General features: G+C 35.3%; 75 protein-coding genes (2 of these 75 running past the window's edge). 45 read left to right on the top strand and 30 right to left on the bottom strand.

Annotated features, from left to right (window positions below):
- Both CLV90_RS06860 and CLV90_RS06855 read right to left on the bottom strand, forming a co-directional pair.
- On the bottom strand, positions 1 to 949 hold the 5' portion of the coding sequence (locus tag CLV90_RS06860) for a tetratricopeptide repeat protein (RefSeq protein ID WP_133686725.1). It extends 686 nt beyond the left edge of the window; the window shows 949 of its 1,635 coding nt (coding positions 1-949); the start codon lies at positions 947 to 949; its stop codon lies off the left edge, out of view.
- Positions 950 to 1,098: 149 nt separating this feature from the next.
- Positions 1,099 to 1,956: an AraC family transcriptional regulator gene (locus CLV90_RS06855; protein WP_133686724.1), complete on the bottom strand. Its 858-nt coding sequence runs from the start codon at positions 1,954 to 1,956 to the stop codon at positions 1,099 to 1,101.
- A gap of 157 nt (positions 1,957 to 2,113) precedes the next feature.
- Here CLV90_RS06855 and CLV90_RS06850 point away from each other — a divergent pair, with 157 nt between their 5' ends.
- From CLV90_RS06850 to CLV90_RS06780, 15 genes are all read left to right on the top strand, one after another.
- Entirely contained in the window at positions 2,114 to 3,268 is a 1,155-nt protein-coding gene (locus CLV90_RS06850) for a cytochrome P450 (RefSeq protein WP_133686723.1), read from the top strand.
- Positions 3,269 to 3,291: 23 nt separating this feature from the next.
- Positions 3,292 to 3,600: a 2Fe-2S iron-sulfur cluster-binding protein gene (locus CLV90_RS06845; RefSeq protein ID WP_133686722.1), complete on the top strand. Its 309-nt coding sequence runs from the start codon at positions 3,292 to 3,294 to the stop codon at positions 3,598 to 3,600.
- Positions 3,600 to 4,844: an NAD(P)/FAD-dependent oxidoreductase gene (locus tag CLV90_RS06840; RefSeq protein ID WP_208295100.1), complete on the top strand. Its 1,245-nt coding sequence runs from the start codon at positions 3,600 to 3,602 to the stop codon at positions 4,842 to 4,844. The genes CLV90_RS06845 and CLV90_RS06840 overlap by 1 nt, the downstream gene beginning before the upstream one ends.
- A gap of 22 nt (positions 4,845 to 4,866) precedes the next feature.
- Positions 4,867 to 5,982, top strand: coding sequence for a Zn-dependent alcohol dehydrogenase (locus CLV90_RS06835; RefSeq protein ID WP_133686720.1), 1,116 nt, complete (start codon positions 4,867 to 4,869; stop codon positions 5,980 to 5,982).
- 6 nt (positions 5,983 to 5,988) lie between these two features.
- Positions 5,989 to 6,786: an alpha/beta hydrolase gene (locus tag CLV90_RS06830; RefSeq protein ID WP_133686719.1), complete on the top strand. Its 798-nt coding sequence runs from the start codon at positions 5,989 to 5,991 to the stop codon at positions 6,784 to 6,786.
- Between the two features lie 208 nt (positions 6,787 to 6,994).
- Entirely contained in the window at positions 6,995 to 8,155 is a 1,161-nt protein-coding gene (gene galK, locus CLV90_RS06825) for a galactokinase (RefSeq protein ID WP_133686718.1), read from the top strand.
- Positions 8,156 to 8,239: 84 nt separating this feature from the next.
- Entirely contained in the window at positions 8,240 to 9,466 is a 1,227-nt protein-coding gene (locus CLV90_RS06820) for a glycoside hydrolase family 117 protein (protein WP_133686717.1), read from the top strand.
- A gap of 103 nt (positions 9,467 to 9,569) precedes the next feature.
- Complete coding sequence (locus CLV90_RS06815; RefSeq protein ID WP_133686716.1) at positions 9,570 to 10,361, top strand: IclR family transcriptional regulator; 792 nt, start codon at positions 9,570 to 9,572, stop codon at positions 10,359 to 10,361.
- A 196-nt stretch (positions 10,362 to 10,557) separates the two neighbouring features.
- Positions 10,558 to 11,574, top strand: coding sequence for a zinc-dependent alcohol dehydrogenase (locus CLV90_RS06810; RefSeq protein ID WP_133686715.1), 1,017 nt, complete (start codon positions 10,558 to 10,560; stop codon positions 11,572 to 11,574).
- An 18-nt stretch (positions 11,575 to 11,592) separates the two neighbouring features.
- Complete coding sequence (locus CLV90_RS06805) at positions 11,593 to 12,357, top strand: SDR family NAD(P)-dependent oxidoreductase (RefSeq protein ID WP_208295116.1); 765 nt, start codon at positions 11,593 to 11,595, stop codon at positions 12,355 to 12,357.
- Positions 12,358 to 12,381: 24 nt separating this feature from the next.
- Positions 12,382 to 13,785, top strand: coding sequence for a sulfatase (locus tag CLV90_RS06800; protein WP_133686713.1), 1,404 nt, complete (start codon positions 12,382 to 12,384; stop codon positions 13,783 to 13,785).
- An 11-nt stretch (positions 13,786 to 13,796) separates the two neighbouring features.
- A complete protein-coding gene (aldA, locus tag CLV90_RS06795; RefSeq protein ID WP_133686712.1) occupies positions 13,797 to 15,251 on the top strand; it encodes an aldehyde dehydrogenase in 1,455 nt (484 codons plus the stop codon).
- Between the two features lie 53 nt (positions 15,252 to 15,304).
- Positions 15,305 to 16,396, top strand: a complete 1,092-nt coding sequence (locus CLV90_RS06790; protein ID WP_133686711.1) for a mandelate racemase/muconate lactonizing enzyme family protein — start codon at positions 15,305 to 15,307, stop codon at positions 16,394 to 16,396.
- Between the two features lie 7 nt (positions 16,397 to 16,403).
- Positions 16,404 to 17,447, top strand: a complete 1,044-nt coding sequence (locus CLV90_RS06785) for an aldose epimerase family protein (RefSeq protein WP_133686710.1) — start codon at positions 16,404 to 16,406, stop codon at positions 17,445 to 17,447.
- A gap of 32 nt (positions 17,448 to 17,479) precedes the next feature.
- Entirely contained in the window at positions 17,480 to 18,493 is a 1,014-nt protein-coding gene (locus tag CLV90_RS06780) for an L-rhamnose/proton symporter RhaT (protein WP_133686709.1), read from the top strand.
- Between the two features lie 64 nt (positions 18,494 to 18,557).
- Here CLV90_RS06780 and CLV90_RS06775 read toward each other — a convergent pair whose 3' ends face one another.
- From CLV90_RS06775 to CLV90_RS06755, 5 genes are all read right to left on the bottom strand, one after another.
- Entirely contained in the window at positions 18,558 to 19,526 is a 969-nt protein-coding gene (locus CLV90_RS06775; protein ID WP_133686708.1) for a family 16 glycosylhydrolase, read from the bottom strand.
- A gap of 232 nt (positions 19,527 to 19,758) precedes the next feature.
- A complete protein-coding gene (locus tag CLV90_RS06770; protein ID WP_133686707.1) occupies positions 19,759 to 21,321 on the bottom strand; it encodes a hypothetical protein in 1,563 nt (520 codons plus the stop codon).
- 10 nt (positions 21,322 to 21,331) lie between these two features.
- Positions 21,332 to 23,071: a RagB/SusD family nutrient uptake outer membrane protein gene (locus tag CLV90_RS06765; RefSeq protein ID WP_133686706.1), complete on the bottom strand. Its 1,740-nt coding sequence runs from the start codon at positions 23,069 to 23,071 to the stop codon at positions 21,332 to 21,334.
- Positions 23,072 to 23,089: 18 nt separating this feature from the next.
- Positions 23,090 to 26,185, bottom strand: a complete 3,096-nt coding sequence (locus CLV90_RS06760; protein WP_133686705.1) for a SusC/RagA family TonB-linked outer membrane protein — start codon at positions 26,183 to 26,185, stop codon at positions 23,090 to 23,092.
- Positions 26,186 to 26,513: 328 nt separating this feature from the next.
- Positions 26,514 to 28,124 (bottom strand): helix-turn-helix transcriptional regulator, encoded by a 1,611-nt coding sequence (locus CLV90_RS06755; RefSeq protein ID WP_133686704.1) that lies wholly within the window; start codon positions 28,122 to 28,124, stop codon positions 26,514 to 26,516.
- A gap of 436 nt (positions 28,125 to 28,560) precedes the next feature.
- Between CLV90_RS06755 and CLV90_RS06750 the strand changes: the two genes are divergently transcribed.
- Positions 28,561 to 31,083 (top strand): glycoside hydrolase family 2 TIM barrel-domain containing protein, encoded by a 2,523-nt coding sequence (locus CLV90_RS06750; RefSeq protein WP_133686703.1) that lies wholly within the window; start codon positions 28,561 to 28,563, stop codon positions 31,081 to 31,083.
- A 242-nt stretch (positions 31,084 to 31,325) separates the two neighbouring features.
- Here the strand turns inward: CLV90_RS06750 and CLV90_RS06745 are convergent, their stop codons facing one another.
- The 7 genes from CLV90_RS06745 to CLV90_RS06715 form a co-directional block, all read right to left on the bottom strand.
- Positions 31,326 to 31,664, bottom strand: a complete 339-nt coding sequence (locus CLV90_RS06745) for an L-rhamnose mutarotase (protein WP_133686702.1) — start codon at positions 31,662 to 31,664, stop codon at positions 31,326 to 31,328.
- 18 nt (positions 31,665 to 31,682) lie between these two features.
- A complete protein-coding gene (gene fucP, locus CLV90_RS06740) occupies positions 31,683 to 33,002 on the bottom strand; it encodes an L-fucose:H+ symporter permease (RefSeq protein WP_133686701.1) in 1,320 nt (439 codons plus the stop codon).
- A gap of 88 nt (positions 33,003 to 33,090) precedes the next feature.
- Complete coding sequence (locus CLV90_RS06735) at positions 33,091 to 33,882, bottom strand: SDR family oxidoreductase (RefSeq protein ID WP_133686700.1); 792 nt, start codon at positions 33,880 to 33,882, stop codon at positions 33,091 to 33,093.
- A gap of 10 nt (positions 33,883 to 33,892) precedes the next feature.
- The gene (locus CLV90_RS06730; protein WP_133686699.1) at positions 33,893 to 34,720 is read right to left on the bottom strand and encodes an amidohydrolase family protein; all 828 of its coding nucleotides are present in this window, start codon (positions 34,718 to 34,720) and stop codon (positions 33,893 to 33,895) included.
- Positions 34,721 to 34,728: 8 nt separating this feature from the next.
- A complete protein-coding gene (locus CLV90_RS06725) occupies positions 34,729 to 36,207 on the bottom strand; it encodes a tagaturonate reductase (protein WP_133686698.1) in 1,479 nt (492 codons plus the stop codon).
- Between the two features lie 30 nt (positions 36,208 to 36,237).
- The gene (locus CLV90_RS06720) at positions 36,238 to 37,884 is read right to left on the bottom strand and encodes a UxaA family hydrolase (protein ID WP_133686697.1); all 1,647 of its coding nucleotides are present in this window, start codon (positions 37,882 to 37,884) and stop codon (positions 36,238 to 36,240) included.
- A gap of 4 nt (positions 37,885 to 37,888) precedes the next feature.
- Positions 37,889 to 38,899, bottom strand: coding sequence for a zinc-binding alcohol dehydrogenase family protein (locus CLV90_RS06715; RefSeq protein WP_133686696.1), 1,011 nt, complete (start codon positions 38,897 to 38,899; stop codon positions 37,889 to 37,891).
- Positions 38,900 to 39,227: 328 nt separating this feature from the next.
- On the opposite strand from CLV90_RS06715, the gene CLV90_RS06710 reads away from it, so the two are divergent.
- From CLV90_RS06710 to CLV90_RS06645, 14 genes are all read left to right on the top strand, one after another.
- On the top strand, positions 39,228 to 43,460 hold the full coding sequence (locus tag CLV90_RS06710) for a hybrid sensor histidine kinase/response regulator transcription factor (RefSeq protein ID WP_243835285.1): 4,233 nt from the start codon (positions 39,228 to 39,230) through the stop codon (positions 43,458 to 43,460).
- A 155-nt stretch (positions 43,461 to 43,615) separates the two neighbouring features.
- Positions 43,616 to 45,136: a sulfatase-like hydrolase/transferase gene (locus CLV90_RS06705; RefSeq protein WP_133686694.1), complete on the top strand. Its 1,521-nt coding sequence runs from the start codon at positions 43,616 to 43,618 to the stop codon at positions 45,134 to 45,136.
- A gap of 17 nt (positions 45,137 to 45,153) precedes the next feature.
- A complete protein-coding gene (locus CLV90_RS06700) occupies positions 45,154 to 47,652 on the top strand; it encodes a glycoside hydrolase family 2 TIM barrel-domain containing protein (RefSeq protein ID WP_133686693.1) in 2,499 nt (832 codons plus the stop codon).
- Positions 47,652 to 49,040: a sulfatase-like hydrolase/transferase gene (locus CLV90_RS06695; protein ID WP_133686692.1), complete on the top strand. Its 1,389-nt coding sequence runs from the start codon at positions 47,652 to 47,654 to the stop codon at positions 49,038 to 49,040. The genes CLV90_RS06700 and CLV90_RS06695 overlap by 1 nt, the downstream gene beginning before the upstream one ends.
- A gap of 12 nt (positions 49,041 to 49,052) precedes the next feature.
- Positions 49,053 to 50,642: a sulfatase family protein gene (locus CLV90_RS06690; RefSeq protein WP_133686691.1), complete on the top strand. Its 1,590-nt coding sequence runs from the start codon at positions 49,053 to 49,055 to the stop codon at positions 50,640 to 50,642.
- A 216-nt stretch (positions 50,643 to 50,858) separates the two neighbouring features.
- The gene (locus tag CLV90_RS06685; RefSeq protein WP_133686690.1) at positions 50,859 to 51,722 is read left to right on the top strand and encodes a family 16 glycosylhydrolase; all 864 of its coding nucleotides are present in this window, start codon (positions 50,859 to 50,861) and stop codon (positions 51,720 to 51,722) included.
- 11 nt (positions 51,723 to 51,733) lie between these two features.
- On the top strand, positions 51,734 to 54,607 hold the full coding sequence (locus CLV90_RS06680) for a glycoside hydrolase family 2 protein (RefSeq protein WP_133686689.1): 2,874 nt from the start codon (positions 51,734 to 51,736) through the stop codon (positions 54,605 to 54,607).
- A gap of 18 nt (positions 54,608 to 54,625) precedes the next feature.
- Positions 54,626 to 56,458, top strand: a complete 1,833-nt coding sequence (locus tag CLV90_RS06675) for an arylsulfatase (RefSeq protein WP_133686688.1) — start codon at positions 54,626 to 54,628, stop codon at positions 56,456 to 56,458.
- A gap of 108 nt (positions 56,459 to 56,566) precedes the next feature.
- A complete protein-coding gene (locus tag CLV90_RS06670; protein WP_133686687.1) occupies positions 56,567 to 57,148 on the top strand; it encodes a Crp/Fnr family transcriptional regulator in 582 nt (193 codons plus the stop codon).
- A gap of 79 nt (positions 57,149 to 57,227) precedes the next feature.
- Positions 57,228 to 57,716, top strand: coding sequence for a GlcG/HbpS family heme-binding protein (locus CLV90_RS06665; RefSeq protein WP_133686686.1), 489 nt, complete (start codon positions 57,228 to 57,230; stop codon positions 57,714 to 57,716).
- A gap of 22 nt (positions 57,717 to 57,738) precedes the next feature.
- On the top strand, positions 57,739 to 59,265 hold the full coding sequence (locus CLV90_RS06660) for a Dabb family protein (protein ID WP_133686685.1): 1,527 nt from the start codon (positions 57,739 to 57,741) through the stop codon (positions 59,263 to 59,265).
- A 13-nt stretch (positions 59,266 to 59,278) separates the two neighbouring features.
- A complete protein-coding gene (locus tag CLV90_RS06655) occupies positions 59,279 to 59,998 on the top strand; it encodes a 3-ketoacyl-ACP reductase (protein ID WP_133686684.1) in 720 nt (239 codons plus the stop codon).
- Positions 59,999 to 60,078: 80 nt separating this feature from the next.
- Positions 60,079 to 61,722: a sulfatase-like hydrolase/transferase gene (locus CLV90_RS06650; protein WP_133686683.1), complete on the top strand. Its 1,644-nt coding sequence runs from the start codon at positions 60,079 to 60,081 to the stop codon at positions 61,720 to 61,722.
- A 184-nt stretch (positions 61,723 to 61,906) separates the two neighbouring features.
- Entirely contained in the window at positions 61,907 to 62,962 is a 1,056-nt protein-coding gene (locus tag CLV90_RS06645; protein WP_133686682.1) for a LamG domain-containing protein, read from the top strand.
- A 73-nt stretch (positions 62,963 to 63,035) separates the two neighbouring features.
- On the opposite strand, the gene CLV90_RS06640 is transcribed toward CLV90_RS06645, so the two are convergent.
- A complete protein-coding gene (locus CLV90_RS06640) occupies positions 63,036 to 64,835 on the bottom strand; it encodes an arylsulfatase (protein ID WP_243835283.1) in 1,800 nt (599 codons plus the stop codon).
- 311 nt (positions 64,836 to 65,146) lie between these two features.
- On the opposite strand from CLV90_RS06640, the gene CLV90_RS06635 reads away from it, so the two are divergent.
- The 6 genes from CLV90_RS06635 to CLV90_RS06610 all read left to right on the top strand — a co-directional run bounded on the left by CLV90_RS06635 (position 65,147) and on the right by CLV90_RS06610 (position 75,044).
- Entirely contained in the window at positions 65,147 to 66,451 is a 1,305-nt protein-coding gene (locus CLV90_RS06635) for a sulfatase-like hydrolase/transferase (RefSeq protein WP_133686681.1), read from the top strand.
- An 88-nt stretch (positions 66,452 to 66,539) separates the two neighbouring features.
- Positions 66,540 to 68,378 (top strand): sulfatase family protein, encoded by a 1,839-nt coding sequence (locus CLV90_RS06630; RefSeq protein WP_133686680.1) that lies wholly within the window; start codon positions 66,540 to 66,542, stop codon positions 68,376 to 68,378.
- 23 nt (positions 68,379 to 68,401) lie between these two features.
- Positions 68,402 to 69,292, top strand: coding sequence for a family 16 glycosylhydrolase (locus CLV90_RS06625; protein ID WP_133686679.1), 891 nt, complete (start codon positions 68,402 to 68,404; stop codon positions 69,290 to 69,292).
- A gap of 172 nt (positions 69,293 to 69,464) precedes the next feature.
- Entirely contained in the window at positions 69,465 to 70,703 is a 1,239-nt protein-coding gene (locus tag CLV90_RS06620) for a glycoside hydrolase family 117 protein (RefSeq protein ID WP_133686678.1), read from the top strand.
- Positions 70,703 to 73,531, top strand: a complete 2,829-nt coding sequence (locus CLV90_RS06615; protein WP_133686677.1) for a glycoside hydrolase family 2 TIM barrel-domain containing protein — start codon at positions 70,703 to 70,705, stop codon at positions 73,529 to 73,531. The genes CLV90_RS06620 and CLV90_RS06615 overlap by 1 nt, the downstream gene beginning before the upstream one ends.
- A gap of 10 nt (positions 73,532 to 73,541) precedes the next feature.
- A complete protein-coding gene (locus tag CLV90_RS06610; protein ID WP_133686676.1) occupies positions 73,542 to 75,044 on the top strand; it encodes an alpha-L-fucosidase in 1,503 nt (500 codons plus the stop codon).
- A 72-nt stretch (positions 75,045 to 75,116) separates the two neighbouring features.
- Here the strand turns inward: CLV90_RS06610 and CLV90_RS06605 are convergent, their stop codons facing one another.
- The 6 genes from CLV90_RS06605 to CLV90_RS06580 all read right to left on the bottom strand — a co-directional run bounded on the left by CLV90_RS06605 (position 75,117) and on the right by CLV90_RS06580 (position 84,381).
- Complete coding sequence (locus CLV90_RS06605) at positions 75,117 to 76,685, bottom strand: alpha-L-fucosidase (protein WP_133686675.1); 1,569 nt, start codon at positions 76,683 to 76,685, stop codon at positions 75,117 to 75,119.
- A gap of 85 nt (positions 76,686 to 76,770) precedes the next feature.
- On the bottom strand, positions 76,771 to 78,279 hold the full coding sequence (locus tag CLV90_RS06600) for a sulfatase family protein (RefSeq protein ID WP_133686674.1): 1,509 nt from the start codon (positions 78,277 to 78,279) through the stop codon (positions 76,771 to 76,773).
- Positions 78,280 to 78,389: 110 nt separating this feature from the next.
- Positions 78,390 to 79,226: a 3-keto-disaccharide hydrolase gene (locus CLV90_RS06595; RefSeq protein WP_243835281.1), complete on the bottom strand. Its 837-nt coding sequence runs from the start codon at positions 79,224 to 79,226 to the stop codon at positions 78,390 to 78,392.
- A gap of 165 nt (positions 79,227 to 79,391) precedes the next feature.
- Positions 79,392 to 80,939: an alpha-L-fucosidase gene (locus CLV90_RS06590; protein ID WP_133686672.1), complete on the bottom strand. Its 1,548-nt coding sequence runs from the start codon at positions 80,937 to 80,939 to the stop codon at positions 79,392 to 79,394.
- Positions 80,940 to 81,056: 117 nt separating this feature from the next.
- Positions 81,057 to 82,679, bottom strand: a complete 1,623-nt coding sequence (locus CLV90_RS06585; RefSeq protein ID WP_133686671.1) for a DUF5060 domain-containing protein — start codon at positions 82,677 to 82,679, stop codon at positions 81,057 to 81,059.
- Between the two features lie 40 nt (positions 82,680 to 82,719).
- Positions 82,720 to 84,381: a sulfatase family protein gene (locus CLV90_RS06580; RefSeq protein WP_133686670.1), complete on the bottom strand. Its 1,662-nt coding sequence runs from the start codon at positions 84,379 to 84,381 to the stop codon at positions 82,720 to 82,722.
- A 564-nt stretch (positions 84,382 to 84,945) separates the two neighbouring features.
- Here CLV90_RS06580 and CLV90_RS06575 point away from each other — a divergent pair.
- The 4 genes from CLV90_RS06575 (at position 84,946) to CLV90_RS06560 (ending at position 94,687) form a co-directional block, all read left to right on the top strand.
- Entirely contained in the window at positions 84,946 to 88,239 is a 3,294-nt protein-coding gene (locus tag CLV90_RS06575) for a SusC/RagA family TonB-linked outer membrane protein (protein WP_133686669.1), read from the top strand.
- Between the two features lie 11 nt (positions 88,240 to 88,250).
- On the top strand, positions 88,251 to 89,798 hold the full coding sequence (locus CLV90_RS06570; protein WP_133686668.1) for a RagB/SusD family nutrient uptake outer membrane protein: 1,548 nt from the start codon (positions 88,251 to 88,253) through the stop codon (positions 89,796 to 89,798).
- Between the two features lie 17 nt (positions 89,799 to 89,815).
- Positions 89,816 to 91,276 carry a PKD domain-containing protein gene (locus CLV90_RS06565; protein ID WP_133686667.1) on the top strand — a complete coding sequence of 487 codons (1,461 nt, stop codon included), beginning with the start codon at positions 89,816 to 89,818 and terminating at the stop codon, positions 91,274 to 91,276.
- 105 nt (positions 91,277 to 91,381) lie between these two features.
- Entirely contained in the window at positions 91,382 to 94,687 is a 3,306-nt protein-coding gene (locus tag CLV90_RS06560; RefSeq protein WP_243835278.1) for a VCBS repeat-containing protein, read from the top strand.
- 119 nt (positions 94,688 to 94,806) lie between these two features.
- Here CLV90_RS06560 and CLV90_RS06555 read toward each other — a convergent pair whose 3' ends face one another.
- The 6 genes from CLV90_RS06555 to CLV90_RS06530 form a co-directional block, all read right to left on the bottom strand.
- On the bottom strand, positions 94,807 to 95,985 hold the full coding sequence (locus CLV90_RS06555) for an HYR domain-containing protein (RefSeq protein ID WP_133686666.1): 1,179 nt from the start codon (positions 95,983 to 95,985) through the stop codon (positions 94,807 to 94,809).
- A gap of 140 nt (positions 95,986 to 96,125) precedes the next feature.
- Positions 96,126 to 97,625 (bottom strand): alpha-L-fucosidase, encoded by a 1,500-nt coding sequence (locus tag CLV90_RS06550; RefSeq protein ID WP_133686665.1) that lies wholly within the window; start codon positions 97,623 to 97,625, stop codon positions 96,126 to 96,128.
- A gap of 25 nt (positions 97,626 to 97,650) precedes the next feature.
- Entirely contained in the window at positions 97,651 to 99,042 is a 1,392-nt protein-coding gene (locus tag CLV90_RS06545; RefSeq protein WP_133686664.1) for a c-type cytochrome domain-containing protein, read from the bottom strand.
- A 21-nt stretch (positions 99,043 to 99,063) separates the two neighbouring features.
- Entirely contained in the window at positions 99,064 to 100,170 is a 1,107-nt protein-coding gene (locus CLV90_RS06540; protein ID WP_133686663.1) for a twin-arginine translocation signal domain-containing protein, read from the bottom strand.
- A gap of 19 nt (positions 100,171 to 100,189) precedes the next feature.
- Positions 100,190 to 101,704, bottom strand: a complete 1,515-nt coding sequence (locus CLV90_RS06535; protein WP_133686662.1) for a DUF1501 domain-containing protein — start codon at positions 101,702 to 101,704, stop codon at positions 100,190 to 100,192.
- Positions 101,705 to 101,730: 26 nt separating this feature from the next.
- A complete protein-coding gene (locus tag CLV90_RS06530) occupies positions 101,731 to 104,985 on the bottom strand; it encodes a DUF1553 domain-containing protein (RefSeq protein ID WP_133686661.1) in 3,255 nt (1,084 codons plus the stop codon).
- 236 nt (positions 104,986 to 105,221) lie between these two features.
- Between CLV90_RS06530 and CLV90_RS06525 the strand changes: the two genes are divergently transcribed.
- Positions 105,222 to 106,091, top strand: a complete 870-nt coding sequence (locus CLV90_RS06525; protein ID WP_133686660.1) for a helix-turn-helix domain-containing protein — start codon at positions 105,222 to 105,224, stop codon at positions 106,089 to 106,091.
- Between the two features lie 10 nt (positions 106,092 to 106,101).
- Here the strand turns inward: CLV90_RS06525 and CLV90_RS06520 are convergent, their stop codons facing one another.
- Positions 106,102 to 107,421: a Gfo/Idh/MocA family protein gene (locus CLV90_RS06520; protein ID WP_133686659.1), complete on the bottom strand. Its 1,320-nt coding sequence runs from the start codon at positions 107,419 to 107,421 to the stop codon at positions 106,102 to 106,104.
- 390 nt (positions 107,422 to 107,811) lie between these two features.
- On the opposite strand from CLV90_RS06520, the gene CLV90_RS06515 reads away from it, so the two are divergent.
- The 3 genes from CLV90_RS06515 to uxuA are packed head-to-tail and all read left to right on the top strand — an operon-like array spanning position 107,812 to position 111,769.
- Positions 107,812 to 109,200: a 3-keto-disaccharide hydrolase gene (locus CLV90_RS06515; protein WP_407943374.1), complete on the top strand. Its 1,389-nt coding sequence runs from the start codon at positions 107,812 to 107,814 to the stop codon at positions 109,198 to 109,200.
- 5 nt (positions 109,201 to 109,205) lie between these two features.
- On the top strand, positions 109,206 to 110,561 hold the full coding sequence (locus CLV90_RS06510) for a Gfo/Idh/MocA family protein (RefSeq protein WP_133686657.1): 1,356 nt from the start codon (positions 109,206 to 109,208) through the stop codon (positions 110,559 to 110,561).
- A gap of 32 nt (positions 110,562 to 110,593) precedes the next feature.
- Entirely contained in the window at positions 110,594 to 111,769 is a 1,176-nt protein-coding gene (uxuA, locus tag CLV90_RS06505; protein WP_133686656.1) for a mannonate dehydratase, read from the top strand.
- On the opposite strand, the gene CLV90_RS06500 is transcribed toward uxuA, so the two are convergent.
- The gene (locus tag CLV90_RS06500; RefSeq protein WP_243835276.1) at positions 111,770 to 113,923 is read right to left on the bottom strand and encodes a DUF7133 domain-containing protein; all 2,154 of its coding nucleotides are present in this window, start codon (positions 113,921 to 113,923) and stop codon (positions 111,770 to 111,772) included.
- Positions 113,924 to 114,049: 126 nt separating this feature from the next.
- The gene (locus CLV90_RS06495; RefSeq protein WP_133686654.1) at positions 114,050 to 114,868 is read right to left on the bottom strand and encodes an SDR family oxidoreductase; all 819 of its coding nucleotides are present in this window, start codon (positions 114,866 to 114,868) and stop codon (positions 114,050 to 114,052) included.
- A gap of 390 nt (positions 114,869 to 115,258) precedes the next feature.
- On the opposite strand from CLV90_RS06495, the gene CLV90_RS06490 reads away from it, so the two are divergent.
- Positions 115,259 to 115,343 carry the beginning of a DMT family transporter gene (locus CLV90_RS06490; RefSeq protein ID WP_243835274.1) on the top strand. 746 nt of this gene lie beyond the right edge of the window, so 85 of the gene's 831 nt are visible here — the first part of the coding sequence; it begins with the start codon at positions 115,259 to 115,261; its stop codon lies beyond the right edge, outside the window.

Below are 115,343 nucleotides of genomic sequence, written 5' to 3'. Positions count from 1 at the left end.
TTCTACCATCAAAAAATTTAGCATCCAACTCCTTAGCCTTCTCTAAACTTTTAAAGGCGTTCTTATAATCATTTTTTAATAGGTATAATCTAGTTAGATTCTCATAGACCAATGGTGTAAAATCTACATGACTTTTGTATTCCTCTGAAATATTTAAAGATTTTCTATAAAGTTCTTCACTTTTTTTTAAATCAGAAAGATTAAAATACATATCGCCTAAATACTTATATATTAATACGAGATAGGTTGGCTCATTTTCTTGAAAATAAGGTATTACATCCTCCATTAATCCTATTGCATCTTCATTATTATCTTCTCTTTCTAATAAAACAGCCTTTTCAAAATCAAGATACTCTTTACCACCATACTCTAAATGGGCTAATGGCTTAATATCAACGTCATCAGAAAAATATAAATAACAACTATCTAAATAAATACGAGCAACTTTATTTTCTTCCAACTCTCTACTTGTCTTTGCTAAAGAGTAATAATAAGGTACTAGTTCAGACTTTTTAAGGTTCATTTTTTCTACTCTTCTTTTTTGTAGTTCTAAAGAAGATTGTAAATACTTATAAGACTCTTTTACTCTTTTATTATAACTGTATATTCTGCCTAGTCTAACGAAAATTATAGATTTCAGTTTATCATCTTCTCTATTATCATTTAAAATTAAAGCTGTCCATAATGCATCATATGAGTTTGCGTATCGTGCAATATTTTCGAAAACATAAGCTTTTTCCAACAAACTATAAGTTGCACCAAGGGTATCATTTAATTGTAAATATTTTTTACTACTAAAATCTAACAAAGCAACTGCGCTATCAGGATTTTGAAATCTCAATTCTAATGCTCTTTCAAAAGCTTGTTGAGCACTAATATCTTTTATATTATTTTGTGCATTAAGTAATGTAATGGCAAGCAAACATAATACAGACAGTGTTTTTTTCATAAGTATATTTTCAAAGAAAAGTTTTAATTATTCATCTAATAACAACTTGGCTAAAGTAAATTTCTCTACAAAGTAAAATTTAATAAAAATCGACCAATACTAATTTCAACATCAAAACATCATAGATTTCAAAGTACAAACTAAGCAAATTATGAATTCATTTTTAGATATTGACTTTTAAAAACCTTTGGTGAGCTGTTCATATATTTTTGAAACTGTCTATAGAAAAAAGGTAGGCTTTCATAACCACAATCGTAAGCAATTTGACTTACCTGCTTATTTGTTTCTATCAACATTTTACTTGCCAAATTTATACGGTACTCATTTATGAAAGTGAAGAATGATTTGTTGAGCGATTTTTTAAAAAAACGACAAAACGCTTCATTACTCATCGAAACCAGTTTAGAAACATCATCTAATTTAATTTTTGAATTATAGTTCTTCTCCACATAATCGTACACTAAATCAATTCTATTATTAGCTTTTAAATTAAGATTAGGCGAGAAACCTGTAGTCGTTAATAATTCGAATGTTTTTACCGATGCCAATTCTTCTAATAATTGTAAAAAACTCAACAATCTATCTAGTGGTTTTTTATCAATGATTTCCATTAATCTATTTGCTGTCTTTTTTGAAGAAAATGAATGAAAAAAAACTCCTTTAGAAGCCTTTTTTAGCAATAAGCTAATTTGGTAAAACTCCTCTTTTTGATGCCAGTTTTCCCCTAAAAACAAATCGTTCCATTGAAAAATGACCGACTTTACATTACCTATATGTAAATCTGTATTTTTCCAGCAATGCGGCAGATTAGATCCTAAAAGAACAAAATCACCTTCTTCGAATTTTTGAATATTATTGCCTACGTACCTCATCCCCTTCCCTTTTACAATATAAGTCAGTTCAAATTCTGGGTGAAAATGCCAAGGTGCATCAAACTCAACACCCTCATAAACAAATGCATATAAAGCACTTTGATTAGAATTTATTTTTTCAAATTGTGCTTTCATAAGTTAACAATTATAATCTATTATGATTCAATAAAGTGAATATAGCTATTAAAATATCAAAATAAGCACTAAATATGCTAATAAACATTAATTAACGTGCCAGTAGTTTATTCATATTTGTCATGATACATTTTAAGAATAAAAAATAATCAACACCATGAATAAGAGCAACTTTCAAGACCCTTTTGAAAAGGAAAGAATTGAAAAAGGATTTGGCAAGATGAATGATCAAGGCGAGGAAGTTACCATGGTCTTAGGTCATAAAGATGTTCGAAGATGTGCACATAATGCAAAAACTTATCAATCTGGAGCTGCACCTGGTCGAATTGTTATTCCATCCGAAGAAAACATAAGAGATATTCGTCAGATTCCATTTGAAGTTGACCCGCCCCTACATGCAGACTATAGAGCCGTATTAGACCCGTGGTTTAAACGACCTTTAGAAGAAGAGTATACTACAAAGCTTAAAAATCAAATTCAATCGTTAGTTAAAGAGGTTTTAAAAAGAGAATCTTTAGACATTGTTAGTGAATTTGCGTTACCATTACAATCTCGTGCATTAACTCTTTTATTAAACACACCATACTCACAAGCCGAAACATGGATCTCTTGGGGTACGCATGTTTTTAGAAGTGAAGGCACTGCTTTAGATGCCGACAAGGCAAACATCTTGTATGATTATATTGATAAAGAAATTGAAAGGGCAAGCGCAGCCCCAACAGACGATCTGTATTCTGTGCTACTTGCATCTGAAGCAAACGGCAAAAAACTAACTAAAAAAGAAGTTAAGGGCGTTATTATTCTAACTTTTGCTGGCGGTAGAGATACCGTTATAAATGCCGTTACGAATTCGATTTCTTATTTTTCTGAACATCCAGAATCGCTAGAAAGATTACGTAATGAACCTGAAATATTGAACAATACTATTGAAGAATTGATTCGATATTTTTCTCCGTTAACACAAATGGGACGAATAACCACCGAAGCCTCTAATGTTTGTGAGCATTCGTTAAAAGCTGATAGTAAAATATCGCTTTGTTGGGCTTCAGCAAATCGCGACGCCAATGTATTCGAGAATGCAAATGAAATAGTGATCGACAGAAAAATAAATCCGCATGTAGCATTTGGTTTTGGCACACATAATTGTCTAGGTGCAACACATGCAAGGCAAATATTGAAGATATTGATTTCAACTTTATTAGAAGAAGTAAAATCAATAGACATTATAGACTACAAAGAGAACATTGAAGATTTAGGTCACTTTAAACGAAAAGTAGGCTTCGACAGTTTACACGTTAAATTCAACTATTAATAAAAACACTAATACATTTAAAAATGGCAAAAATAACATTTTTAACAAGCGATAATGAAACCATTATTACCGAGGCGACAACAGGTAATGTAATGGAACTTGCAGTACAAAATAAGGTTAAAGGAATTGATGGTGATTGTGGCGGAGTATGCTCTTGTGCAACGTGCCATGTTCATGTAGAACCTGCTTCTTGGGATAAAGTTGGAGCTCCAAGTCAATTAGAAAGTGATATGCTAGAATTTGATGATAACGTAAGTGAATTTAGTCGCCTTTGTTGTCAAATTGATGTTTCTGATGCAATCGATGGGATCGTTTTAAATGTTGCAAAATAATGTCTACCGAAACATCGAATAAAATTTGTGTTGTAATCGGCGCAAGTCACGCTGGGGTAAATTTTGCTTTCGCTTTACGAAAAGAAGGCTGGGAAGGTGAAATTATTTTATTTGATCGCGACCCAGAATTCCCTTATCATAGACCGCCGTTATCTAAAGCTTATTTAACAAGTGAAGAAGGTACAACTCAAGATTTATTGTTTCCGAAACAAAACTATGAAACTGATAGGGTTTCCCTAAGGTTAGGTGAAACCGTCAGCTCAATTAATCGTAAAGAAAAAAGCATCACCATTTCTGATGGTTCAGTTCAACAGTATGACAAATTAGTTCTTACCACAGGGGCACGCCCTTTTATACCCCCTATAAAAGGATTAAATACCGCAAAACGCGTTTTTGCGATGCGAACTGCTGAAGATGCTATTAATATTAGAAAATCCCTTAATAAATACCATAACAAAGTTGTCATTATCGGCGGCGGATACATTGGTCTAGAAACTGCTGCTTCCTTGAGTAAACTAGGCGCATCAGTAACTGTTTTAGAACGCGAAGAACGTGTACTATCTCGTGTAACCGCCCCTGAAATGTCTACCTATTTTAAAGAGTTACATCAGCAACATGGCGTATCACTTCGATCAAATAAAAATGTAACATCCGTTGATTTTAATAGTTACATTAACGAAGTTCAATGCGACGATGGTTCTAGCTACAAAGCAGATATCATTATCGTTGGTGTAGGTATTATAGTTAATACCGAATTAGCCGAAGAAGCTGGTTTAGAAATTGAAAACGGAATTAAAGTTGATGCCAACTGCAAAACCAATGATGAAGACATATATGCTTTAGGGGATTGTACTTTTCATTATAATCCGCATTACAAAAAATATATTAGATTAGAATCTGTACAAAATGCTGTAGATCAAGCAAAAGTTGCAGCGAAATCTATTTGTGGAGAGGCTGTGACCTATAACGCCATACCTTGGTTTTGGTCTGACCAATATGACGTAAAATTACAAATGGTAGGTTTATCGCAAGGTTATAACCATACTATTAAACGAATAGAAACAGATAGAGATAACTGCCAATCGGTTTGGTATTTTAAAGATGATGAATTACTTGCTGTTGATGCTATTAATAATGCTAAGGCCTATATGTTAGGTACCCGTTTTATTCAAAAAAATCAGAAAATTGATAAGCATAAACTTTCAGATATTTCTATAGCCATAACCCCGACTAGTTTTATTTAAAATCAGCATTAAAAATATAAAAATGTCAATACAATCTAAATGTGCAATAGCAACAGGTGATGGTAAATTTATCATAGACACAGTTACTATAGCAGAACCCAAAGCAGATGAAATAATAGTTAAAATAAAAGCTGCCGGACTTTGCCATACGGATCACGATTCTTTAACATGGGGCAAACCAATTGTTATTGGTCATGAAGGTGCAGGTATTATAGAGCAAATTGGTAGCGCTATTACAGATTTTAAGATTGGCGATAAGGTAATTCTCAATTGGGCTACCCCTTGTATGAAATGTTTTCAGTGCCAAGAAGGCAATCAGCATATTTGTGAAAACAACTCGCCTGTAACCGCTGGTGGAAATGGTTTTACCCCTGGTCATGCTCATTTAGAAGGCACAAAATGGAATAGTGAACCTATAGAGCGTTCTTTTAACATAGGTACTATTTCTGAATACGCTTTGGTGAAAGAATCTGCATGCGTAAAGTTTGATGGCGATTTACCCATGACTTCTGCAAGTATTATTAGTTGTGGTGTAATGACGGGGTATGGTTCTGCTGTGAATACGGCAAAAGTAACCGCAGGAAGTTCTGCTGTAATTATTGGAACAGGTGGCGTTGGCTTAAATGTAATACAAGGTGCCAGAATTTCTGGAGCATCAAAAATTATTGCAATAGACATTAATGAAGAGCGTCTTGAAATGGCAAAACAATTTGGAGCCACACATACTATTTTAGCTGATAAAAATGATACAGGTTTACTACAGGCATCAGAAAAAGTAAAAACAATAACAGAAGGTAGAGGTGCAGATTACGCTTTTGAGTGTACAGCCGTACCGGCATTAGGGGCTGCTCCTTTAGCTATGATTAGAAATGCAGGTACTGCAGTTCAAGTTAGTGGTATTGAAGAAACCATTTCTATAGATATGAATTTATTTGAATGGGATAAAATTTACATTAATCCCCTTTACGGTAAATGTCGCCCACAGATAGATTTTCCAAAATTAGTCAACCTTTATGATAAAGGAGATTTAATGCTAGATGAGATGATTACTAGAACATACCCAATTGAAAATTTACAACAAGCTTTTGATGATATGTTGGCAGGTAAAAATGCTAAGGGAGTAATCATTTTCGAATAAAAAATTATGTCAAAATTTAAAACAACAGAAATATCAAATCCTGAATTTGAAAGTAACCATCTTCGGTTTATTACGGTAAAGACTCCCAATCTTAAAGGACGAGGAGATATTTGTGTTTTTGTACCGCCTGGTGAAGAATTAAAGGACCTACCTATAGTTACATTATTACATGGCGTTTATGGTAGTGCTTGGATTTGGGCACACAAAGCGGGCGTTCACTTTACCGCTTTGCGTATGATGGTCGAAGGGCTTATAAAACCTATGGTAATCGCAATGCCTTCTGACGGATTATGGGGCGACGGCTCTGCTTACCTACCACATAACGACTTTGATTTTGAAAAATGGATTGTTGAAGATGTAATCGATGCAGTTATAGAAAATATTGACAGTACAAGCGCGTCATCAAACTTATTTATTTCTGGACTATCAATGGGAGGTTATGGTGCAATGCGATTGGCTGCCAAATATCCTGAAAAATACAAAGGGTTTTCAGGGCATTCTTCTATTACCAACATTAATCAAATGCATTTATTTGTTGAAGAGGATGAGCGTAATTATAATCAGACCGAAGAGCTCAACGAAGATGTTTTCAAGTTGATGGAACAAAATAAAAAACAGCTACCTCCATTTCGTTTTGATTGTGGTAAAGATGATTTATTGATTGAATACAATAGAGCACTTCATTTAAAACTTGACAAGTCAGATATTGATCATACATATCAAGAATTTGAAGGTAAACACGAATGGACATATTGGCAAAAACATATTGAGCGGACCTTGATTTTCTTTAACGGAATAAAGTAAGCTCGTTTATTACCGATTTAGAATTTATTCTACCATAAATGTCTATTGTTCAGTTTTTGTCAAGTTAGATTTACTTGAGAACATATACAGTATCTGTACATTGTTAGACCGTAAAATAAACAGTCCAGTATAGGTCATGTAATATTTGAAACGGCTAAAAGAAATAGCGTAATCAAATTTTAAAAAAGAAAAACTACAATTCCCGAATATGAAGGAAATAGAATTTAATTCGAAAAATTGGGATTTAATTATCGACTCTCCGGGTAGAATAAATATTATTGGTGAGCATACCGACTACAATAACGGCTTTGTACTTCCTACAGCCATTGATAAAAAAATTCAACTCAAATTCAATAAAAATGAAAGTGCCACGACCTGTAATATTCATAGTTGCAATTTTAACGCAAGTCTAACTTTTGAACTTAATAATATTAGTACGAGCGATAACCAGTGGGAAAATTATGTTTTGGGAGTTATATATGAACTACAGCAACTGACCGATAAGCTAAAAGGGTTCGATTGTATTTTAGATAGCGACATACCTGTAGGATCAGGTATTAGCTCTTCGGCCGCTTTAGAATGCGGCATTGCATACGGACTAAACGAACTTTTTGAATTAGGACTCTCGAAACAAGAAATCGTAGCATTATCTCAACGTGCAGAACATAATTATGTGGGTACAAAATGTGGTATCATGGATCAATTCAGCTCAGTAATGAGCAAAGCAGGGCATGTAATCTTGTTAGATTGTAAATCTCTTGATTATGAGTATGTTCCCATAGCAATTGCTCCATATAAAATTCTTTTATTGAATACGAATGTTTCGCATAATTTAGCTTCTGGCGAGTACAATGTGCGTCGGAGTCAATGTGAAGAAGGGGTAGCGATTATTCATGAAAAATATAATGAGGTAAGTTCTTTACGCGATGTTTCGATGACCATGTTAGCTGAATTTAAAAATGAACTTTCTGAAGATGTTTTTAATCGCTGTACGTATATCATTGAAGAAAAAGAACGTGTGTTGAAATCGGTAGAAGCCTTAAAAGAATCATCTCTACACCAATTAGGAAAATACATGTTTGAGACCCACCATGGTTTACAGCACCTTTATGACGTAAGCTGCCCAGAACTTGACTTTTTAGTTGATTTTTCTAAAAATTATGATGCCATTCTTGGAGCGAGAATGATGGGTGGTGGTTTTGGTGGTTGCACCATAAATCTAATACATGAAGATGCGGTACCGCAATTTATTGAAGAAGCCACCAGCGCATATTATAATAAATTCAATATTAAATTAACCGCTTTCGAAGCAATGCCAAGTGAAGGTACTAGTATCAAAACCAACAATTTATATTGTAATCTAGCTTGATTATTCAATTAAAAGGAAATTTAGCTCAATATGATATATTTTCAACATACTTAACTTAATTTACAAACCAAACAACAAATAAAAATGAAAAAAAATAATATTAGATTATTATCACTAGCATGTTTGTTCATCTTTACCGCATGTTCAGAAACTAAAAAAACTGAAAAAGAAAAGCAGACAGTAGAAGAAGAAATAACAATTACCGATGAGCTTATAGATGAATTAGGTATTACTAATCGAGACTCATTAAGTGCCGCTTCAAAAAGAGCGTTACAATGGCCACAAGATTTAGGAAATGAATGGTTTATTCAATTTTCTAATCTTAAACCTTTAAAGGGTGACTTGGCGTATGAAGAAGGTGTCGTAAGAAGAGACCCTAGTGCCGTCATTAAAGAAAATGGAAAATATTACGTTTGGTATAGTAAAAGTGTAGGACCGTCTCAAGGTTTTGGCGGCGACATTGAAAATGACAAAGTTTTTCCGTGGGATCGCTGCGATATTTGGTATGCAACATCTGAAGATGGTGAAACTTGGAAAGAAGAAGGTCTAGCAGTAGCAAGAGGCGAAAAAGGAACTTATGATGACCGCTCAGTGTTTACGGTAGAAATCATGAAATTTGAGGATAAGTATTATTTATGCTACCAAACGGTAAAATCACCTTATAATGTTCGAGTCAAAAATCAAGTAGGGTTGGCATGGTCAGATTCACCTAACGGACCATGGACCAAAAGTGAAGAGCCTATTTTAAGCCCGGCAGACAATGGTGTTTGGAAAGGAGAAGAACAAAACAGATTTTTAGTAGAGAAAAAAGGAGATTTTGACAGTCATAAAGTACATGACCCATGCATTATTCCTTACAAGGGGAAATTCTATTTGTATTATAAAGGAGAACAAATGGGAGAAAAAATCACTTTTGGAGGTAGACAAATTCGTCATGGAGTTGCTATTGCAGATAACCCACTGGGTCCATATGTAAAATCACCTTACAACCCTATCAGCAATAGCGGACACGAAATTTGCGTATGGCCTTATAATGATGGTATTGCTGCCTTAATTACTACAGATGGTCCTGAAAAAAACACAATTCAATGGGCACCAGATGGTATTAATTTTGAGATAATGTCAGTAATTCCTGGGGTTTCCGCACATGCAATTGGTTTAGACAGATCAGCTGACAATGAAAAAGAACCGACTGAAATTTTACGTTGGGGGCTTTCACATATCTACAATAATAGTGATTACCAAAGTATAATGAGCTTTACATCTGAAAGAAAAACTACCCATGCCGCAAAAGGAGAAAAAGCAAAATAAATAAATTTCAAATTATTAAAAAGAGGAGCATTTAAAAGTGCTCCTTTTTTTTATGCCCATATCGTATGCTAAATAATAGTAATTTTACGTTAGAATTCTTTCAATGAACAAAACTAAACCCAATTTAAAATCAGAGTATAATGTACCAAATCTTGAAAGAGGTTTACTGGTCATTGAGTTATTGGCTACAAAAAAAAGCGGCCTTACCTTAGCTGAAATTACCGAAACGTTGTCATTAACGAAAACTTCTGCATTCAGGGTAGTTAGCACGTTAATTTTCAAGAACTACTTACAAAAAAACGAAACTACCAAAAAGATTACACTCTCCAGAAAAATGCTTTCATTAGGCATTTCTTCTATGACCGAACAAAGCATTGTTGAAATGTCTATTGATGTAATGCGCGCCTTAAGAGATGAGTTAAAAGAGTCTGTTATGTTGGGTATTTTACTGGGCGATAAAGGCACTATTTTAGAACAAGTATCTTCATCTTATCCCGTAAAACTATTTGTAGAACAAGGCACTCAATTCAGTTTACATAGCTCTGTGGGCGGTAAATGTATTTTATCATATTTACCAAAAGAGGAATCTGATGAAATTTTAAAAAAAATTACACTTACTAAATTCACAAAAAATACCATTACTTCTAAAAAAGATTTTAGAAACACCCTACAAGAAGTGAAGAAAAATGGATTTGCGATAGATAATGGTGAAGATATACAAGGTATTCATTGTATTGGCGCACCAATTTTCAATGAATCAGGGTATCCTGTAGCGGCCCTTTGGATCACTGCACCACATGGTAGATTACCCCATGATGAATTTGATGCCAAAGGAAAAATCATAGCTCAATATGCGCTTGACATTTCAATAAAATTGGGTTATATATCACAATAGAACTTTAACAAATCATTTCTTGTTCTCAGATACCATAAGCCCTTTTTAAAGGGTTTTTTTATATCTAAATATCTCCTTATCTAATATTTAACAATTAAACTTTAGTATATGATAATTTATTAGTTGCTGGTTATATAAATAATTGTATATTTATTTCAAATATGAAACTAGTTTACTATTTGAAACAAATTAAGTAATGAAAGCAACGATTTACGAAGGCAATAAAACATTCACTGTCATAGACAAAGAAATTGAGCAACCCGCCCAAGGTGAAGTTAGAATTAAAGTAGCTTATTCTGGTGTTTGCGGTACAGATGTTCACATCTACCATGGCATGATGGATAAACGTGTAGCAATGCCACAAACTATTGGGCATGAAATGTCTGGTACTATTGATGCCGTTGGCGAAGGTGTTGAGGGGTATGATGTGGGAGAGAAAGTAGTCGTACGCCCATTAGATGACAGAAAAGTAAAAGCTTCTGACAAAGGTTTTAATCACATTTGTGAAGAATTAAAGTTTATAGGAATTGATAGTCCTGGATCCATGCAACAGTATTGGAATGTACCATCTTTCGTACTACATAAATTAAAAGCAGAAACCGATTTAAAACTGGCCGCTTTAATAGAACCATTATCTGTTGCAACACATGATGTTCGCAGAAGTGGGTTGGTAAAAGGTGAAACTGCAGTTGTTTTAGGTGGTGGACCAATTGGGTTATTAGTTGCCATGGTAGCTAAAGAAGTAGGTGCTCAAGTAATAATCTCAGAAGTGAACCCTAAACGTATTGCAAAGGCAAAAGAATTAGGTTTTGACGCAGTTAACCCTATCGAATTAGACTTAGTAGAATACGTAAAAAGCAAAACCGAAAATCGCCGTGCAGATGTAGTTTTTGAAGTTGCTGGGGTGCAACCTGCATTAGATATTATGTGTGAAGTTGCTGGTATTAGAGGTAGAATTTTAATGGTGGCCATTCATGGTGAGAAAAAACCAGTTGATTTATTCAAATTTTTCTGGAAAGAATTGAGCTTAATAGGTGCTCGAGTTTATGAAAAAGAAGATTACGAAAAAGCCATTGAACTGATCACTCTAAATGAATTACCATTTTCACAAATGATAACAGATGTTCAACCTTTAACGAATATTCAACAAGTATTTGAAAACATAGATAATAACCCCGACGGACTAAAAGTCTTGATGGATTGTCAATTATAAATAAAATATACAATGAGCATATTAGACAGTTTCAACCTAAATGGAAAAGTAGCATTAGTTACAGGTTGTAAAAGAGGTATTGGTAAAGGAATGGCTTTGGCATTGGCAGAAGCCGGTGCGGACATTATAGGTGTATCTGCAACTTTAGAAGCATCAGGTAGTGCAGTTGAAAAAGAAGTTACCGCATTAGGTAAAAAATTTACGGCTTACCAATGTGATTTTTCAGATAGAAAAGCGCTTTATAAATTTATCAAAGACGTAAAAGCAAACCACCCTACAATAGATATTTTGGTAAATAATGCAGGTACAATTTTAAGAACACCGGCAGCAGAGCACCCAGATGAAATGTGGGATAAAGTGATAGAAGTCAATCAAAACGCACAATTTATCTTGACACGAGAAATTGGGAAAGATATGATTGCCCGTGGTTCTGGAAAAATAGTATTTACTGCATCATTACTAACCTACCAAGGTGGCATCACTGTACCAGGGTATGCGGCTAGTAAAGGCGCTATCGGTCAAATGATTATGGCATTTGCAAACGAATGGGCAGGTAAAGGCGTGAATGTTAATGGTATTGCACCTGGCTATATATCCACAGACAATACAGAGGCATTACGTAATGACCCAGAAAGAGCTAAATCTATCTTATCGCGTATACCAGCTGGTAGATGGGGTGAGCCTACCGATTTTGCCGGACCAATTGTTTTCTTATGCTCTAAAGCATCAGATTATATGCATGGATCAATTACCCTAGTTGACGGCGGTTGGATGGGTAGATAATTTAATTTCAAAAAAAGGTATAAAGTGCATCATCGGTATTTAAAAATATTATTAATTCTGCTAGGCTTTTTTAAGGTGAGTTTTTTAACTGCTCAGCAGCAACCAAATATTGTTTTTATTTTATCAGATGATGCAGGTTATGCCGATTTTGGCTTTCAAGGAAGCAAAGAATTTAAAACACCTGAATTAGATAAACTTGCAGAAAACAGTGTAAAATTTTCTCAAGCCTATGTAAGCGCAGCAGTTTGCGGACCATCACGAGCAGGAATGTTGACTGGCAAATACCAACAGAAATTTGGTTTCGAAGAAAACAATGTTCCTGGGTACATGAGTGCATCTGGTCTAGTAGGTGATGAAATGGGATTACCTCTTGATCAAACAATTATAGCAGAACATTTAAAAGAAGTTGGTTACAAAACTGCTCTATTTGGAAAATGGCATCAAGGTAATGCAGATCGCTTTCACCCAACTAAACGTGGGTTTGATGAATTTTATGGCTTTCGAGGTGGAGCCCGAAGCTATTTACCATACGATGAAAAAAATACAACCAATAGAATTGAAGATAGACTTGAACATGGCTACGGAAATTTCTTAGAACACAAAGGCTATTTAACCGATGAACTAGCTAACGAAGCAATCTCTTTCATCGATAAAAATAAAGAAAATCCATTTTTTATCTATTTGTCTTTTAATGCAGTTCATACTCCTATGGAGGCTACTGCAGTAGATTTAAAGCAATTTCCAAATTTAAAAGGGAAAAGAAAAACATTGGCCGCCATGACTTTAGCTATGGATCGTGCCATTGGAAAGGTTTTACAGGAACTTAAAAAACGTGGGTTATCAGACAATACATTAATTGTTTTCACCAATGATAACGGTGGCCCATCAGACGCTAATGAATCAGATAATAGTCCGTTAAGTGGTACGAAAGCAAATCATTTAGAAGGTGGTATAAGAGTACCATTTTTAATGTCGTGGCCAAACCTACTAAAGAAAAACACAACCTACCACTACCCTATTAGCACCTTAGACCTATTTCCTACTTTTTTAGTAGCTGCAGGAGGAAAAATTGCAGATACTAAAGATTTAGACGGCGTTAATCTTATTCCCTATTTAAAAGGTGAAAAAACAGATGCTCCTCATGAATTTCTGTATTGGAAAAAAGAAAATAGAGGCGCTATTAGAAATCAAGATTGGAAACTACTACGATTTCCTGACCGACCCGCAGAATTGTACAATATTAAAAATGACATGTCAGAAACCAACAATTTGGCAGCACAGTATCCTGAAAAGGTAAAACAACTTTACAAACAATTATTCAAATGGGAGCTTACGTTAGAAAGACCTCTTTGGCAATTAAGACGAGAATTTGAAGGTAAAGCAGCAGATAGAATGGATGCCTATAAAAAAACGAATACAAAACAATAATACCATATACTATGTCAACAATTAAGGATTACCAGCTTTTTATTAACGGAGAATGGAGAACATCAACTTCAGGAGAAACTATTGATATCATTAGTCCTTCTAATGGAGAAGTTGTAGCACGTGTACAAAATGGTACTGCAGAAGAAGCTATAGAAACATTGAAACATGCCGATAAAGCTCAAAAAGAATGGAAAAAACTACCTGCTAGAACAAGAGCTGATCTATTGTATAAATTGGCTGATGAAATTGATGCAAATACAGAGCATTTAGCTCAATTATTAACAAAAGAACAAGGTAAACTTTTAAAGGTTGCTCGTTTTGAGGTAGCCGTTACCGCTTCCTTTATAAGATATGCTTGCGAAGGTGCACGCAGAATTGAAGGTGATATTATACCTTCTGACAACCCTAACGAACAAATCTGGATTCAGAAAGTTCCTCGTGGTGTTGTTGTTGCCATAACAGCATGGAATTTTCCATTGGCACTGGCAGGCCGTAAATTAGGTCCAGCCTTAGTTGCCGGAAATACCATTGTCATTAAGCCAACTTCTGAAACGCCTATAGCTACTTTAGAATTAGGGAATTTAGCCAATAAAGTTGGTATACCTGCAGGGGTAATCAATATTTTAACCGGTCCGGGTAGAGCAATGGGTAATGCCTTGGTCGAGAGTCCACTTTGTAAAATGGTAACCATGACAGGTTCTACACCTGTTGGTCAGCAAATAGCTAGGAATGCTGCACAAAATCTAACACATGTTCAATTAGAACTAGGTGGTAAAGCACCTTTTATCGTTTTTGAAGATGCAGATATTGATGCTGCCGTAGATGCCGCTTTACATTCTCGTTTTGATAATTGTGGGCAAGTATGTACCTGCAATGAAAGAATGTATTTGCATGAAGGTATTTATGATGCGTTTATGGAAAAATTCATAGCAAAAACAAAAGCCATAAAGGTTGGAGATCCTATGTTAGAAAATACAGATATGGGCCCTAAAGTAAATGCAGCAGAATTAAAACATATGGAGCACTTAGTAGCTGTTAGTATCAAAGAAGGAGCAACTGTTGCTACAGGTGGCAAAAGACCAGAAGGTGCGGAGTTCGAAAAAGGATTTTGGTTCGAACCTACTGTTTTAACCAACGTAACTCAAGACATGACGATTGTTCATGAAGAATCGTTCGGTCCTATTTTACCGGTTTTAAAATTCAAGACTTTTGAAGAAGTTATTGGGTATGCGAACGATTGTGAATACGGTTTGGCCGCAATGGTTTTTACCAATGACATGAATACCATCATGAAGTGTAACGATGAATTGGAATACGGTGAAATATACGTGAATCGTGGTCATGGTGAACAACACCAAGGTTTCCATAATGGATATAAATTATCTGGTTCTGGTGGTGAAGATGGTAAATATGGTTTTGAACAATATATGGAAAAGAAGACCTTTTACGTAAGACATAAAGCATAAGTCTTACTTAGCACTATTAACTCCACTTACTAGTACCCTTTAGAAAAGATAAAATGAGCACAAAAATTAAGAGCGTAATCTCCAAACTTTTTAAAGTTCCGTTACCTGAAGTAATGAACGATGCAAAACATGGAGACCATACACATTTCGAATTAGTAACTACCACCATTACTCTAGAAGATGGTAGCGAAGGCACTGGGTATACATATACAGGTGGAAAGGGAGGTTTTTCTATAAAGGCAATGATCGATCATGATTTTGCCAATGTTCTCGTAGGTAAAGATGGTATAGATATAGATGGTATTTATGATTTTATGGAGTGGCATATACATTATGTAGGCCGTGGTGGCATTGCATCTTTTGCTATTTCTACCATTGATATTGCCCTTTGGGATATAAAATGTAAAAAAGCCGGTCAGCCTTTATGGAAAATGGCTGGCGGCAATGGTAATACCTGTAAAGCATACTGTGGCGGTATCGATTTACAATTTTCCATAGAAAAGCTTTTAAACAATATGAGTACCTATTTGGATAACGGATTCAACGCCGTAAAAATCAAAATTGGGAGAGAAAACTTAGAAGAAGACTTAGAACGAATTAAGGCTGTTAGAGAATTTATAGGTCCTGATGTAACTTTTATGGTAGATGCCAATTATTCTATGTCCATAGAAAAAGCGATCAAGGCAATTGAAGGATTTAAACAGTATGATATTACTTGGTTTGAAGAGCCGATTATACCAGATGATTACAAAGGTTTTGCCGAAATAGTGGAAAAAACAGGTTTCCCATTAGCTATGGGAGAAAATTTACATACCATTCACGAATTTGAGTATGCCTTTGACCAAGCTAAACTGTCTTTCATTCAACCAGACGCCTCTAATTGTGGTGGTGTTACCGGTTGGCTTAAAGCTGCACGTTTAGCAGATAAGCATGGCATACCCGCATGCTCTCACGGTATGCAAGAATTACATGTAAGCTTAGTATCGGCACAACCCAATTCAGGTTGGCTTGAAGTACATAGTTTTCCTATAGACCAGTATACTACACGACCGTTAGTGGTAGAAGATTATAGAGCTGTAGCTTCTAATGAACCAGGAACAGGCGTAGTATTCGATTGGAAAAAATTAGCCCCTTATCAACAATAAGAAATATATGAAACCAGAAAAAAAAGATTTCGGAAATTTAGAAGGAGAAAAGGTTGATCTGTATACGCTGATGAATTCTAAAGGAATGGTCGTAAAAATAACCAACTATGGCGCTACGATTACATCGATACAAATTCCTGATTCTAATGGAGAATTGAAGGAAATTACTTGTGGTTTTGATACTTTAGAAGGGTATTTTACCGATGATTACAAAACAAATTCACCTTACTTTGGCTCTACAGTTGGCAGGTATTGTTCTCAAATTAAAGATGCTAAATTTAGCTTAAATGGTAAAACATATCATTTAGCAGATAATTGTGGCCCTAATAATTTACATGGCGGGGTTGTTGGTTTTGACAAAAGAATATGGAATATCTCATTAGCTGATGATGAACAATCAACAATTAAAATGTCATTACTTAGTAAAGATTTGGAAGAAGGTTTTCCTGGTAATGTACAGGTTGAAGTTTCTTTTACTTTGACAGATGACAATGAATTGAAAATCGACTATAATGCAACGACTGATGCCGATACTCCGCTTTCCATTACCAACCACACCTATTTTAATTTAACTGGCTTTACCGAGTCAGTAGAAAATCATATCGCAAAAGTACACACGAACAAACGTTTAGAACTTGATGACACCGGTGCTGCTACAGGAAAAATTATTAATGTAGAAAAACAGCCAGACGACTTAACAGAAGGAAAACGTATAGGAGACGTACACGATGCTATAAATGACGGATTTGAGCATTTCTACATCTTTGACAATCAAAAAGAAGATTTAAACCAGGTTGCTTCAATCTCAACCGCTAAAGAGGAACTGAGTTTAGATGTCTTTTCTACAGAACCTTGTATGTTGTTTTACACAGGCAAATACACCTCAGATGATTTAAAAAGGGAAAACGGAATTCAATACGGAAAATATAGAGGTTTCTGCTGTGAAACTCATAGATACCCTAATGGGCCCAATATTGAAGGCTCACCAAAATCAATTACTAAAGCAGGTGAGCATTTCAAAAGCACAACTGTTTTTAAATTTTCATTTTAATTACAACTAATCAACTCACTAAATAACCAATTATGACAGAAGGAGTTTTACTGGCCATTTTTGCCGGACTAATGTTAGGGCTTTATGCCTTACCCGAGAAATTCACCAAAGACTTTAAGTATGAAAATACATGGAGCTTATTCTTTTTACTAACCATGTTCGTGGTACCCATTATAGCATCTATTAGCCTTATCAACGGCTTTGGAGATATATTCGGCAACATGCCAACAGAGATATGGATAAAAATGGGGTTAACCAGTTTTCTATGGGGCGTGGGAGTTATGATGTGGAGTAAAGCCATTAACCATATTGGGTTGTCTTTAGGTTTTTCTCTCTTTATCGGTACAATTATTTTAGTGGGATCGGTATTACCGTTTATTGAAGATGGCTTACCACCTACAAATAAATTAACTACCATCCTATTAGGCTTGTTCGTTGTATTAATAGGGATTTTTGCTAACGGTAAAGCAGGTTTTATTCGGGAAAAAGTTGAAAAGGACAATCATGCCAATAGCGAACAAAAAGGTTCTATGGCAACAGGTATTTTAATCGCTGTTATTGGCGGTTTACTTGCAACTGGCTTTAGTTATGCGAATGCAGCTGGCAGACCTTACTTACATGAAGCTAGTCAGGCCGCAGGTAACGCAGAGTGGATTACCGCAGTGGCCGTAATGTTCCCGATTTTTATTAGTGGTGGTATAGTAATGACCGCTTATTTTCTTTGGCAGTTAAGTACTAAAAAGGCATGGGGAGATTTTAAAACTCCTGCATTCGGCAAAAACTTTGTATTAATATTAGTCATGGCTTTTTTCCATTACGCAGCGTCTGCCCTATTTGCTTTTGCGGCATACAAGTTGGGTGCATCGGGCAATACGGTTGGGTATGCAATATTTAATACAGCTTGTGTGGTAACAGCTATTATAAGTGGTATTATCACTAAAGAATGGGTCAATGCTTCACCAAAAGCCAGAAAGTTCTTGTACATGGGCTTAAGCTGTATGGTAATAGGTATTATCATAGTTGCCTATAGCAATAGTCTTACTTAGGCTACTTAAAAGCATAGTTTAAAAAAACAGAAGCCAGATCATATGATCTGGCTTCTGTTTTTATTTATTCAGGTTTGTACACCCGTATCCAATCTACATGCATAATTGTGTTTTCTTCATTTGTGACCGTTGGGTCATTTAAAAAATCTATACCCTGGGTTGTTCTCCACGACTGGGCGGCAGCACTAATAATCATGTGCATTGGTTTTGTTAAACCATTACCGTTAGTATAGTTTTCTGGATCTATTTCGTCAACAGGCGTTGTGCGAACTAAAACACCATCTACATAATACGACAAACTCCAAGGATCTTCCCAAAGAACGCCATAATTATGATATTCTTCTGACCATATTGTTCCATTGCCGTCAGCATACCAAGTTTCTGGACCAGTTGGTTGATAATCTTGAAAAGGCTCTCGAATAAAAACATGATGGCTCAAATGTAATCGTTTAGAGAAATAGTCGTTACTTTTTGCACCGAACGCTTCTAAATTATCAATCTCTTCAGTAGAATCATCACTTAACATCCATACAGCAGATGATAGCACAGATTCACTGAGTTTCACCCTAACCTCCATATACATAGGGTACGATGTTTTTGCCTTAGAAGTAACGCATCCGGTCAATATCTTACCATCGACGATGTTAGCTTTAAAAACAAGCTCACCTGCATCAATAGAAGATTGTTCAGGGGTATATCTAGTTATTCCCGGACCCGTCCATCCGTTGAAAAAACTATCTTTCCAGTTAGTAGAAAATTCAGCAGAAGATTTGCCGTTTTCGTAATTAAATTCACTTGAAACTAAAGGTTGAATAGTCCATACGGTCCCTTCTTCCTTCGGGCTAGGCAAAAAGGAAACTTCATTCTCAGTTGCATTATTTTCTTCTACCACAACTTCTTCTTCATCAACGATTTCTTCATCTATTATTTCCTTAGAATCGGGCTCATCAATTGTAGGCTCATTGTTTTGACTAGAACAACTACCAAGAAACAAACTTTCAATCAACACAATTAAAACGAGGGATTTCTTCATATTTTTTAAATTTCTAAATAATTATTTTTATAGATAAGATTATAGAACATACTATCTAAAAAAGGTAATGTACTAGACAAAGTCGTATTCGTATTTTGTAACAAATTTGACATACAACATTTACTATTTAATGCATATTAAAAGAGGGAAAACAGTGCTATGCTTCCCCCTTTTCTAACAAATTACTAACTCAACAACTTTTACTTATTTATTTTCCTTTCATGAAGTACATTTAAGGTTTATTTACCACTTCAGTAATAGTAATATCATCAATAGTAAATAATAACTCTGCGCCATTATTTTGATTATTACCTCTAATTAAAATTTCACTGGTTGTATCACTTAAGAAGTTAAATTCATCAGAACTAATGTAAACCCATTTATCAAGAGGTGTTGATGCATTAAGTTCTGCTATAAAAACTTCTTTAAAAGGAGGAACCACATAAAATCTAAGATCTGCTGTACCTGAAACCGGAGTAGTAATATAAACCCAAGCTCCTAACTTATAATTTTTACCTGCCTCGAAAGTAAACTTGGCATTATCGATAGCCTCAGGTTTGTAAGCGTATATCATACCGCCATTTGCCTCTATTGCAGCCTGAGTAGCCATTGTACCAGTTTTAGCTCTTGCGTCGGTCACGGCTGCCGTGAATTGGCCCCAAACGCCTCCCCAACCAACATCTCTCCAATCAGGACCACCATTCTCCATACTATAATCGTAGCTGGTGCCAATTAAAAGGTTTTGTTCAATCAATATTGCTTGTTGATCAGTAAATGTATCGGCTATAACACCATCTAAGGTTGACAAACTTCCTTTTGTGTAAGAAAGACTAATCATATCATCAGAATAAAACTGAGGTATGTCTAATTTTAACTCTACAAAGTTAGCAGCGTCAGGATCAACCGTAATCGAAGTTATTGCTGGATTAGATATTCCACCATTATCGATCGATACAACAAAATCTGAAGGTACACCTGTAGTTTCATCCATATCTCTACTAAAATTCAAGAATATACTAGTCCCTATTGCTTCAATGCCATCTAATTGCACTGGCTCAGTAGAAGGTATTACATTAATCAAACTTGAAAGGGTAATTATTTCTTCTCCGACTGGTCTTGCCAATGAAGATATAAGCTCTAAGCCAAAAGAACCCGTTTTTTTATAACGTACATCATAAATTCTCTTATCTTCAGATAGGCTAATTCTGGTACCACCTTCTGCAGTCCATAAAAAACTATCAGGACTTCCTTGAGTTGACTCGTCTACTATAAAACGAACCGCCTTACCTGCAGTAACTTCATTATTTGCTCCACTTGTAAGATTTAATTCATCTCCCAGTGATCCATCTTCGTTTAAATTATATGCTTTAAGAACAGTTTTTATTTCAGGAAGTACGGTTACAACAAAAGTGGTATCTATTTCTTTACCGATTACATTACCTGCCAGGTCGTAAGCATCGCCCTTAAAAACCTGAGATAAAACTACATCGTGCTCGCCTTCAACATTAAATATCGCCTTTACGTTTTGCTCTGTTGATGTTTCATCATTATCAGACCCAACAATATCTGCCACACCAGTTGGTAAAGTCCATAATCGGGACTGTACTCCAGAAGATAAATCTCCTAAAGTAATGCTATTACCAATTCTAATCGTATTGGTAAAATTCATTTGAGATGTAGCGATAATTCTACTATTAGCTTCATTTAGTTCTATATCATCGTAAATATCTTCACAAGAATACAGACCTAATATAACCGCTACAAATGCTATTAATATTTTAAATTTTGTTTTCATATCTTAAATATTATAAATCATTATTACTTTGTACTTCTCCTGCAGGAATAGGGAGATAATCATGTTGACTTGAACTATATCTATCTATACCGCCTAACGAAAGTAAATTGATCGATCCTTCAATAAAAAGAGGTGCTTGACCTATAAGAGATTCAAAATTATCATTTCTCCAGTTCAAATTGTCGCCCATAGTTGTAAATACATCATCAACGATACCCCAGCGAACTAAATCTGCCCATCTTTGCCCTTCAAAACAAAGTTCTAGTGGTCTTTCTACCATTTGAAGGTGTGTCATTAAATTATCTGCCGTCGGACTTACAAATGGCTGGCTACCATACCTTTGTTTGCTGATATGCAATTGTGGAAAAGTATTTCCGTTATCATCCAAGTACTGTCTTATGGTGATTACACCTGCTCTTGAACGAACCATGTCGATATACTCAATAGCCTCATCTACATCTCCGCTTGCATTTAAAACCGCCTCTGCATACATTAAATAGACATCGGCCAAACGAATATGTCTGAAATTAATTCCACTTCTATTTAAAGCTATTTCTGCTGTACCTTGAAACCAATTCGTATGCTTTTTCACTAAAGCAGTTAAGCCTAGTCCTCTATAGGTATGTACGTTTGCATCCGTATTATCTACACCATAATAGGTGCCTTCAAAGTCTTTTGGGCAAATAGAAGCCGTTAAACGTTGCGAATGTAAATTACCCCCTGCATTGATCGGATTACTTGGATCTATTTCATCGTTCGTAAATAATTCATGCAAATATAAATTTGCCACTACGGTATTAAATCCGCCAAAACCGCCGATGGAAGCATAATTACTTGAAATACCACTAGCTTCAGCACCTGAATTACCAGGGGTATCATCTACGTTATTTCCATTTGCGCCAGGATTGGCTGTAGAACTGTATGCTACCTCTAAAATTGATTCAGAATTAAATTCATTCTGATCGCTGAAATTGTCTAAAGAGTTTGGGACTAAGGCATATACACCAGAATCTATAACTTCTTTAAAGTCATCGGCAGCAAGTTGCCAGTCTTTAGCAAATAAATATACCTTACCTCTTAAAGATGTTGCTGTACCAGAGGTTACTCTGCCTAAATCTGAACTATTTTCCCAAGTAAGTGGTAAGTTATCTTTTGCATAATTTAAATCTGGTAAAATTACTTGCTGTGTAACTTCTTCGATTGAGCTCAGAGCTTTACTTAATTCGGTTGTAGAAACCTCGGTACGTATTACTGCTTTACCATAAGTATGAACCAATTGAAAATAGAAGAAAGCCCTTAATAATCTTGCTTGCCCTAAAATAGCTTCTTTTTCACCTGTGGCAAAAATAGTCTCATCGGCAAGTTCAATATTAGTTATTATCTGATTAGCTCTAAAAATTCCAATATATAATTGATTCCACTTATTTACTATTTGCTCGCTATTATCCGTATAGCTTAATTGTCTAAAAATGTTCCATCTACCGAAGAAAGAATAGGTATCTGCAATGTCAGCCCTAATTATTTCTTGTGATAATCCACTACCGCTTACTGCCTGAAACTGCATTGCGCCATATACTGTGGTTAAAGCAGTATTGAACTGAGTTGGTGTATTCCAAAACGTAGCGTCTGTAATGGAGTTAGGATTATCTACTGTTAAAAATTCATCCTCTGAACAACTAGCTAGAGATAATATACAGCATGCCACCATTGTAATGGACCATACTTTGTGTTTTAATATAACGTGTATCATTTTTTTCTTAATTAGTTATTAAAATTTAATATTGGCCCCTAGAACAAAACGCCTAGCCACAGGGTAATTACCCCTATCAACACCCCTTGTGCTTATACCGTTACCACCAACTTCTGGATCATAACCAGTATAATTAGTTACTGTAAAAGGATTAAAGCCTGTTACATATAATCGTATGCTACCAAGTTTGGTTTTATCTAGTAATTCTTGAGGTAAAGAATACCCCAAAGTAATGTTTCGAATTCTTAAATACGTACCATCTTCTATCCAATAATCTGATCTTGCTCTAATGCTTTCCGTAGCTTCGCTATTTCTATAACTTGGAATATCAGAAGTAGGGTTTTGTGGAGACCATTGATAAAATTGATCTAAATGTCTACCTTGAGTGTAGGCGAAAAAACGTGCCCCGTTAAATAACTCTGCACCGTAAGACATGTACGTCTGAACCGATAGATCAAAGTTTTTATAGTTTAAATCAAGATTTAAACCAGCTTCCCATTCTGCTTGTCCAGATCCCGCATAAACTCGATCGTTATCATCAATTGCATTATCACCGTTTACATCAGCATAGCGTATGTCACCTTTTGCTGCAGACGGATTGATTTGCTGGTATTCTGCTAATTCTTCATCCGTTTTAATTACCCCTTCATTTCTTAGTAGAAAAAAAGCTCCTGCCTCATGACCTACCGCAAAAAATGTAGTTTCATCTATACTATTACCTAAAGAAAATGTTGGTCTACCATTAGAGTACCCACGTTCTATTCCATTAAGATCTACAATCTCATTGGTGTTTTTAGTAAACGTAGAAGAGATATTATATTTTAGTCCATTTTTTAATTCACTTTTAAATCCTAATGCAATTTCTATACCTTCATTGGTCATTTTACCTGCATTAATAAATATTGGATTATAAACGGTTTCTGCACCAGGTGCTGATGTACCTAAAGACGGTGGTGTTTGAAATGGCAACAACATATCTTGCTTATCATTACTATAAAAATCAGCAGTTAAGGTCAATTTATTTTGAAACATAGCTAAATCAAGTCCGATGTTTTTCGACACACTCGTTTCCCATTTCAAATCCGGATTTGCATTTCTTCTTTGGATCAAACCAGAAGCTATAGCTTCATTAGGTCCGAATAAGTAATTTACACCTGTTTCAATTTGAGTCGATGCAGCATAAGGCTGAACATCTTGGTTACCCAATTCTGCATAACTTGCTCTAAGCTTTAAGTTATTGACAGCATCGCCCAAAAATGAATTTTTAAAGAAATTTTCTTCGGCAACATTCCAGCCTATTGATATACCTCCAAAAGTACCATATCTATTATCTGGTCCGAATTTAGAAGAACCATCTCTACGAATACTTGCGGAAAGTAAGTAACGTTCATCAAAACTGTATTGAACTCTACCCAATAAACCAGATAGTGTATAGTTATTTACAAAACTGGTGGGGGTTGTAGCAGAAAAAGCCTGACCTATTTCTTGTGTACTATTTGTTGGGAAACCAATACCACCTATGGTAAGTTGTTCCGATGAAAAATCTTCATATGAAGATACCACTGTTGTGTTTACTTTATGACCACCGAATTTTACATCGTAGTTTATCATATTTTCAAGCACCCTTCTAGTAGACATGGTAAAATCTTTTTGAAGTTGAGCCTCAAGCGTAGAAGCCGTTGCATTTATTACCCCATCTCTACCATAAATTAAAAATGTAGGTCTAAAGAATTTTCTATTATAATCAAATTTATTATTACTTAAACTCAACTTATAAGTCAATCCTTTCGCTAATTCATACTCCATATTGAATGCAATATTGGTAGAAGTTGTTTTTCTATCATCAATGTTCAATAATTGTTTTGCTAAAAAGCCAAAATAGATCGTATTATCTACTGGTATTGTTACTACATTATCTTCACTAATATTTAAATCACCTAAAGGTAACTGCCATGGGTTTTGACCAATACTATATTCATAATAGGCAAAAGGCTCTTGCTCTCTATTTTCTTCTGTATAGGCAACAGTAGCAAATGCCTTAAATTTTCCTTTAGTAAAATTAGCTGTCAGTCTAGAACTCAATCTGTCAAAACCAGATTTAATCAGCACACCTTCTTGGTCGTTATAACTGGTACTGAACCCTAAATTTAAACCTTTAGATCCGCCGCTTATACCTAACTCATAGTTTCTAAATAATGCGTTGTTGTTTTGTACATCTCCAACGAAATCACTATCAAAATCCAATAATTCAGGAGAAGTAATAAAATACCCTGGAAGGTTACCCGCGTTTAAAACATTATCTACAGAAAAATCTGCAAACAACTGTTGTTGGGTATTCATTAAAGGTGTTCCTGAAGTTATATTCTGAATACCTGTGTACGTTGAAAAGTTAACACCCAACTTCCCTTCTTTACCAGTTTTGGTCGTAATTAAAATAACCCCGTTTGAAGCTCTTACTCCATAAATAGAAGCCGCAGCACCATCTTTTAAGATGTCTATAGTCTCTACTTGATCAGGCGCAATGTTTGGATTAGATTCATAAGGAACCCCATCTACAACATATAATGGCTCTAAACTACCAAGCAAAGACCCTACACCTCTTATTTGAATGTTGGCAGCTTCACCCGGACGCCCACTTGCAGCTTGAATATTTACACCCGCTACTCGCCCTTGTAGAGATTCACTGACATCAGATACAGGGGCAATACTAATAATATCAGACTTTACTTGTACTACAGCACCGGTTACTTCTTTTTTCTTTTGAGTACCATAACCTACAACTACTACTTCGTCTAACAGCGCAAGATCTTCAACAAGAACTATTTTCAAATTCTTACTTGCACCTACACTTACCTTTTTAGTTTTAAAACCAATTGATGAAATCACTAAAACATCGCCTGATGCAGCATTGATTGAAAAAATTCCATCAAAATCGGCAACGGCACCTTTAGTTGTTCCTTCAATAAGAACGGTTGCACCTGGTATTGGCGTACCTTGTTCATCACTTACGGATCCATTAATTACATCTTGGGCAAAACCTTGTTGCATTGCCAAGATTACAAATAGAGAAAACACTGAAAGCATCCTCTTCCATAATTTGTCCTTTTTCTTCATAAATAAAATTGAGTTAATTAATAATTAAGTTGTGGTGAGTTATTTTTAATAAATTCTTATTTAGATTCTAAAATTATAATCAAATGATAAATTTACTGGGTCTAAATTATTAATTTGATATTGTTATTTTAAGAAATAGGACTCAACAAAAACTGAACAAATCATAAAAAAAAGACTTATTTATCAGTGTTTTAAGCAATACTAAACACAACTAGACAGTAATTTTGATAGTATTTTCAGAAACCGTTGAGTAATAATTAAAAAGAAGAGTAAAAATGACGCTATGAATAAAAAACTAAAGAACTTTTAGGATTAGAAAAATTCTTATTTATTGGTTTGCTATAAATTCGGTAAGATTATCATTACGGTCAAGTTTCAATTTTTTTCTTAAACGATAACGAGATGTGTGCATACTTTCAATTGAAATACCTAAAAGCGATGCCATTTCTTTACTAGAAAAATTGAGCTTTACCAGTGCGCAAAGTTTTAAGTCTGTTTGACTCAAAGAAGGGTAAGCTTCTTTAAGATTTTTATAAAAACTTTGATTTATAGCAGTAAACCTGGCCTCAAATTCTTTCCAGTTACCGCTGGGGCTACCTTGTGCAGTATTAATAATTCTATTGAGAGCAGAAACGTCTAAATTTTCTCTATTCTTGCCAATAGTATCTTTCATTTTTTTAATAAACTCTTCTTTCTCTATCAATTGCAATGCAGAAGACGTAAGTTCATTATTCTTCAATTCTAATATTTCATTAGATTTCTGTAATTCAACAACCCGCTTTTCTTCAAGTGATTTTTTTTCTAGCTTATGTTTACGTCTAATATTACGAATGAATAAAAATCCAAGAATTAACAAAGAAGCCACAACCACAAACATCAATGAAAACTTTAATACCCATAGCTTTTCTTCATTTTCCAAATTGGCCAGGCGCTGCTCTTTTATTAATTCTTTTTCTTTTTCTTTCTGCAAGCGATACTTATCATTAATTTCAAACAAATGTTGATTATTCTTACTCTTTCTACCAAAAATTGATTCATTCAATTCATTTGCCGCCTCTAAATGAAAAAAAGCGCTTTCAAAATCTTTCTCCTCTTTTTCTAAAAGAGCCAAAGCTTCTTGCACCATCAACTTATAATTAGAATGATTACTATACACCTTCGTATAAGCTAATGATTGTTCAAAAAACTTTTTACTCGTTCTTATATCACCCTTCATAAAATATACTTGACCAATTAAGTAGTCTATTATAATTAAGTAAGACGGGTTTTTTAAAGTAAACTCATTTCTAGTTCTATTTAATTTAAGTAATGCCATTTCAAAATTGCCGTCAATCGCATCTTGGTAGCCCTCTTCTGCATCTAAATAGTTAGATGTAATCTTAAATTGTTTTTTAATAAGGTTACTACTATCCAAATATTTACGAACCATTTTATTATTTCCATTGGTTCTAAACAAAGTTATTAATGCATAATAATCAGTTAATACATTAGTAGAATCTATAACTTTTTTATCAATCATTTTATCCTTTAATCTTAGCGAAAGGTTGAAGTAATTTTTAGCTTCATTGTCACGTCTATAAAATAAATAAAGCCAACCCAAAGCTTGATATAATTTTGCTCTTGCTACATCGTTTTTTGAATTATCGGCAAGAAATAAAGCTTCCCAATAACCATCGTATGAACTTCCATAATCTAAATTATGGGCATATAAATTAGAAAGCTCGTATAAACTATTTACCAAGTTAGCGGTATCTTTTTGCTCTTTATGTAAGTGTATACTTTTCTTATAAAAATTAATAGCACTATCAATATTCGTTGCCTTTAAAGACTCTGCTTTTTTAAAATACTCATCCGATTTATTAATAGTTTGTGCCGACAACACACCACATAGACATACTAAAAGACCTAACGTTAAATAAGAAATTAAATATCTTAACATAGTTTGTAAAGAATAGTTCATACCAAAAATCTTCCCGTTATTATAAAGTTCAATTCAGAAATCAATATATACATTGTCTAGTTCATTATTTTCAAAAACTCCCATTAATTGAGGTTTGTTGAGTTTTTGTCTAGTTGAACAATAAGAATAAATTCTATAATAACTACATATTTGTAAAGCTAAGAATACTGTAATTATTATTGCCTAATATTACAATATTTTGAATTATATCAAACATAAAGTACAATTTCAGCAAATACAAACGAATTAAATCTAGTTGCTTGTCACCAAAAAATTTCATTTTTATACCGCCAAAAGTTCAGTTAAAGTATTATTGAAAAAAGTTTAATAAATATTAATTACATAACATGTTTAGTTTTCTCTAATACAGTACAAGATTAAAATTCACCATAAGCATCATTTTTAAACAAAGAGAATGAAATATAAAATTTTTCTAATCCACCTAATTGCGTTCACACTTTTTAGTTGTTCTACAAAAGAATATTTGACCGCTAACACCGACTTTAATTTTAATTGGGAATTTAAATTAGAAGACTCTACATCTAATCGATTCGATACCACTTGGAAAAAAATAAACCTACCACATGATTGGAGTATTGAATCTCCACTCGATTCAATCAAAGGTGAAGGTGCTACGGGTTATTTATTAGGTGGCACGGGCTATTATAAAAAAGATTTTAACTTAAACTTGAAAAACAATCAAGTTGCCTATTTGGTTTTTGATGGTGTCTATAATAATGCTACAGTAAGCCTAAATAATCAAGAATTAGGCAAACATCCTTACGGCTATGCACCCTTTTATTATGATATTACAGAACAACTACAACAAAATACGAATACAGTACACGTAACTGTAGACAGAACAAGATATGCAGACAGTAGATGGTATACCGGATCTGGTATCTACAGAAATGTAAACCTAATTACAAAAAACAAACTACACATTCCGGTTTGGGGAACCTTCATTACCACACCGCAAGTAAATAAAGATAAAGCCACGGTTAAAATAGAAACTCAACTTCAAAACGGATACTTAGAAGATAAAAAAGCTAAGATTACTACAGATATTTTTACTGACAAGAATATTAAGGTCGGCTCAACAACTACAGAACTAACCATTTATCAAGGGAAATCAGAAAATTATACAGCCACTCTAGATATTAAAAATCCTGATTTATGGGATATTGATAAACCTACTCTTTATAAAGCCATTACCAAACTTATTGAAAATGGTAAAATAGTAGATTCTGAAGAAACTATTTTCGGAATTCGCAGTTTTAAGTTTGATGCCAATACAGGCTTTTATCTCAATGGAAAAAACCGCAAGATAAAAGGCGTTTGCTTACACCATGATGCAGGCTTAGTTGGTGCTGCAGTGCCTAAAAGTGTTTGGAAAAGACGTTTAGAAAAACTAAAAGATGCTGGCTGTAATGCAATACGAATATCGCACAACCCTGCTTCGAATGAATTTTTAGATTTATGCGATGAAATGGGCTTTTTGGTTCAAGATGAATTTTTTGATGAATGGGACAACCCTAAAGACAAAAGAAAAAACATGAACGAAAAAAGTGTGGACTATATTACCAGAGGTTATGCCGAACATTTTCAAGATTGGGCAGAAAGAGACTTGAAAAACACCATCTTATCACATAGAAATCACCCATCTATATTTCAATGGAGTATTGGTAATGAAATTGAATGGACATACCCTCGTAATGCTGAAGCTACCGGTTTCTTCAATAATATGGACTGGAGTGGCAATTACTTTTGGTCTGCACCACCAAATAGCATAGAACAGATTAAAGAGAAGTTAGACACATTGCCAATAGCAACATATGACATTGGTAAAACTGCTCAAAAATTAGCTAAATGGACCAAAGAATTAGACACAACAAGGTATGTAATTGCCAATTGCATTCTACCGTCTTCTAGTTATGAATCTGGCTATGCAGATGCTCTTGATATCATTGGTTTTAGCTATAGACGCGTACTTTATGATTACGGTCATGAAAACTACCCTAACAAGCCACTTATGGGAACCGAAAATTTAGGACAATGGCATGAATGGAAGGCTGTAATGGAAAGACCCTTTATTTCAGGAACATTTTTATGGACCGGCATTGACTATATGGGAGAATCTAACGGAGGCTGGCCAAAAAAAGGGACCCCTAGCGGATTATTAGATTTAGCTGGATTTGAAAAGCCGTCGTTCTATATGTTTAAATCTTTATGGAGCGAGGCACCTAGTATTTACATTGCCACACAGACTGCTGAAAAATCAAAATATCAGCTTAATAACCATGGTAAAGTTGTCGAGAAAAAAGAAGGCGCTTGGCAAAAAGCGCTTTGGGTTTGGCAAGATGTTAATGAACATTGGAACTATGATAGTGATCAAACCACAATAGTAGAAGTATATTCAAATTCTGATACCGTAGAACTTTTCTTGAACGAAAAATCATTAGGAACAAGAAAACTAGCAGATTTTGATGATCATATTTACAAATGGGCAGTTCCGTTTGAAGCAGGTACCTTAAAGGCTGTTGCATCTAAAAATGGAAAAGTAGTTGAATCAGTTATAAAAACAAGCACTCAACCAAAAGCTTTACAACTATTTACCGATACTAAAAGCGTAGTAGCAAATGGTTATGACACCGCACATATTGTACTTCAAATTGTAGATAACGATGGTAATCCTGTTAAAACAGAAAATCAAAAAGTACTATTTACAGTGACCGGAGATGCAAAAGTACTTGGTGTAGATAATGGCAGCATAACTAATACGCAAGATTTTAATTCCCATGAATTAATAACAAATAAAGGGCGTGCTTTACTTATTGTTCAATCAATAAAAGATAGCTCAACACCAATACGTATAAAAGCAAGCTCAAATACATTAACGAGTAACGAAATAGAAATTACAATAGCCCCAAGTAAGTAAAAACAGCAGCTCAGTTGATAACTGATAGATAAATACGGCATTATCAACGTAAACAGATTAACTTCAAAAATAAGGGCATTATAATAACTACAAGATTTATAAATTGAAAGATTAATTAAATGGGACGATTATTATTGCCGACAACAATTGTCTAACTTAAAATAAAGTAAGTACATTAATTATTGAAACACAAAAGCCAAACCTATAGGTCTGGCTTTTGTGTTTCTGTGACATTTGTTGTGTTACAATTGAAATATCTGCTCTAATGCAATCCACTTCTCACCATCTTTAGCCCATGGCAACTCTTGTTGGTAATTCCACATTAAATTCTCCCATTCTTGAACTATAGTATTATCGGCATCCATTTTTGCTTTTTTCTCAGCATCAAATGTTTCATCAACTTCCATAATCATGAACATACGGTTACCGGTAAGGTAAATTTGCATATCAACAATACCGGCATCTTTAATGCTTTTAGTGATTTCTGGCCATGCGTTGCCTTCGGCATGATATGCTTTGTATTCTGCAATAAGTTGAGCGTCCTCTTTTAAATCGCAGGCGTAACAATATCTTTTTGTCATCGTTCTAGTTTTAAATAATTAAGCCTTTTGTTGTTTAGCAGCATATAAGCCATATAAACCGACAACAGCTATACATATCATTGGCATTATAAAAGAAAATTTAACTTCTGGAATTCCTAAAATAAGCGTGTCTGCAAGGTTATCACCTCCTATGTCGATAATGGCACCTTGCATTAACGGAAAAATAGCTCCTCCAACAATTGCCATCACCAGAAATGCAGACCCCAACTTTGCTTCGTCACCCATATCTTTTAAAGCAATACCATAAATGGTAGGGAACATAATTGACATAAATAAAGAAATACTCACTAGAGAAATTAAACCGGGCATACCAGGTATTATAATAGCGCCTGCACAACATAAAATGGCAAAGCCTGCAAAGGTGTAAAGTAATTTTGGAGCCGAGAATACACTTAACAAAGCAGTCCCTAGAAAACGACCGCCAAGAAAAATTCCCATAGCGATCATATTCATATAAGTGGCATTTATATCACTATTTGTAGATTCATTTAAATATTGCACGTATTGAAATATAGCTGTCCAACACATTATTTGTGCACCTACATAAAACATTTGAGCTATAACACCCGGTAAAAATGTCTTCTTCGAAAAGATTTTATTTAACGATTCTTTGAAGCTTAAACTTGTATGTTCTTGAACCGTCGGAATTTTGGTAAATACTATTAATATTAAAATAATTAAAACAACGACCCCTATGCCTAAATAAGGGTAGCTTATAATATTCAGATCTTCGGTTTTAATAGACGCTTTACTTGCTGCATCTAAAGCCGCGTAGGTCTCATCATTATAAGTTGACGATTTTATTTGACTAAGAACAACAAACTGAGCGATCAACATACCTGATATAGACCCTATAGGATTAAATGATTGTGCCAAATTCAAACGCTGCGTGGCGGTTTCTTTTGCCCCTAGTGATAAAATCAAAGGGTTTGAAGTTGTTTCTAATAAGGCTAGGCCACAAGTGATAACATATAATGAAATTAAAAAATACGAATACTCTTCATAAACAGATGCTGGATAAAATAAAAATGCACCAATAGCATAAAGCGACAGCCCAAGAATGATACCTTTTTTATAGGTATATTTTTTAATAAAAAGTGCAGCTGGTATGGCCATACAACCATAGCCGAAATAAAATGCAAATTGTACTAAATATGCTTGTGTCCAACTTAATTCTGGCATTACTTTTTTGAATGCCGTAACCATGGGGTTCGTAACATCATTTGCAAAGCCCCATAAAGCAAAAAGTATAGTGATTATTATAAACGGAACTAATAACTCTTTACTGACTACGGGTATTTTTTTTGGTTGATTCATATTTAGCTGGATAACTTTCATGGTTAAAATAAAAAATGCTAATCCGGTACGAATTAGACTTTGGTTATTCTGATAGGAAAAGCGGAAATTATTCCGTCAATAAAGATCTATCGAGATGTACATACCCACCGTCTACGGTAATAAACTGACCGGTTGTATGAGATGATTTTTCTGAAATGGTAAATAGACATTGATCTGCTATTTCTGCCGGCATTGTCATTCTATTTTCTAAAGGAATTTTCTTAACGATAGCCTCAAGTTTTTCTTCTCCGTTATCTAATGTTTTAATCCAAGCATCATAAGCAGGAGTCCAACTTTCTGCAATAACAATGGCATTAGAACGGATACCGAATTGTATTAAATCAACCGCCCATTCTCTTGTTAAACCGAAGACACCACCTTTTGACGCCGCATATCCAGAAGTACCACCTTGACCTGTAAGTGCTACTTTCGAGCCTATATTCAAAATATTCCCTTTTGACTTTTTAAGCATTGGCAAACAGTATTTAGTCATTGCAAAATAGCTTACCATATTTAGTTTTAAGGAATACATAAAATCATCTATTGAAGCATCTAAACCTGCGCCATCGTTTACCCCAACATTATTTATTAATGCATGTATTTCGCCATATTTCGCTTCAATTTTACGAACAGCCTTTTCAATTTGAACATGATCAGATAAATCTGTCTTTACAAACAAGGCGTCGATACCTTTTTCTCGTAATTCTTTCTCATAACCTATACCTCTATCGTTTCTACAAACGATTACAGGTATTGCGCCTTCGGCTGCCAAATGCTGAACTATGGTTTCACCTATACTTCCTTTTAATCCTGCAGCACCTGTTACGACAACTACTTTATCTTTTAGTTTTAAATCCATACTGTTCCTATTATAAATTATAAAATTTCATTGCATTCAAACCCATTATTTTAGCCTGCTCTTCTTCACTTAATTGCGAAATGAAATCTGTAACTATTTTTTTTACGGTTTTGTAATTTCCTGCCACTAAACACACTGGCCAATCAGAACCGAACATAATTCTATCTGCATCAAATGCATTTAATACCAAGGTCATATAGGGTGTTATTTGCTCAACTGTCCATTTTTTATAATCGGCTTCGGTAATCATTCCTGATAACTTGCAATACACATTTTTTTGCTTACCTATTTCGGTCATTAATACAGCCCAACCCTCATAAAAATTATCTTTTATATAAGGCTTGGCTATGTGATCAATTACAAACTTTTGATTTGGGAATTTTTTTACAAATTCTACAACCGCTCCCAATTGATGCGGAAACACCAAAATATCATAGGTGAAATTATACGGAGCTAGTTTTGAAATACCAGCAATAAAATCTGGTCGCAATAAAAAATTGTGATCAGCCTCACCTTGTACAACGTGCCTAAAACCTTTTACAACCTTAAACTTGTTGTAGTGTTCCAAAACCTCATCAATATCATTACCTCTTAGGTCTACCCATCCTACAACTCCCTTTATAAAATTATTTTCTGAAGCCAGTTCAATTAAAAAGTCCGTTTCAGCAGTTGTTTGATCTGCCTGTACTGCAACGCAGCCATCAATATCATTTTCAAGGTAAACTTGCTTTAGGTCAGCTGGCATAAAATCTTTTCTAATTACTGCCATTTCATCATCTATCCAGCTATGTTTTACCGGTTCATATTTCCAAAAATGTTGATGCGAATCTATTTTCATATATTTTATTATAGTGCCTCTAAACACTCTTTTACACCTACCTCATCTATACTGTTGATACTCTTAGTAACAAATTGAACCAAACCATTATATGTGGTTAAATTTTCGCCAACTATATCACTATTAGACAGCACGTTTGTAACCAAGTTTTCTATCGTTTGGTCTTGCTCTGTTACTTTTCGCCATTCTTCATTAAAGTAGGCCAACACCTTGGCATCATCATTTACAGGTATATGCTCCCCATCGAATTCGCCTTTATAGAAGCGAATTAAACATGCCAATGAAAATGCTATTCTCTTTGGAAAACGACCGTTAATTTGAGTGTATTCTTTAAATGCCGGTAATAAGCGAGCCTGAAATTTAGATGTACTATTTAATGATATGGCAATTAAAAAATGCTTAAGAGTCGGATTCTTAAATCGATCAATAACTGCATTTACAAAAGCGTCAATCTCCTTTTCTGAAAAATTGGTTAGGGTAGGTTTTATTTCTTCAGAGAGCACTTGCAATACATGGTTTCTAACCAAATCATCGTTCATACTTTCTAATACCGTTCTTAAACCTGCCAAATACCCTACAGGTACCAAAGAAGTATGCGCCCCATTCAGAATACGAACCTTCATTTCTCTGTACTCTTTAAGATCATCAACGAACAAAACATTTAAGTCCGTTTTAGAAAAAGGTAATTCTTTTTGAACAATTGGTGCTGCTTTTATAACCCAACTATGGTACACCTCACCAGCGACCAACAAATCATCTTTATAACCCGTTTGCTGTTCAATGGCAACTTTTCTATCCGTAGGAAAACCAGATACAATGCGATCAACTAATGTGCTACAGAAATAATTACAGTTCTTGATCCAAGTAATAAATGCTGTTTCTAAACCCCAATGTTCAGCATATTGGATAATGGTTTTCCGTAAAGCATCGCCATTATCTTCAATTAATTCGCATGGTAATAAAATGCAACCTTTATCAGCTGCACCTTTAAAATAATTAAAACGGTGATATAACCATAAGGTCAATTTAGCTGGAAATTCATGAGGTGGGTTATCTGTTTTATTATCCTTTTCTAAAAATTTAATTCCTGCTTCTGTAGTATTAGAAACAATAAATCTCAGTTCAGGTACCTCTGCCAATGCCAAATAAGCATTCCATTCTTTATACGGTTGAATAATAGTACTAACAGATTCTACCAATGTTACCTCTGAGACTAAATTACCGTCTTTCAATCCATCTAAAACTACATGAAACAAGCCGTCTTGATTTAAGAGTTCTGAATACTCCCCTCTTTCGGTTGGTTTAACGACAACCACACTCCCATTGAAATCTGTTGTTTTATTTAACACATCGAACATCCAATCGCAAAATGCCCTTAAAAAATTACCTCCACCAAACTGTAGTACACGAACAGGATATTCTACAGGCTTACCTGTTGTTTTTCTGTTTAAAACTTTTAGTTCTGTTATTTCCTTATGTATCGTCATGCTACTCTTACTTGTATTAAATTGAAAAGTCTATAAAGAAACTCCTCTTTTCCACGGAATAAAGTCATTATTACCATGGGCAACCGCTTTTGAAGCAATCGTACCACTGGCTACTTGAATAATATGTTCAAGAATTTTCTCGCCCATTGTTTCTATAGAATCTTCACCACTTATAACCGTACCGGCGTTGATATCAATAATATCATTCATACGTTCGTATAAAGCAGTATTACTTGACATTTTTAAAACTGGTGATACCGGGTTACCTGTTGGTGTGCCTAAACCAGTAGTAAAAACAACCACGTTGCAGCCCGAACCAACTAAACCGGTCGTAGATTCAACATCATTACCTGGGGTACACAAAAGGTTTAAGCCAGGTTTGGTTACCTGTTCTGTATAATCTAACACCTCTACAATTGGTGAAGTACCACCTTTTTTGGCTGCACCGGCAGATTTCATGGCATCTGTTATGAGACCATCTTTAATATTACCAGGAGACGGATTATTTTCAAAACCAGACCCCACGGCAACAGCTGCGGCAGAATATGCACGCATTAGATTATAAAACTTTTTAGAGTCTTCATCAGTCATACATCTATTAATCATTTCTTGCTCAACCCCATTCAACTCTGGAAATTCTGATAATACAGGACTACCCCCTAAGGCAACCAATAAATCTGATGCATACCCTAAAGCAGGGTTGGCAGAAATACCTGAAAAACCATCTGATCCACCACATTCTAAACCTAGAACCAATTTATTAAGCGGTGCCGGTTTTCTAAAGATTTCATTAGCATCAATTAACCCTAAGAAAGTTACTTTAACAGCCTCTTCAATAAAATGACGTTCACTTAAACTATGCTGTTGTTCTAAATAATGCACAGGCTTATCACTATCGATTGCGTTCAATGCATTTTGAAGCATTGCAATCTGTGCATTTTGGCAACCTAAACTCAGTATGGTCGCACCAGCCACATTTGGGTTGGCAATGTAGCCGGCTAGCAGCTTGCATAAGGTTTCAGAATCTTGCCGAATGCCACCACAACCGCCATCATGCTTTAAAAATTTAATTCCGTCCACATTCGGGAATACCCTATTTTTCGCCATTTCTTCATGGGTAGCTATTATAGGTGTGCTTAATATTTTATCTCTTGAACTACCTAATTTATATTGTTGAATTAAAGCATCTGTATCTACAGAAAAATCTTTGATGGTTTGGTATCCTAATTTTTCTGATAGTGCAGCTTCAATTACATCTAAGTTTCTGTTTTCGCAAAATGTCAGCGGTATAACCAGCCAATAATTGGCTGTACCTACTTTACCATCTTCTCTATGGTAGCCGTTAAAAGTTCTATTCTCAAATTTAGAAACATCTGGCGCCTGCCAATTAAATGCTACTTTAGTTTCATTAAATTCTGCAGAAGCATGTTTTACGTTTTCTATGGTAATAGCACCACCAGCAGCAATTTTAGTCATTGCTTTACCAATTAAAACACCGTACATAAAAATGTCATCACCCAAATTAAAATTGACCAAGGCAAACTTATGTTTTTGCTTAATATGCTCGATTAAAGTAACCTCTTGATCTGCTATAGTAACAATCGTACCCTTCTCTAAATTAGTGATGGCAACGATAATATTATCTTTCGGATCTATTTGAACGTAACTTTTTTGCATTATCTCAATTAAAATTAACTGTTGCTTTTATCACTCCTGTTTCAGGTTTTAACCAACTATCAAAATTTTCGATCATTTCTGTAAAGGGGACCGAATGTGTGATAAATGATGCCGTTGGAAATTGATCTAAAACATTAATAACATGTTCAAAATCTTCAGTAGTAGCATTTCTGCTACACATTAAAGTCATTTCTTTAGCATGTATTGCTGGGTGCGTATAGGTGAGTTCTCCTTTTGAAAGTCCTACTAAAACAAATCTACCACCGTGCGACATATATGATGGGCACATTTCTAATGCCCCCTTGTGACCAGAAGCATCGAATACGGCCGTGCATAAATCTCCGTTAGTAATTTCAGAAATTTGTTTTATAGGATCTTCGCTTACATTAACAATATAATCTACCCCTATTTTATCTTTTGCATATTGCAAACGTTGCTCGTTCATATCTAAAGCGATAACCTTTGCACCAGCAATCTGTGCTAATTTCATAATTCCTATCCCTATTGGTCCACAACCAACAACGGCAACTGTTTCTCCAGGTACTATATTGGCTCTTCTAACAGCATGTGCACCAATTGCCAATGGTTCTACAATAGCCATTTCATCATCGGTCAAATTATTTGCTAATAACAAAATATTGGTGGGTATGGTAATGAACTCTTGCATTCCACCATCGGTATGCACGCCCAAAACTCTAATATTAGTACAACAATTTGTTTTTCCGTTGCTACAAGCGATACATGTTCCACAGCTTATGTACGGCATTACTACCACCTTATCCCCTGCTTTAATTCCACGCTCATTTGCGCCAATCTCAACTACCTCAGAAGCTAATTCATGACCTAATATTCTAGGGTATGTAAAAAATGCCTGATTACCACCATATGCATGTAAATCCGTACCACAAATACCTACTTTTTTAATTCTCAACAAGGCTTCATCTTTCTTTCTTATAGGTGCTTCTTTTTCTTTTAAAATAAATTCACCTGGCTTTTCACAAACTATATATTTCATTAATGCGGTATTAGTAACGTTTGAAATTGTATTGAATATAGAATTCAACTTTCACTTAATAGACCGTAAAGTTCGTGTATAAAGCCATTTTGAATTATAGCAAATGATTTAAAAGCTAGAACATATGATGTTTAATAGGAAGCACTACTTTTAAGAATTAACGAATAACTACTGAAAATCAAACGCTTACAACAAAACACAATATAACTTATGTCTACCGTTAAAAAAATCAATCATAAAATTTCATAGCTTAATTGATATATTTGTTAGTATGACCTATCTCCCCTATAAATTGAGCTCCACTAGGAGTTCGCTATATGTAATCTTTATGCTGCTCTTCGGATTAGCACATATTTCTTACGCTCAAAATTCTTTAAAATTTGAACATTTAAATACAGAGAACGGATTATCGCAAAGCGATGTAAATACAATTATTCAAGATGATAACGGTTTTATGTGGTTTGGAACACATGATGGATTAAACAGATATGATGGTTATAATTTTACTGTTTTTAAACCAAACCCTGAAAAGCCGCACAGCATTAGCAGCAACTTAATTTGGAAAATAATTGATGACAGATCAGGTAATTTGTGGATTGGAACTACTGGCGGAGGGTTAAATTATTTTGACAAAAAAACCGAAAGATTTAAACAATATAAAAGTAACCCTAACAATGAATTTTCGATATCAAGCGATTATATCACCTTAGTATTTAATGATAGTGATAACAGACTTTGGGTAGGCACCACGAAAGGAATTGATATGGCCGACCTATCAAAGCCAACAGATTCATTAAAATTTGAACATTTCAACTTATATCAAAACAGCAATTCACCTACCAGAAACAGTAATAATGTAAACACTTTTTTCGAAGACAGTATGCACCAAATCTGGATCGGTGGCATAAATGGTCTTTCCAAGTTATCTAGAGATAATAATGGAGACATGTATTTTCAAGAAGTAAACGAAAAAATTAACTTACCAAACACGCAAGTAAAATCTATAGTTGAAGACACTTATGGGCATTTAATTTTAGGGACTGGCAACGGTCTGTATCGATTTTCTCCTAATAAAAAAGAGAATCAGTTACAGTTTTTCTATAGCGGCAATTTTAACACTATTTCAATAAATAACAATCATATTTGGGCAGGTACCGACGATGGTCTTTTCGAGTTTGCTAACCTATCTGAAACAAAATTACCCGAGTTAGTGGGCGAATACAAGTACGACCCAGAAAACCCTACTACTAGCTTAAGTAAAAATTCTGTAAAAGCACTACATATTGACCATACAGGAATTATCTGGATAGGTGTTAATGGAGGCGGAATCAACAAATTAGACCCCCAAAGAAAACAATTTTCACATATTAAAAAGAACCTTGAGCTAGGCAGTTTAAGTAATGATAAAATTAGAGCCATACGTGAAGACAGTAATGGAAATCTATGGATAGGTACCGAAGGTGGTGGTTTAAACCTATTAGGAAAAACAGATAAAGAAAGTGATTTTAATCAATTTCAACACTTTACCAAAATCAACAAGGTATTTGCTATTGAAGAAATACAATTAAAATCTGGAAACAAATTATTTGTAGGCGGAGAAAATGCGCCAGGGTTATTCGAAATAGATCTTGTAACTAATAAAAAAATTGGTACAGATGATCTAAAACCAATAACTCAGGTACCCAGTAGTGTATTTTCAATATTACAAGATAAAGATCGTAATGTTTGGATAGGCTTCTACAATGGCGGAATACAACGTTGGCTTATAAATGAGGATGGTGACACTTTTACCAAAGCTAATTTTAAATATATACCCAACAATGAAACCGGTATACCCAATAATATTATCAGAAATATTTTTCAAGATTCAAAGGGTGACATTTGGTTTGCTACCGGTAATGGTTTAGCAAAATTACCTTACAATCAAATTGATTCTAAGAATCCAAGATTCGTTAATTATAAGAATACACCTAACGATGAAACTACCATTAGCCATAACTACATTTTATCGGTTTTCGAAAGTAAGTCTAAAGACATATGGGTAGGTACTTTTGGTGGTGGTTTAAATAAGTTTATACCTGCAAAAGATGGTAAAACAGAACATTTTAAAACCTATTCCGAAAAAGAGGGTTTACCTAATAATGTTATAAAAGGAATTTTAGATGATAATCAGGGTAATTTATGGCTATCAACCAATAAAGGCATATCAAAATTTAATATTGACAAAGAAAAATTTCAAAATTACGATGTAAATGATGGCTTACAAAGCAACGAATTTAGCGAGCTAGCCGCCTTTAAAACCGAAGAAGGATTAATGCTTTTTGGGGGTGTTAACGGTCTTACCGCTTTCTACCCAGAAGATATTATAAGTAATAAAATAAAACCAGAAACGGTTTTAACCAACTTTTCTATCTTTAATAAACCTGTGGGTATTGACACCGAAACAAATGGTCGCGTTATTCTTGATCAATCTATAAATTCTATAGAAGAAATTGAATTAAAACATAATGAAAACAGCTTCTCTTTCGAGTTTGCGGCCTTGCATTATGCCGCTTCTAGTAAAAATAAATATGCTTATAAGTTAGATGGGTTTGATAAAGATTGGATATACACTTCTGCCGATAATAGGTTTGCCACATATACCAATCTTGAACCAGGTTCTTATATGTTACGCGTAAAAGCTTCTAACAACGATAACATTTGGGACGAAACTCCCGTTGAAATTAAAATAAAAGTAACGCCGCCATGGTGGCAAACTAACCTTGCTAAATTTGCGTATTTACTATTGACAATCGCATTGCTATATGCTTTTAGAAGGTTTACCATGATCAGATCTGCAGAGAAGCACCAGTTAGAACTTCGAAATTTAGAAAAAGATAAGAACGAAGAAATTCACCGATTAAAACTAGAGTTCTTTACCAATATATCTCATGAATTTAGAACTCCGCTAACACTTATAAAAGGTCCGTTGGACTATTTAATCAAAAAAGGAGGAAAAATTAGTCCTAAAGAAACAAAAGACCAATATGGGTTAATGCGAAAAAACACCGATTACCTACTACGTTTGGTAAATCAGTTATTAGATTTTAGAAAAATGGATCATGGTAAAATGAACCTAAATCTAAGTAAGAGTAATATTGCAGAGTTTTTAAAAGAAGTAGGTGAACCTTTTCAGTTTCTTAGTAGAAAAAAGAATATTGAATTCGAAATAAAATCTTCTAAAGATTCAATTTTATCATGGTTCGATCCAGATGCCGTTGAGAAAATTTGCAACAATTTACTTTCGAACGCCTTTAAATTTACACCTGAAGACGGTAACATTCTTTTTGAAATTTTCGATGGTAACGATTTTAACACACCAAAGGATATTGAGCTTACCGTTGACCAATCTAAATACATTGTTATTCAAGTAAAAGATTCTGGTCCCGGTATTCCTGCCCATAGACTACAACATATATTTGAACGCTTTTACACCGAAATAGGACTTACAACCCATGTAGATACCAAAGGAACGGGTATAGGACTCTCCTTTACCAAAAATCTTGTCGAATTACATCAAGGTATTATAAAAGTTAAGAGTGATTCTGAAACCGGCACTACCTTTTATGTTTGGTTACCCAAAGAAAAAGAAACCTTTGAAAAAACAAAAGAACTCAACTTTCATGAAGTTTTTGAGACCAATACTTTTATCAGTAAAGATGACGCCGACTCGCATGCTATAAGTTTTATGGATGACATCATTGACCAAAACATGACACGGTCTAGATCTAAACTTCCCTTACTACTGATCGTAGACGATAACTCAGATATAAGATCTTTTATTAAAAAGGGATTAGGAGAAAGCTATTATATCTACGAAGCCGAAAATGGCGAAAAAGGTTTAGAGTTAGCAAACAAGTTTATGCCAAACATTGTAATTACCGATCTGGTGATGCCAGTAATGGATGGTATTGAACTTTGTAATAAATTAAAAACCACACAAGAAACAAGTCACATTCCTGTGGTGATGCTAACCGCAAAAACATCTCAGGAAAAAGAAATCGAAGGTCTAAAAACTGGTGCAGACGCCTATATTAGAAAACCTTTTGATTTAGAGCTTTTAGAATTAAAACTTGCTAATATTTTAAAGGATCGTGAAGAACTACGTAAAAGATTCAATAGAGAAATAACATTACAGCCTAATGAAGTTACGGTAACCTCATCCGATGAAATATTTTTACAGAATGCAATTGAAATGGTAGAAAAACACATGATGAATTCTGAATTTAGTGTTGAAATGTTGGTGAAAGAAATGAATATGAGTAGAAGTAACTTGTATTTAAAAATAAAAGAATTGACCGGTCTATCATCAAGTGAATTTATTAGAAATATTCGATTAAAACGTGCTGTTCAGCTATTCGAAAAAAGTGATTTATCAGTAAAAGAAATTATGTATATGACCGGTTTTAATACCGCTTCGTACTTCTCAAAATGTTTCAAGAAACAGTTTGGGGTAATACCTAGCAAATACATCCGACTTAAAAAAACCGATGATATATCAAATGAAGAAATTGAAGGATAAAACATATGTTATTCTATAAAAACCATCTGTGACTGCTAAACAAAACTATAAAAGCCACATTTGTAGTGAGTGTTAGCTAAAAATTATTTGAGTTATTTATAATGCTCACTTCTGCCGAAGTGGGCATTATTTGTTTTAAAACCATCCATTAAGCAATGAAAATTACACTATACATTTTACTATTCTCAGTATTCATCTCTTGTGAAAGCGAGTCTAAAACAGCTAGCCAAAATTCAAAGCCTAACATTGTTTTTATTTTCACTGACGACCAAACCTATTCGTCAATACATGCATTAGGTAATTCAGAAATCATTACACCGAATATGGATGCTATGGTTCATGAGGGTACCACGTTTACAAATGCTTACAATATGGGCTCATGGAGCGGCGCTGTCTGCGCGGCGTCTAGAGCAATGATAATTTCTGGGCGCTCTGTTTGGAGGGCAAATACATTTCGAAAAAATTGGATTGCTAATGACTCTATCGATAAGACTTGGGGCAAGCTTTTGGAAAGTAATGGTTATGAAACCTATATGACCGGAAAATGGCATGTAGATGCTCCTGCACAGAAAGTTTTTATGCATACAGCACATATTCGTCCTGGAATGCCAAACGATGCATGGGACCACGAAACCATGGTTGCTAAGTTCGATTCACTTTCAAAAATTACGAATGCAAAATCAGCCGATATTATGCCCAATGGCTATAATCGCCCGCTTTCTATCAACGATACTACTTGGTCACCAACAAATACCGCTCATGGCGGATACTGGCAAGGCGGAAAACATTGGAGCGAAGTTTTAAAAGATGATGCCATTGGGTTTATAAATAAAGCTAAGGAAAGTGAAAAACCTTTTTTTATGTACTTGGCTTTCAATGCGCCTCATGATCCTAGGCAAGCTCCGCCAGAATATCAGAATATGTATGCAATTGAAGAAATGTCGGTACCGAAGAGCTTTATGCCCGAATACACCTACCGTCATGATATTGCTAATGGAGATAACCTTAGAGATGAAGCATTGGCACCCTTCCCTAGAACACAACTTGCCATAAAAACCCATACCAAAGAATATTACGCAAGTATTACCCATGTAGATGCGCAAATAGGAAAAATTATAGCATCATTAAAAAAATCTGGAAAGATGAACAATACCTATATCATATTTACGGCCGATCATGGTTTGGCTATGGGCAGACATGGTTTGTTGGGCAAGCAAAGCTTATTTGAGCATAGTATTAGACCACCAATGATCATTTTAGGTCCAGATATACCAAAAAATAAAAAAAGTAATGTAGATGTGTATTTACAAGATGCCATGGCTACTTCATTAGATATCGCAGGTATAGAAAAACCGTCATATATTGAATATCATAGTTTTCTGGATATTGCAAAAGGGAAAGAAACCAAAAGCAAATATGGTGCTATATACGGTGCATATTTAGACGTTCAAAGAATGATACGTAAAGATGGTTACAAATTAATGGTGTTTCCTAAAATCAAAAAAATACTCCTTTTCGATTTAAATGCTGACCCTGAAGAAATGAACGATATTTCTAATCTAGCTGAACAACAAGAAAGAATTAAATCGCTATTTCTAGACTTGCAACAATTACAGCAAGAAATGGATGATCCACTTGACATTACCGATTGCTATACTACAAACCTAACCGATTAACCATAGAAATTAAAGAAATGAAACTGTTCAAAATAGTAGTTTATAAGATAATTCTATTGGCGCTTTTAGTAACCTCTTGCCAGCCAAAAGAAGAAAAAGTTATTGAAGACATAGATTTTAATAAAGATTGGCTATTTGTCAAAGACACTATTGAAAATGGAGAAAGTATAACTTTAGAAGATAGCAATTGGAGAAAAGTAAATGTACCACATGATTGGGCTATAGAAATGCCTTTTGACAGTAGTAATAATGCCAGAAACGGTGGATTAACAATTGATGGAATTGCGTGGTACAGAAAACATTTTACCATAGAAAAAGAAAACGAGGACAAACAAATTTCAATTGAATTTGACGGAGTAATGGATAATTCAAAAGTATATATCAATGGTAATTTTGTTGGCAAAAGGCACTACGGGTATAGTGGTTTTGAATACTATTTAACACCTTATATTAAGTTTGGCGAAGACAATGTTATTGCTGTACAATTAGCACCAGAAGTACTGTCTGAACGCTGGTATCCTGGCGCGGGAATTTACAGAAATGTACGTTTAAAAATAAATAATGCAATACACATACCGCAATGGGGAACTTACATCACTACCCCAACTGCTACCTCAGAAAAAGCATTGGTAAAAGTTGAAACCAAAATAAAAAATGCTTCAGAAAGTGCGAAAGAAGTGACTTTAGAAACCACCATTTTAGATACCGAAAATAATAGCGTGGCCGTAAGCGCATCGCAAGTCTCTCTTTTAAAAAAATCTGAAAGCAAAGAAATTCAAGAAATTGAGGTTACAAACCCGAAATTATGGCATATTGGCAATCCCAATTTATACAAATCTATAAGTCGTGTTATCATAGACGGGCAAATTGTAGATGAATATGAAACCGAGTTTGGTATTAGACATATTGACTTTAAAAAAGAAGGTTTTTATTTAAACGGATCTGCTGTCGAGCTTAATGGGGTTTGCATGCATCATGATTTAGGACCGCTAGGTGCGGCAGTAAATTATAGGGCAACCGAACGCCAAATGCAGATTATGCAAGAAATGGGTGCTAATGCTTTACGAACAAGTCATAATCCGCCATCGCCAGAAATGCTTCAGGTATGCGATAGATTAGGAATTGTTGTCATTGACGAGGCTTTTGACGAGTGGAAAATACCGAAAGTGCCTAACGGATATAGCAATTATTTTGATGAATGGGCAGAAACAGATTTACGTGATATGATAAAAAGAGACCGTAATCACCCGTCGGTAATTATGTGGAGTATTGGTAATGAAATTTTAGAGCAAGCAAAACCTGACGGGTGGAAAACAGCAAAAATGCTAAATGATATTTGCCATGATGAAGATAACACAAGACCAACAACTGCCGGTTTTAATAACTATCCTGCTTCATTTACTAATAAATTGGCTTCACAGATTGATGTGGTAGGGGTTAATTACAAACCTTCTTACTATGACGAAATACGAAAACAGAATCCTGAAATGATTTTCTATGGTTCCGAAACCTCATCACAAACAAGCACTAGAGGGTTTTATGAAATTCCGCAGGCATACAATGTCAATAAAGAGACCAACCAAGTTTCTAGTTATGATGTTACTGTTGGTCCTAATTGGGCGTATGCACCAGATATTGAATTTGCGGCACAAGAGGCAAATCCACATTCTTTAGGCGAGTTTATTTGGACAGGTTTTGATTATTTAGGCGAACCAACACCTTATGGTGGTAGAGATAATTCTACCAACGGTTATTGGAACGACGATTGGCCATCTCATGCTTCTTATTTTGCACCGGTAGATTTATGCGGATTTCCAAAAGATAGATTCTATTTATACCAAAGTCAATGGACAACAGAACCTATGGTACATGTTTTACCACATTGGAATTGGGAAGGAAGAGAAGGACAGACCATACCGGTTTACGCCTACACCAATGCAGATGAAGTGGAGTTATTTGTAAACGGGAAGTCATTTGGCAAAAAAGTAAAAGGCAAAGATTTAACCGATGTCTTTACCGAATACAGAGGTTTCTTAGATTCAGGTTATGGATTTAAACGCGGAATTTACAAATCTAAATACCGACTGTCTTGGAACGTACCATACCAACCGGGCAGTATAAAAGTAGTTGCTTATAAAAACAATAAAGAAGTGGCAACCAAAGAAATAAAAACGGCAGGCAAAGCTGCTAAAATAACTTTGGTGGCTGATAGAAGCAGTATTGATGCTGATGGAAAGGATCTGTCTTTTATAACCGTAAGGGTTGAAGATAAAGATGGTAATTTATGTGCTAATGCAGATAACTTAGTAAATTTTGAAGTAACCGGTAATGGTGTTCTCGAAGCAGTTGGCAATGGAAATTCTGCCTCTTTAGAATCTTTTAAAGAAGACCGTATTAAATCTTTTTATGGCAAAAGCTTGGCTATATTAAAATCTACCGAAGCATCTGGCGAAATTAATATAACGGCAAGCTCACAAAATTTAAGTTCATCTACCATTACCATTAAATCGAAATAATGAACAAGAATTTTACCGCACTCTTTATTTTACTCTTAGCGATATTAAGTTTTAATACAGCAATTAGCCAAGAACGGCCAAATGTTATCGTAATTCTTACAGATGATCAAGGTTGGGCCGATGTGGGTTTTAATGGTGCTACCGATATACCCACCCCAAATTTAGATAGGCTTTCTAGAGAAGGAGTTATTTTTTCAAATGGTTATGTTTCTCATCCGTACTGCAGTCCGTCGAGAGCTGGTTTATTAACAGGTCGTTACCAAGCCCGTTTCGGTCATGATTGTAACATGCCCTATGACGGAGAAAACGATGCCAGTATTGGTACACCTTTATCTGAAAAAATGATTTCTGAAGCTTTAAAGAACCAGGGCTATAGAACTAGTGCAGTAGGAAAATGGCATATAGGTGATCATCCAGATTTGTACCCGCCAGCACAAGGTTTTGACCATTGGTTCGGATTTCCTGGTGGCGGAATGAACTATTGGGGGAAATCTAAAAATGAAATTCAGACTATTTACAGAAATAGAAAAGCAGTACCCGAAAATGAATTATCGTACTTAACAGATGACTTCACCGACGAAACAATTGCCTTTATTAATAAAAAAGATGACAAACCCTTTTTTATCTATTTGGCATATAACGCACCACATGCGCCTGATCACGCTACAAAAGAATATTTAGAAAAAACCAAACATATAGAATATGCCGGTAGAAGTATTTATGCCGCTATGGTAAATGCAGTAGATACCAACGTTGGTAGAATAGATTCAACTCTGGTTGCCAACAATATGAAGGAAAATACAATTTTAGTATTTTTAAGCGATAATGGTGGTAGAATTGAACATGCCGACAATAGACCTTATAGAGGTCATAAAGGCATGCTGTTCGAGGGCGGAATAAAAGTGCCTTTCTTTATCACCTGGCCCAATAAAATAAAAGGAAAGCAAACTTTTGACAACCCAGTTTCTTCTTTGGATCTTTTTCCTACCATTTTAAACGCTGCCGGTGGTAATTCAAAAAAAGAAACACAATTAGATGGTGTAGATTTACTACCCTACATTCTTAAAGAGCATAAAAAAAAACCTCATGAGACCTTATTTTGGCGATCATCAGGCAACTTTGAATATGCGGTTAGAAAAGGAAAATACAAGTTGTACAAAAGTGCTTATAAAAACAGTACTTTACTTTTCGATTTAGAAAATGACCAATTAGAGCGCTATGATATTGCATCGACAAATCCTGAAATTTGTATAAATTTAGAACAGGAATATAAAAAATGGGATGCAAAGAATATGGCACCGGGTTGGCTGGACCCTCATGCCAAAAACGTCATTAAAGAGGAAAAAAAATGGGAGCAAGACAGAAATAAATCACTAAAAAAGAATTAAAACAACAGAACAATGAATAAGATTTTAAGACCAAAAAGTAGTCTCTACAAACTTTGCCTATCACTTTTAGTATTAGGTATTATTAGCTGTAAGGATTCGGATAAAAAAGGTGCAACAGATGTTTCTATAGAGGCAGAAACTTCGGCACAACCAAATATTGTGGTTATTTACCTCGATGATTTAGGGTATGGTGATATAAGTGCCAATGGCGCTACTGAAATAAACACCCCAAACATTGATAATTTAGCCAATGGTGGTGTACGTTTTACAAATGGCTATGCAACATCTGCCACGTGTACGCCAAGCCGTTATGGACTTTTAACAGGAGTATACCCGTGGAGAAATAAAGACGCGCAAATATTACCCGGTACTGCACCATTAATTATTAGTACCGAACAGCAGACCGTACCAAAGATGTTAAAGAAACAAGGCTATGCTACAGGTATCGTTGGTAAATGGCACTTAGGGTTAGGTACAGGTAATGTAAACTGGAACGAGAGGGTATCTCCGGGTCCCAATGAAGTTGGTTTTGACTATTCTTATATTATGGCAGCTACCCAAGATCGCGTACCTACAGTCTATATAAAAGATGGTCATGTAGATGGTTTAGACCCTAATGACCCAATAGAAGTAGATTATGAGAACAATTATGACAACCAACCAACGGGTAAGGACAATCCTGAATTAACAAGTATGAAGTGGCATCATGGCCATAATAATAGCATTGTAAACGGTATACCAAGAATTGGCTTCATGAAAGGTGGAGAAGATGCAAAATGGAGCGATGTAGATATGGCTGATCACTTTTTAGAAAAAGCACAAGCCTATGTAAAGAACCATAAAAAAGAACCTTTCTTTCTATACTATGCACTGCAACAACCGCATGTACCAAGAACACCACATCCTCGTTTTGAAGGTAAATCTGGTATGGGACCACGTGGTGATGTCATTCTTGAAGCTGATTGGGTTATAGGTGAATTCATGAAAACATTGAAAGATGAGGGAATTTTAAAAAACGCCTTAATTATTTTTACAAGTGATAACGGTCCTGTTTTAAATGATGGCTATTATGATGACGCCGTTGAAAAATTAGGCAAACATACGCCTGCAGGTGGTCTAAGAGGCGGAAAGTATAGTTTATTTGATGCGGGAACCCATGTGCCATTCATTACGTATTGGAAAGGTACTATTGAGCCTTCAGTTTCAGACGCGCTAGTTTGTCAAGTAGATTTTCTTAGTTCGCTTGCAAGTTTAACGGGTAGTACCGAAAAAACAGATGATAGTGCTCAACTAATTGATGCACTATTAGGAAAGACAAAAACTGGTAGAACCGATTTAATTTTAGAAGCGAGTCAGAAAACAGCATTAAGAAGCGGCGATTGGATTATGATTCCGCCTTATAAAGGCAGCGCTTTTAATAATCAAGTTAAAATTGAATTGGGTGTTTCAGAATCATATCAACTTTACAATATAAAAGAAGATAGCGCACAAGAACATAACGTTGCAGAATCTAATCCTGAGAAATTGAAGGAAATGATGGCAACCTACCAAAAATTAAGAGGTACCGATAAAGTAGAAATTAAAGAATTAGAATTGAAATAATTTATATCAACCGAAACCAAAAAGGCTTTGAATTTACATTCAAAGCCTTTTTTTATGCCAATATCTCTCAAGTAAGACAACCTTATAAAGTGAATAAACTCCATTTATAGGCAACTATCGTTGTAATTAACCATATGTGTTAGCATTCCGTCCATCTCTAATTTAACAAGTTGCACTTATAGAATATTTTTATTTCAAATTTAAATAGTGAAGTAAATGAGGTTTGTAAAAATTCAATATGTTTTGGTATTGTTCTTTATAGCGACAAAGGTTATTGCTCAAGATCTAACCGTTCCACCAAAAAAATATGTCGATTCCGTTCAAATCGAAAAAAGTATTGTCAGAGAAAATTCTAACTACCCATTATCGGACCAACTTAATTCTAAAGATTGGAAACTATTAAAAAAATATTCTGATGAATTTAGTAGTGATCAATTGAATCAAAATAAATGGTTTCCAAATAACCCAAAATGGAAAGGAAGACCACCAACATATTTCCATAAATCAAACGTGAGTCAAATAAATGGGGAGTTAGTAATTAAGGTAAACCAACATGGAACTGAAAAATTACCAAAAGAGTTTACGCATTCAACAGGCTTTATAAAAAGTAAAAATAAATTTCTGTATGGATATTTTGAAGCTGAAGCTAAATTAATGGATGCGCCATGGGTTTCAGGTTTTTGGATGACGAACGTAGATAAAGATTGGTGGACCGAAATTGATATCTGTGAAAACGCACCCGGAGTTGAAAATAATCGCCATGATTTAAATTCAAATATCCATGTTTTTAAATCTCCAAAAGAACATGGGGATGTTAAAACACATTTCTCTAGGACCAAAAAATATTTTTTCCCAAAAGAACTACAAAAAGATTATCACGTTTGGGGGCTAGAATGGACAAAAGAATATATCCGTTTCTATATAGATGGCATACTATTTAGAGAGGCAAAAAACACACATTGGCATCAACCTTTAGAAGTCAATTTTAATTGTGAATCTAACAAGTGGTTTGGTGCATTACCTGATGAGAATAAGCTAAATGGAGAATATCACGTAAAATATTTTAGAGTTTGGAAATAGAAATAATAAAAATGAAAAAATTACAAACAATTATAATAGTCCTTTTATTGTCTTCATCTATAAAGGCACAACAATTACCAGAGGGTTTTAATGCCGGCGACAGAACAAAAACCAATTTAAATATCGGATGGAAATTTCATTTAGGCGATGTAACAAACTCACCTACTGCAATAGATTTTGATGATAGTAGCTGGAAAAATGTTTCTGTACCACATACACCACAGCTAGTTTCTTATGAAATGGATAGTATTAAAGAAACTTGGGTACAAGAGAAATATCTTCGAGATATCAGCTGGTACCGCAAAAAGATAACTATTAACGCCAAAAGCACAGACAAGGTATTTTTAGAATTCGAAGCAGTTCATAATGCCACAGAATTATGGGTGAATGGTACAAAAGTCGGCGAATACGCAGTCAATGGTTATGTGCCTTTTCATTTTGACATTACCGATTATGTTCATTTAGGAAAAGAAAACACCATTGCCGTTAAAGCAGATAACTCGTACAGCCAAGTTATTGCACCCGACCCAGATAGAACCGATTATGTAAAATTCGGTGGTTTGTACCGTGATGTATATTTAGTAACCACCAATAATTTGCACGTAAACTATAATTGGGAAGATTTTGATGCCGGTGTACATATAACAACACCTACAGTAAACAAACATAATGGCACGGTAACGATTAAAACTACTGTAAAAAATGAAAATTCTACCACCAAGAAAACTAAAATAATAACCAACGTAATTGACAAAGATGGTTACGTTATAAAGAAATTAATTTCTGAAATCGATATTGCAGCTAATGCAAAACATACGTTTAGGCAATCTGCAACCATTGAAGATGATTACCATTTATGGTCGCCAGACTCCCCTTACCTATACCGGGTAAATTCAATAATTTATGATGGCGATAGTCCTGCTGATTTTGTTGAGAATACATTCGGATTTAGAAAGTTTTCATTAGAAAAGGGAAAAGGCTTCGTTTTAAATGGAGAGCCATTGTTTTTGGTTGGTGCCAACCGTCACCAGAACTATCCTAATATCGGTGATGCCATACCAAACTCGTTTCATTATAACGAGGCACTACAGTACAAAAAGGCTGGTATGAATATCATTAGGCTCTCTCACTACACCCAAGATGATGCTTTTATACAGGCCTGCGACGAATTAGGCATCCTCATTTATGAAGAACCCTCTACATGGATCGAATGGGGTGGCGATACTTGGTTCGATAATTTAGAAAAGGCAACCAGAACTATGATCCGTAATCATAGAAATCACCCGTCTATTATTGTTTGGGGTGCTGGTATAAATCATAGAGGTCCCGTACCAAGAATGCAAACCGTGGCTAAAGAAGAAGATCCGTTTAGATTGACCGCCTCAGCCTCTGCCCCATGGGACGGACCTAAAAATGAAGGTATTACTGATGTGCATGCTACTATGGATTATAGAAGAACCGAATTCCCAGAAAGTGCTTTTACAATGGTAATGGAACATGGTAGTTCTCCCAATTCAGAAGTAAATCAATTTCATATATCAAGATATAAAGGCAATAAGAATAATTTTGCGGCAATTACATGGTTGGGTGCAGATTACAATCACTTACAACCCGATATTGTAGATGCGCAATGGTCGCGAGATTTTGTGACTACTTACGGCGTATTATCAGCTTATAGAGTCCCTAAACCTGTTTATTATTGGTATCAATCTGAATTGGTACCAAAACCTATTGTTCACATTGCAGATGAAACAGCCTCTAAAGATGGAAAAGTTCATGTATTCAGTAATTGTCAAGAAATAGCCTTGTACCATAATGGAGAATTAATCGGGAAACAAGTACCTGATAATGACCTTACCAAAATTAATCTTGACCATCCATCATTTACATTTAAATACAATTGGAAAGAAGGTAGCTTAAAAGCCATTGGTTATACAAATGGTGAAAAAGTAACCGAATTTACTAGGCATAAAGAAGGTAAGCCGCATCATATACAAGTAGCATATAATATTAATGATAAACCATTTTATGCAGAAGGATCAGATGTTCGTTTGGTTTACGCTTCTATATTAGATGAAAATGACAATGTGATAACTAGTGCTGATTATGACGTTCAATTTTCGATTTCGGGAGCTGGAGAACTCATAGATAACGGAAAAATTTATGCCAATCCGGCGCCAACATACAATGGCGTTGCGGCTATCTATGTAAAAGGAACCCAAGATTTGGGATCCATTACAGTTACGGCAAAAGCAACAGGTCTCAAATCTGGTAAAGCTACAATCAATACCGTAAAGTTTAACACCAACGAAATTGCCAATAATGCCAAACCGATATATGATTACCCCATTAGCAGAGTCGATATTGGGGGAGAAAAACAATTGGTACAATTTGAATGGAATGAATGGACAGGAAATACTGATAATGATTTAAACTACACCATTAAAGAAACGAATACTCAAGTAGAAATAAGCGCTGACGAAAAAATTAATTGGTTAGGTAATGGCACTAGTATGTTGGGTGATTTGAGTTTTGTAGGTACAGACGGCCTATTTGTTGAGAAAGGAGAAATTCATTTTAAATTACCCAATTTAAAAGCAGGTAGATATGCTTTAGAAACATTTCATCATGCAAGAAAAACGGATATTAAATTAACCAATGAAATAGAAGTTACTGTACATGATGCAGATGGTAGTTTCACTAGAACTTCAGATGACCATATTGTAAATTATTATGATAATAATAGTAGCGGTGAGCGTCAACCAATTTCTATTAATTCAACTTTAGAATCTGATGGTACTAACCCTGTTATTCTAAAGTTTAAAGGTAAAAATGAAAAAGGAAGCCTTTGGTTAAATGGTTTTGTTTTAAAACAAATTAAATAAATCAACCTAACTTTAAAAATGATGTATTCTAAGACAACACTATTTTTAATAATAAGTTTCATCATAGTAACTGCTTGTTCTGATAAAAAACATAAAGAGGTAAATACAAAAGAAATTTCAAAACCTAATGTTATTCTGGTCATTACAGATGATCAAGGTTATGGAGATTTGGGCGTTCACGGTAACAAGATCATTAAAACGCCGAATATAGATTCCTTTTATACAGAGAGTACCCATTTAACCAATTTTCATGTGGGTCCCACCTGTGCTCCTACCCGTTCAGGATTAATGACGGGCAGATATGCAAATAGTACAGGCGTTTGGCATACCGTTGGCGGTTGGTCGTTATTGCGTGAAAATGAAAAAACCTTAGCCGATATGTTTACCGAAGCAGGTTATAAAACTGGTGGTTTTGGTAAATGGCATTTAGGTGATAATTATCCTTTTAGACCAGAAGACCGTGGCTTTCAAGAAACAGTAATGCATGGTGGGGGTGGTGTACAACAAACACCCGACTATTGGAATAATACGTATTTCAACGACACCTATTTTCATAACGGAACACCTGAGAAATACGAGGGGTATTGTACCGATGTATTTTTTGATGAAGCTATAAAATTCATACAGACTAATAAAGACAAGCCGTTCTTTTGCTATTTAGCGCCCAATGCACCTCATGGTCCTTACAATGTACCTACAGCGTATTATGATTTATATAAAGATTTAGACGATAGTATTTTAGCAGATACCCAAAAACGCTTTTATGGAATGATTACGAATATCGATGACAATTTCGGAAAACTAAGAGCTAAATTGAGTGAACTGAAAATAGCCGATAATACCATATTGATTTTCATGACCGACAATGGCACCTCTGCAGGTTACTATAACAAAAAAGGAAAAATTACAGGCTTTAATAGCGGCATGAGAGGGACCAAAGGAAGCGAGTATGATGGCGGTCACCGAGTACCATTCTTTATTTATTGGAAAGACGGGCAAATAACTACGGCAAAAGATATAAATACCCTTACCGCACAAATAGACATCTTACCCACATTGGCAGAACTTTGTGGTATCGCATTACCGAAAGATCACTTGGCATTGAACGGAAAAAGCATTGTGCCCATTTTAATGGGAAAAGACACGGTACAAAATAGAATGTTAGTAACCGATTCTCAAAGAATTCAAAACCCTGAGAAATGGAAAAAATCGGCAGTCATGCAGGCAAATTGGCGTTTAGTAAATGGGAAAGAGCTTTACAATATTGAAAATGATCAAGGGCAAGAAAACGATATTGCATCTAAAAACCCACAAAAGGTCGAGGCTATGAAAGCTTTCTATGAAGAATGGTGGACAGAAGTTTCTAAAGACTTTAACGAAGAAATCTATTTTCAGATAGGATCTAAACAAGAAAATCCAATTACCCTTACAGCCCATGACGTACACGGACCTGAAACAATGCAACCTTGGAACCAGATTCAAATTAGAGAAGGTAAATCTGGTGCCGGTTATTGGAGTGTAAATATCGTTGAAGATGGTAATTACAAAGTATCCCTTAGAAGATATCCAATAGAATCTAATTTAGCTATAAACGCTACTACCCCCAAAATTTCAATTACTGACTTACCTGGTTTGGAAAAAGAAATTCCTGCGGGAAAAAATTTAGAGTATACCAAAGCCAACATCACTTTTGAAAATCAGATTACAACAGAAACTTCAATCAAAGATGGCGACACCTCAGCTGTATTCAACGTAACATTGAAAGCAGGGAAAACAAAATTATCAGCAAACTTTATTGATGCTCAAAATCAACCGAATGTTGCCTATTATGTGTATATCAAAAAAATATAAATTGAGAATGATACATACTATTGCACCAATTATTTAACACGCATAAAGCTTATAATAGTACTATTACATTAGATAATTATTGTACTACACGTGTAATTAGAATACAATATGATTTACGATTTATTAATTGAAAATATTACTAAAAATAGAGCAGTGTCGATTGCCGAAGCTGAAAAATTTTGTAGTTTTTTTAGTGCCAAAACTATTTCAAAAAGAGAATTTTTACTCAAGCAAGGCGAGTTTTGCAAATTTGAAGCGTTTGTAACTGAAGGGTGTTTTAGAGTTTTTTCATTAGATAAAAAAGGGAATGAAAATACATTATACTTTGCCGCTAAAGATTGGTGGCTGATGGATATAGATAGTTTTATGAACCACAAACCATCAGATTTAAATATTCAAGCTTTAGAAGACAGCAAGATTTTGATCATCTCTCAAGAAGACAAAACTACCCTTTATAATGAATTACCTATTGCTGAGAAATTTTTTCGAATCATGTTCCAAAAATCAATTGTGGCTTGGCAGCGAAGAGTGGTTAGAAACAACAGCTTAACAGCAAAAGAGCGCTATTATTATTTTACGACACGTTATCCTGAAATTGTTTTGAAACTTACGGATAGACAAATGGCAAGTTATTTAGGCATTACGCATGAGTTTTTGAGTAAAATAAAAAAACAAGATAAAATTCAATAATCATAATCGTGTTGAACTTGTTCAACAATTTTTTAGAAGTGATTTCCAATATTTGTAAGCTTAACTAATAAACGTAATTATGAACTTATTTAAGCAAATTAAAGTTTGGGTTATCGCACTGGCATTAACAACTATGTCAACTACAACTTATGCTCAAATTACAAATGACATTTCGCACGATGAAGCCTTTGAAATTCTTTTAGCCGCAAAGAAAAATGCTGAAGATTCAAATGTACTGGTAAACATTGCAGTGGTCGATGCAGGTGCAAATTTAAAAGCATTCATTCGAATGGATGAGTCATTTTTAGGCAGTATAGACGTAGCTATAAAAAAAGCAAAGACAGCAAGATATTTTGATATTGACACAGGTGAATTGGGCGAATTAACCCAACCAGGTGGTATTATTTACAATATTGAGCATTCTAATGGTGGTCTAATGACTTTTCCTGGCGGCTTACCTATTAAAAATAAAGACGGTAAAATTATTGGAGCCATCGGTGTAAGCGGCGGAACAATAGAACAAGATAGAGCAATAGCTACAGCAGGAGCAAAATCAATAGTAGACTAATTATTCACAAAGAACCTCAATTATGAAAATAATAAAATATTTTGCACTAATCATCATCATGGCATTTTCGCAATTAAACCTTGCTCAAGTTTCAGATGATATAATGCTCGTTAGAAAAGACTTCAAAAGCATCACCGGAAAAAACACAGTTTCGGTGACTAGCTACGAAAAAAACGGAATTCATCTTGTTTATGCTGGTGGCGTAGGTAATGTAGATGTATATAGTTTAAATGAAGACGGTATACTTACACCAATTAGCAATCACGAATTGCATATGCAAACAGGACCAGCAAGAGGTATGGTTGCCGATAACATTAATGGAACGGACTTCCTTTTTGTGGCAAACAAACATGGTAATGTTATAGAAACCTTTAAAATTTTAGACAACGGATCTTTAGACCGTGTTTCTCTCGTTGAAGATACCGATGATACCTATTTGGGCATTGCAATTACCTTACAAGTAATACATATGAAAAATGCATCATATCTTTTTATTGGTGGCTTAGAAGAAACACCTGGCTTGAGTAGTTTCAAAATACAGAACGATGGAAAACTAACGCATGTGCAATCTATGAAAGATGATGAAACCATACACACTGATGGAATTATTGGCATGTTCATACACAAAATAAAGGGTAAAACCTTTTTATACACAGGAGGTTTTCAAGACAATGGCGTAAGTAGTTTCAGAGTCTATGATGACGGAACTTTCAAGAATATAAATAATATTAGCGATAATAATACAGATAGATATTTAACAGGAGCTTACCCAGTAACAGGGGTAACCCTAGGCGATAATAAATATATAATTGTAGGTCATAGACATCACAAATATTACGAACGAAATGGCTTTATTAAAAAAACAGACTTTGTTTATCATGGGGATGGTGTAAGCGTATTTAAAGTGAATAAAAAAGGAGCTTTAGTACCACATTTTGTTCTTAAGGATGATGAAACCACCAAATTACAAGGCCAAACTAGAATAGAAATTGTTTCAACCGATAATAACGAAGCTGTTTTAGCAGTTGGCACAAGAGACGATGCGAGTATTCAATTATTAAAATTAAACGAAGCTGGCGTTCTTAGTCCTATCAATTATTTAGAAACAGGATATTCGATTTATTACGGGTTACGCTCTCATAAAATTGGAGATGACAACTTTTTAATTGCCGGTTCTTTTCGTTTTGATTTAGGAAAAATAGTCTCTTATAAAATTTCACCGAAAATTAATAGAGAAGGCAAGGTTTTGAGACATATCGTAAATCTTAAATATAAAGAAGAAGCTACCGAAGCTCAAGTTGACGAAGCGGTTGAAACCTTTTTACAGTTACAGAATGAAATACCAGAAATAGCCAACATCGAATGGGGTGTTAATGACAGTGAAGAAGGTGCCAGTAATGGTTTTACACATACGTTTACAATCACCTTTAATGATGAACATGCTAGAGAAATATATCTATTTCACAAAGCACATTTAGACTTAGTTAAAAAGGTAGGTCCAATAATAGGTGGTGCTTTTATTATGGATTATTGGACAACAACAAATTAATTTTGAAAGAGAAATGGAAAACTTAAAAAATAAAAAAGCCATCATTACAGGTGGTGGTAGAGGTCTTGGTAAAGCGACGGCAATAGCATTTGCCAAAGAAGGTATTGATGTAGCCATTACTGGCAGAACAGAAAGTACATTAAAAGAAACCGTTTCAGAAATAGAAGCTCTGGGTGTTAGCGCTACTTATGCGGTATTCGATGTAAGCAATTATGAGGATGTTAAAACAAGTATTAAAAACCTCATAAACACATTAGGAGGTGTCGATATTTTGGTTAATAACGCAGGTATAGGGGGCTTTGGATCATTTAATGAGATGCCGGTTGACCAATGGTCTCAAATTATACAGACCAATCTTATGGGTATGTATTATGTGACTAAAGAAGTTTTGCCGTATTTAATTGCTAAAAATGAAGGCGATATTATTAATGTGTCTTCTACAGCAGGATTAACCGGAAATGCAACTACATCAGCCTATTCAGCATCAAAATTTGCAGTTATTGGCATGTCTGAATCATTGATGAAAGAAGTACGTAAAAACAATATTAGGGTTGTTACATTAACCCCAAGCACCATAGAATCTGATATGTCAATTGAAGCAGGTATTGCAGAAAAGGGTTCAGAAGATAGCGTTTTACAACCCGAAGATTTTGCTGAATTGATTCTTGGCGGTTTAAAATTACCGAGAAGAGCAATGCTAAAAAGTGCATCTTTATGGTCTACGAATCCTTAAAATAATTGCAATTGGTTAAGTAATCTTCAAAATTACTTAACCAATACCTTATGTAATAATCATCCTACAAAAAAATGAAAATGAAAAAAACGTTTCTGTTCCTTTTCCTATTAGCTACCATAGTTAAGGCGCAAGACCGACCTAATATTGTTTTCATTTTAACCGATGACCAGTCGTATGACCTGTTAGGTTGCACAGGTAACCCAATTGTTCAGACCCCTAATATTGATAACATTGCACAAGAAGGCATACTGTTTACAAACGCACATGTTACCAGTGCCATTTGTACACCAAGTAGAATATCTATTTTATTAAGTCAATACGAACGCAAGCACGGTGTAAATTTCAATTCTGGCACAAGTGTTTCAGATACTGCTTGGGCAAACTCTTATCCTGTTATAATGCGCGATAATGGCTATTATACCGGCTGGGTAGGTAAAAATCATGCGCCTATTGGTAATGGTGGGTATGACAGCGGACTGATGGAAAAGAGTTTTGATTATTGGTATGCGGGGCATGGCCATTTAGGTTTCTATCCGAAAGACAATCATTCTATTTTTAATGATGCCATAGCATTTACGCAACCTGAAATTATTAATGAAGGTGTAAATGAATTTTTAGATATAAATGCCAGAAAATTAAAAGGTGCCGTTCATTTTTTAGAAAACAGACCTAAGAAAAAACCATTTATGCTTTCTATCAATTTTAATTTACCCCATGGCGCCGGTACCCGTTCTATGAAATTAAAAGAAACTGATGATACTATTTACAAAACCATGTATCGTGACATTGACCTTCCTCTTCCTGAAAATTACATTGCAAAGGCAGATATAAAAACACCTAAACTGCCTGCAGATCTTCTTAAAACTGAAGACAGGCAAGAAGGATATAATTATGTAGATAATCCTAAGGATAAGAAGGAACGTTACATAAGAGAATTAGAGGCCATGACGGGCATAGATAGATTAGTGGGCAATCTTAGAGATAAACTTAAAGAACTGAAACTTGATAAAAATACCATTATCATTTTCACTTCGGACCATGGCTTATTTGGTGGTGAACAAGGTTTAGGCGGTAAGGCGCTTTGTTATGAGCAAACTACACATGTACCTATAATTGTTTTTGATCCCAATGCAACTAGAAAACAAAGAGGTCTAAAAAGCGATGCCTTAGTGCAAACTATTGATATAGCACCAACAATGCTTGCCTATGCAGATATTAAAGCTCCAGAAACCTTTCAAGGTGCAGATATCTCTAGTTTAATTAAAGGTTCAAAAATTGAAGTTCGAGATTATGTATTTACCGAAAACTTATGGTCTACACATTTTGGAAACCCTAGGTGTGAATCGGTTCAGAATAAAGAATGGAAATATATTAGATATTACAAGAACAATAATTTCTCTGCTTCAAAAGAAATTAAATATGCTAAAGAAATAGGTATACCTGTCAATGAAATGCTCTATAATATGCACGACCCGCAAATTGCCATTTATCGAGATTACATTGATGCTCCTTTACATGGAGAACAACCTGTTTATGAAGAATTGTATAACCTAAAAGAAGATTCTAACGAACTTCATAACTTAGCCGACAGACCTGAACATTCTAAAATTCTAGAAAATCTGAAAGCCCAATGGAAAACAGAAATTACTGCAGCTAGAGGTAGCGGCAAACCACAGGTTTTAAGATACACCAATGATGCTTACCCAAATGCAAAACATTAAGGCATATACCGAACAATAGCTATAAACTAATCATTTGCTCAAATGTCATTGGAGTTATTTTACTTCAAAGAAAGTACTTTATAAAAGTATAACGAATGTTTTAAAAACCATATGTGTTATACTTCTGAACATATAATGGTTGAACCAAAATCTATTCAGATTAATTTTATAAAAAAATCAGATTATGTCCGAAACTATAAAAGTACTATCCCTATTTTTTACGATTCTCATTTTTGCTTGCAGTAGTTCTGATTCCATTGATAATGCAGTTATTGAAGAAATCGAAGTAACGCAAGAAGAAGAAATTGAGGCTCCGGTTGAAGAAATAGAACCAGATAGTACTCCGAAACCAACTTTTACAGAAAACCAAGATCCAAAACCAGAAGATAAAAAATGGGTCAAAGTTGATGGACTTTCTGATGAATTCGATAGTAACGAATTAGACGCCGATAAATGGAACCCGACTCCAGAATTTATTTGGAACGGTCAAGATCGAGGTTGGTACGGATCAGGCAGATCTCTTTTTGAAGCCGATAATGTTAGCACGGGCGATGGTTATTTAAGAATAAAAGGAGAGAAATTTGATAGCCCAAAATATTCACCTAAAGACAATACCAACGAACCCTCAGAACGCAGGTATGGCGGAGCATATATTTATGGTAAAACCTTAGCAGAGCCGGGCTATTATATTGAAGCACGTATGAAAGCTAGTAAAACGGCGATGTCTGCTGCATTTTGGTTAAAATCTGAAACCAAACCATGTACAGAAAACTTTAATGATGGTGAAAATCTTGAGATAGACATACAAGAATGTGTAGGTGTTTTTACTGGTGAATTAGGTGATGATTGGACAAACGATGATTGGGCAGTAACCTCTGATTGGGATAAAATATTTCATTACAATACCCATAGACATAATAGCCCTTGTAACAATATTGGAGCAAGACAGACAAAAGGAGGTAAAAGTAATTTTGAAAAAAACAATTCTGAAGAGTTTCATATTTACGCTGCCTATTGGTACGCAGACGGCAGTAAAGTTGATTTTTATATTGATGGAGCCTTAGAAGAGTCTGTTACGCCTGTCATTCCTTTCAATGGAGCACTAAGGTTAATTATGTCAAGTAATTTCTATGATTGGATCGAAGAAACTACAGCGCAAGAAATGGGTTTTGAACAACCTTTAGAAGAGCGTTACACAAAATTTGATTGGGTTAGGGTTTGGAAACTTGAAGACATTTAATTTAGCGTTTGCGAAAGATGACAAGCGAAAAAATTAAGTATGCTATATTCGTTTTCTAAATGTATTAGATAACTTATTCGGCTACTTTATTAATGTAGGTATAGTAGACTCCGTAGTTTGTTTCATTTTCAATGAAATCATTAACTAAAAACGTTTTCCCTTTTTGTAAATGTACTTTAAAAACTACTTCTTCATCCCCCTCTAAAATCGGCTTTTCATGCATTTGATTTGCAATTGAAATTTTTGCTTTTGTCGGACTAATATTTTTATATTGAAATGAATTTTTAGGATTTTCTTTCGGAATACCCCGTATAGCACCTGAACATTCTTTTGGCCATCTACGTAAAGAAATTAAATATTCTCCCTCTTGGGCAATACGTAAAGCGTGGGTATTATTAGTGTTTTTTATACCATCGGCAACTTGTTCACATTTCCAAATACCGACATCTTCACCGATAGCGTGTTGTATGGTAAGCTTGGTCTCTAATTGAGCATTATTACCAACTACGGTTACCGGTAATTCTTTATAGGCAGTAGACAATTTTGCAGCATTAATAAAAATTGTATTTTCCTGAAGTAATTCAGTCACCAATTCGGGGTATGTTTCTGCTAAATTTATCTCTTGTTTTGGGTCCTTATCAATATTATATAATTCTTTACCATCAATTAGACGCCATTGGTTTTTAATAATACAAGTCGATGCTATATCATGAGGAGGTCTCCAATCTTGACGATTGTGTAAAGACATCGATCGATTTTGAACGGCTGTTTCTTTAGAAGAAAAGACAGAAGAAAAATCAGTTCCGTCTAAAGTCATTTGCTCAGGCAGCGTTAAATTACATAACGATGCCAAGGTTGGAATCAAATCTACATGCGCCGTGAGATTAGGTATATCTTTACCGCCTTGAATATTACCTTTTGGCCAACGTATAAAAAACGGCACACGATGGGCACCTTCTTCTTCATCTCCTTTTATACCTCTAAACCCTTTATTAAAACCTAATTTACCATCTTTACTGTAACCAAATCTAGTACCATTATCACTCATAAAAATAAGAATGGTATTTTCTAGCAAATTTTGCTTCTCCAAATACTGATAAAACTTGCCAAAATTTTCGTCAATATTGGCTATCATACCATAAAGATTTGCACTAATGATATCTTTACCTTCTAATTTCTTATAAGGCGCGGCATATTTTTCAGCAACAATTAAGGGGTCATGCGGAGCATTTAATGGCAAGTAAACAAAAAATGGTTCCTCTTTGTTTAAATCAATAAAACGTGTAGCTTCTTTAAACCATACATCAGTACAATAGCCTTCAAATTGTTTTGGTTGGTTATTTACGTAATACACATCATCAAAATAACTATTGCCCCAATAATCTGATAATTCACCTACGCCCCCGCCTAAATGTTGTACGACCCTATCAAAACCACTATCTGTAGGTCTTGACGGAAAGTTATCGCCTAAATGCCATTTACCGAACAAACCAGTATTATAGCCATTTCCTTTAAAAACATCTGCCATGGTTATAGCATTTTCCGATAAGGCATCTCTACCTTTAAACGTTGCCCATGCACCATTATTTATAGGAAACTGACCAGTCATTATCGCGGCTCTAGTTGGCGTGCATAATGCACTTACATGAAAATCGGTCATGCGAATGGCTTCGTTATAAAAAGCATCTATTTCTGGTGTTTTTAGCCACGGGTTACCTTGGCAGCCTAAATCTCCAATTCCTAAATCATCAGCTAAAATTAGAATTACGTTAGGCGGTTTCTGTTGCTTTTTTTGCATTGAAAACCCAAAAGAAAAAATCAGAAAAATGAATAGTTGAATTACTTTCTGGAGCATATCTATTTTAAATTTCATTAACCCTAATTCATTTCACCATTAATACCGAGTAGTGAGGTCTTCTCAAAATTAAATAATATAATGTCTCATCAACATCACAAATGATTTAACCTCTAAAACAGATGTGCTAGTAAGGCTCAATAATATGCATTGTACAAATTATACATGTAGTTAAGCCTATTAAAAATCATATATGGTAGTATTCTGCCTATCTCTTGCCCTTATTCATCATTGGTATATCTACTTTTATTTAGCACAAAACACCTATTTCAATATGTGGTTTGTCATAGGCAGAAATAAAAAAATAACGACTCTTACTCATCCCTACAATGAACAAAAAAAAAGTTTTCTATTTTCTAATAGTTCTATTTACAATTCATATTCACGCTCAACAGAATATTCTGTTTATAGAATCTGATGATCAGAGCAATCAAGCAGTTGGTGCCTATGGTAATGAAGCTATGCTTACTCCTAATATTGATGCTCTTGCCAAAGAAGGCACTTCTTTTACTGCCGCGTACAATATGGGCTGTTGGTCTCCAGCAGTTTGTATCCCTAGCAGAACCATGCTTATTTATGGAAAGTACATTTGGGAATCTCAAAAAATAAACAAGCAAAATGCCCCAAAATCATTACCAGAAAAATTACACGACAATGGCTATTATACCTATATGACCGGAAAATGGCATGCCATGGGGAAAAATGCAAAAGAAATTTTTGATGAAACCGGAAGCATACAACCAGGTCAACTAAAAACCTATAACTCCCCTGCTGGGCATATTACCGATATTACCGCTAATGAAGCTGTTAACTTTCTAAATACATACGATAATGTAAAACCATTTTTTGCCTATGTAGCATTCAACGCTCCGCATGTACCTAGACAGACCGAGCAAAAATATTATGATATGTATCCTGCTGATGAAATGGTTTTACCCCCAAGTGTGGTAGACAACACACCATTGAATAAAAATGTAAAGTACCAATACGCAAATGACCCTTTGAGTTCTAAAACAATGCAAAAACGCGTACAGCAAAACAATGCCATGGTAACACATATGGATACCCGTATCGGAGATATCATACAAGCTTTGAAGAACAAAGGAATCTATGATAATACCATCATAGTTTTTACTTCTGACCATGGAATTAATTTTGGTGAAAATGGTGTCGCAGGCAAGGTATGTCTCTATGAACCAAGTGTAACTGCTCCATTAATTATTAAAGCACCATCGGTTACTCCTAATTCTAAAATCGCATCTCGAGTGTATTTGCAAGATGTGGTGCCTACCCTATTTGATTTGCTAGACCTTGAAATACAAGAGCCAACAGATTTCGAAAGTTTAGCTCCTTTATTAACTCATACAGGAAAAGCTAGAGCCTCTATTTATCTAGCTATGTTCGATGATCAACGAGGCATAATATCAAAAAACAAAAAACTGATTGTTTATCCTAAAACAGGAAACTTAGAATTGTATGATCTAATTAATGATCCATGGGAAACAAAAAACCTGATTGGTGAACACCAATCAAAATCTACCATTACCAGTCTTTTAAGTCAATTGAAAGAGTGGCAATTAAAAACCTTGGATAAAACAGATCTAACCACAATCTATTTAAAATACAATCTATAAAATGAAATAAATACGGCTACAGTTTTCTTTGGACGCAACCATAATTTTAATAACTACTAACACACATCAAATTAAAACAGCACTATCAATGAATTTTAAATCTATTTTCTTCATATTTATTATCGGACTTTCTACTTTTCTGAAAGCTCAAGAAAAACCCAATATAGTTTGGATCGTATCAGAAGATAACTCCAAACACTACATGAAGCTTTTTGATGAAAACGGTGTATCAACACCCAACATCGAAAAACTAGCTGAAAAAGGGATTCAATTTAACAGGGCATTTTCAAATGCCGCTGTTTGTAGTGCTGCTAGATCGAGTATCATTACTGGAGTTTATGGTCCTAAACTTGCCTCTCATTATCATAGGTCAGAAGAAAAAGTAACACTGCCCGAAAACATAAAGATGTTTCCTGAATATCTGCGAGATGCCGGGTATTACACGAGCAATAATGCCAAGGAGGATTATAATATTTTTAAAAATGACAATGTTTGGGACGATTCTTCAAAAAAAGCGAGTTGGAGAAATCGTAATAAGAATCAACCTTTCTTTCACGTTCAAAACTTAGGTACAACCCATGAGGGTAGTTTACATTTTACGGAGGCGAGTATGGAATCAAGTAAAACCAAAACTGAAGCAGAAACAGTATTTGTACAGCCCAATCATCCGCAAACAGAAACATTTAAGTACACCAATGCACTTTATCGCGATTTAATCATAAAAATGGATGCACAGGTAGCAGAAGTCATCGAACAATTAAAAGATGATCATCTACTCGAGAATACCATTGTATTCTATTATGGCGACCACGGTGGCGTTTTACCTAATAGTAAAGGCTATTTGAAAGAAACCGGGCTACATGTTCCGCTGGTAGTCTACATTCCTGAAAAGTTTAAAAACTTATCCCCTTTTACATTAGGTACGGCAACAAATACCTTTGTTAGCTTTATTGATTTTAGTGCTACCGTTTTAAACTTAGCTGGCATTGCAATACCTAAAACCATAGCCGGAACCCCTTTTTTAGGCACGAACATCTCAAAAGCTACCCTACAAAATAATAAAACCTATGGCTATGCAGATAGGTTTGACGAAAAGTATGATATGGTTAGAAGCTTGCGAAAAGGCAACTTAAAATACATACGGAATTTTCAACCTTTTACTGTAAATGCCTTAATGAATGAATATAGATATAGACAATTGGCGTATAAGGAATGGAAAGACCTTTTCGATACTGGAAAACTGAACGAAATACAATTTCAATTTTTCACCCCTAAGGTTCCCGAAGAATTATATGATGTTGAAAATGACCCTTATGAAACCATCAATCTTGCGAACAATCCTGCATATCAAAAAAGCTTAAAACAGCTTAGAAAAAACCTAAATTCTTGGATGAGTTCAATGCCAGATCTATCATTATACCCTGAAAATTATATTATTGACAAGGCTTTTAATGATCCTATAACATTTGGTCAAGCACACAAAAAAGAAATATCTAATTATTTAAAAATTGCCAATCTACAAATAATCCCATTTAAAGAGGCACAACCAAAATTGAAAAAATATCTAGAATCTACCGATGATTTAGAGCGCTATTGGGCTTTAATTACGTGTTCTAGTTTTGGCACACAAGCAGATGAATTTTCCGATCAAATTCAACAAATGATGACGTCTGACTCTTTGTTGATAAACAGAATGCGAGCTGCAGAGTATTTAGGTATTACGGGAACCTTAAATAGTTCAAAGTTTTTAACAGAAATGTTGTATTCGTCTACGAATGAAAAAGAAGCACTTTTAATACTTAACACTATCACTTTGCAACAAGACTATTATCAGAAATACCAATTTAATATAGATATTAAAAAATTAGACAAGGCTGTTTATCAAAACAGCCTTATTCAAGAAAGAGTTACCTATTTAAACAATTAAAATCTTATAAAAAACCGATACAAATGAAATCAAACTATATCACATTAAAGCAACTACTTTTTACCGGCTTATTTTTAACTGTCGGCACCTTGGTAGCTCAAAAATCACCACACTTTAATGATGGTGAAGATCCTAAACCAACTACCCAAAAATGGAAACTGGTTAAAAACATGTCAGATGAATTTGAGGGCAAAAAGGTAGATGAAAAAAAATGGCAAATTTCAGGTCAAGGCTGGATTGGTAGAGCACCAGGCTTATTTCAATCAGAGAATATAAAAGTTGAAGATGGCGGCTTAAAAATAACCACAAAACTATTACCGCACCCAGTAACAAAACAAGGTAAAGAATACACCCATGGTGGCGGTTATGTTGGCTCTATTAATGGTATGACCTATGGCTACTATGAATGCGAAATGAAAGCCAACAAAACCTTCATGTCCTCAACTTTTTGGCTCATAAACGAGTCTAAAGAATTAGAAGGGTGTAATAAAAGAACTACAGAGTTAGATATTCAAGAAAGTGTTGGTCAAATTACCAATGATGCCGAGTGGATGAAAAATTTTGATCAATCTATGAATTCGAATACACACAGTAGAAATATACCAGAAGGGTGCGATTACGAAAAAGGCTCGAATAAATCTGGTGCTTTAGTTGGTGGCAAAGTATACGATGATTTTCATGTATATGGTGTATGGTGGAAATCTAAAGATGAAGTACAGTTTTTTCTAGATGGTAAATTTCTTGCAAAAGTAACCCCTCCTGCAGATTATGACATTGAAATGTATTTAAGAATGGTGGTAGAAACGTACAACTGGAATCCTGTGCCAGAAGATGGCGGAATGAGCGGTACCGAAGAAGAAAGAACGACTACTTACAATTGGGTCAGATCATGGGAATTAGTAGAAAGTAAATAAACTACACCGCATATTAATTAAATCATAATTCTATTTATGCTGTATAAACATCACAGTCAATTCATTAAAAATGTAGGATAGATAATATAGAAGAGGTTTATAAAAATAAAGAAATGCCTTAAAAGACAATTTTAGAACAACAAACAAAAACACTAATTATAGATTAAATACTATGAAAATACACGCACTCTTTATCGCTTTTTTTTTAATTGTGTGTAGCGCAAGCGCACAATATTTCCCCTATAATTTGCCTAAAGAAAAACCATCTATACCGTTGAGTACTTCAATGGAGCGTAATTATGATAGTTATCTGGCACCAGAACCAAAATATAATGAACTTTATACCCAGTTTAAATATACCGAATTAAAAGGTTTAGACTATAATAATCATGATGGTACCATTAGTAGAAGAGATCCTTCTAAAGTGATTTTTGAAAACGGAAAATATTATGTTTGGTATACCTATCGAAATACTGTTACCTCGCCTAAAGGTGCAGCATCTGCAACAGAAACAATCCCTTCTGCCGATTGGGATTTGGCTGAAATCTGGTATGCAACGAGCAATGATGGCTTTACTTGGAAAGAGCAAGGTGTTGCTATTCCTCGACCTCCAAAACCGAATTTAGGCCACCGTTCCGTATCAACAGCCGATATTCTTAAATGGAAAGGCAAGTACTATATGTATTACCAAGGTTTTAGTGAGCCTAGTGGAACAAGAGGCGATGATTGCCCTGTTCTAATGTCATATGCTTCTTCACCAGATGGACCTTGGACCGCCACCAACAAAATTGTTATCCCTAATGGACCAAAAGATACATGGGATCAATACTCTATTCATGACCCATATCCACTGGTCTATAAAGGCAAGATTTACTTGTACTATAAATCTGATTTTGTAGGCAGACCAAACTTAGTGCGAATGCAAGGTCTAGCTACTGCCGAAGATCCTCTTGGTCCATTTACTAAAAATCCATTAAACCCAGTATTAAATTCCGGACACGAGACTACCCTTTTTCCCTTTAAAACTGGTATTGCAGCCTTAAGTATTAGAGATGGTAATGAACACAATACCATACAATATTCAGAAGACGGCATCAATTTTAATATTGCTGCTATTACAGAATTAATGCCAGATGCCGCAGGTCCTTTTATTCCTGATGCTTTTACGGACACCAAGGATGGTAGAGGTATTACTTGGGGTATATCACATTTTACTAACGCAACTGGTTGGGAAACAAATCACGCTATTTTAACTCGGTTTGATTGTGATTTGAGCTTAGATATAGATGATCAAGGCATGAAAAAAGCGCATGTTTATCACAAGCCCGAATTTTATTATAAGCAGGGTTTAAACAAAGAGCAGCAAGAACGTATTCGTTTGGAAAATGAAGCATTAAAAGAAAAAGAGTAATGACAAAATTCAAATATCTCGTCGTTAGCTTCTTTGTGCTCTTACAGCATATGGCCATTGGGCAAACCTCAAGCGCCAAATCAGAAATACAATACCTATCGGGTACCGGAAAAGATACTACTGTAGATTGGCAATTCTATTGCTCTGAAGGAATGAACAGTGGTGTCTGGACTACCATTGGGGTACCCTCTTGTTGGGAACAACAAGGTTTTGGTGGTTACAATTATGGGCAAGATGATCTTGCTACACGCCATAAAGAATTTGGTCTTTATAAACATGAATTTCTGGCAACTGAAGAATGGAAAAACAAAACGATCGAGATTGTTTTTGAAGGTGTCATGACCGACGCCGAAGTGAAAATTAATGGAAAGTTAGCAGGGGAGATTCACCAAGGTGCCTTTTATGAATTTAAATATGATATAACAGCCCTATTAAAGTTTGGAGAATCTAATTTATTAGAAGTTAAGGTCAACAAGGTTTCGGCAAATGAATCTATCAATCATGCCGAACGAAAAGCAGATTTTTGGGTTTTTGGAGGAATATTTAGACCTGTATATTTAAAAATTTCTCCAAAAGAACATATAGAACGGGTTGCCATAGATGCACAGGCAGATGGTAGCATTAATGCCGATATTTTCTCTTCATCAAAAAAGGTTAAATCTGTAAACATGTTTTTATCTGACTTGGATAATAACAAAATTCAAGATTTAGCTATAACCGAAAATAATCAAGAAGAAGGAAAATGGCATGTAACTACAACAGCAAATGACATTAAAACTTGGAATCCTGAAAAACCGAACCTTTATCTATTAACTATTGAGGTGTTAGACGCAAAGAAAAAAGTACTCCATACCACCAGCAATCGTATTGGTTTTAGAACGGTTGAAGTTCGCGAACGCGATGGAATTTATGTAAACGGAAAACAAATTAAATTTAAAGGGGTAAACAGGCATTCTTTTCATCCTTCATCAGGTAGAACAACTTCTAAAGCGCTGAGTATTGAGCATATTAAAATGATGAAAGATATGAACATGAACGCGGTACGCATGTCTCATTACCCGCCCGATGTTCATTTTTTAAATGCTTGTGATTCTTTGGGGCTCTTTGTTATTGACGAAGTCTGTACCTGGCATTCTCCCCATTTAGATACTGAAGTTGGAGAAAAAATAGTAAAAGAAACGGTGGTTAGAGATGTTAACCATCCCTCTATTTTACTATGGGCAAATGGTAATGAAACAGGCTGGAATACCGATTTAGATAATGATTATGCCCTGTGGGATATTCAGAAAAGAGGAGTTATTCACCCATGGAATATCTTCAACAAAACCAATACGCTACATTATTTTCAATATCATGCATTGGCCAATGACGCCTATTCCAAAGATAAAATACTTTTCCCTACAGAATTTTTACATGGCTTATATGACGGTGGGCATGGCGCAGGCTTGGAAGATTACTGGAATAAAATGTGGAACATGCCACTTTCTGCAGGAGGTTTTCTTTGGGATTTTGCAGATGAAGCCATCATCCGTACCGATAAAAATAACACCCTTGACACTGACGGCAACCATGCTGCCGATGGCATTGTAGGGCCATACGGAGAGAAAGAAGCCAGTTATTTCACCATAAAAGAAGTTTGGTCTCCTATTTATATTGAAGATCGATACATAACACCAAACTTTAATGGAATTTTCAAGATTGAAAACAGGTATCATTTTACGAATTTGAATGAAATTAAAATGACCGCAAAATGGGTTCAATTTAATGGTCCTGATGAAAGTGATAATTTTAAGGTACTCTCCGAATCAGAAATTGAATTACCAGCTTTAGAACCAAATACTAAGGGAGCGTTTTCGGTTACCAAACCAAACAATTGGCAGTCGGCCGATGTACTTTATCTGACTGCTGTAGATGCGCAAGGCATGGAAATATTTACTTGGAGCTATCCCGTAAAAACACCCAAAAAACTAAATGCTGCGTATATAAATTCTTCTGAAAAAAGTAAACTTAAGAAAACCATAAAAGATAATAGTATTGCCATAGAAGCCAATGGCATTCACTATACATTTTCGGCAAAGACAGGTCTATTAAAAGAGGTTGTCAAGAACGGAAAAGTAATTCCTTTTAATAACGGACCCATCATTTTAGCACAGCATGACAGCATAATTTCGGTTGATGTTAAAAGCTTAGAAAACAGCATAGAGATTACGACAATTTATGAGCTAAAAGATAAATCACCTACCTGGGCGAGTCACAAAGAGTTATCCTCAGATATCATCAAATGGACCATTCATGCTAACGGTTTACTTGATTTGGCAGTAGATTTTAAAGCCAAGAGAGTTATAAAAGGCTACAAGGGCATTTCATTCTCTTTTCCTGAGTCTGAGGTAAGTGGTATGAAATGGTTGGGCGATGGTCCGTATCGGGTTTGGAGAAATAGAATGAAAGGTACCCAATTTAAGGTTTGGGAGAATGATTACAACAATACCATTACTGGTGAAACCGAATATGTTTATCCTGAATTTAAAGGGTTTTTCTCCAGCTTATATTGGGTGAAAGTTAAAGGGGAAAATGACAATGGTTTTACCGTCTATTGCAACTCTGAATACACATTTCTACGTATGCTAACCCCTGAAAATCCATCAGAAGACCCTAACAAAAGAGTAAGTATTGAATATCCTGAAGGTGACATTTCTTTTGTAAAAAACATACCTGGTATTGGCACCAAATTTCAAAAACCAGATACTATGGGACCACAGGGAAATCCAGAAAATTATTTTGGCAATTCAGACGAACCGATACAAATAGCATTGACTTTTGAATTTTAAAAAAACCAGAATGAACGCAGCTAAGTTTTTATTGATTTCTATTTCTATCCTCCTTCTAGGTTGTAAAACTAACAAGGAGGCTACTTATAAACCTGTATTTGAATCTTTAAAAAAACATGATGCCGCACCAGAATGGTTTCAAGATTCAAAGTTAGGTATCTATTTTCATTGGGGACCTTACAGCGTGTCTGCTTATGGTAGTGCATGGTATCCGCATAACATGTATAAAGACCAGGGAAATATTCGTAAACATCATGAAAAGACTTATGGTAGTATTCATGATTTTGGATACGAAGATTTCATACCCATGTTTAAAGCAGAACAATTTGATCCCGAAGATTGGGCAGACTTGTTTGAAATGGCAGGCGCTAAATTCGCTGGTCCTGTAGCACAACATCATGATGGCTTTGCCATGTGGGATAGTGACGTAAACCCATGGAATGCATCAGATATGGGCCCGAAAAGAGATATACTCGGTGAACTCTTTACCTCTTTAGAGAAAAGAAACATGAAAACCATTGCCACATTTCATCATGCTAGAAATGGGCAACGAAATGCTCATAAGCCTGAGGCTTGGAAAACAGCTTATGATAGTCATTATGTATATCACCCTGATCTACCGACCGCCACTACAGACCCAAAATTGCGTAAACTATTCGGAAATTTTGAGACCATAGAAGAATTCAATAACTATTGGTTAGCTCAAGTAAATGAAGTCGTAGACAAATACCATCCAGATATTCTATGGTATGACTCTTGGCTGAATTTAATTCCAGAAGATAAAAGAATGGAAATGGCCGCACATCATTTTAACAATGGGCTGAAACAAAACAAAGAAGTGGTTACAGCACACAAACAAGATGATCTACCCTTAGACTATAGCGTGCTAGATTTTGAACAAGGTGGAAGAAGAGATATACACCCTTTACCTTGGTTAACAGATATTACTTTAGGAGAAAGTAAATGGATGTATGTTGAAGGGCATCCGTACAAAACAGCAGATCTAGTCGTTAGAAATATGATCGATGTTTGGAGTAAAAACGGAATTGTATTACTAAATGTTTCTCCAAGAGCAGATGGGGTTATCAATCAAGAACAAAGAGACATTCTCAAAGAAATTGGCGATTGGCTAAAAATACATGGTGAAGCTGTTTACGGTACCAGAACACATACTATTTTTGGCTATGGCCCAGCGAAAGCGGTAGATGGCTCTCATGGTGGTCAATCATCCAAAATAAAATACACCGCAGATGATGTACGTTTTACCATTGCGAAAGATAAAAAGGCGATGTACGTATTCTTTCTAGGTAAACCAGAGACGGGAAAGAAAATAGAAATGCGCGCTATTGGCGGGTATCATAGAAACATACCTCCTACTCCAATAAAAAACGTACGCTTATTAGGTTCAGATATTTCTGTGGATTGGGAACTTACTTCAGAGAGTTTTTATTTAACCATGCCCAATGCTGAAATGAACGACTTAGCCACAGTTTTTAAGTTTGAATTAGAGTAACAATTAAAAAAACACAAATACGAATCAAATTTATAGTGTTTGTGTTTTTTTAATCAAATACCAATATTGAGTTTAATCTACATGAGCATCAATATTACCCCCAATATTATTTTCTTTATATCCTTCTAAAACTACTTTAAAAGCATGTGCATAATTAGTAGGTAACTTAGCTGGGGCTTGTAGTACCAAACCACGTTCATCTCTTGCCCATTTAATCTCCTCATCACTTCCTAAAAGAGAAATATGTTCTATTTTAGAATTTAAAACTCCAATATCGGTAGATAATGATTTCACTACAATTTCAGTATCAGGGGTGTCCATTACGATAATGTAGAATTCCTTATCCGATTTTTTAGTAAATCTTATATCCGTATTCTTATATTCTATTTTGAATTTCTCCACCTTGTGTCCCCCTTCCGGCAAACGGGTTGGTCCTTCTCCAAAAATCGTCCAAGGTCTAGTGCCGTAAATAGCATCACCATTAATAGCCAACCAATCTCCCATATCAATTAATAGGTCTTGCATCTCTTGAGGGATAGACCCGTCGGGATTAGGAGGTACATTTAAAAGCATCAATCCATTTTTTGAGACAATGTCCACTAGAATGTCTACCAACTCATTAGGTGTTTTGAATTTTGCATTTGGTCTATAAAACCAGGCACCAGGGGAGGTATCTGTTAACCAAGATGGAGACTTTGGCTGATTTGGTCTGCCACGTTCATAATCTTTAACGGCAACCGTTTCAGGAAAAGTAGTTTCTTTATAAGATATCACTACCTCTTTATCCCATTCTAAAGCTTTATTATAATAATAAGCTAAGAACTCTAGTCGAGACTCTTCTGTCATATTTTCTAGCCACCAATCAAACCAAATTAAATCTGGTTGATATACATCTATATACTCCTTCATTTTTGCCCACCAATCTTTATAAAATTGTTCATCTGGTGTATCAGATTCCAAAGAATGTGGGTTGGTATACAAGTCATAATCTTCAGCTTTTACTCCACCGTACTTATGTGCTGGAGCAAAATATTTCCAAGTAAATGCATGGTGAAAAGAAGCCATAAACTTTAAGCCCTTAGCTTCAATTTCTTTCTTTAATTCTGCCGAAGGATCTATTCCTCCATAATTCATAGAATTCCATCTTGTAGTCTTACTATCCCACATGGCAAAATTATCATGGTGCATAGCTACAGGTCCTGCAAATTTAGCACCTGATTTAGCGAATAAATCGGCCCATTCTTTTGCATTAAATGCTGATGGATCAAATTGTTCTATAATATGTTTATATCCATATTTTTTAGGATTTCCATATTTTTTAGAATGATGTTCAAAATTAGAAGTAGGCTTGCCGTTTTTAGTAGGTACTCTTTTACCATCTTCATACATTTTCATACCATGCCAACCTGCGTAGAATTTATCAGGATCTGAACCTTCAAAAGCTGAAGAAACAGGACCCCAATGTGCATAAATACCAAATTTTGCATCTTGAAACCAGTCAGGAACAGCATTCACTTTTTCTAAAGATTTCCAGTTATCTTCGAACCGAAAGCTCTTATTATCTTCTGTAGTATTACTTTGCTGACCATAAACTAGAGCGAACCCAAGAAACAAGCCTAACGTTAATTTTCCTCTTTTCATTTTTTATAGTTGAATTTTGGCTGGTAAGCTATTTAAGCTGCTAAATCGATCAAATAAACTACCAAACCCAATATGTATCAAATAATCATATTTTAGTTGCATCACCACTAGAACGCAACGTATTGTAAGCATTAAAAAGTTCTTCTACCTTTTCTTTGTATTTAGGTTTATTTACCAAATTGAACTTTTCATTCTCTTCGCTATTATCTTTTAAATTGAATAATGCCAACGGCTTTCTTATGGTGTCGGTTTTATCTTTTTTATCGAAAGCAATTATCAATTTGTAACCGTCTTTGACAATCATAGCTTCTCGACTAGTACCTGATTGATTTATTAAGTATGGATGTACTTCACTAGAAGTTTGGCCTAAAAGCGTAGGTAATAAATTAGCCGAATCGTTTGCTTGGTTTTCTTCAATTTCTTGGTTCGTAATTGCAGCAAGCGTACCTAAAACATCAAGACCTAAAACTGGTGTGTTAGAAATAGAACCTGGTTTAATTTTACCAGCCCAAGATGCAATAAAAGGTACTCTTTGCCCACCTTCATAAGGTTGGTTTTTACCGCCACGATAAATATCATTCGATTGATGACCAGAGGCTATGGTTTCCTTTCTTTGCAGACCACCATTATCAGAAGTAAAAATGATTAATGTATTCTCGTAAATACCCTTCTTTTTAAGCGTCTCTATTAGCATCGCCATTTGTATGTCTAATTCTTTTACAAGATCTAGATGGTGCGATGGTGTGGTTTCAGCTACCTTAATTTCGTTAAGTTCTTTGGTAGGTGTATGTGGCAAGTGCACGGCAAGAGAACAGTAATACATAAAAAAGGGTTGAGCTTCATTCGTATTCTCTATATAATCTATTGCTTTATGTATAAGAAGTGGACCCATATTATGAGGATCCCAAGCGGTGTCGCCTAAACCTTCATCTTTATCAAGCTTGACATCGAGCTTGGTCATATTCTCTTGAGAAATGTAACCTATTTCAGAATTCTCGCTCAAAGGCATCCACTTTTGATCTTCATAAACTGCATACGGCACATTCTGAATTCCGGCAGGGAAAGTTAGGCTATAATCAAATCCGTTTTGTATCGGACCTTTACCTGCTATTTGACGAATGTCTACATCTAGTTCTACATGTTTGCGTGGTCCTTCATGTATTTGTGTGGAATCTCCTTTTTTGTAGAAATCCATTCCAAAACCCCACTTACCCAAAAATGCCGTTTGGTAGCCTGCATTTTTCATTAGTTTACCTAATGTCAATTGATCTGGTTCTATAGGTGAAGGTTGGTACGCACCCCAAACTCCCCAGGGCGCATAACTACGGTAACAATTATTACCTGTCATAATTGCATATCTTGAAGGAGCACAAAGAGCTGCAGGTGAATGTGCATCTGTAAAAACCATACCTTCTTTCGCTAGTTGATCTAAAGCAGGTGTTTCTACTATTATATTTTCAGAGTGCATTCTTCTATAATAAGAAACATCGCCTACCCCAATATCATCAGCTAAAACTACAATAACGTTGGGTTTATCTTGTGCCGACAAAAGAGCAGAAATTGTAAAAAAACAACCTGTAATAAAGTTTTTCATAATCATTATAATAAGCGACTACTAGCATAGTAATGCACTCAAAAATAATTCAATAGCACACCATCGCCAATAACGTATGATTCTGAAACTAGAACGGATGATTAAAGGGGCTAAAAATCCGCGTATTTTGAGGGGAAAGCATTTATTGGAGTAAGTATAATATTCTTGTAGTAAACTTCTGCAGCCTCTGATTGCAATTGAATTTTACCTTTTACAACTGGTATAGTTGCACCATCTATGTCATACCTAGCATTCTTTACCCTGTTTACCACAAAACCATTTACAAGATGAATACTCTCACTACCCAAACAATAAATTTCTAATGTATTCCACTGACCATGTGGCTTTTCATGAAGCTCAGATTTACTTGATTGACTAGCAACAAATTCTGATCCATATTTTAAAGGAGTAACAATACCTTTTGGGGTATACCTGTAAAATGGCTTATCGCCATCCTTTATTTTTCTCTCAACCGGTCCATCACCATATACATTACCTAAAGCAATAAAATCACCACAATCACCTTCTTGAACTTGAAATTCAAGACTAGCCATCCATACATTCCAAAATGCGCCGTGCGGTCCTTTAGCGTGATAGAGTATGCCACTATCTCGTTTTGTATTTAATCTTGGTTCCCATTTCTTATCTCCCCATTTAAATTGTAACGAAAGATGATAATTACCATATTCTTTTTTCGTAGTTAAACCTCCATAAATTTCTCCTGTAATTTTTAATATAGCTTCACCATTCACTTCTTGTACCGAAAATACATTCTTAGGGTCATTATGTAAGCCTAAAGGTTTTCCTGTTTGCACATTATCAAACTTCTCTACATCTAAATCTACAGATGTATGTACAGCGCCCATCCAAATTTCCCATTCAGACAAATTAGCATCTAGCAAATTTATAGCTTCACTATCTGGGCTGTTTTTTGCATCTAAATCCATTGTCGATTTGCATCCGAAAAGCAAAGTGAAAAATAAGATTGAACAAATTAATACTTGGTAAGATAAACACCGCTTATGTAATTTCATGATAATCGATTTTAATAAAAAAAAGCCAAGACCTCTAACAACAAAAGTCTTGGCACACAATAAAATAAAACTAACAAACTATCGTAAATCGAACTGAATAACATACGCGAAGTCACCTGGTTTTTCTTTTGGCATTGTAACCAGTAAACCGTCGGTCTCTTGACTCCACTCAATTTTATCTGTACTACCCAATACTTTTGCACTGGCTATTTCTATATCTTTTACATATTCTGAATCTTTAGCTAAAGATTCAATATTCACCATACCGTCTTTTGGCCAATCAAGAACAATGGCAAAAAGCTTATTATCTTTTATGGTAAACCTGATGTCTTTTGATGACAAACCTTCATTATCACCCTCAGAATGATGTCCTTTTTTTACCTCTGTCGGACCTTCACCAAAAGTTTTCCAGTATGTAGTATCATAAATAGCATCGCCATTAATCTTTAGCCAATCTCCAATTTGAAATAATATAGCCTGCTGATCTTTTGGGATCGTACCGTCAGATTTAGGACCCACATTTAACAATAGATTTCCATTTTTACTTACAATATCTACTAAATCATCTACAATTTCATTAGCTGTTTTAGACTCCCAATTCGTAACATGACTCCAAGAGTTTTTACCGATTGAAGTATCTGTCTGCCATGGTAATTTGCGAATACCAGGTAGCTTACCTCTTTCTAGATCATAAACAACCGTACCTTCAGGAAATGCTTCATGAGAGAAGTTCTTATCCTGTAACACTACTTCTTTATTCCATTCAATACCTTTATTATAATAGTATGCCGCTAATTTTGGTCGTTGATCTGCAAAGTCAGGAATGTCTAGATAAAAATCGAACCATAAGATATCTGGTTGGTAATTATCAATAATATCTTTAGTTCTTGCCCACCACAATTCTTTAAACTCCTGTGAAACCGGTTCATTTAAGTCTTTACCTTTTGTAGAATATAAGTCTGCATTTTTGGGATCTGTAGTATCGAATTTATCTTTTTTATTATAAAAAGACCAGTTGAAGGCGAAATGCGAAGAAGCCCCCATAATCATACCCTTTTCACGACCAGCTTTAAATAATTCTCCTAAAACATCTTTTTTAGGTCCCATGTCAACAGAATTCCATCGTGTTACGTTAGACTTGTACATGGCAAAACCATCATGATGTTCTGCTACAGGTATTACATACTTTGCCCCAGCTTTCTCGAAAATATCGATCCATTGGTTAGCATCGAAATTTTCTCCTTTAAACATCGGGATGAAATCTTTATAACCGAAATCTTTCTGATCACCCCATTTTTCTTTGTGATGTAAATACACATCTGATGGTCCTTTTTGCCCTAGTTCTAACTGTGCAGAAAAGGTAGCAGAATCCATATACATTTTTCTAGGATACCATTCAGAACTATAAGCTGGTACACTGTAGGCACCCCAATGAATAAAGATGCCGAATTTTTGTTTATTAAACCATGCTGGATCTTTGTAATTGGCTTTTATAGATTCCCAGTTGGCTTCGTAAACTGGTTTCGCTTGTACTACAGTTTCTTTCTTTTCTTTTTTATCAGCACAAGAAAAGAATGTTGCTGTACAGACCATAAAAGCGAATAACTTATATCTTTTTAAATTCATGGTAAATATCTCTTATTAGTTTTTCTTAATTCCCTTGAAGCGAAATTCGAATTATCTTGGCGAAAGCATTAAAACGTATGTCTTTTATAATAGACCAAATGATTTATATGCTGCTTTTTAAAGTGAATTAAGCCTAGAAATCAATACTGCATCGGCTTTTCCTTGCCATGGCGATATTAATTTTCCTGTTTTTGGCAACCCTACTTCCTGGCTAAATTCCCCCGTTAAGGTATTGAACCATTGTAATGATCTTATTGCACTTTCTTTTTTAAGAAAAGCTGCATCTATACCATAGTTTTCTTTATGCATGTAAAGCAACACCGTTTCATTATCATCTGTAAGGTTATAAGCACTACCGTTTTTCCAAGGTGTTGGCTTTAGTTTAGTAAAATCAAATGCTGCGAATAGTTTCTGCATATGTTCAAAATACTGGAACTTCGGTTTAACAAAATCATCTGGCTGCTCAAAAGGATTATAGATAATAACATTCCATGAAGCACCTTGCCAGTAATAAGTGGTATAAACGCCAGCAAATAAACACATATAATTTCTACGCAAACAAGTTTCTGCATTTACGTAATCTCCAGTAAAAACAGTATATGGCGACTCTTCGTAGCCACCATGTTCGATATTAAAAATTGGTTTATCCTTAAATTTATTCTTGGCATCTAGCATTTTATCATAAATATTATGAGACCAATTTTGAGTAGAAATAAAATCTACTTTATCAGGAAAGTTAGAGCAGTATTTAAAATCGTGTACAGAGACCAACCTATTAAAGTGGTCATTTTCTCGTATTCTATCAATTCTGCCATGTATGTAATCTTCATCTGCCCTACCATAGTAAAGTGCTTCTTTAGAAATATCCCAAACCATATTTGGAAATGCCTGATAACGTTTTACTACATAGTCGAAATACATATTATCGGCATCACTGTTCATATCTGGCCATGCAACTAATTTGTTCCACACATAAATCATAAGATGTGATGCTATGCGTTTGTCATGCATCATACTTATAGTACGATCTAGTTTTTGAAAAAATACAGGGTTCAGTTCAGAATAATCAGGGTTTTCGTTGTTCCCTAAGAAAGGAAAAATATCATCTGGACCACCAAATTCATGTTCAGGGTGATCTTTAAGCTTTTCATCTTTATCCCAACTTACATCATACGAAAACACATTCATGACTATTTGATTGAATCCGTTTTCTTCAATAAGGTTTAATAAATGCGCTGTTTTAGGCAAGTCTTTTTCATTATGATAATCGAGCGCATACAACCAATCGCATTCAAAAGCCAATAGAAAATATGGCGTACCATCTTCATAATAAAAGTGCTGAGGGTCATTATCGCTAACTACTATACCACCATGATTATCACTTTTAGCTTCGGTTACCTTAACCTTGCCTTTCTTGTTGTTGAGCGATGCAATTTCTGATATAGTTACATAGGTATAATTACCTTCTAAAGTACTTGAGAACCTAATTACCCAATTCTTATCTCCGTTAAAAAAACCAGGTACAATTTTCTGCTCACCATTTTCATGCGTAAAAACTGCCGAAAAATTAGTAGTAAAGGGTGAGTCGCCTATCGTTTTACTTTTAAAGTCAATATCAAGAACTTCCCATTTTTGAACAGAAAGTGTTTTCGCAGCATATTTCTCTTTTCTTAGTTGAGAAAAACTACTAGTTGAGCATAGAATACATAAAACTACTGTTAATTTGAATATGGCTCTCATATGAATTTGAATAAAAATTTAGATTAAAAAAAGCTGCTATTTAATCGTTCCAATGCGCATCGATTACCTTCTGAATATGCGGGTACTTATCCCCATCCTCTTCATTCAAGCTCTTTCTTTTTTCTAATAATTGATTTTTTAGATCGGCAATAACATCTCTATATTCGGGGTTATTATAAGCATTATTCATCTCTTTAGGATCTTTGCTTAGGTCATAAAACTCCCAAGCTACAGGGGTATCCATTTCAAAGCGATTGCCCCAGCTCTTCTTGTTCCAAGTTGCAGCTGGATCTTTTGTATCGACCCAATACTTACCATAGAAAAATATTAATTTGTATTGTTTTGTACGTATACCAAAATGCGCTGGGTTGGCGTGTGCGTGCGCCATATGCATCCAATATCTATAATAGGTAGACTGTTGCCAATCTTCTGGCTCTTCTCCAGTTTCTAAAATAGTTTTAAAACTATGCCCTTGCATTTGTTCTGGGGCAGTACCACCTGCCATATCTATTAAAGTAGGTGCAAAATCGGCATTATTGATAATGGCATCAGTTCTAGTACCTGCCTTTATTTTTTCAGGATAACGTACAAAGAATGGCATACGCATAGATTCTTCATACATCCATCTTTTATCGATATAATCATGTTCCCCTAGCATAAACCCTTGATCACCAGTATATACTATTATGGTATTATCATAAAGACCCTCATCTTTTAAAAATTTAATCAATCGCGCTACATTATCGTCTACCCCTTTTACGCAACGCAAATATCTTTTTAAATATTCTTGATAAGTGGCATGCGTATATGCCCTATCGCTTAAATCTAGTTTGGTTTTAAAATCCGCATTAAAATCAGGATTTGAGATTTTCGTAAACTCATCGCTCCATAATCGCATACCCATACTTCTAATAGTATTTCGTTTAGAAACAGACGAGCCTATAACAGTTAACAACGAATCATTATTTCCTCTAGTGGCAACAGAACCATTATTACCATTTACATACAAACTGGCAGGCTCTGGAATATATGCATCTTCTAAATAATCTTTATATCTAGGCGCATACTCAAAATCATCATGCGGCGCTTTATAATGGTGCATTAAGAAAAATGGCTTGTCTTTATTTCTTTTATCCTTTAACCAATTAATAGTTAAATCGGTGATATTATCACTGGAATGCCCCGTAGTTTCAATTCTATTTTTAGGCCATTCTTCCTCACCTTGTACAATAAACTCGGGATCATGATATTTACCTTGCCCAGGTAAAACCGCATAATAATCAAATGATGCAGGTTCTTCTTCTAAGTGCCATTTACCAACAATAGCAGACTCATAACCTAATTTTCTCATTTCTTGAGGCAGATATTGCCTGTCTGGCGGTATATGCCCCTCCAAGTCTAAAACCCCATTGGCCTGACTATATTGACCTGTAATTATCGTTGCCCTACTTGGGGTACAAATTGCGTTTGTAACAAAACAATTATCAAAGATCATTCCCTCATTCGCTAACTGATCTAAAGCCGGTGTCGGGTTTAGGCTAGCCAATCTACTACCATAAATACCAAAAGCCTGAGTGGTATGGTCATCGGCCATTATATAGATGATGTTTGGTTTTTTAGCCACAACAGTTTCTTGAGGAGCTTCTTCACAAGCAGAAAAAAATACACCTATCAGAAAAATAAAAAAGAGTTTTTTGAACATTTTTAAGAGAGTTTTTAAGATCAGAATTTGCAATACATGATACGCATTATACGCTTTACAAAAGTTACCTATTTTTTAGGATTACGGAATAACAAATGATTTTATGAACAAAACATATGAGTAATATGCAATAAGATAAATTATTTATAAAGACGTAATTCTTTATTTAAACGTGATGTTTTCTTCATTCTATTATTGAAGTATATACTTATATCGATTACCAAATAGATGTAGCATCAAAATTCCGCAAATAAACATATACATAACCTATTTACATAAAACTGCTCCTAGTATATGAGATTGTTGATACCACTAACAATAATGTTTTACACACTAAATTACGTAATGCTGCAGTTGCTATCAAAAACAGATTTCACAATAGTTAAGTACGATTATTAAGAAAATGAAATTAAAAAGTCCTGAAAATGAAAAATAGTCGCCGCTTTAACATTTTTTTTAGACAAACACATTTGTTACCCTTTAAAAATCATTTGTTATCCTAAGCCCAGTGTAATAATTAAATATTTGCAGAACTAAACTTAATTACATTCACAACTTATGAAAATGAAATTCTTATTTAAACGGAAATCCGGAACCCTACTGATAGCAATTCTAGTGCTATTGGGTATGGGTTCCATGAACGCTCAAACGAGCAGCATTCGAGGAACGGTAACATCAGATGACGGTCCATTGCCTGGTGTAAGTGTAGTTGTAAAGGGAACTACAAACGGAACTGTTACTGATTTTGACGGGCTGTATACCATTAATGTAAATAGCGATGATGTTTTGGTCTTTACCTATATTGGTTTTACCAAAAAGGAAATCGCCGTTAATGGAAAAACAACCATCAACACAAAATTAGCTGAAGACGTTTCTGCTCTTGACGAGGTTGTTGTTATAGGGTATGGTTCTGCAAGACGAAAAGATCTTACAGGATCCATAGTCTCCATTAAGGCAGAAGAGTTAAATAGGGTAAAGCCTATTTCGTTTGAAGGTGGTATCGCCGGTAAAGCTGCAGGTGTGCAGATCGTTGCCTCTGAAGGTGGACCAGATTCAGGATTCAAAGTACGTGTACGTGGTGGAACATCTATCAACGCCAGTAGTGATCCACTATATGTAATCGATGGCTTTGCTCTACAGGGTGATAACCAAAGTACAGGTGTAGGTTTAGGTAACTCTACCACGAGTCCTTTATCTTCAATTGACCCAAGTACTATTGAATCCATAGAGGTGTTAAAAGATGCTTCTGCTACTGCAATTTATGGTTCTAGAGGTGCAAATGGTGTTATTATAATTACCACTAAAGGTGGTAAAAAAGGAAGATCCACCTTAAACTTTGAAACCTATACATCTGTTGCGACACTAGCAAGAAAAATTGACCTATTAAAAGGGCAGGAATATGTAGATTGGTGGAACGAATATTTTCCATGGGATCCCAATAGTACAGAACCACAACCTTCAGCTTATAGAGATGAATTTGGTAACAATATTAATTTAAATGACCCTAGAGTTATTCTTACCGATTGGCAAGACGAAATTGCTAGAACTGCCATAACAAGTAACTATAACCTTTCTATGACAGGTGGATCTGACACCAACTCTTACGCAGCATCATTTTCATACTTAAATAGTGAAGGAGTTATTAAGACGACAGATTTTGAAAGATATAATGCTAGTTTAAGATTGAATCAGAATATTTCTAAAAAATTAAAGGCAGGTGTAAATCTAAATATGGGTTTCACGCAATCTAAAGGCGTTGTAACCTCCGCGAGTTCAAATGCTAACGGACAATCTGGTATTGTTACAAATGCCGTTCTTTTTAGTCCAGTACAAGGTTTAACTCGTTACGATGATGCAGAATACGATGAAGATGGTAGAATTCTGTCGTTGCGTTCTGGCGATGTTGTTAATCCAAATAGAATTTTAGAAGGTAACACCAACCGATCATTACGTTTCAATTCTTTTGGGAATGTGTACCTAGAATATCAGTTAGCTGATGGATTAAAGTTTACAACTTCACTTAGAGGTAATTTTGGTTCTAGTAAGGGGCAAGCATATTTCTCTGAGAAATTTGGATACGGTCAATCTGTAGGTGGTAGAGCATTTACCAATAACAGTAATAATGTTGGTCTTACCACAGAGCAAAACTTATCGTTCAATAAAACGTATGGTAAGCATAGGTTAAATGCGACTGCAGTATACGAACAACAAGAGTCTTCTTTTGAATTTACCAATTCCCGATCTACCGGTTTTGATTTACCTGGCGTAAACTTGAATAACTTGGGTACAGCGCAAGAAACCCTTGCTACATTATCAACCTTTAATAAAAACTCTTTAAGATCTGTTTTAGGTCGTGTACAATATGATTTTGACGACCGCTATGTTTTAAACCTAAGTGCACGTTATGATGGCTCTTCTAGGTTTGCCGAAGGTTACAAATGGGGGTTCTTTCCTTCTGCTGGTGTAGCATGGAAAGTATCTAACGAAAATTTCTTAAAGGATAACCAAACAATAAGTAACTTGAAATTTAAAGCGAGTTATGGTGAAACTGGTAATACAGCTATAGGATCTTATAGATCATTACCGCAAACAGCTACATCTTCAGCCATTTTTGATGGTAATCAATTAGCTATTGGTGTTGCAATAGGCAATTTAGTTGTTGATGGTTTAACCTGGGAAACTACCTCTCAGCTAGATGCTGGTGTATCTTTAGGTCTATTTAAGAACAGAATCGCTATAGATGCCGAATACTATAAAAAAGAAACAACAAACTTATTATTGGACAAGCCTATACCAGGTACTACAGGTTTTGAAACCGTATTTACAAATGTTGGAAGTTTAGTAAACGAAGGACTGGAATTCGCTGTAAATACAGTGAATATTGATACCGAAAATTTCTCATGGAATTCTAGCTTCAATATTAGCTTCAACGATAATGAGGTTACAGATTTAGGAGGAGCTACTGAATTCTTTACTAGAGCAATTGGTGACAATCAAATTCCTATCGATTATGTTACCCGTGTCGGTGAACCTGTTGGTTCTATTTACGGTATTCAAAATGATGGTTTGTACCAATATTCAGATTTCGTTGATTTTGACGGATTAACCGATGCTGAAGCTGCTCAAAAAATGTATGCAGATGCTGCTGCAAATGGCGTGACTCTTTATCAACTTAATTACCAGTTGAAAGATGGTGTAGTCGTATCTTCTGGTAGAACCGATACCTCAACCTACAGACCTGGCTTACCTAAGTTAAAAGATCAAATAACTGTAGATACTGATGGTGACGGTATTCCTGATAGTGCCGATGGTATAATAAACTCAGATGACAGAACAATCATAGGACGTACGGTACCAAAGCATTTTGGTGGATTTACCAATAATTTTACGTATAAAAACGTAGATCTTTCTATATTAACGTCATGGTCATATGGTAATGATGTTTACAATAAAAACCTTGTAAGAGGAACTGGTCAAAACATTCCGTTCTTTAATAAATACGGTACTATTAGAGACCGATGGACTCCTGAAAACACAGATACCAATGTGCCTATTATAAATGGTTTTGGTGATGCCGGGGTAAGTGGTAATGCATACTCAGATTACGTAGAAGATGGTTCTTTCTTGAGATTAAGTAACATTACAATTGGTTATAAATTACCAAATAAAGTTACACAAAGCTTAGGTGTAAAATCATTTAGACTTTATGCTGCTGCTGACAATTTATATGTATGGACCAATTATAGTGGTTATGACCCAGAAGTTAGCGTTGGTAACAACCAACTAACACCTGGTTTAGACTCAGATTCTTATCCAAGAGCTAGAACTTTCAGAGTTGGACTAAATATTGGATTTTAAAAAAAACGATTATGAAAAAAGATAGAAAAAATTATTTGAAAGCATTTATTTTACTCGGAGCAATAATTACACTTAGTTCCTGTAGTGATACATTTTTATCAGAAGACCCAGATACGTTTGTATCTCCACCTTTACTTTTGGTAAATAAGGAAGGAGCACAAACGTACCTTAACGGTGCCTATGATGCCGTTCAACAATCTATTGCACCTACTGGTGGCAGTAACCCTGCACCTTGGTCTATTTATTGGGGAACCACGGCGGCCGATGAAGTAGTTTTTCCTAACTGGGGCGGTGAACGTAAATTGATATACTTACATCAAGTAACCCCAACAACTGGTGCAATTAACCAAGCATGGGTTAAATATTATGAGTCTTTAAATAGAATAAACAGTGTTGTAGATAGAATTGATGCGATGTCACCAGATCAAATAGAAAGTGATCTAAAAAACCAATATGTGGCTGAAGCAAAATTTCTTAGAACAACTTTAAATTTCGCATTGGTAAGTTCATGGGAAAATGTTCCGCTACTTAAAAATGAAGTTACATCGCTAGATGACATTAATGTAACGCAAGCTGCACCTTCAGAAGTGTATGACTTTATGGTATCAGATTTAATTTCTGCCTTGCCATACTTACCTACAGAGCAAGGTGGTGGTCGTGTAACTACAGGTGCGGCAAATGCATTATTAGGTAAAATTTACTTACAAATGACTGGTTTTCCATTAAACCAGACCGATAAATTCCCTTTAGCTGAACAAGCATTGAAAAAGGTTATGGACAGTGGTGTTTACGAACTTTTACCAGATTATGCTACCGTTTTTGATTTGGATAATGAACAAAGTCAAGAAATGGTTTTCTCTATTAGTCTTGATGGTCCTGCTTTAGGTGAAGGTGGTATATTAGGATTCTTTTTTGGACCACAAGGTAGTGTACAAAACGGTGGAGGCTGGGGAACCTGTCACATTAACCATAGTTTTGCAGATAGCTACGATATTGAAAATGATGTGCGTATGATCAACAACATAGCGCGACATAATGCAAATAATACCGACCCTGAAACTGCTGTAACAGACCCAGCATCTTGGACTGTGGCCAAAAATACGTGGAGAGGATGGAAATGGCATGCAGAAAGCCCAAATGGTTATGCCAATGACTCTCCTTTTGATTACCCATATATAAGATATGCAGATGTTTTATTGCTATATGCAGAAGCATTGAATGGTCAAAACAAATTAACGCAGGGTGTTATTGACAATACGGTAAATCGTTTAAGAACAAGAGCAGGTTTAACTGCAGCAGATATGATGGTATTAGGTTCTCAAGAAGATAATGCTACAGAATTGTTATCTGAAAGAAGAAAAGAATTGTGTTTTGAAGGTTGGAGACGTAATGATTTGATCAGGTTTGGCAAATATGCAGAGTCCATCTCGGGCATTACACAAGGTGGTCCAAATGCTGGCGATCCTATTACTCAATATGAAGATTTTGAAATCAGATGGCCAATACCAGATGCTCAAATGCAATTAAACCCTAACCTAGTTCAAAACCCAGGTTACTAAACAAAAACATTATAAAAATGAAAAATAAAAAATATTATAGCCTGTGGGTTTTAACACTAGCACTTTTAGCAACATTTATTAGTTGTGAAGAAGATGGTGATGTTAGAGACGGCATAAGAGATGTGAGCTTTAAAGCAACCGCAAAAAACAGAAATATAACCGAAGGAGGTACTATTACATATATTGATTCTTCAACAAATGTTACTAGTAGATTATGGACATTTGCCGAGGGTAGTATACCTACCTCAGATCAAGCAACAGTAGATGTTGATTACCCAACTGGGCAATCTCTAAATGAAGAAGGGGTTCTACCAGGTTATCTTACATCACTATCAGTAACACATGATGATGGTACGGTTGAAGAAGGTAAATTTTTAGTTCGTGTTTATAATAAAGTAACTGCAGATTTTTCATCAGAAGAAACTGAAGTTATTGTCGGTACTAGTACCACTTTTACATCGGTAGTTGAAAATTTACAATCGTTATTTGAAGAAGCTAGAGAAAATGATGGTTTAGAATGGACTTTTGAAGGCGGTACGCCCGCTACTTCTACTGCTGAAAACCCTACAGTAACCTACAATACTTTAGGCACGTACAAAGTAACATTAACTGCACATAGAGAGTCTCCTTTAAGTGAAACTACTAAAACCGTTGATGCATATATCACCGTTGTTGAACCAACACCTGTAGTAGCTGCATTCTCGGCAGATAATAGCAATCCTGCAGAAAATGTTGCCGTAACATATAGCGACGATTCTGCTGGAGCACCAGACGAATGGTTATGGACATTTGAAGGTGGTACGCCCGAGACCTCAACCGAAGAAAATCCTATAGTAACTTATGCTGCTGCAGGAACGTATAGTGTCACGCTTCAATCGACAAGAGTTGCCGATGGAATGACAGATACGATTACAACAGAAGACTTTATTACCGTAACCGGTCCAGATCCTAATTTTATTATCCGTGGTGGCGTAGATGCAGACTTTGCAACTTTAAACGGTTGGGACTTACAAACACCGCCAACAGCTAATACTCCTGAAGAAGATTACGGTATTGTAACTACTGATGGTGTTACCGCTTTAAGAATACAAGCTGGAGCTTCTGGATTAGAAAAAAATACTGTTTTCAGAACTGCTGATTTAGGCGAATTGCCTGCAGGAAATTATACGTTTACTTTTAGGTATATGTTAGAAGGTGGTGATAGAACCTTACCAGGGGCACTTGAATTGAGAACCTATGTAACTGAGTATGGCAATGACGTAGCCTTCGGACCACCAGCACAAGTTTACGGTGCCTTTAAGTTGATGGATTGGACTTTACCTGAAAACATTGGTGTTTGGCAAGAAACTTCTGTAAACTTTACTGTAGCGGCTCCAATAGCGGCAGGATCTGTAAAATTACAATTAAGAATAGGACCAGCTCATGCAAATACTGCAGTGGTACTAATAGACAATGTTTCTCTAGAAGCAGCTGATTAAGCTAGTACTAAATAAACATAGCTTTAATTAATTTCAAAAGCCTATATAATTATTATATAGGCTTTTTTTAATAACTTACTTTTTTACCATAATAGCCTTGAAAATATGCAAATCAAGAATATCATATTCCTCCTGATTTTGATGCTCGTTTCCTGTAAACAGAATTCTAAGAATCAAATTCCTGACGAAAAACAATCAGTTTTATTTGAGTTAGTTTCTCCAAAAGAGAGTGGAATAAACTTCAATAATAAAGTAGAGGAAAACTTTGAACATTTTTATGAATTTTTCAACTATGTATATAACGGTGCAGGGGTTGCCGTTGGCGATATTAACAATGATGGCTTATCAGATATTTATTTTGTGGGCAACGAAGTTGAAAACAAACTTTACCTGAACAAAGGCAATTTTGAATTTGAAGACATCACTGCAAAGGCTAATATTGATAAAAATAAAGGATGGCACAACGGTGTTGTCATGGTCGATATAAATGGTGATGGTTTACAAGATATTTATGTTTGCCGAGGTGGTTTTCGTGATATAAAGGAAGACAGGGAAAATTTACTTTTTATAAATCAAGGAGATTTAACCTTCAAAGAAGACGCTGCAGCATTTGGTTTAAATGATAATGGCTACTCGATTATGGCTTCGTTCTTTGATGCCGACAATGATAATGATTTAGACATGTACCTTACTAACAGACCTGAAAAATTCTTTCAAAACTACACTCAAGTACTAGAAGGTAAAGCAAACGAAGATGATATCTATAGAGATAAATTATACATTAACAATAATGGTAAATATATAGAAATTGGGCTAAAGGCCGGCATAAAAAATAATTACGGCTACGGTTTAGGTTTGGCTACATCAGACTTAAATAGTGACGGCAAAATAGATATCTATGTTTCTAACGATTATTTAGAAAGAGATTATGCGTATATAAATCAAGGCAATAACTCGTTTAACGATGAACTTACCAAGCGCTTTAACCACGTTCCGTTTTACGCTATGGGTGTAGATATTGTAGATTTTAACAATGATGGTTTTGAAGATATCATTCAATTAGAAATGTTACCCGAAGATTACGAACGCTCTAAAACCACCATGGCGTCGATGAATACAAAACTGTTCGGTGATATGACCACGAACGGTTTTCATTACCAATACATGCACAACATGCTTCACTTAAACCGGGGTAACGGAATGTATAGTGAAATCAGTGCATACGCTGGCGTAGGAAAAACCGATTGGAGCTGGTCTTGTTTAGGTAGTGATTTTGATAATGACGGTTTTAATGATCTCTTCATCACTAACGGATTTAAAAGAGATATTTGGGACAAAGACACCAATGCTAAAATAGGGCAATACATGCAAAGTATGGAAGCTCGTAAAAAAACCACTCAAGAAAATGTAGCTTACATTGTAAATCAATTCAAAGAAAATAAAAAACCAAATTATATTTTTAAAAATAATGGCGACCTAACATTTACCAAAAAAACCAAAGAATGGGGTCTAGATAAAGAAAGCTTATCTAACGGTGCATCTTTAGGTGATTTAGACAACGATGGTGATCTAGACATCATTGTGAACAATATAGACGGTACCGCATTTATCTATAAAAACACTTCTGAAAAATTAGAAAATAATTACCTAAAAATAAAATTGAACGGCCCTAAGAACAACCCAACGGGTTTAGGTGCTAAAATAACTTTAAAGTACAATAACGAAATACAACATCATGAGTTTAAAACTGTAAGAGGCTATTTATCATCTGTTGAACCAATCAATCATTTCGGATTGGGAAAAACAGACACTATAGATGCATTAGATATTGTATGGCCAAATGGTAAAGAATACACGCTACAGCATGTACAGGCTAACCAAATGCTAGAGATTAATTATGATGCCGCAAAAAATAAAACAGCCCCTAAAACTCCTGCTAAAACTATTTTTACAGAAGTCACCGATTCAAAGTTCAGTTCACCCCTTGTTCATCTGGAAAACGAATATGATGATTTTAAAAAACAGATTCTACTTCCTCATAAATTATCTCAAAACGGACCATGTATAACCGTTGGAGATGTCAATAATGATGGCTTGGAAGATTTTTATGTAGGTGGCGCGGCAAATCAGCAAGCAGCACTTTATTTACAGAATTCTAAAGGTCAATTCTCGATAAGTAAACAACCAGCTTTCGCATCTACCGCTAATTACGAAGATGTTGGTGCAGTGTTTTTCGATGCTGATGGCGACTTAGATTTAGATTTGTATGTGGTAAGTGGTGGCAATGAATTTGAGCAAAACTCCCCTACCCTACAAGATCGACTCTACCTTAATAATGGTAAAGGTAATTTTGAACTAACTAATAGTTTACCGAATGTAACAGAGAGCGGTTCGTGTGTTGTACCGTTAGATTTTGATAATGATGGCGATTTAGATCTATTCGTAGGTGGTAGATTAGTTCCTAATTCTTACCCAAGCGCACCAAACAGCTTTTTGTTAGAAAACAAAGAAGGCATATTTACTGATGTCACCCAAAAAGTAGCCCCTGAACTATCTGAAATCGGCATGGTTACTTCGGCTACTTGGGCAGATATTGATGCTGATTCATCAAAAGAACTAATTATTGTTGGCGAATGGATGCCTATTACCATTTTCAAAAAAGAAGGTCAAAAATTTGTCAACGCAACAGACTCTTTCCATCTAACAAATACAAGAGGTTGGTGGAATAAGATAGTTGCAAAAGATATCGATAAAGACGGAGATATTGATTTTATAATCGGAAATCTTGGACTTAATTACAAATTTACGGCTAGCGTTGAAAAACCATTTACTATTTATGCAAATGATTTTGACCGCAATGGCACCAATGATATTTTTCTGACCAAGCACTACAAAGATAGGCTTGTACCTGTGCGTGGTAAGGAATGTTCTTCTCAACAACTGCCAGAAATAAGTCAAAAATTTAAAACCTATCAACAATTTGCAAAAGCAGACATTGACGATATTTTACCTGATATAGAAAATGCGTTAAAATATGAAGTTCAACTTTTTGAAAGTATCATATTAGAAAATAATAATGGTGAACTAAAAATCAAACCACTACCAAAAGAGGCGCAGTTTTCTGTTATAAATGGTATTGTTGTAGATGACTTTAATAATGATAATATTCTTGATATTTTAATAGCAGGAAATAAGTTTGAGGTTGAAGTTGAAACCACAAGAGCAGATGCATCAATAGGACAACTATTTCTAGGTACCGAAAGTGGAAATTATAAAGCTATAAATTACCTTGAAAGTGGAATATTACTTCCTTATAACGTAAAAGGAATTGAGAAAATAATTATTGATAACAAAACCGGAATTTTAAGTGCCGTTAACGATGATAAGTTACGCCTATTTGAACTAGAATAAATCATAACCAGTTCGCTTTAATTCATTGAAATATTTACAAAAAAAAAGCCGGAGTTGTTTTACCAACTCCGGCTTTTCAGCTAATTTACTTTATGTTCTCTATGTATTAAGCGCGTCAGCTATTCATCTTCGAGTTTCCAAGATCTAATCCAATCATATTTTGTTGTTAGATCATCAAAAGAAGCAGTTTTAAATATGGTTTCAGAATCAATCGGGTTCCAATCATAAGTTTCTATTGCCATGGTCAAATGCCCCTCTAAATCAAAATCAGCAGGCGGATTTGTAATGGTATGCGTTAATTGTCCATCTAAGTAAAATAATATCTCAGTTGGCGATTTCCACCAGCATCCGTATACAAAGTACCTAGAATTATTTTTCTCTTCTAAAACTGTTTTGGCAGGACTTTGTTGTGAACCGGTAAATTCGGTATCACATTCCCTTTCATGTCTCCAAGTATTAGAAGCATATATATGATCAAAATCTGCCGCCCAAGCAGCGGTCGTTGTAAGTCTGCCCACACATTCCTGTATATCTAATTCGAGCTTTCTTAGAGGACCAGTATTACAATTCTGTTGAAAAGCTATCCAAAAAGTAGAAGACATTACTGTTTTATTCGCTTGCATTCTACATTCATAATAATGCCCTTGTTTTGCTTTTAACTTAGAACGTACTATTGCACCGCCATGGGTAAACTCTATGCCATTTACGGTTTTTGGAGTTTCAAATTCTTCGGTAGTAACATTCATGTTGCCGTCACTAACAGATACATTATCAGACTCAAATAAGCCCGGCGGGCGACCGATCCAATTAAACCCATCGGTCGATGGACTTCTATGCCATTTATCATCATCAAAAGTGGTCCCATTAAATTCATCTGACATATTCTCGACCTTAGTCCATTTTTTGCCTTCAGGTGTAGGGTTTGAATTAACAAAATAAGGCAGATTTGCAGATGGGTCATTCTGTACAACGGTAACTTCAAAACTACATGTCGTTTTATTTCCTGCTGCATCCCTAGCCTCAAAAGTGTTGATTGTTGTACCTATCGGAAATTTTGCTCCTGTTGCCAAACCCTCGATTTGAGACGTAATTGCGCTTACATTATCGCTTCCTTCGGGAGTTTCATAAGTAACCTCAGCACCATCTTCAAAAGATTCAATGTTAATGGTTATAGATTCTTGACAATTTATTGTGGGGGCTATAGCGTCTAGCTCAACTTTATCAGCGGAGTCATCGCTACTACTGCAAGAGGTCAATGCACATAAAGTTAGTGCATAAAATATCTTATAATTCATCATATAAAACTTCATTTTTTTGTTTTATATAAAGTTAATCGACCACTAAAGAAAATATCTTTTCAAATGTTTTTTACACTATAACATATGATCTTTCATCATAAAACTATCCCAGTAATATGAGTTGAAGTGAAGCTAGTACACTATTGTATTTTTACAAACTCAATCTTATAGGCAAATGCGTAGTCACCTATTTTGTTTTCAGAAGGCTGAATAATTAGTTCCGTATCATTTTGTACCCAAGAGATCTTCTCAGGATTCCCTAAAAGTTGAATACTTTTTATTTTTCGTTCCTGTTTACCCAGAGCCCTTATATATATTTCTTCTTGTGGGCGATCTAGAACTATGGCATAAAGCGTGTCGTCTTTTGTAGTAAATCTAATATCCTCTGCGGTATTATCTGCATTTTTATGTTCACTCAAATGACCTTCTATGACTTCTGCTGGTCCTTCTCCATAAACTTTCCAAGGTCTGGTTCCATAGATAGCTTCCCCATTTTTAGTTAACCACTCTCCCATTTGCAATAATCGTTCCTCAACTTCAGTGGGTATTTTACCTTGAGCAGTAGGGGTTATATTAAGTAATACTGCTCCATTTTTACTGACCACATCGACCAAAAAATCAATAAGTCTATTGGTAGATTTATATTCCGGATTTTGAATATTACTCCACGCTTTCCAATCTATAGAATCGTCAGTTAACCAAGTAAATTCTTTTTTCTCGCTCATTCTAGAGCGTTCTAAATCTAACACTGCAGAACCTACCGCCAAATCAGTAAATTTATAGGTAACAACTACATCTTTGCCTTTTTCAAGACCACGATTATAAAAATCTGCCAAGAATTGTTTTCTATAGTTTTCACCAATAATATCCATTTTATTATCGAACCATATAATATCTGGATCATAGGTAGTGGTTAATTCGGTAAGTCGATCTAACCAATCTTGATTGAAATTTTCATCTGGTAGCGGATCGGTTGGTTCATTGGCCATTACAAATGTCCCCTCTGGAACTTTTGGACCATAGAGTCCTTTATAAAGTGGATTTGAAGCATCCGTATTCTCATCCCAAGTTGGGTACCATGCATACAACCAATGACGATGAAAGGTGGTAATAAATTTAAGTCCACGAGATTTTACGGCTTTTTCCATAGCACCTACGACATCTATTTTGGGTCCCATATCCTTCGCATCCCATTGGGTCAGTTTGCTATCCCACATCGCAAAACCATCGGCATGTTCTGCAATAGGGCCAGCAAATTGTGCTCCGGCTTTTACAAATAAATCTGCCCAAACATCGGCATCAAACTCTTCAGCCTTAAACATCGGTATAAAATCTTTGTAACCGAATGTATCTAATGAGCCATATGTTTCTTTATGGTAGGTGTTTATTGGGTGCCCCTCAACATACATCCACCGAGAATACCATTCATTTTCATAAGCAGGCACAGAATACGGACCCCAGTGAAAATAGATTCCGAATTTTAAATCTTTATACCATTCAGGTACTTTATATTGTTGTAAAGATTCCCAATCGGCTGTATAATGTTGTTTATTAATTTCAGTATCGGTAACAACTTTTTGTGCAGAACAACCATTCAACATTAAAACAGCAATGCAACTAAAAAATATACCTTTCTTCATGTGCTTATGTACTCTTAATTAAGCTTTAATCAATTATAATTTTAGGATAATCATTAATCCCTTTTTTCTCTAAATCTTCTTTTTTGATTTTCGTTTTCCAAACATAGGCATATTTGAGCTGCTTCATTTCAGAAAAAGAAGGGATACTTTTAGCCGTTATATTAGTACCTAATAGATTTACACTCGTTAAATTCTCTAGCTGCGTTAATTGAGCAACTGCTGCATCTGACAAAGGATTATCGTTCAATTTCAATTTTTGAACATTTATAAACTGAGCTATCAATTTTATATGGTCATCTTTAATTTCATTATTCTCTAATGATAACCATAGAATATTCTCTTTTATAGAAAGTAACTTTTCGAGTTTTTTGGACATGTCATCGGTTGTACCATTTTCATTTGAATTTGGCGCTAGAACAGCTTCATACAATCCAGATTCAAATGCCAGTTCACGTAATCTAAAGCCTTCTACCTGTAGTTCAGTTATTTTATCATCAGCAACTAAACTCACACTCGGAATCGGTATCTCTGAACCACTAGAAGATCCTGCTGACAAGCCAAGCATAGTGCTAGCTATACCCGTAATATTCTCATCTGTTTCAACCGATGCTACCTTCGTTTTGAAATTCGCCTGCGCATTATCGATCCAATACGTCAAAATAGCTATCTCTTCTTCGGTTAAGGGTGTTTTACCTTCGGGCGGCATAAAATCATCGTGATGCGGATCTAACAATACTCTTTTCAGCATTTCAGAATTCGATGCATCACCAGGAATTAATATATCACCGTTTTTTCCCCCATTAAGAATAGCCAGACTATCTGCAATTGAAAGTCCGCCTTTCTTTTTACTTGAATTATGGCAACTTGCACATTTATTCTGCAAAATAGGATTTACCAGATGACCAAAAACCTCAGCATCTTCAACTTTAGTAACCGCAACCAGTTCTTGTTTTTCTGCACCACCAAAAGGCATATATTTCACCAAATAATCACTACCATGTGTAAGGTTACCACCGTAATGACCCGTAACACTTAATAGAATTACCAATAGGGTCAGAAATGCAATATTTGGCTGTAACTTTTTTAAGCTTGATACTTTAATTTTTTCGATTCGTATACCCCATGCTATAAATGCAATAGCAGTGGTTGCAATACCAAACCAAAAATGAGTATCTAAAGCAGCCTCTTCATAATCGCCACTTAATGATAACATATACCCTAAAATACACGCAACGGCACCACTAAGTCCACCTAAAAATAAAGCCAACGGAATACCTGAGGTTAGCACAGGATTCTTTTTCCAACGACTAAAAACTTCCAATACAAATGCAAAAAACAAAAAACCAATAGGTAAATGCACCACAAGCGGATGAAATCTACCTAAGAACAATACAAAATCTGGAACACTATTCTCCATAACTATTTCTTCAAAATCACTTTAAACACGTTCTAATTTAATGGGTGCCGTTTTATTGGCGTTCCATTGGCAGATGTATAAATTTTTATCTTCATCTACACATACATCATGTCCATGTAGAATAGGCTTATTCTCTAACTGATATGATTTTTGCAGTTCACCATTTTTATATTCGGGCGTGGTTCCACCTGGATTAGAAACTACTTTATCACCTTCTAAGATGGTAACAAAGCCAGTATGATCTTTCCAATTTGTTTTTCCGACTTTTGGCTGAGACCAACATACGCCAGCGTACAAATTAGTATCATCAAAAACAGGTCTACATACCTGCATATTAGGGAGTGTAAGTGTTTTAACATAGATACCGTCTAGTGTAAACCACTTAAACGATTGTTCGTTTCTAGAAGTACAGACCACCATGGGGTTATTTTTATCTCTATAATCTATTGCTACACCATGTGCATTTTGAAGATTATAATTCGAATCTTCATTATCATGACCGCCCCATTTACGTATAAACTCGCCCTTATAATTGTACTGTAAAATAAAATCTTGCCCATAACCGTCTGCAACGTAGATATCACCATTAGGACCCACAGCAACTTCTGTAGGGCAATAATTTAGTCCCGCTTCATAAACACCAATAGTTTGTGGATGCCCAATATCAAAAAGCACTTTACCATCTATGGTAGTCTTTGAAACTCTACCGTTATGCTTAATCCACTTTCCTATTTTATTTAGGTACCACCCAGAATCAGCCAAAAACAGAAAATCTTCGCCTCCTTCATTTGAAATAGTCAACCCATGACCACCTGGGTAGGCAGTTCCCCAATAGTCTAATAATTTCCCAGATTTATCAAATATCAACACATTGTTCTGTGGGTGATCACCGATCATAATTAAACGACCTTTACTATCCATTTCCATTTCATGGCAGTTCAACAAGGGTGTTCTAACCGAACTTATTTGTGCCCAATCGTTATGCACCTTGTATTGATAATCGCCATGACCTAATATGGTATCAGCCGGTTTATTCTTTTTTAGAGTATTGAATCCGAATGTTGGTACAGCCGTTAAAGCTGCACCTGCAATAGCGGTTTTTTTTATGAAATTTCTTCTGGTTGGCATAAATGTTATTTGTTGACTACTAGGTTAATAAATCTTTGACTACGTTACCATGAACATCGGTTAAGCGGTATCGTCTACCTTGATGTTTAAAGGTTAATCGTTCATGATCAACACCGAATAGATGTAAAAGCGTTGCATGAAAATCGTGCACATGCACAGGATCTTTAACCACGTTATAGCTAAAGTCATCTGTTTCGCCATAGCTAAAACCTGGCTTTACACCTGCACCTGCCATCCACATGGTAAATGCTTTTGGGTGATGATCTCGACCATAGTTTTCTTTTGTAAGTTGCCCTTGAGAGTAGACCGTTCTACCAAATTCACCACCCCAAACTACCAAGGTATCATCTAGTATACCACGTTGTTTTAAATCTTTGACCAATGCAGCAGTAGCTTGGTCTGTTTTCTGTGATTGACTTTTAACCCCACCCGGACAGTAGTTATGCTGATCCCAACCTTGGTGATACAGCTGCACAAATTTTACGCCTTTTTCTAATAGTTTTCTTGCCATGAGACAATTTGCAGCATAAGTGCCTGGATCCCTACTATCTTTACCATACATCTCAAAAGTGCTGTCCGATTCGTCTGAAAGATCTGAAACCTCAGGTACAGAAGTTTGCATTTTAAAAGCCATTTCGTACTGCGACATTCTAGCCTGAATTTCTGGATCACCATAAGCATCGTGTTGAAGGTTATTAAGATTACCCAAATAATCTAACATATGCCTACGGTCATTTCCATCATAATTTTCTGGGTCACTTAGGTACAACACTGGGTCTTTACCCGAGCGAAATTGCACGCCTTGGTGTTCGGTAGGTAAAAATCCGTTACCCCATAAACTAGCCTTTAACGGTTGTCCTTTTCCATTTTTAGAAACTAGGGTAATAAACGTAGGTAGGTTTTCATTGTCAGAACCAAGACCATAGCTTAACCACGAGCCAATAGAAGGTCTACCCGGTAACTGATTACCTGTTTGCATAAACGTTATTGCCGGAGTGTGATTAATTTGATCCGTCTGCATTCCTTTTATAAAACACAAATCGTCAACTACCTCAGATAAATAGGGCATTGCATCACTGACCCAAGCTCTAGATTCTCCGTATTGCTTAAAGTTAAAAGTTGATGGTGCAATGGGCAGTGTGCTTTGGTTACCACTCATACCTGTTAATCGCTGACCACTCATTACAGAGTCCGGCAGTTCTTTACCGAACATATCTGAAAGCTTTGGCTTGTAATCGAACAAATCCATCTGTGAGGGACCTCCACTTTGAAATAGATAGATAATTCTCTTTGCCTTAGGTAGATGATGTGGCAGACCTAATCTATTCTTATTATATGCTTTTAGAATATCTTCGGGCGCACTATTCTTATCAATACCTGCGAATAATTTTTCTGTACCCAAAAGACTACCCAACGCCAAGGCTCCAATACCCAAAGACGTTTTCTTTAAGAAATGTCTTCTGTCTAGCTGACTTTCTAATTTTTGTAAATCTTTATTATTAGACCTTAATTTATGTTGATGATCGTTACACATAGTTTTATACGTTTAAGGTTAGCCAATTATCTTTTTGTGATGGTGGCATCTGCATTCATAATTGTACTTGCCACTACGGCATTTGCTGCAATAAGCGCTTTGTCATCTGTTTGGCTTAATTTGAAAGCACCTGTATTTATCCAGCCCTTTGTTTTATCAATGTTCTTTTGAAATTTTGAATACTCTTCTTTCTGAAGGTTCATCAATAATGACAACTCCTTTTCATTGGGTGCTCTACCCGTCAATTTTATAAATGCGGAACGAATTCCCGTTTCAATAGAAGTAGCTTCAGAAATTCTTTTCCCTAGAACTCTTGAAGCTTCTATGTAAGTGGGATCGTTAAGTATAACTAGGGCTTGTAATGGCGTATTTGTTTTCTGTCGTCGAGAAGAACATAAATCTCTTGTGGGTGCATCAAATGTGGCTATAGTTGGGTTTGGAACCGTTCTTTTCCAAATGGTATACATACTTCTTCTATAAAGTCCTTCTTCACTATCTTGAACATAGGTGTCACCGTTCACTTCCCATAACCCCTCGGGTTGATAAGGTTTTACGCTCTCCCCTCCAATTTTTTCATTTAACAACCCTGATGCGTATAGCGCGTTATCTCGAAGCATCTCACCAGATAGTCGTGTAGAAGGTCCGCGAGACAACCACTTATTTTCCCCATCGACTGCAAGAAGTTCTTCGCTTATAACCGAACTCTGTTGGTATGTTCGAGACATCATCATGGTTTTTAATAATAGTTTGACATCCCAACCGGAATCAACAAAACCAATAGCCAACCAATCTAGCAACTTAGGGTGAGTAGGTAAATCGCCTTGATTACCAAAATCTTCTGAACTTAATACCAATCCTCTACCAAATAAATTTTGCCAGTACCTGTTCACCGTTACTCTAGCCGTCAACGGATTTTTCTCATCTGTTATCCATTTAGCCAAACCTAGCCTGTTTTTTGGCCATTCTTTTTTCCATGGTAAAATATCTTCAGGCACATTGGGAAAAACCGAATCGGTAGGTGAATCGTAATTTCCTCTATCTAAAATATAGGCTTGACGAGGCGTTTTACGCTCTTTCATAACCATTATTTGTTTGACTTTTTCTATGCTATCTACTAAAGCTCTTCTTTTAAGCTCTACCTCTTTGAGAACAGTTGCATATGCTTTAGATTTTGTATTTAAAAAGTATGCTGATAATTGTTGTTTTTCAGATGCACTTAAGTTTGAAAATTGCTTTTGTTGCAGCTCTTTTAACTTATCAGAATTCTTTATTTGTAGCACCTCAATAGCTGAAATTTCTCTATCGAATACCAATAAATTATCTACTACAGCCCCTCTAATACCCTTATCTCGCCAAATAGCCCCTACTCTCAAGCCTGGTTCTAATTTTGGACTCTCTGCACCATATAATTGCAAGCCATTAAATACAATATCTTTATAAAGATTATCGAACGTTGTTTTGGTTTTCAGTTTTTCGCCGTCTTGATAAATTGAAATTCCTTCAGCTTTACTAGAACCGTCATAAGTCATCGTTAACTGAATCCATTTCTCTTTAGGTACATCATTTAAAGACTCAATAACTATCGCATTATCTGGATACACATGTGCTAATAATGCTTCTATTTTATTCTCTTTTATTTTTAGATGATATCCTCTAAACGAGTGTAGTTCAGAGCTATTCATTTTATGGAATATTACCCCATCGTCTAAGTCAGTCGGTATAAATACTTCAATAGAAATACTGAACGGTTCATTTCTTTTATAAATTCCAATTTTATCCAAATCTAGCCACGTATCACCATCCATCGCCAAGCCCATACCCGAAGCACCTTGCTTATAGGCTGCTTTTTCGTTCTGCACAAACTCTTGACGCATTTGAATTTTATTGCGACCATTACCACCTACGGTATTAATAAGTTTTTGTTCATCAAAATTGAATGCGGCGACCAGTCCATTAGGTTTACTATTTACAGGAATGTTTTTATAGTCGTTACTAGCCAACCATACCTCTGCTTTCTGAACTTCGGTTGTTTCTGTTTCCGCCAGTCTTTTCTCAGTGGTTTTTACAATTTCCTCTAAATATGCTAAAACACCTTCTTGCTCTTCAGTTGGTAATAACATCGCCGGTACGGGTGTAGCCAAATCCCAAGGAATTAATCCCGTTTCGTCTATATTATTGAAAAAGCTATACATCTCGTAATAGTTTTTCTGAGAGATGGGATCGTATTTATGATCATGGCATTTTGCGCAGGCATAAGATAAGCCTAAGATACCTTGACTTACCGTAGCTGTTCTATCGGCTACATATTCTGACCTAAATTCTTCGTCAATAATACCACCTTCTAAGTTCTGCGGATGCAATCTATTAAATGTGGTTGCTAGTTTTTGTTCTAGGGTCGGATTCTCAAACAAATCGCCCGCCAATTGCCAAGTAAGAAATTCATCATATGGCATATTTTCATTGAATGATTTAATGACCCAATCTCGCCAGGGTGAAGTATCTCTATATCGATCATTACTATACCCATGAGTATCTGCATAGCGCGAAACATCCATCCAATCGAGGGTCATTTGTTCCCCGAAGTGCGTTGAAGCTAGCAATCTATCTATTTGTTTTTCAAATGCATTCGAAGAAGTATCTTTTAAAAACAATTCTATTTCTTTAGGTGTTGGTGGTAAACCTATTAAATCAAAAGAAGCTCTACGCAACAATACCTCTTTCGAAGCCATTTCAGATGGCTTCAGATTGACTTCACCTAACTTTGCCAATACAAAATTGTCAATTTCATTATTAACGGATTGTTTTTGGTCTACCTCAGGAATATCATATTTTTCTGGTTGCAAAAATGCCCAGTGATCCTTGTATTCGGCACCATCTTCTATCCATTTTACTAAAACCGCTTTTTCATAAGCGGTAAGGGTTAAATGAGAACTTGGCGCAGGCATTATCAAGTCTTGATCATCTGTTATAATTCGATGAAAGAATTCGCTCTTCTTTAAATTACCAGGTGTAATCGCAAACTTACCAAGCGTTTCACTCAGTTCGCCGTATGCAAATTCTGCATCATGAAGTTGTAGACCTCCTTTAATGTTTCCTTTATCTGGACCATGGCACAAATAGCATTTATCAGATAATATAGGTTTTACATGTTGATTAAAATCTACTTCTTCAGGTAGTTTATCATAAGCCACTGCTACCAATTCAGGAAGTTCTGGACCACCACAAGATGATAATACCACAATAAAAAATCCGAATATTATAAGTTTGATAAAATTTGTCATAAAATATTATAAATAAGTATCCTTCCAAAAATAAATTATCAAAACCCTAAAGACTGTTACAAATCAGTTCATAAAATATACATTTCCGATATGTCTATATTAAATCGAGTTGATATTAAGGGCAAATTCTTTAATTTTAAAACCTTGTAGCCGATGGCCGAAATAATATTTTAATTTCACTAATACGATAATCAAGCTTTAAAACTGCTTTGAATAAGAAATAAAGCGAACTATTTATGATTCAGATACTTCAATCTTTACGCTTAACTCTTTTGAATATTGGCTATGCCAAGCTTAACACCTCATGGAATTTTGAGAATGTGATTAGTCCGTTCACCAGAATGTATTACATCACCAAGGGGAGTGCTAAGGTGTACCATAACAATCAGTTATTCACTTTAAAGCCGGGCTACATGTACTTGATACCAAGTTATAGTTATGCCAAATTCTCTTGCGACAACTATCATGAGCAATTTTACATTAGTTTTTTAGAGGAAGTAAACAATGGAATTTCTATATACAGCCTAAAAAATTTTAATTATGAAATTGAAGCAGGTGATAACGACAAAGAGTATTTTGAATGTTTACTTGCTTTAAACAGGAATAGGGAAATCATGAATAGTGATCCAAAAACATATGACAATAAACCTACATTGCAAGATTTTATTAAGCAGAATGAAGTGTTGAGCACAAAAGACTTTCTAGAAACCCAAGGTTTACTTACCGTACTCTTCTCCAAATTTATTACCAGTTATAATGTGCAAAATAAAATACAGGTTACTAATTATGGAATGCAAAACATATTGAACTATATCAACAATAATTTACAATTACCGATTACAGTAGTTGAGTTAGCTGAAATTTGCAATTATAGTCCTGATCATTTCTCAAGACTTTTTAAACAGGTATATAAATCCAATCCTAATAAATTCATTCAAGAAAAAAGAATAGAGCGGTCACAATTGCTACTTCTTACCACTAATGACTCTTTAAACGAAATTGCTGAAAAAGTGGGTTTAAATAATAGCTCTTACTTCTCTAGGCTATTTAAAAAGCATACAGGAAAAACACCTGCTTTTTTCAGAAAAGAGCAGGTGAATATCTAAATAATTTGTTTTAAAACTTGCGTGCTTTTCTGCCACGCATTTTGTTGGCTTCAGCATCTTTTAAGAACTTCTCTTTTGTTGGGTTCCATTCTAACGGTCTACCTAAATTATAGGCGATATTGGCAATGTTACATACAGTAGCAGATCTATGCCCAGTTTCTACATCGCAAATTGGCTGCGTTCTAGTCTTCATAGCATCTAACCAATCTTTAAGATGATTACCCTCAGTATTGTATAGTTTTACTTTGGCATTAGATAAATCTGTAGTTAAAATATTTTCTGGAGTAGTTTCTAAATACGATCTACTTACATCCATAGTACCTTCAGAACCAATAAAACGCACACCCCATCCTCTACCAAAATCTTCATGTATCATTTCTATTCCGTTTTCATAATACATTTTCAATCCACGTACCGCATTTTTATCTGTTGGCGGAACGTATTTTACAGGTCCTGATCGATCCATATCTAAAGCCCATTGAACAATATCGAACATATGCGCACCCCAATCACAAAGAATACCACCGCCAACTTCTTCAAAAAGTCGCCAATCTGGCCAAAAATCTACATTATTACGAGAAGGTGCCAAACGATGATTATAAGCCAACAAAGGAGCTGGACCGCACCAATTGTTCCAGTTAATTTCAGACGGCATTGTTTCTGCTTTTAAATTATATGGAATTGCTGGGTCACCAACATTTACAAGTACCTGCTTAATATCTCCCAAGTAACCATTACGAATTAGTTCACATGCCTTTCTAAAAGAACTCCATGATCTTTGCATACTGCCCGTCTGCAAAATTTGACCTGTCTTTTTGGTCGTCTTAACAAGTGCAATACCTTCTTCAATATTATGCGTTAAGGGCTTTTCACAATACACATCTTTACCAGCTTTCATAGCATCGATTGCCTGTATGGCATGCCAATGATCAGGCGTTGCGATGACCACGCCATCAATATCACTGCGCTCTAAAAGCTCCTTATAATTTAAATATGTTTTTACAGAGTTATAGTTTTTTTGATTTCGTTTTTCTGCGTAAGTACTTTCTACATGACCTTTAAACCAGTCATTTTTAGTAGACCAAACATCGCTGGCAGCAATAATTTGGGCACTGGTATTGCCTATAAAATTCTTAGCCAACCCATTACATTGTTTACCTAAGCCTATAAAACCTAAATTAATTCTATCGCTAGGTGCAGTAAAGCCTCTGCCGAAAACATGCCTTGGCAGAATGGTAATTGCCCCAGCAGCCAGGGTTGTTTTAGTCAAAAAACCTCTTCGAGAAAGGGTTTGGTCAGAAATTTTCTTAGATTTTTTAGCGTTCTTCATTCTTTTAAGTTCTGTAAGTTATGTTTGAATTTAGCGCCCTTAACGAGCTGTAAAATTTGTTGTGATTAAAACTATATAATTCAAAATCGAACAGATGATAGATATGATTAAAAAGGTGCCATGTATGATTTTTATATAACTTTTTAATCCAAAAAAATTATAAAAAAACAAATCGAAAAACCACAACTGTTAACATCTTGTTAATACATAGAAAAAAGAAGTCAACTACAAAAAATAATATATTTTTAGGTTATCAAATTTTCAATATTTTAAACAAAAATTAAAGATATTCACAGAAGTTATCGATTACACATTACATATATCGTATTAAAATGAAGTACTAGCGACATTAAATCTGAATAAAACAATCAAACCATATCTAAATTTAAAATGAACAAGATGCGAACAACAGCAAACACAATTGCTATACTAATTCTTTTGATTTTTGCGAGCTGTAAAGAAAATTCAAAAGATGATACGCCATGGGTAGACCTTTTTGACGGCGAAACTTTAAATGGTTGGCAAAAGCTCGGCGGCGAAGCCACTTATACTATAAAAGATGGTACAATAATAGGCACTACCACTCACGGCACACCGAACACATTTCTATCTACCGAAAAATTTTATGATGATTTTATTTTAGAATTAGATTACAAGGTTGATTCTACCATGAATTCAGGTATTCAAATTCGAAGTAATAGTATCCCTAATTATCAGAATGGTAAAGTACATGGTTATCAAGTTGAAATAGACCCTTCTGAAAGAGCATGGAGTGGTGGAATTTTCGATGAATCTAGACGTGGATGGCTTAACCCTTTAACCGATAACCCTACTGCACAAAAAGCTTTTAAACAAAATGAGTGGAACCATTACCGAATCGAAGCTATAGGCGATACTATAAAAACATGGATAAATGATGTACCTGCAGCATACCTTATAGATGACAAAACCGCTAAGGGATTTATTAGTTTACAGGTTCATAGTATTTCTAAAGATCAAAAAGCCGGAACCGATATTATTTGGAAAAATATCAAAATCATTACAGATAGTGTGTCTAAATATTCAAGAATATCTCCACTAAGCCCTATTGTCACCAAAAATCAATTAACCATCGATGAGAAAAAAAATGGTTGGAAATTACTTTGGGATGGAAAAACAACTAATGGATGGAAAGGTGCAAAATTGGAAGAATTTCCTGATAAAGGGTGGAAAATAGAAGACGGAGTTTTAAGTGTATTGGCTTCTGGCGGAGCAGAATCTACTGCTGGTGGCGATATTGTTACTGAAGAATTGTATGGAGATTTTGAATTAAAAGTCGACTTCAAGTTAACACCAGGTGCCAATAGCGGTATTAAATATTATGTGGACACCAATATTAATAAAGGTGAAGGCTCTTCTATAGGGTTAGAATATCAAATTTTAGACGACAACCTTCACCCCGATGCAAAACTGGGCAACCATGAAGGCAGCAGAACCGTTAGCTCTTTGTATGATCTAATACAGGCAGATGTCAATAAACCAATTCAACCAATTGGAGAGTGGAATACTGCGCACATTATTTCTAAGAACAATCACGTTGAGCATTGGTTAAACGGCACAAAAGTTCTTGAATACGAAAGAAAGAGCGATGCCTACAGAAAGTTAGTAGCTGAAAGCAAATATGCAAAATGGGCAAATTTCGGAGAGTTAGAAAAGGGTCAAATTTTACTTCAAGACCATGGCGATCTTGTATCCTTTAAAAATATTAAAATTCGTTCTATCAACAACACTAAAGAATAACTACCATGAGTTCAAACAGAAGAAATTTTATTAAGAAAACTGCCCTTGGCGCCGTAGGTGCTACAATCGCTAGTACTAGTGTAAATGCAATGACGGCTAAAAGTTATTCTAAAATAATCGGTGCTAATGACAGAATTCATGTAGCTATTCAAGGTTTAGGACGAAGATATCCGGCATATATACCCGCTATAGCGCATAAGAAAAATAATGTAGAGCTTACCTATCTATGCGATGTTATGAAAAGTCAACGTGATAAAGCTTTGACAGAAGTTAGTGACAGATTAAGTAACAAGCCAAAATTAGAGAATGACATACGTAAAATTTTAGATGATAAAGAGGTAGATGCCATTTTTATGGCTACCCCAGATCATTGGCATGCACCGGGTGCATGTATGGCAATGCAAGCTGGCAAGCATGTATATTTAGAAAAGCCATGTAGCCATAATCCTCGTGAGGGCGAATTGATAGTTGCCTATCAAAAGAAATTCAACAAGGTGGTGCAAATGGGTAATCAACAACGCTCAGCATTAGAATCACAAGAAATTATTAAAGAAATTCACAATGGTATTATTGGCGATGTGTATAAAGCAACTGCATTTTACATAAGTGGAAGAGGACGTGTGCCTCACCAGACAAAAACCAATCCACCAGAAGGTCTAGATTGGGATCTTTTTCAAGGTCCGGCTCCGCGAAGAGCGTATACTGATAACACTTGGGATTATAACTGGCATTGGTACGGATGGGATTATGGAACCGCAGAAATGGGTAATAATGCAACTCATGAGCTTGATATTGCACGTTGGGCATTGGGCGTTACCTACCCCGAACATGTATCTGTCGACGCAGGAAAATATCATTATAAAGACGATGGCTGGGAAATGTATGATACCATGGAAGCTACTTTTAAATTTGCCGGTAATAAAACCATAAAATGGGATGGTAATAGTAGAACAGGCTATCATAAATATGGAAATAAACACGGTAGAGGTACGATAGTATCGGGATCTGAGGGTACAGCTTACATAGATCGTGGTGGTTATAAACTATTTGATCAAAAAGGAGGCTTAATCAAGGAAAACTTATCATCTGGTGAAGAAGCTGGCACTGCACTAGGCGGTGGCGGCGATATGTCTACATTACATACTGTAAACTTTTTTGATGCCATAAGAGGAAAAGCTGAATTAACTTCACCAATTGACGAGGGTGCTATTAGCCAAATGTTAACCCATTATGCTAATATTGCAGCTAGAATAGATGATTCTTTTGAAATTGATGAAGCTACAGGTCGAATTTTCAATAGAGAAGCCATGAAATTATGGTCAAGAACATACGAGCCAGGATGGGAAATTAAAGATGTTTAATTCCACAACACATCATAGTAAAAAATAAATTAATGGAACAAACATGGCGCTGGTACGGTCCGAATGACCCAGTATCGCTATCAGATATTAAACAAGCAGGAGCTACAGGCATCGTAAGTGCTCTACACCATATTCCTAATGGTGCTGTATGGTCTGTAAGCGATATTATGAAACGCAAGAGTATTATTGAAGCCGCAGGCTTGACTTGGTCTGTCGTAGAAAGCGTACCTATACACGAACAAATTAAGACGCAGAAAGGCGATTATAAAACGTACTATAAAAATTATAAAGAGACACTAACCAACTTAGGTAAATGCGGTATAGACACAGTCTGCTATAACTTTATGCCTGTGCTAGATTGGACCAGAACCAATTTAGATTACGAAGTTGAAGATGGCTCTACAGCCCTTCGTTTTGAAGCTGCTGCTTTCGCAGCGTTTGAGTTATTCCTTTTAAAAAGACCTGGTGCCGAAGAAACCTATTCAGCATCTCAAAAATCTGCCGCTAAAACGTACCATGATCATCTTTCTGAAGAAAGTAAAACGAAGTTATTAAACAATATTATAGCAGGTTTACCAGGTGCTGAAGAAGGTTATTCTTTAGAAGAGTTTAATGCTATTTTAGCAACCTATGATTCCATTGGGGCTAAAGAATTAAAAGCACATTTATATGCGTTTTTAGCTGAAATTATACCCGTAGCTGAAAAAGCTGGTATACGTATGTGTATACACCCAGATGACCCACCGTTCCCGATTTTAGGCCTACCGCGTGTGGTAAGCACAGAACAAGATATTGTTGATTTGTACAATGCTGTAGATAGTCCGAATAACGGATTAACTTTTTGCACTGGATCATTCGGAGTAAGACCTGATAATGATTTACCGGGTATGGTAGAACGTTTAGGCAATCGTATTCATTTTATTCATCTACGTAGCACACAACGTGATGCCGATGGTAATTTTCATGAAGCAAACCATTTAGAAGGTGATGTAGATATGTTTTCGGTCATGAAGGCATTAATCAATGAACAAGATAAAAGAAAAGCCGCCGGTAGAAAAGATACAAGAATGCCTTTGCGACCAGACCATGGTCATAAAATGTTAGATGACCTGAGAAAGGAAACAAATCCTGGCTATTCGGGTATTGGCAGACTTAGAGGTTTAGCAGAATTAAGAGGTTTAGAATTGGGCATTAGAAAAAGTATGTAATTAATTATCAAGCGCTTGTAATTCAAATTCCGTAAATTCCATTCCGGTTGAAGACTTCACACTCCTTAGTTCTTGTATACGTTTTGTACTTAATCTTTTTGGGTCATCAGAAAAAGCACTAGTTACATAAGAAATGATATTTGCGATATCGGTATCGCTTATAGTTTCGTTTCTTATGAGACCCGGCATTGCCAAATTAATATTATATTCTTCACCATTTACATGAACCGGACCTTCTAGACCATGCAAAATGATCAACGCCAAACGTTCTGTATTTTTTACATGTTCAGATTTCATTAGAGGTGGTGCAAGACCTTCTATTCCCTTTCCGTTTGCACCATGACAAGATGCACATATCTCAAAAAACATTTTAGCTCCGCTTGTACGTGTATCTTCATGGGTAACTTTTATGGTAAAAATTGAATTCATTATACCCGCATTTTTATCTGAAATGGTTCTTGCTAATTTATTTACAAAGGGTGTATGTTTTAAAGTGTTCATAATCTCCTTATTCTTATAAATAATGGCATCAACATCAGATAATCCGCCAATTATAGCATCTACTATGGTGCTATTATTTTGTCTTCGACGTAAGATTTCCATCATAAAAGGTAAAAATCGCTCTTCATCAATCTTGATATAGCTACCTAACAAATTACCTAGATAAAGATCTAAACCAATAATATCACGCTCCAAAACAGTTTTGAAAATCGATGCTGCTTTTTCTATATTTTCTTCGGATACAAATCTTTTTAAAAGCACAAGAGCGTGAGCCGCAACATTATCATTGCTATTAACAATCACATTGGTTAAAAAATCAAATGACAATTCATTCCAACCTTCCAACACATACAAAGCATGAATTTGACTCCATTGATTATCTGTATGGAGCGCAACATCTTTTACCTCTTCAATTGTATTCTTAAATCCTTTAAAAACTAAATAGTGTTGGGCACGATCACGAATCCACCCATTATCATTCTTTAGTAACGAAACCAATTCACTTCCACTTAAGGCATCAAAATCTGACATAACCTCAACTTTTGCAGCTTCATGAGACACTTTTAAAATCCTTCCAAAATTTACGATTGTATCTAACTCCTTCGCTTTTGCCTTATCTCTAAGGTACGGACTCATATACGCATGATGACCTATCATACCTCTATGCATGTCTACCACATACATACTACCTTCTGGACCATTTTTTAAGCTTACAGGTCTAAAACCTTCGTCTGCAGAAGTAATGAACTCTTTATTTTCCCAAGCTTGTTTTGCTATTGTAGAATCCCCTGTAAAAGACAAAAGTGTACGTTTAATCAAATTCCCTTCTGGCAAACATATAAATACATTTTCATCATAAGATTGGGTAAACGCACCACCACGATACACTAAAGGACTGCAGGCAGCTGTCGCATTGACCAAAATACTATCGGCATTTAAAACTCCTTTTGCATATCCTCTATTAACCGATCCAGCAAATGCCGGGTAAACTCTTTGGTCTATAGTGAGTAATTTATTAACACTAGCTTTCGGAGTAAAATATTTATTATCGATTAGCGTATTTGGTAGCGCATAATCTCCTAATAGAATTCTAGAGTTATCATTGTAATATAGCCTCCCAAAATTATCATGGGTAATTCCCCATTGACCTCTAAAAGTAGTTGGCTCTTTTTTCCAAATTCCCGCTACTCTTCGATATCTAAAGTTAGATTTTGCATTGTAGATCCAGTTATCAATATTTAATTCTAATCCGTTAGGTTGATGTTCAGGATTACCTTCTACCGCATAAATAGAATCTACCATAACCTTGTTCACAGGTTTATCATCTTCAATATTTACAAACCATAAATAAGGAGGTTCAGCATACAGCAAACCACCATAGACATGAGCCAGTGCTCTTGGCATGATCAAGCTATCCATAAAAACTTTTGAATGATCCGCAATACCATCATTATCCAAATCTTCAAGAATGACAATACTACCAGAAGGATCTTCTTCACCTGATCCTTGTAAATCATTCATATAACCGGGCATCTGAGCCACCCAAATTCTACCTTTTGAGTCAAAATCGATTGCTACAGGAGCTTTTAGAAGAGGTTCAGCTGCAATAATATCTAAATTAAAATCCTCTTCAATTGTGTAGTCATTAAGCATAACAATAGAATTCCTTGTTGTAGGCTCACATGAAAATAAAATACAACTTATAAAAAGTAAAAAAAGAAGCTTGGTATGCATGATAGAATTTAAATTATTAAAAAAATAATGAAAAATAAGCTTGGTTTATACACCAGAAAAAGAACTGAATCCACCATCGACGTCAAAAATACTGCCCGTAACAAAACTAGATGCATCACTTAATAAGTAATGAACCATTCCGTTAAGTTCTGAAGCATCACCGAATCTACCCATTGGTGTGTTCTTGATAATACTGTTTCCCCTTTCAGTAAAAGATCCATCTTCATTTGTCAATAAACGTTTATTCTGATTACCTATAAAGAAACCAGGGGCAACGGCATTCACCCGTATTTTGTCACCATGTTTAGAGGCCAATTCATTAGCCATCCATTTCGTAAAAATATCAATAGCACTTTTAGCCATTGAATACCCAAGTACCCTTGAAATTGTTTGTTTAGCCGCCATCGACGAAATATTCACTATTGAACCATACCCCTGCTCTACCATTAATTCGCTTAAAATAACTGTAGGTATTACGGTACCGAATAAATTGATATCGACTACTTTTCTAGTATCGTCCATAGAAATATCTCTAACCGTCTGATCAGGTTTTAAGGTAGCCCCAGGTAAGTTACCACCAGCCAAATTCACTAATCCGTCTAAATGGTTAAACTGTTTTTTTATGGTGTTTCTTAAATTGGTTAGTTCAGCTTCATCCATAACATCTACCTTGAAGATAAAGGTGCTATTGGGTACCAATACATTTAACTCATGTTGTTTTTCCTGTAATTTATCTTCAGACCTACCTAGTAATAATACAGTTGCACCATGCTCAATTAAATATTTGGCAATTGAACCACCTAAAGTACCTGTGCCACCGGAGAGGGCATAATTTTTATCTTTTAATGACAATAATTCATTCATCAGCGCTACTTATTTCAATGTAAATAAAATTAAGTTCGGTTGTAAACTTATACCGAATCGAAAATAACTTTAATATGCCAAGTTAAGAGATTTCTAAAAAGGAATTCGAACGATTTATCTATTATCACAAATACTAACGTGTTTAATTCTAAAGTCATCTTTAACCAGAATATTAATCTTTATTATTTTATTTGTCATAATGGTGATAATAAAAAATAGGCTCATAAATTTTCAAATTCATCTATAAATTCACTTTATCTAATTGACCAACTACATATAAATCCATTTAATTAAGAGAATGACAAAACTTTTGATTGAAACACAATTATAACGAATAGATTAAGAGATTTCTAATTCTGCCAAGTAACTTTGCAAAGATAATTTTGGACAATGAAGAAGGCTGTTTTATTTATGATTATAAGTACGTTTTCATTTAGTTTAATGAATTCGTTTGTAAAATACTTCAATCATATAC

Origin of the sequence: Maribacter spongiicola, from assembly GCF_004364165.1 — a bacterium.
GTDB classification, from domain to species: domain Bacteria; phylum Bacteroidota; class Bacteroidia; order Flavobacteriales; family Flavobacteriaceae; genus Maribacter; species Maribacter spongiicola.
This window is presented reverse-complemented; position numbering and strand designations above follow the sequence as displayed.

Bases quoted from the DNA above. Each gene is read 5' to 3' on its own strand.
- aldA (WP_133686712.1), top strand. From the start codon at position 13,797: ATGTCAACAATTAAGGATTACCAGCTTTTTATTAACGGAGAATGGAGA.
- CLV90_RS06785 (WP_133686710.1), top strand. From the start codon at position 16,404: ATGAAACCAGAAAAAAAAGATTTCGGAAATTTAGAAGGAGAAAAGGTT.
- CLV90_RS06580 (WP_133686670.1), bottom strand. From the start codon at position 84,381: ATGTTCAAAAAACTCTTTTTTATTTTTCTGATAGGTGTATTTTTTTCT.
- CLV90_RS06650 (WP_133686683.1), top strand. From the start codon at position 60,079: ATGAAAAAAACGTTTCTGTTCCTTTTCCTATTAGCTACCATAGTTAAG.
- CLV90_RS06835 (WP_133686720.1), top strand. From the start codon at position 4,867: ATGTCAATACAATCTAAATGTGCAATAGCAACAGGTGATGGTAAATTT.
- CLV90_RS06600 (WP_133686674.1), bottom strand. From the start codon at position 78,279: ATGAAAAACTTTATTACAGGTTGTTTTTTTACAATTTCTGCTCTTTTG.
- CLV90_RS06855 (WP_133686724.1), bottom strand. From the start codon at position 1,956: ATGAAAGCACAATTTGAAAAAATAAATTCTAATCAAAGTGCTTTATAT.
- CLV90_RS06675 (WP_133686688.1), top strand. From the start codon at position 54,626: ATGATGTATTCTAAGACAACACTATTTTTAATAATAAGTTTCATCATA.
- CLV90_RS06525 (WP_133686660.1), top strand. From the start codon at position 105,222: ATGATTCAGATACTTCAATCTTTACGCTTAACTCTTTTGAATATTGGC.
- CLV90_RS06590 (WP_133686672.1), bottom strand. From the start codon at position 80,939: ATGAATTTAAAAAGATATAAGTTATTCGCTTTTATGGTCTGTACAGCA.
- CLV90_RS06535 (WP_133686662.1), bottom strand. From the start codon at position 101,704: ATGTGTAACGATCATCAACATAAATTAAGGTCTAATAATAAAGATTTA.
- CLV90_RS06670 (WP_133686687.1), top strand. From the start codon at position 56,567: ATGATTTACGATTTATTAATTGAAAATATTACTAAAAATAGAGCAGTG.
- CLV90_RS06660 (WP_133686685.1), top strand. From the start codon at position 57,739: ATGAAAATAATAAAATATTTTGCACTAATCATCATCATGGCATTTTCG.
- CLV90_RS06790 (WP_133686711.1), top strand. From the start codon at position 15,305: ATGAGCACAAAAATTAAGAGCGTAATCTCCAAACTTTTTAAAGTTCCG.
- CLV90_RS06810 (WP_133686715.1), top strand. From the start codon at position 10,558: ATGAAAGCAACGATTTACGAAGGCAATAAAACATTCACTGTCATAGAC.
- CLV90_RS06775 (WP_133686708.1), bottom strand. From the start codon at position 19,526: ATGAAGAAATCCCTCGTTTTAATTGTGTTGATTGAAAGTTTGTTTCTT.
- CLV90_RS06530 (WP_133686661.1), bottom strand. From the start codon at position 104,985: ATGACAAATTTTATCAAACTTATAATATTCGGATTTTTTATTGTGGTA.
- galK (WP_133686718.1), top strand. From the start codon at position 6,995: ATGAAGGAAATAGAATTTAATTCGAAAAATTGGGATTTAATTATCGAC.
- CLV90_RS06735 (WP_133686700.1), bottom strand. From the start codon at position 33,882: ATGGATTTAAAACTAAAAGATAAAGTAGTTGTCGTAACAGGTGCTGCA.
- CLV90_RS06640 (WP_243835283.1), bottom strand. From the start codon at position 64,835: ATGAAATTTAAAATAGATATGCTCCAGAAAGTAATTCAACTATTCATT.
- CLV90_RS06570 (WP_133686668.1), top strand. From the start codon at position 88,251: ATGAAAAAAGATAGAAAAAATTATTTGAAAGCATTTATTTTACTCGGA.
- CLV90_RS06780 (WP_133686709.1), top strand. From the start codon at position 17,480: ATGACAGAAGGAGTTTTACTGGCCATTTTTGCCGGACTAATGTTAGGG.
- CLV90_RS06540 (WP_133686663.1), bottom strand. From the start codon at position 100,170: ATGCCAACCAGAAGAAATTTCATAAAAAAAACCGCTATTGCAGGTGCA.
- CLV90_RS06645 (WP_133686682.1), top strand. From the start codon at position 61,907: ATGTCCGAAACTATAAAAGTACTATCCCTATTTTTTACGATTCTCATT.
- CLV90_RS06665 (WP_133686686.1), top strand. From the start codon at position 57,228: ATGAACTTATTTAAGCAAATTAAAGTTTGGGTTATCGCACTGGCATTA.
- CLV90_RS06760 (WP_133686705.1), bottom strand. From the start codon at position 26,185: ATGAAGAAAAAGGACAAATTATGGAAGAGGATGCTTTCAGTGTTTTCT.
- CLV90_RS06700 (WP_133686693.1), top strand. From the start codon at position 45,154: ATGAAACTGTTCAAAATAGTAGTTTATAAGATAATTCTATTGGCGCTT.
- CLV90_RS06555 (WP_133686666.1), bottom strand. From the start codon at position 95,985: ATGATGAATTATAAGATATTTTATGCACTAACTTTATGTGCATTGACC.
- CLV90_RS06560 (WP_243835278.1), top strand. From the start codon at position 91,382: ATGCAAATCAAGAATATCATATTCCTCCTGATTTTGATGCTCGTTTCC.
- CLV90_RS06545 (WP_133686664.1), bottom strand. From the start codon at position 99,042: ATGGAGAATAGTGTTCCAGATTTTGTATTGTTCTTAGGTAGATTTCAT.
- CLV90_RS06510 (WP_133686657.1), top strand. From the start codon at position 109,206: ATGAGTTCAAACAGAAGAAATTTTATTAAGAAAACTGCCCTTGGCGCC.
- CLV90_RS06515 (WP_407943374.1), top strand. From the start codon at position 107,812: ATGAACAAGATGCGAACAACAGCAAACACAATTGCTATACTAATTCTT.
- CLV90_RS06820 (WP_133686717.1), top strand. From the start codon at position 8,240: ATGAAAAAAAATAATATTAGATTATTATCACTAGCATGTTTGTTCATC.
- CLV90_RS06575 (WP_133686669.1), top strand. From the start codon at position 84,946: ATGAAATTCTTATTTAAACGGAAATCCGGAACCCTACTGATAGCAATT.
- CLV90_RS06550 (WP_133686665.1), bottom strand. From the start codon at position 97,625: ATGAAGAAAGGTATATTTTTTAGTTGCATTGCTGTTTTAATGTTGAAT.
- CLV90_RS06685 (WP_133686690.1), top strand. From the start codon at position 50,859: ATGAGGTTTGTAAAAATTCAATATGTTTTGGTATTGTTCTTTATAGCG.
- CLV90_RS06690 (WP_133686691.1), top strand. From the start codon at position 49,053: ATGAATAAGATTTTAAGACCAAAAAGTAGTCTCTACAAACTTTGCCTA.
- uxuA (WP_133686656.1), top strand. From the start codon at position 110,594: ATGGAACAAACATGGCGCTGGTACGGTCCGAATGACCCAGTATCGCTA.
- CLV90_RS06595 (WP_243835281.1), bottom strand. From the start codon at position 79,226: ATGGATTTAGATGCAAAAAACAGCCCAGATAGTGAAGCTATAAATTTG.
- CLV90_RS06720 (WP_133686697.1), bottom strand. From the start codon at position 37,884: ATGCAAAAAAGTTACGTTCAAATAGATCCGAAAGATAATATTATCGTT.
- CLV90_RS06765 (WP_133686706.1), bottom strand. From the start codon at position 23,071: ATGATACACGTTATATTAAAACACAAAGTATGGTCCATTACAATGGTG.
- CLV90_RS06770 (WP_133686707.1), bottom strand. From the start codon at position 21,321: ATGAAAACAAAATTTAAAATATTAATAGCATTTGTAGCGGTTATATTA.
- CLV90_RS06840 (WP_208295100.1), top strand. From the start codon at position 3,600: ATGTCTACCGAAACATCGAATAAAATTTGTGTTGTAATCGGCGCAAGT.
- CLV90_RS06610 (WP_133686676.1), top strand. From the start codon at position 73,542: ATGAACGCAGCTAAGTTTTTATTGATTTCTATTTCTATCCTCCTTCTA.
- CLV90_RS06710 (WP_243835285.1), top strand. From the start codon at position 39,228: ATGCTGCTCTTCGGATTAGCACATATTTCTTACGCTCAAAATTCTTTA.
- CLV90_RS06520 (WP_133686659.1), bottom strand. From the start codon at position 107,421: ATGAAGAACGCTAAAAAATCTAAGAAAATTTCTGACCAAACCCTTTCT.
- CLV90_RS06615 (WP_133686677.1), top strand. From the start codon at position 70,703: ATGACAAAATTCAAATATCTCGTCGTTAGCTTCTTTGTGCTCTTACAG.
- CLV90_RS06830 (WP_133686719.1), top strand. From the start codon at position 5,989: ATGTCAAAATTTAAAACAACAGAAATATCAAATCCTGAATTTGAAAGT.
- CLV90_RS06565 (WP_133686667.1), top strand. From the start codon at position 89,816: ATGAAAAATAAAAAATATTATAGCCTGTGGGTTTTAACACTAGCACTT.
- CLV90_RS06850 (WP_133686723.1), top strand. From the start codon at position 2,114: ATGAATAAGAGCAACTTTCAAGACCCTTTTGAAAAGGAAAGAATTGAA.
- CLV90_RS06680 (WP_133686689.1), top strand. From the start codon at position 51,734: ATGAAAAAATTACAAACAATTATAATAGTCCTTTTATTGTCTTCATCT.
- fucP (WP_133686701.1), bottom strand. From the start codon at position 33,002: ATGAATCAACCAAAAAAAATACCCGTAGTCAGTAAAGAGTTATTAGTT.
- CLV90_RS06715 (WP_133686696.1), bottom strand. From the start codon at position 38,899: ATGAAATATATAGTTTGTGAAAAGCCAGGTGAATTTATTTTAAAAGAA.
- CLV90_RS06695 (WP_133686692.1), top strand. From the start codon at position 47,652: ATGAACAAGAATTTTACCGCACTCTTTATTTTACTCTTAGCGATATTA.
- CLV90_RS06730 (WP_133686699.1), bottom strand. From the start codon at position 34,720: ATGAAAATAGATTCGCATCAACATTTTTGGAAATATGAACCGGTAAAA.
- CLV90_RS06620 (WP_133686678.1), top strand. From the start codon at position 69,465: ATGAAAATACACGCACTCTTTATCGCTTTTTTTTTAATTGTGTGTAGC.
- CLV90_RS06755 (WP_133686704.1), bottom strand. From the start codon at position 28,124: ATGTTAAGATATTTAATTTCTTATTTAACGTTAGGTCTTTTAGTATGT.
- CLV90_RS06625 (WP_133686679.1), top strand. From the start codon at position 68,402: ATGAAATCAAACTATATCACATTAAAGCAACTACTTTTTACCGGCTTA.
- CLV90_RS06630 (WP_133686680.1), top strand. From the start codon at position 66,540: ATGAATTTTAAATCTATTTTCTTCATATTTATTATCGGACTTTCTACT.
- CLV90_RS06635 (WP_133686681.1), top strand. From the start codon at position 65,147: ATGAACAAAAAAAAAGTTTTCTATTTTCTAATAGTTCTATTTACAATT.
- CLV90_RS06845 (WP_133686722.1), top strand. From the start codon at position 3,292: ATGGCAAAAATAACATTTTTAACAAGCGATAATGAAACCATTATTACC.
- CLV90_RS06705 (WP_133686694.1), top strand. From the start codon at position 43,616: ATGAAAATTACACTATACATTTTACTATTCTCAGTATTCATCTCTTGT.
- CLV90_RS06750 (WP_133686703.1), top strand. From the start codon at position 28,561: ATGAAATATAAAATTTTTCTAATCCACCTAATTGCGTTCACACTTTTT.
- CLV90_RS06745 (WP_133686702.1), bottom strand. From the start codon at position 31,664: ATGACAAAAAGATATTGTTACGCCTGCGATTTAAAAGAGGACGCTCAA.
- CLV90_RS06500 (WP_243835276.1), bottom strand. From the start codon at position 113,923: ATGCTTAATGACTACACAATTGAAGAGGATTTTAATTTAGATATTATT.
- CLV90_RS06495 (WP_133686654.1), bottom strand. From the start codon at position 114,868: ATGAATGAATTATTGTCATTAAAAGATAAAAATTATGCCCTCTCCGGT.
- CLV90_RS06585 (WP_133686671.1), bottom strand. From the start codon at position 82,679: ATGAGAGCCATATTCAAATTAACAGTAGTTTTATGTATTCTATGCTCA.
- CLV90_RS06815 (WP_133686716.1), top strand. From the start codon at position 9,570: ATGAACAAAACTAAACCCAATTTAAAATCAGAGTATAATGTACCAAAT.
- CLV90_RS06725 (WP_133686698.1), bottom strand. From the start codon at position 36,207: ATGACGATACATAAGGAAATAACAGAACTAAAAGTTTTAAACAGAAAA.
- CLV90_RS06605 (WP_133686675.1), bottom strand. From the start codon at position 76,685: ATGAAAAGAGGAAAATTAACGTTAGGCTTGTTTCTTGGGTTCGCTCTA.
- CLV90_RS06655 (WP_133686684.1), top strand. From the start codon at position 59,279: ATGGAAAACTTAAAAAATAAAAAAGCCATCATTACAGGTGGTGGTAGA.